Consider the following 112,261-nt stretch of genomic DNA (forward strand, 5'->3'; position numbering starts at 1 on the left):
GCGCTCGCGCAGCGTCGCGTCGGGGGGCGGGGGTCGCTCGGGCGCGAGCGCTTCGCCCGGCGCGGCGAGCTCGGCCGGGGTGGCGCGCCAGAACTCGTCGGGGCGCCAGCCGAGCGCGAGCGCGGCCAGACCGGCGAGCCGCGTCGCCGCCGCGGCGAAGGTGGGGTCGGGCCCGCGCCCAGCGCCGCTCATAGCCCCGCGAGCACCTGGCGCAGCAAAGCGTGGAGCGCGGGCGTGGCGGCGGCGAGCCCGCCCGCCACCAGCGCCTCGCCGAGCGCGTCCCGGGTGAGCGCCGTGGGCCAGTCGCGCCGACAGTGCCAGAACAGCGCCACCAGCTCGGCGAGCGCGAGCTGCCCCGCCGCGGCGCGCTCGACCAGCGCGAACAGCGGCCCCAGCTCCTGCTCGGCCGCGACCAGCGCGGCGAAGCTCGGGCGCAGCACCCATGTCTCGCCCGCGACGCGGATCGCCGCCTCGCCCCTCGCGGGGTTAGCGGGCGCGGGGTTCGGGCAGGCGCTCACGCCGCCGCCACCGCGCCCGAGCTCTCCAGCGCCAGCGTGTAGCTGCGCTCGCCGTTGTAGTCGCCGGCATAGTCGAGCTTGGTGACGAGGAAGCGCCCGGCCAGCGCCTCGCCGCTCTCGAAGGTGAGCCGGTAATCGTCGAGCGTGCCCGCCAGCGCGCTCGCGCGCACCCGCTGTTCGGCGGCGGAGCCGGTGAAGATCCCCGCCGCGGCGACGCTGACCGAGCGCACGCCCGCGCCGGAGAGCAGTTCGCGCCAGCCGCCCGAGTCCTTGTTGGTGATCGCCACCGCCTCGCCGTTGACGCTGAGCTGCGTGGTGCGCAGCCCCGCGACGGTGCGATAGCCGCCGCCGCCGTCCGTCACCTTGAGCAGGAACGCGCTGCCTCTCTCCGCTGCCATGTCGGTTCTCCTGGTTTGTTGGTGGGTGGGTTTGAGTCGGTGAGATCAGGGCATGAGACGGTGCAATCCTCCCCGCTCGCGGGGAGGGGGACCGCGACGCGAAGTGGCGTGGTGGAGGGGGCTCTCCACGCAGCGCTGCGTCGGCGGACGTGCTTCATTCCACGCAGCGCAGCGCTCGCGGAGCCCCCCCTCCAGCACCGCGCTGACGCGCGGCGGTCCCCCACCCCGTGCCGGGGAGAATCTCAGTCACCCGCCCGCAGCATCCGCACGCGGACGTCGACCAGCGCGGCCCAGCGCGCGGGCGCCTCCGCCACCAGCGCGAGCCGCACCGGGGCGACGCTCACCACCTGCCACGCGCCCGCGAGCGGCGGCAGCGCCAGCAGCGCCGCCTCCGCCGCCGCGGCGAGCCGCTCGGCGCGCGCGCCGCTCTCGCCCTCGTCGCGGATCGTCACGCCCAGCCGCAGCTCACGCCCGTCATGCGTCTTGCTGCCCCAGTCGGTCGCGGCGAGCTCGCGCAGCAGCGCGTAAGGCACCGCCGCGCGCGGCGCGGTGCCGTCGAACACGCGCGTCACGGCGATCTCGCGCAGCGCCGCCAGCGCCGCCGCGCGCAGCGTCGCGGAGGCGCCTTCCGCGGCGCCGCTCACGCGCGCCACCAGCCGAGCCGCGGGTCGGCGAGCCAGCGCCGCACCAGGCCGCGCCCGCTCACCGCGACGCCGTCGTCGACGAGCTCGATCCGCGTCCCGGGCAGCAGCGCGCGCAGCCGCGCCGCGACGCGCGCCCTCGCCGCGGCGACCTGCCGCGCGGCGATCCGCTCCACCGCGCCGCTCACGCGCGTGCCTCCGCGACCAGCCGCAGCGTCCGGTGCGGGCGCCACAGCGCCGTGACCGCCGCGGGCAGCGGCGTCGCGCCGCCGCGGTCGGCGAAGAGATAGGCCGCGAGCAGCACCGCGCCGTGGCGCAGCGCGGGCGGCAGCCCGGCCCAGTCGCCCGCGACGCCCGCGGTGAAGCGGATCTCGACGGGCGCGGCGGTGCGGACCCAGCCGGTGCCCTGCTCGTCGAGGTCGACCATCGCGGCGGCGGGCGCCTCGACGTGGCGCACCGGGCGCGCGGGCAACGGCTGCCACGCGGCGCGCGCGGGCAGCGCGGCGACCAGTTGGCGCGCGATCAGCACCTGGCCGAGGAACAGCTCGGCGGCGCCGAGCGCGGTCTCGACCAGCGCGAGCGCGAGCGCATCGTCGTCGGTGGCGGCGGCGCGCAGCTCGGCGCGCAGCGCGGCGAGCGCGGCGGCGCGATCGGCCTCGCCCAGCGCCACCGCACCGGGCGCGCCGCTGAGGATCGGCATGACGGATCTCCTGATATGATGGGAGGCGAGGCGGACGCGGTTCTCAGATCCTCCCCGCTCGCGGAGAGGATCTGAGCCTGCCGAACTCGACCGTGCGGCCCCTCAAGGCGCCCCCTCCCCGCCGAGCGGGGAGGATTTAGCCTCTCACTTCTCCACGAACTTCAGCAGCTTGATCGCATCGCTGTCGCTCACGCAGCCGGCCACGCGACGGGTCGCGTAGAAGGTGACGAAGGGCTTGTTGCTGTACGGGTCGCGCAGCACCGCGGTGTCGCCGCGGTCGGCGATCAGATAGCCCAGCCGGAAATTGCCGAACGCGATCGAGGCGCTGCCCGCCGCCACGTCGGGCATGTCCTCCGCCTCCACCACCGGATAGCCCAGCAGGGTCGCGGGCTGCGCCGCCGCCAGCCCGGGCTGCCACAGGAACTGGCCGTCGCGCGTCTTGACCTTGCGCACCTGCGCGGCGGTGGCGGCGTTCATCACGAAGCACGCGCCCTGGCGGTAGGGCGCGCGCAGCGCCTGGACGAGGTCGATCAGCCGCTCGCCGGGATCCCCCGCGAACGCCCCGGCCGCGCCGCTGGCGAGATATTGCAGCGTGCCGAACGCGCGCGCGCCGTCCGCCTCGGCGCTCGCCGGCGAGGTCAGGAAGCCGCGCGGCCGCCCCACCCCGCTGCCGGTGACGAAGGCGGCGCCCTCCGCCTTGGCGAACTCGGTCGCGATCTCGGCGGCGAGCCACGCCTCGCTGTCGAACAGCGCGTCGTCGAGCATCGCCTGGCTCGCGCTGGGGTTGGCGTAGAGCTCGCCGCCGGGCGGGACCAGCTCGTGGAAGGTCGGCGTCGCGGTGACCGGGCGCGGGTCGGTCTCGCCGGCCCAGCCCGCGGGCGTGCCGCCGCTGGTGACCAGCTTGCGATAGCCCGCGCTGCCGACCTGGACCACGTTGGCGATGGCGCGGATCGGGCTGAGGCTGACGAGCTGCGCGTCGATCGTGCCGTCGAGCTGGGTCGGGATCGCCACCCCGCCCCCCTCGCCGGTGGTGCCGGTGAAGGCCTTGGTCTCCAGCGTCGCGCCGGTGCGGATATAGCGCGCGAAGGCGGCGTCGCCCTCCGGTCTCGCGCCCTCCAGCAGCGGGCGCGCGTCGACGGTGTCGGTCATGGTCGGTCTCCTTCTGGGTGAAGCTGTGGTGCGAGGCAGCGCCGGCCGCGCTCGCGTGGCGTACGGAGAAGAGACTCACGCGAAGGCGCGAAGCAGAAGGATTGTTCGCGCAGAGACGCGGAGACGCAGAGCGGGTTCGAGCGCGGCAGCGCTCCTGCCTCTCGCCGGCGTGATGCGACAGGACGACCGCCCGACGCGCGTCCGCTCCGCGTCTCTGCGCCTCTGCGCCTCTGCGCCTCTGCGCGAACATCGTGCTGGCGCTACGCGCCGGGGGCGCGATCCACGCGGGCGCTGGAGGCTCATCCATGTCGCTCGACCTGCCCCGTGCTCCTGCGAAAGCAGGAGCCTAGCGCCGCGGGGCCGAGGCTCGCGACCCTGGGATCCGGCGTGCGCCGGAGCACGACTCGGCCCGATCCGGCGCCGAGCGCCCTCTCTCTGCCGCGCGTCCTCGCGTCCTCGCGTCTTCGCGTGAACCTCATCCCGGCGGATCCGGGCGCGCGTCGGGAGCGGGCGGCTCCTCCCACCACTCGACCAGCGCGCCGGGCTGCATCGGCACCGCGACCAGGCTGAGCTCGACCAGGTCGGCCGCGACGATCGCGCGGTGCGCGCCCTGGCGCACGACTCGCGCGCGATACGCCACCGAGAAGCCCGGCAGCGCGCCGCTCTTCACCGCACGCGCCACCGCCGGATCGTCGACCCGCGCCGTGACGAGCAGCCCGCGCGCGTCGTCGTCGAGCCGCAGCAGCACCCCCGCCGGCGCGCCGCGATGCTGGCACAGCAGCGGCACGAGGCGCGGTCGCGCGCCGAACACGCCCTCGCGCAGCACGTCGCCGACGCGGTCGACGCGGTCCCACAGTGCGGCATAGCCGCCGCAGCGCAGGCCGCTCACTTGCCGTCCCCGCCGAGGTCGACGCCGAGCCGCATCGCCAGCCCGAGCAGCAGCAGCGCGCCGAGCGTGCGCGTCACCCAGCCGAGCAGCGCGCGCCACGCCGAGCGCTTCGCCGCGCGCCACGTCTGCAGCAGCTCGCGCAACGCGGCGACGTCGCCCGCCGCGCCCGCGTCGGCGAGCCCGAGCCGGGTGAGCGCGCGAGTCGCGCCCAGCTCGCCGGCCTGTTCCGCGACCGCGCGCAGCCCGGCCGGGTCGGCGCCCTCCGCCGCGAGCTGCGCGAGCAGCTGCGCCAGCACCGCGGCGGCGCCCGCGTCCCGCGGCGCGCTCATCGCCAGTCCACCATCGCGCGCTTCTCCTCGGGCGAGAGGAAGTCCGCCGCCGCCGCCATCCGCCACAGCCGCTCGCGGTCCTCGGCCAGCGCGGGCACGCGGTCGAGGTCGACCCGCAGCGCCGCCTCGCCGCACCAGCGCGCCAGCCCCGCGGCGAGCCCGGTGAGGATCGCGTCGGCGAGCGGCAGCACGGTCAGCCGCCACAGCGCTCGGTTGGCCTCGGCGTAATTGGCGTGGGTCGAGTCGCCGGGCAGGCCGAGCAGCATCGGCGGCACGCCGAACGCCAAAGCGATCTCGCGCGCCGCCGCCGCCTTGGTGCCCGCGAAGTCCATATCGGCGGGGGTGAGGCTGAGCGGCTGCCACGTCAGCCCGCCCTCCAGCAGCAGCGGCCGACCGGCGTTGCTCGCGCCGGCGAAGCCCGCGTCCATCTCGTCGCGCAGCCGGCGGAACTGGTCGGGCGACAGCGTCGCGCCGTCGCGCGCGTCATAGACCAGAGCGCCCGAGGGCCGCGCCGCATTGTCGAGCAGCGCCTTGCTCCACGCCGCCGCGGCATTGTGGATCGCCACCGCGGGCGCGGCGGCGCCGAGGCAGCCGAGGCCGTAATGGTCGTCGAGCGGGTGGAAGCGGCGCAGGTGGATCACCGCCTCGGGCGCGAGCCGGGTGGCGCGCGCGCCGACGCGGTAGAGGAAGGCGGCGGGCCAGCCGTCGGCGCCGAGCTCGACGCTGACGCGCTCGGGGCGCAGCGGGTAGAGCGCGGCGGGCGCGCCCTCGGCGTCGCGCAGCGGCTGGACGAAGGCGTTGCCGTGGAGCAGCAGCTGCGCCGCGACGGTCTCGAGCAGCGCGGGGGCGGCGACCAGCGCGCGCAGCGCGTCATCGTCGCCGGCGAGCGGCGCGCTGGCGACGCTCTCGGCGACGAGCCGCACCGCGCGCTGCGCGATGGCGTTGCCGAGATAGCCCGCGCGCACCTGCGCCTCATAGCCCTGCGGCCAGACGGCGGGCGGCGGCGGCGCGGCGATGCCCGACGCGCGCGCGAGCGGCGGCCGCGCCGCCGCGGAGGCGGGCGCGGTCTTGCGGAACCAGGCCATGGAGGTCTCCTCGGATGGTGGTGTGTCGGTCGGCGACGGGCCGGCGGCGGTGACCGCAGCGGGCGGGTGGCACGGGGCGGCAGGCGTGAGGTGTTCGGCGCTCGGCACTCGGTGCTCGGTGCTCGGTGCTCGGCGACGATGTCGGCGGGTAGGATCGCCTTGAAGCCGCGTTCCCTCCCCCGACCCGCATGGTGCGGCCATTTGACCCCGCCCCTACTCAACCGTCATCCCCGCGAAGGCGGCGATCCAGACGCGTGGACCGTCGAGGGAGTCGCCACGTCAGCGTGTATGGATCCCTGCCTTCGCCGGGATGACGACGGAAGGCGCGGTGCTAGCGGTCTCAGACAAGCCACTGGCCGCGCGGCGCAGGTCCCGGCCTCGCCAAGATGACCTCAGGCGAGACCGGCATTCTTCGCGTGGGCCGGCCCGCAGGTCAGCGGGTCGTGTCCCTGTCTCCCGGCCGCGCCGACGCCCCGCCTAGCGCCGCTCCAGCAGCGTCTCCACGCTGTCGTCGACGGTGCCGACCTTGCCCGGCTCGTGCCCCGCCTCTTTCTCCAGCGCGGCGCGGATCGCCTCGATCTGGCGGTCGGTCATATGCTCGATGCCGATGAACTCGCCGCGTGCGCTGTCGAGCGCGCGGATGATCTCGTCGAGCTTGGCCTGCACCGCCGCGGCGTCGCGGTTCTGCGAGTTCTGGATCACGAACACCATCAGGAAGGTCACCAGCGAGGTGCCGGTGTTGATGATCAGCTGCCACGTGTCGGACCAGGCGAAGATCGGCCCCGTGACCGCCCAGGCGAGGATCGAGGCCAGCGCCAGCGCGAAGGTCACCGGCTGACCCGAGGCGGAGGCGATCCGGGTCGCGAGCGCGGCGAAGAAGCGTTCCATCGTCCGCGCATCCTGCCACCGCGCCGGGTGCGCGGCTTTAGCGTGGATCAATCGGGCCGTCGCGCCCCCGCGCCGCTCACAGCACGCGCACCCGCACCGCGCCGCCCTCGCCGAGCAGCAGCGCGGTGAGCGCCCAGACGCAGGCGTCGGCGCGATCGGGCGAGCGCCCCGGCCCCTCGTAGCCGCCGCCCGCGACCAGCCCGGCCAGCTCGTCCTCCAGCGCGGGGAAGGCGCGCGCGTGCCATACCCGTCCGGTCTCGTAGAGCGCCGCCACCGGCTCGGCGCGCGCCGCCTTGCCGCGCGTCGCATGCACCAGCCGCAGCGGCAGCGCGGCGTCGGCGGCGCGCAGCACCTGCGCCACCATCTCGCCGCCCTGGTTGGCCTCGGCGATGACTCGCTCGGCGGCGTGGCGCGCGGCGCAGGCGGCGACCGCGCGCGCCCAGCGCTCGGGGCTCGCGCCCGTCACGCTCGCGTCCTCGAGCACATAGCCACGGCCGTCGCGCCCGAGCCCGGCGGCGACGATGCCGCAGGCGTCGCCGCCGCTGCCCGCGGGCGGGTCGACCCCGACCACCACGCGCACCAGCGCGGGCAGTGTCGCGGCGCGCTGGCGCTCGAGCAGCGCGCGCGGCCAGAGCGCCCCGGCGACGTCCTCGATCAGCTCGCCGTCGAGCTCCTGCCGCCCGAGCCGCGTCGCGCCATAATGCGCCTCGGCCGCGGCGAGGAAGGCGCGCGGCAGATGCGGGTTGTCGCGCGTGCGCCCGCGCGTCACCGCGGTGTCGGGCGCGGCGGCGAGCCGGCGCAGCAACGCGGTGGCGCGCGGCGTCGTCGTCACCAGCGCGCGCGGCGCCTCGCCGAGCCGCAGCCCCAGCATCAGATTGTCCCAGGCCGCGGCGTCGCGCCACTTGCCGAGCTTGTCGGCCCAGGCGAGATGGTGCTCGGGGCCGCGCAGCCCCTCGGGCGCGGCGGCGGAATAGACCTGCGCCACCGCGCCGCCGTCGAAGCGCAGCTCGCCCAGGCTCGGCCGCCACACCGCACCGCCCGCGTGCCGCGCCACCGCGAGCAGCCCGCTCGGCCCCTCCACCATCACGCGGCGCGCGTCCTCCGCGGTGGCACCGACCAGCGCGATCCGCGCCTCGGGCCGCGCGCGCGCCATCGCCGCGACCCACTCGGCGCCGGCGCGGGTCTTGCCGAAGCCGCGCCCGGCCTGGATCAGCCACACGCGCCAGTCGCCGCCGGGTGCGAGCTGCCCCGGATGCGCCCAGCTCGCCCAGTCGGCGACGAGTACGCGGCGGGTCGCCTCGTCGAGCTGCTCGACCACGGGTGCGGCCGCGGCGGGGGCGAGCCGGCGCAGCGCGCGCAGCGAGCGCGTGAGCGGCGCGGTCATGCCCACACCCGCGGGCGCGCGGCGGGCGTCGCACGCGGCGGCGACGCGCCGCCCGGGTAGAAGGGGCGACTCGCATCGACGCGGGTGCCGACCAGCCCCGGCCGACCGTCCGACCGCGCGGGACACGCCGCGTCGACCGGTCGCGCGTCCCCGGCGCTCAGCAGCGCGGCGAGGACGGCAGCGGCGTCGGGCGGGTCGACGGCGAACCGCCCCCGCGCCGCCTCGGGCGCGCTCGGCCGCGCGAGCCACGCCGCTTCGCCCCGTGAGTGGATCGCGAAGGCGGACGTGACCGCCGACGCGGGCGGGCCGGCGTCAGGCGGACCGTCGTGGATCCCTCCGCGCCAACCGTCGGACGAAGGGTGTTCCCGCGCCCGCGGGAACCCAGAGCCACGTGGCGCCGCGACGTGCGGCGCTCGATCGTCCTGCTCTCCCGCGTTCGCGGGAGCACAGGGAGGAGGTCGCGAGAGTCCCGCCTCGATCCGGGTGGCAGCACCGAGGTCGATGGACGCCGCGGCGCCGACATCCGGGCCGGCGCCGGTGCCGGCCGCGTCCGGGTCGACGGGTGCGTCGGCGTCGACACCCGCGGCGGCGCTGGCGTCCGCCGCCGCGTCGCGCTCGAGCGCGTCGACCGCGGCGGCCACGGCGGCCGACACCGGGGTGCGGCGCGCGCCCGGCGTCGCGCCGGCGTAGAGCTGCAGCCGGCGCGCCAGCTCGGCGCCGAAGGGACCGAGCGCTGCCCGCCGGCCGCGCTGCGCGGGCGGCGCGACCGGCGCGCCGGCCGCGGCCGCGCGGTGGCGATCGAGCAGCGCCACCGCGGCGGCGAGGTCGAGCGGCGCCTCGTGCTCGAGCAACTGGCGCAGCGCCGCTGCCTCGAGCCGCTCGTAGCCGATCGCGAGTGCGTCGCGCCACGCCGCCGCGAAGCGCGCGCTGCGCCGTCGCAGCGCGTAGGCCGAGACCGGCGCGATCCCGACCGCGGCGGCGGCGCGCGCGGGACAGCCGAGCAGCGCGAGCTGGTCGAGGAAGCAGGCGCGGGTGGCAGCGTCGAGCGGCACCGCCGGCGCGGCGAGGTCCGGGGTCGCCGCGGCCGGGCGCGGGCCGGCGTGACCCTCGCCCGCCGCGGCCGACGCGCTCGCGGCGGCAGTGATGGCGGCGGGACCGCGGCCAGCCGCGCCGGGCGCCCTCGCCGCGCGCGCGCGCGCTCCCGCCCCGTCCGAGCGCTCGCCCCGCATCGCCGATCTCCCGCTGAAACGCGAGCGGGCCGGCGCGGCGGGAGCCTCGCTCCCGAACCGCCCGGCCCGACTCACATCATCTCGATGTTCGTGTTCTGTACACAAACAGCGTCGCGCTGTCAAGCCCGCTCAGCGCGGCGCGCGCCCGGTGCCGGTGCTGAGCGCGAGCCGCCGGCCGCTGAGCGTGTCGACCAGCAGCGTGTCGCCGTCGCGCTCCACCGCGACGAAGCGGTCGGGCCCGGAGGCGGCAGGCAGCTCGCCGCGCCACACGACTCGGCCGTCGCGATCGAGGCAGACGAGGTTGCGCGCGCGCGCCTCGTCGCCCGCCGCCGCGGCGTAGAGCACCACGCGCCGGCCGCCCCCGATCGCGATGCTCCGCTCGACACGCGCGAGATCCGGCATCGGCCGCTCTCCTCTCTGGGGAGGAAGATACGCGGCCGCGCCCCCGGCGGATGCGTGGAAACAGCGGCCCGCGACTGTCGCATGGCGGGACGGGCGCGGTACCGCCGCCGCCGGAACGATCGTCATCTTGATCTGGTTAAACCGCGATGACGCTGTCCACCGAGCCTTATGCGCTGATCGTCGACGACGATGCCTTCATCCTGATGCAGGCACGCGACATCCTGGAGCATGCCGGCTTCCGCTGCCACGACGCCCTGGACGGCGAGGAGGCCATCGGTCTGCTGGAGCAGCGGCAGGCGGAGGTCACGCTGCTCTTCTCCGACGTCGACTTGGGCCGCGGCATGAACGGCTTCGATCTGGCGCGGCATGTCGACCAGCACTGGCCCCACATCGAGATCGTGATCGCCAGCGGCCACGTCCTGCCCGAGCAGGACGATATGCCCGCGAAGGCGTCGTTCATCGCCAAGCCGTTCAGCGAGCGGATCGTCTTCGAGCATCTCGCCGAGCGACTGCCCGACGGGAAGAAGCCGGACCCGTTGAAGCGGGCCGTGTAGCGGGTCGGGGAGATCGTCTCGCGCTCACGGACCTGTCGCGCGACGTCTCCGCTGCCCTTGTCCGGGTCAGGCTTCGCGAGCGGCCCGTCCCGCCTGACGGTCAGATGAGCGCTCCATCAGAAGGCTCGGCGCCAAGCCTCTCGCCGCGGCAGCGCGGTGGAGCGGGTAACGGGAATCGAACCCGTGTATTCAGCTTGGAAGGCTGCTGCACTACCATTGTGCTATACCCGCAAACCCGCAAAAAAGCGTGCTTTTCGCAAGGCAGCGCAGGAATGTTTTGCAATCCTGTTTTGCAGCTGCAGGCGATAGCGCAGCCTCCGAAGGCGGTCAATCGGGAGCGTTCGGGATCGGGCACGCGGGGTTGAGCGGTGAACGGGAATCACCGGCTAACCCGCGTAGCGGCTCCCCTCACGAAGAGAGATGAATGTCCGCAAGCGCCCAAAAACGGTCACTCACGGCCTCTCGCGCGCCACCAACTCCGGAAATCCATTCATACTGACGTTCGAGGCCGTCAGGCGAGTCGCTAGACTACATCATTAGACTTGAGCCCAGACTGCGATCTGCTGGAGCTAAGCCGCTACTAGTCCCTTCGTTTGATCTCGCGTATGATGTCGTGAACTCTGGATGGGCCGACCTTCCGGAGAAAACTCCGCCGTTCCGCCGCTGTAAGCGACCCCGCCGCATCGCATGTCGGAGCTCTCGTAATGGCTAGCCGGAATAGCGAAATGTTAAGCTTAACTCGATCACGCAGCTCTTTTTATCGACAGAAGCTGAGCGTATGCTCGGCTTCGGACATGGCGCGCTACGGGAAAGAGGCAGACGGTGCTCATCACCATATTCGCGCCCCGGCGTGTGCATCTGCTCGAGATAGCGGGCGTTCGGGATGCCTTCTTCGAGGCCAACCGCAAGATCTCGTCGGGTCAGCAATATCGCGTTCGCCTGATAACCGACGACGGCTTGACGGCGGAGAGTGCGTCGGGCGTCAGGTTTCTTCCCGACGCGGGGATCCATGACGCCGCCGATCCCTCAGACACTCTGATCGTTGTCGGTCCCTATGGCGTGCCAGAGCACCCCGGGGAGGCGGTTCGCGACTGGCTGCAGGAGCAGGCCATGCAATCGAGGCGATACGGCTCGACCTGCACGGGCGCCTTCGTGCTGGCCGATGCCGGACTGCTATCCGGGCGCAGCGTCACCACTCACTGGGAATACGCCGATCAGCTCGCCGCCAAATTTCCCGACATACAGGTCCAACCAGATCGCATCTTCGTCCGTGATGGGTCCGTGTTCAGCTCGGCAGGCGTTACGGCGGCCATTGACCTCACCTTCTCGCTGATCGAGGAGGACCATGGACGTGCGCTCGCCTTGTGGGTGGCGCGGCGCTTGGTCGTCTTCCTGAAGCGACCCGGCGGGCAGTCTCAGTTCAGCGCCACGCTCACGGCCCAGACCAGCGCCAACGACCCATTCGACAAAGTTCAGATACATATACTGGAGGATCCCAAAGCGGACCTGAGTCTGGCGACGCTCGCCAGGATCGTCGGCGTCAGCCCACGCAACCTGGCTCGCCTGTTCCGAAACGAGTTGGGGATGAGCCCTGCTGCCTACGTGGAGCTGGCCCGGATTGATATCGCACGCGGCTTGCTGGAAGATAGTCGAGCTCCGATCAAAGTGATCGCGCACGCGGCCGGGTTCGGATCAGGCGATACACTCCGGCGCGTATTCCTGCGTCGACTAGGCGTCACGCCCAACGAATATCGAAGCCGATTCCGTACTGCAGGCTCAGGGGCAGCAGAGCACGACGAAAGTGACGTGCATCTGTCCTGAAGCGTCGGCTCACCTTCGTTGAGGCGACACCTCCGATGCCGCAATCTGGCGCCCGGAGGCCATCATGCCACTTGCTGCCGTCACCGACCCTCGAATTGACCCGATCACACGTCATCCCCTGCGATCTTGGGAAAGGATCGTGTGCTCGCGGCACGTCACGCGCCCGACCAACCGCTTCGCGGGGGACGAGCCGACATGCTCATAGAGCGGCTAGTCGCGTGGATCCACGCTGGACGACAGGTTGTCGCGACGGCGCCCTGCGATCGACGCCTCGAGCCACGCAGGAAGGTGCTGCTGCGGGCCGAGGTGGTGCCGATCGCGGAGTACGTCGAACTGAAGATCGTCGACGTGTCACGAACCGGCTTCGCTGGCGAGACTTCGGCAGCCTTGCGCGCCGCGCAGCCCGTCCTCTTCTCCGTCACTCCGGATCGGTTCCACGAGGGCATTGTTCGATGGGTGAGAGGGCATAGATTCGGTGCGGACCTCGCCGACGCCACTGATCTCCTCGACGCGGCGCAGGACATCGATCCGGGCTTACTACCTTCCCACGTCGCGCGCGCGCGTCGCCAGCCCGTCGATTGGATCGGCATCATCGCGGTCGGACACGTCTGCCATCGCACGATCGTGCGGGACGTGTCGCGATCGGGCCTACGGCTGGAGCTTGAAGCCAGGCTCGACGTGGGCCAGAACGTTCTTGTCCGCCTGCCCGATCGTCCTCTCGTCCTTGCCACCGTTCGCTGGTGCGCGGATCGAATGGTCGGCCTCCAGACGGCGGAGCGGATGCAGACCCTGCGTCTCGCCTACACGAGCGAATGATGACACCGCGTCAGCCGCGACATGGTGCGAGCCACCCTTGTGCCGCCTCCCAGGACATAGCCGGTGAAACGGCTGCGCCTCCCTCTCACCAGATCGATGCCCCGCCGGTCGAGCGCGTCGAAGAGCTTCGGCGGGAGCAGACGCTGCTGCAGACGGTCGTCGACAGCGTGGACGACCTGATCTTCGCGAAAGACCTGCAGGGCCGCTTCATCCTGCTCAATCGGGCGCTGCGCGAGGGTTGCGGACTGGAGGTCGGCAGTCGAACGCAGGATCTGTTCGAACCCGATCTCGTGCGGGGCTACGAAGGCACCGACCACCAACTCGTCTCGACGGGTAAACCCGTCACGGCTGACGAGATCATCCCGATACGAGGTGAACCGAGGCTCTTTCAGACGGTGAAGGTGCCGTGGGTCGTGGATGGGGACCTCTGCGGCGTGATCGGCGTATCGCGGGACATCACAGCCCGACAGGCAGCGGAGGACGCCGTTCGCGAGAGCGAGGCGCTGCACCGTAGCATCCTGGAGGCGAGCGCCGACTGTATCGCGGTGATTGCCCTTGATGGCCGGCTGGAACTGATCAACGAGCCCGGGCGCCGCGCGATGGGAGTGGGCGCGCGCGCGTTCACGCTAGGGCGGCAATGGATCGATCTTTGGACGAACCGGACCAAGTCGAAGGTCGCCGACGCGCTCGACGCCGCGCGTGCCGGGGATGCCGCGCGCTTCAGCGCCAAGCGCACCGACAGCGACGGCATCATGCGGTGGTGGGACGTCCTGGTGACTCCGATCAAGGACCCGGAGGGACAGGTGAGCCGGCTGCTGTCCATCTGCCGTGACGTCAGCGACAGCAAGGCGGCGTCGTTGCGATTGAAATGGTCGAGTGAGCACGACGCGCTCACCGGGCTCGCCAACCGCAGCGCATTTCAGGCCCGGCTCGAAGCGGCGGTGAAGCGAGCGACCCGCACCGGTGCTTCGTTCGGCCTGCTGTTGCTGGATCTCGATCATTTCAAGCATGTCAATGACACGCTCGGGCATGCGGCGGGCGATCAACTGCTTCGCACCGTCGCCGAGCGGCTCCAGCTCGGCACCCGCCCCACCGATGTCACCGCCAGACTGGGGGGTGACGAGTTCGCCATCATCGTCGAGCAGACTGCCGAGGAGCACGCGCTGCAACGCGCCGGCGGCGCCATGGCCGCACGTCTCGGTCAGCCCGTCTCGATCGGCGGGCGCTCCATGAGCGCGGGCGTCAGCATCGGCGGCGCGCTGTTCCCCCGAGATGCGGCAACGGCGCTCGAGCTGTTCAATAACGCCGATACCGCGCTCTACGCGCTCAAGGCGTCTGGTAGGGGTGGGCTGAGCATGTTCCGTCACCAGATGCGCGAACGGGTCGAGCGCGCGGCGTCGCAGTTGAGCGTGGCGCGAGCTGCGCTTCACGACCACAGCCTCCTGCCGCACTACCAACCCAAGGTCGACCTCGGCAGCGGACAGATCACGGGCTATGAGGCACTGGTCCGGTGGGTGCATCCGACGCGCGGGCTACAAGGTCCGGACACAGTGGAGGAAGCGTTCAAGGACTATGAGCTTGCGTCAAGGATCGGCGAGCTCGTGCGCGGCAGCGTCGTCGCCGACATCCGCGGGTGGCTAGATCAGGATGTCACCTTCGGACGTATCGCGATCAACGCCGCGCCGGTCGAGTTCCTGCGCGACGACTATGCCGAGAGCCTCCTGCGCCAGGCGGCGGACGCTGGCGTGCCGGCGTCGTTCCTGGAGGTGGAGGTCACCGAGCATGTCTTCTGCGAGCGAGGTACCGATTACGTAGCGCGAGCGCTGCGTCTCCTGAAGCGTGAAGGGGTCCGCATAGCGCTCGATGATTTCGGCACCGGCTATTCGTCCCTCGCGCACCTTCGCGACTTCCCGGTGGATCTCGTCAAGATCGACCGCTCCTTCATTCAGCGCATGGCGGACGACGCCGAGATATCGGCGATCATCTCCGCCGTCATAGGGCTGGCCAATAGCCTAGCGCTGGATGTCGTCGCGGAAGGCATCGAGACCGATCTCCAGCTGCGGATCCTGCGTGAGAAAGGATGTAGCCATGGGCAAGGCTTTCTCTTCGGCAGAGCAGAGGCGCGGGAGATGGTCGGGCGACCAGGGTTCCGAATGACGGGCTTATCTAGTTAGGCGTAAATAACACTCATCAAATCGCATCATAGGCGGTGATCCATGGAATTCTCTCGAAGAATCCTCCTTGTTGAGGACGAGACCTTTATCCGCATGTTCTTAACTTGCGCGTTCAGGGATGCAGGTTTCACCGTAATTGGGAGCGAAACGGGAGCGAACGCCCTCACTGAGCTCGAGACGAAGAATTTCGCCGCGCTGGTGACGGACATCCGGCTTGGCGTTGGACCGAGTGGTTGGGACGTGGCTCACTTTGCTCGTCAACGTCGGCCGCATATGGCCGTGATCTATATGACCGGCGACAGTGCCGCTGATTGGATATCTGAAGGTGTACCGACGAGCATCTTGATGCAGAAACCATTCGCGATGGCGCGGCTCGTGACCGCGGTTGCCAACCTCCTGAAAGGGGACGATCAGCTGTCGACCTGAGCGATCACTCGGCGGGAGAGCCGCGAGCGCGAGCCATTCCGTCGGCGGGCGTTCATAGTCGACGTCGCCCCCGTCGCGCTCGCTCGAAGCCGCAAGCTGAACGACGCTCGAGCGCCCGCTGGTCGCTCGCGGCCTCGATGATTACACCCGCTGGCGCCCGAAACCGCCCGTAGGCGGACACGCGCGACGATCTTGGCCCGCCCAATTGCGGACGTTCGTTCACCCGAATGGCTGCCGATCATCGGCTTGGCACGATCCGATTGCCACTAGCGATGTCACGTGCGACGAACGGATTATGAGACGTCACCTCTTCCTTGCTGCGTTCCTGTGGCTGGCAGGCTGTACATCGACCGGAGACCGTCAGAAGGTTGAGGTTATGAATAGGATCGAGCACATGATCCAACTTCCGGCCGGCGCAAATTCACTGCAAAGCTACGCTCGCGCTTATCAATTCAGTTCGAGAAACAAGGTTCGCGCCAGATATTTTCGCGCGGCGAACCCCTCCGATTACGCATACTGTGAAAGATTCACAAAGATGGCCCCTCGATTCAGCGGCGATGCGGCTGCGGTATGCCCGCCGCCAATCGGCATGAGGGCGAGTGAACGGCGTTGGTTTGATGACCACGCCTTCCTGCCCAGCGATTGCGACGGTGGCTGCATTCAAGTGAGTATCGAGTACGATGTGAGCACTGGCCGAATCACCCTCGCACGTTGTAACGGCTTTGGTTAAGCTCCAGCACCTCGCTCTTACGGCTTTATCGCCTAACTTCGGGCGTTCGGCGGTCTGGACAGCCGACCCCAAAGCCAACATCCTTGTCTCATGATCGGCAAGCATTTCACCGCAAGGCGGGCGTTGTTCTGGCTCGTTCTCGTGCTTTGGTTTGCGACTGCTCTCCTGATAGGGACCCTAAGCCTCTTCATGTGGGAAATTCCGCTGTGGCCGTCGTTTAGCGCCGAGAGCACGTCTGAAGGCGTCGCCGTATGGGCAGTGGTTGCCGCATGGTTCTATGTTACACCAATCGGGTTGATCTTGGTTGGCCGCACTAAGGGGCGACCGTCCGCTTAGTAGCCTTCCCAGCCAAAAGCGGTCTGTCCGCTCTCCTGCCATAAGCGGACCGTCCGCTTACGCTGGATCGTCGGCAGGGCGGCCGGGCTCACCCGAGATTGTACCCTCGGCTGACACCCCAGAGTACCCCTGCCATCGATCTCGATTGATGACGTTCGCGCCGCTTGTTAAGCGGGATGGATGGACACGTGGACGACAGGTTTCAGCGCGCCGAGCAACACGTTCCCGGACGCAACTATATCTCTTGAATGTACGCGCTGTTACGAGAATGACGTTCCCGTCGAGACGACGTGGACGGTAAATGTCATGCGTCCAGATGGAAGCTGGGTACCCCATCCTGGCGCTGATCATATTCAAGACGATCTCGAAGCTCTGATACGAATGCTTGCGCCCTTTTACGACGGAGAGACGCGCTGGACGGCTGATATCGATGGCCGCACAATGTCTTTTTTCGAATTGGTCCTTTCGACTTTCCCGAACCACCTAAAAAATTTACGATAGCGTTCAAGTTTAAATGCGCCGTTAATCGGTTCGTAGCTTACCGCGAACAGCCAGAATGCTGGTGCGCCTGGTACCGGATGTCCGCTCGCCCGGCTCGGCCCGCAAAAGTGCGACTGTGTCGGTGTAAACGAGCCGCTCTACCAGCTGAGCTAAGCGCCCGGCGCGAGGAAAGCCCCGCAAAACCGCCGTTCCTGCCCCCTCTACACACCCGGTTTCAGGGAGCAAGAGGGAGCGAAACGGGAACGAGCGGAACCGAGAGTCCCGAACTATCCCCGAACTGGCATCAGAGCAGCTGCGGCGCGCGATCGACGGTGATCGCGTCCTGACCAGGGCCGGTGACGATCAGCTCCTTGACCGCCTTGCCTTCCCCGATCGCCAGGGTGGCGATCGTGTACGTCACGTCGACCTCCTCGACTCGGAACCGGGCGAAGGCCTGCCGCGCGCCTTCGGTCGCGTTGATCGACAGGACGAACTTGCCGCCGATTCCGGAGAGCTGCTCGACTAGGCGCTCGAAGTCTGCCCGCTGGAACACGCCCGGGCCATAGTCGCTCTCGCAACCCCAGTATGGCGGATCGAGGTAGAACACGTGTCGGGCGAGTCGTAGCGCTCGATGACCTCCCAATAGGGCAGGCGCTCGATCGTCACCGGCTCGAGACGCCGATGCAGTGCGAGCAGATCATCGCGCAGGTTGCTCAGGTTGAAACGCGCGGGGCCGGTGGTCGACGTGCCGAACGAGCGCGCGGTGACCTTGCCGCCGAATGCGAGCCGCTGGAGGTAGATGAAGCGCGCCGCCCGCTCGATGTCGGTCAGCGTCTCAGGATCGACGCGGCGCTGCCGATCGAACTCGTCGCGGCTCGCGAGCAGCCAACCCAGCTCCTCCTCGAGCGCGGCATGATGCTTTCGCACAACGCGGAAGAGGTTGGCGACGTCGGCCGAGATATCGTTCATCACCTCGACCGGCGGCCGCTCGGCTCGGCGCAGGAACACCCCGCCCATGCCGATGAACGGCTCGACATATGTCCTGTGCGGGATGGCCGCGATGATGGCGCATAGGCGCTGCGCCAGGTTGCGCTTGCCGCCCAGGTACGGGCAGTTGCCGATCGCCTGACCGGCAGCGGGAGAGGCCACGAGCAGCGAGAGTGCCGCGGCGAACAGGATGCGGATCATGGCTGCACCTCGTTGTTGCGCCAAATCTGGCGCTCGTCCTCGCGGAGCACGCGGACGGAGTGGACGATCATGTCGGAGGGCGGGGAGCCGAGCGCGGGCGCGAGGTACGGCTGCCCCTGCTCAGGCCATGCGATGCCCGAGCTGTTGTTGAGGATGACCTGCCAGTCCTGGTCCCACTTCAGCCCGGCGGGCCAGGCGCGCCACAACACCGCGCGGCCGTCGACCGCGAGGCGGATGCCCCAAGGCCGCAGCTCGAGCGTGAAGGTGTGGCGTCCGGCGACCGGGAAGGTGGTGCCGAGCGGCTTGCCCTTGCCGGTGAGATCGTGGTCGTACTGCTTGTGCAGCACCTGGTCGCCGTCGACGTGGAAGGGCCACCCGCGGCGTAGGTGGCCGCGCTGCTCCACGCCGGCGCGTCCGCCTCGGCGACGCTGCTCTGCGCCAGCATCGCCTCGGCCTCTTCCTGCGTCAGCTTGCCCGCCGCGACCTTCGCCGGCGTCGCCGCGCGGCGTTCGTTGAGCAGCTCGAGCGCGGCGTAGGCGCAGTAAGGCAAGTCATTCGTGAAGTGCAGGTCAGCCATCACGGTCCCCTGCTGGCTTCGGTGTGGACGTTGCCTCTGCAACCTGACCACCTGACTGACGATGCAGCACGACAGGCTCGCTGCCTTTCGTGAAAGCGGCCGCCGCCTTCGCCACCGCATTAAAAGCAGCGTTGTAGCGGTCGGCCTTGTGGCCGGTGCAGCGAGGTGGCGGCCCGCCGATCTCCTGTTCGGCGATCTGGCGAGCGAGCTGCTCGACGTCGTTCTGCGCGACGGTCATGCGGCCACCTGGTCGACCAGCTCGGCGCGGACGTTGGCGCGCGCGAGCGCCTCGGCCATGTCGGGGCAGACGCTATTGCCGATCATTCGGATCGAGCTGCTGATCGACAGCGGCTTACCCTTCGGCCCGATCGGGTCGAGCACGTAGCCGGGCGGAAAGCCCTGAGCGTTCGCCAGCTCGCGGCGCGTCGGCTCAGCGGCGTGGCTGCCGACTGACCCCGTGCGGAACTTGGTTACGTGCGGCGCCAGCGTGACGGTCGCCTGCGCGAACTCGCCGCCCTTGGCGGTGGTGATAGTCGGCAGCGGCGCGCCGCTCGAGGTCGCCTGATTGCCGCCCTTGCTGTGCGTGATCGGCACGATCGCGGCGTCTACCGCAGCCAGCTCGCCGCGATGCGCCGCAGTGACACGAGCATCGCCGTTGCGCGTGCGCTGGTCGCGTAGTGGCGCTGGGCGATCGACCCTCGCCTCTCACCGCTGCCGGACACCTGGGGAGCGGAAGAGGGCGCGATCCAGGCGCAGCTTGAGCGCTTGGCGCCCTGGGCGCGCGGCGCCTCCGATGCGGCGCCGTTCGACCGGCAGCTGCGCGAGCGCGCGCTCCTCGTCGAGGCGCTGCTCTGGCACCAGGACCTCGCCGGCGGTTTTATGCCACGCATCGTCCACTACGGTCTGATCGCCCGCCGGAAACCGCGGCAGAGGTATGTCATCGACGCGGCCGAAGACGCCGGCATTTACCGGGCGCTCGGCTTGCGCCTCGACGCCCAGGAGGCGCGCGCGGCATGAAGCACGAGACCTTTCCCGATAGGCAGCGCCGTCGCTATCCGAGCGAGCAGCAGATCGCCCGCATGCTCGAAATCGCCCGACGTGCCGGCCTTGACGTTGCCGGCTTCGAGGTATCGGCTGAGGGTTCAATCCGAATCCTCGAGGCCCGTGCCATGAACGCCAAGCCTGCCGCCCCTACCTCTGACTTCGATCGGTACGCAGACCAGCTGTGAGCGTCCAATTCATCGCCTCGAGGCGACCGGGCAAGCCGGTTACCTGGTACGTCTACGCCTTCCGCGGCGGCCCCCTGATCCTAAAGCACGTCGGGCCCAGGAAGCCGCGCCTCGGGCCCTCCGAGCACGCTGCGGTCTCCGCCGCGCTCGCTGATCAGACGCGCATCGACCCGCGTTCGACGCGCGCCGTGCTGCGCGCCTGGTGCCCGATCGACCCGGCGCGCGACGCCGAGGAGGCAGCGCCGGAGTGGCGCGCGCTGAGCGACAACACAAAGCGCGTCTGGCGCCCGCACGTCGACAAGATCGAGGAGAAGTGGGGCAAGTTCCCGCTGTCGGTCTTCGACGACCCGCGCATGGTCGAGAAGGTGATGAAGTGGCGGAACGAGCGCGAGGCGACGCCGCGGACCGCGGACATGGGCGTGACGGTCCTACAGCACTTTCTCGAGTACGCCCGGCTTAACGGACGCATCCGCGTCAACATCGCCAAGGGCGTGCCGTCGCTCTACCGCGGCGCCGATCGGGCCGACATCGTCTGGACGAAAGAGGACATGGACCTCTTCGCCCTCAAGGCCGAGGCCGAGCGGAAGAGCCACGTCACCGATGGCCTCCGCCTTGCCGCCGTCACGGGCCTACGTCGCGAGGATCTCGTGACGCTCACGTGGGCGCAGGTCGGCGAGTTCGCGATCGTGAAGAAGGCGCTCAAGATCAGCCGACGTAGGCGCCGGCGCGTCGTCATCCCCCAGACACCACAGCTCGAGGCGCTTCTCGCGGAGCTGCGCACGCGACCGCGGAAGGCGGGTGTCGAGACGGTGCTCGTCAACAGCAAGGGCACGAGCTGGACAGCCAACAGCTTCGGCGGCTCGTTCTCCCGGATGAAGCAGCTCGCCGACATTCACCACGTCGACGAGGAGGGCGCGCGGCGCGAGAAGCACCTACACGACGTGCGTGGGACCTTCTGCACCATGCTGCTCACGACGTGGGGTCTGACAGACCAGGAGGCAGCCGAGATCATGGGCTGGAGCCCCGAGCGCGTCGCCAGCATCCGCCGAGTATATGTCGATCACGCGCGTGTCGTGGTGGAGCTCGGCCGACGCATTGCCGAACGACAGTTAAAAAGTAGTTAGGTCTGAGGTGTTGTCGGGAGAACCCGGCCCGCGAAAAGCTTTCGCACCTTATCAATAACCTCTGTTTGTAGCGCCCTTGACGGGAGAGGCGCCGCGAGAAGAACGCAGTGGTGTTGATCACCCTGCTTAGGATCATCATAGATCACGATAACGCGCTGACCAGGAAGATGGAGATGCTCGATTTGGCGCAGCCGCTCGGCGTTCGCCAACATCGCTCCGCGGCCAACCCGACCTTCCTGCCTTTCTGCCAATTGCGTCGCGCGCGCGCAAAGCTCCTCATCTAAAAGGCCATCTCGGCGAACGAGGGACGTTCCGTGTGACTCGCCGCATAGGTTTGAAATAGGCCCTTTTGGCGGGAACATCTCGTCCCGTTTGAAGGCGTTATACTTCGGCTCTTCGATAGTCGAGTGGATCAGTCTAGCGACAGTCTCATCGTTGCCGACAGGGCCAAGAAGCCCCGCGCATCGCTGTTGGCTATCATCGTGCTCCATCCAACCGTCGTCGGCGCTCATGCGATATCGCGTAGGCTCTCAAACATCGCCATGAGATCCAAATCATCCTGATACGGCTGATCAATCTCGATCGTGTCGTGCCCGGCAACGCGGCTGTACGCGACGAGGTGGCCGTCCGCTAAAAAGGAAATGGAGGCGAAGGCCGTAGCCCTCGACCAGGTGTACGCGATCTCACCATCTCCGGAAACGGACGCGTCTGGAGGGACGATGTGAGCTGCTTTCAGCTTGCCAATCACGGTCTTGGCAGCCGCAAGGCTGGGCGCAGGCGGAGCGATTCCATGATCGCCGTCCCAATCCGCCGGCGATTTCTCCCATCTCAGCAGGTCCGTTCTCAACTCCTCCCAAGGCGGATTGATCGCGGGCACGGCAGCGGGCGCCCGCGAGGCTAGAACGAAGTTCGCCGCTGGCTTCATGGCCACCGCGGAGCCTGTGATGGTGAACGCCGTGCCCGCCGTGCAGGCGATGAACATGTTCACCGTTCTGGCGTCAGCCGAGTTGGCAGCAGTCGCGCCTGTCACGTGTTGCGGCTCCTCCGAGCGTTATCGATTATGGTGTTTATATCGCGTTGGACCATATCCAGATCAACACTCGAGTTCTGCGCGGCGGTGCCAACCAGTGCCGTTATGGCGTTGAGCACGCCGGTCGTGTTCATACGAATGCGTACCGACTCCACGACCCGCGCGTCGGCCTGCAACTGCGTCTCCGTCGGAGTGTCGCTTATTTGCATGATCGGGCGCGGTGCCGAAGCGAGGAACGACAGGTCGTAGTCGGTGCCGAGAAAGATGGCTGCGACCTGATCGGCAACCACATGACGGTAGTCGCTCAGACGCTCGATGATGATGCCTGTGCTTGGTTGCGGCTCCGTAGCCATCTGCTGACGTCCCCCGATCGAAGTAGCTCGATACATAAACGGCAGGGTTGAGAAAACCTCAAACGCGCAAATGGGGTCCCGATATCGCAGGTGCCGTCTCCCGCTCTGCGCCCCAGCCGACGGCCGCGAAGCACGTCACAGTTTTGCTGCCGATTGCTAAGACGCTGAGAGGAAAGAAGAGTTAGTGGGGTTGTTTTGCAGCGAAACCCGCGGAAAACCTAGCATCGCGGAAGCTTGGAAGGCTGCTGCACTACCATTGTGCTATTCCCGCATACCCGCGGGAAGGCGCCACGCGCTGGCTCCCCCACCGGCCGCTCCGCCCGCCGCGTGTTGGCGGCCCGGGACGGAGACGAGCGGCGTCATACCGGGCGCGGCGCAGCGGCACAAGCCGTCCGCCGCCGCCCTCGCGCCCATCAAGGAACAAGCGAGGTCGCCACGCAGCCGCCGCGCCGCTCCCTGCCCGTCGCGCCGGGCGATCGCGCGAGCAGGGAGCGGCCGGCGAGCGGCTCAGTTGGCCGCCGCGCCGACCATCACCGCCGAGGCGAGCCGCGTCGGTCCGTCGGTTCCGCGGGCGAGGCGGATCTCACGGCGCAGCGTCGCCAGCTTGTTGCGATAGTCGAGATAGTCCGAGGCGAAGATCATGTTCGCCTGGACCGTCGTCGGCGCCCCCGTCCCCCAGGAGAGCGCGGGGAGTTCGCCCAGCCGCCTGACCGCGAGCAGCGCGACTCGATCGAGCCGGCGGTTGCTCGACGAGCGCGCGAGCGTGGGAGCGGAGGGTCGGTGGCGCTCGTCCAGCGTGAAGCGTACCGACACGATACCGCCCGCCGCCGCGTCGAACCCGATCGGATCCTGTTGGCGCAGCAGCGCCGCCTCGAGCCGCCGGGTCACCGCGGCGACCCAGCGCTCGCGCGAGCGCTGATCTCCTCGGACGGTCACTTCCCCCTGCCGCGGCTGCGCCGGGGCGAGTGACGGGTACAACGCGCATATAGCCGCGATCACGATCGAATAATGCTTCATGACGATCTCCCATGCTGGATGATCGGCCAGGACGCGCGACCAGTTTCTGCGTAACATTCCAACGCCTTGGTCGAGGGTAAGCGGCGGTCGCTCGGATCCCGCCCCCGCGCCTTCATACCATGATCCGAGCGACAGCGAAAGAGGGTCCGGATCGGTCCTTTTTGGCAGGATCGGTGCCGTTTTTCCTGATGCAGGTAGAGGAGCGCCCACACGGACTGTCTGCGCGTGCTCAACAAGCTATTGATACTCGTTCGCACAAGCGATAGAGCGCCGATCAGAAGGGGTTCTCACATGCATCATCGTCTCGTCCGCGCGCTGCTCGTCGCCAGCGCGCTCTGCCCGCTCCCGGCGCTCGCCGCCGCGCCCGACTCGCCGCTCGTCGCCGCCGCGATCGACTCCGCGACCGACGCCGCCGCGGTCGACGCCGGCGCCACCGCCGATGCTCCCGACCAGCAGCAGGTCGGCGACGACGTCGTCGTCACGGGGGTGCAGACCCGCGACGTCGCCTCCTCCGCCACCAAGAGCAGCGCCCCGCTTGCGCAGACGCCGCAGTCGGTCAGCGTCGTCACCGCCGCGGACATCGCCGGGCTCGGGCTGCAGAACCTCAACCAGGCGCTGCGCTTCGTCGCCGGCGTCACGCCCGAGACGCGCGGCTCCAGCGCCGAGGTGTACGACCAGTTCAAGCTGCGCGGCTTCGACGCCGCGGTGTTCCTCGACGGGCTGCGCCAGTTCGACAGCCCGACCGGCTACGCCAATCCCCAGGTCGACGTCTCGCGGCTCGACCGGTTCGAGGTGCTCAAGGGCCCCGCCTCCGTGCTCTACGGCCAGTCCTCGCCGGGCGGCCTGGTGGCGCAGTCGAGCAAGCTGCCGGTCGACGCCCCGCTCTACGGCGCGGTCGCGGCGACCTACGGCACCTTCGACCTCTACCGGGTCGACGCCGACGTCGGCGGCCGCGCCGGGGAGAGCGTGCTGTGGCGCGTCTACGGCAGCGCCAACGGCGCGGACACGCAGCAGCGCTTCAGCCGGCGCGAGCGCCAGACCGTCTCGGGCGCGGTGACGCTCGGCGCCGGGGGTGCCACTACGCTGACGCTGCTCGGCAATTACTCGCACGATCCGGAGAATGGCGCGTACGGCGTCTTCCCCGCGCTGGGCACGCTGATCGACAATCCCAACGGCCGGATCTCGTCGCGCTTCGACGGCGGCGAGGCGGGCAACCGCTATCGCCGCGAGCAGGCGTCGGGCACCTATATCTTCCGCCACGATTTCGGCGGCGGGTGGAGCTTCCGCGCCTCGGGCCGCTACCAGAACGTCACCGCGCGGCTGGGCCTCATCTACGTCAGCGGTTCGCCCGCGGACGCGGGGCTGCGGCGCTACAACCGCGCCTCCTACGCGACCGACGAGCAGCTCGACAATTGGACCTATGACAACCAGCTGAGCGGCGCCTTCCGCACCGGCCCGGTCGAGCACCAGCTGCTGATCGGCGTCGACCGCCAGGTGGCGCACTCGACCGAGGCGTTCGCGTTCGGCAGCGCGCCCGCGCTCGACGCCTATCAGCCGGTCTATGGCACGGTCGCCACGCCGCAGACCCCCGCCGAGGTGCCCACTCCGTTCAGTGGCAGCTATGACACGCGCCAGCGCCAGCAGGGCGTGTACGCGCAGGACCAGCTCTCGCTCGGCGACCTGCGCGTGACGCTCGGCGGCCGGCAGGACTGGGCCTATGCGCGCGAGCGCACCCGGGCGGGGTCGACCCAGCGCGACGCGAAGTTCACCTGGCGCGCCGCCGCGCTCTACACGCTGCCCTTCGGGCTCGCGCCCTACGTGAGCTATTCCACCTCGTTCCAGCCGCAGGGCGGCCAGGTGCTGCGCGACGACGGCACGCTCGGCCTGCCCGATCCCTCGCTCGGCAAGCAGATCGAGGCCGGCGCCAAGTTCAGCGTGCCCGGCACGCCGATCCTGCTCAGCGCCGCCTGGTTCCGCATCGACCAGACCAACGTGCTGACCTCGACGCCCGATTTCAGCGTGTCGCGGCAGACCGGCGAGGTGCGCTCCACCGGCGTCGAGCTGGAGGGGTTCGCGCCGCTCGGCCACGGCTTCACCGTGCGCGGCGCGTTCAGCCGGCAGCGCGTGCGCGTGACGAGCGACCCGCAGGACCCGTCGCGCGTCGGCCGCGGGCTGGAGACGGTCGGGCGCGGCGGCACCTCCGTCAACCTCGACTGGACCGCGCCGGGCGGCCCCTTCACCGGGCTGACGCTGGGCGGCGCGGTGCGCCACGCCGACGAGGCCTATGCCGGGGTCTACACGCCGACGTTCGGCGAGGCCGCCGCGGGCCCGCGCAACAGCCCGGGCTACACCGTCTACGACGCGCTGGTGCGCTACGACCTCGGCGCCGCGGCGCCGGGGCTGCGCGGGCTGAGCCTCGCGGTCAACGCCGCCAACGTCTTCGACAAGAGCTATCTCACCTCCTGCTTCGCCAATTACCAATGGTGCTGGTACGGCAACCGCCGCACGGTGCAGGCGACGCTGGGATGGAAGTTCTGAGGGGCGGCGAGCACTCGATGCGCTGAGATCCTCCCCGCTCGCGGGGAGGGGGCGTGCGGGCGAGATGGTGTCCCCCGGACACCATCTTGGCTTGGCGGGGGCAAGCCAAAGCCCACGCGCCGGCCGCAGGCCGGTGGTGGAGGGGGCTCGCCGCGCGGCGCAGCGCGCGGGAGTCACTCCTTTACTAAGCGTTCCGCCAGCGGAAAGCCCCCTCCACCCCGCCGCTACGCGACGCGTGCCCTGTATCCCGCACCCGCCCCGCTCCCCCGCGCGTTGCGCTCTCCGACACGATCGGAGACCTCCATGCGCTCGCTCCTCACCACTCTCGCGATCGGCCTCGGCGCGGGGCTCGTCGCCTCGCTCGCGATGGATCAGTTCCAGGCGGCCGCCGCGCCCGCGCTGGGGCAGAGCGGCGGCCACGATGACCCCGCCACGGTCAAGGCCGCCGACAGCGTCAGCCAGCGCGTCGAGGGCCGCCCGGTGACGCAGAAGCACCGCCGGCTCGCGGGCAATGCGATGCACTATGGCGTCGGCGCCGCGCTCGGGATCGGCTATGTCGCCGCGGCCGAGCGCTGGCCCGAGACCGCCACCGGCTTCGGCCTGCCCTTCGGCGCGATGACGATGCTGCTGCTCGACGACCTGCTCGTCCCCGCCGCTGGCTGGGGGCCGTGGCCCGAGGTTGAGGCCAGGGGCAACCTCTACGCGCTCGCCTCACACCTCGTCTTCGCCGCGACGGTGGAGGGCGTCCGCCGCGGCGCCGACGCGCTGCTCGACCGCGACTGAGCGGGGGGCGGCGTGGGGAGGGGGCACGCGGGGCGGCGCGCCCGTCCCCCCATCCTGCCGTCACCCTGAGCTCGTCTCAGGATCCACCGCGCCGCGCATCCAGTCGCCGCGGCGGTCGCGGGACCGTGGATCCTTAATGAGTTCAGGATGACGCGAGAGCGGAGGAAAGCGTGGTGGCAGTACGGAAGTAGGCGCCCACGCCGCGACCATCCTCCGCCCCTCGACCGCCACATCGGGTCGCCGCGCCCCAGCGCCCCCTCGGCCTGTCGCCGAACCGTCACGGCAGCGTCACCCCGGCGTCAAGCCGCGGTGACACGCGTGTCACATGCGCGGCGTAGGACGTGTCAGCGAGGGAGGGCTGCCATGCCGACGACGGTTCACTCGATCAGCGCGCTCACCGCGGGCTTCCCGCTGGGCGACATCGCCGATCTGTTCGACGCCGACGCGCGTCCGCCCCGGCCCGAGCAGATGATCCCCGAGCACGTCACCGGCACGCGCCGCCGCTACCGCACCGTGTGGATCAGCGACGTCCATCTCGGCACGCGCGGCTGCAACGCGGACATGCTGATCGACTTCCTCGACCATGTCGACAGCGACACCATGTACCTGGTCGGCGACATCATCGACGGCTGGCAGCTCAAGAAGCGCTTCTACTGGCCCGCGGCGCACAATGACGTGATCTGGCGGCTGATGAAGCGCGCGCGCCGCGGCACGCGGATGGTCTATATCCCGGGCAACCACGACGAGATGTTCCGCCAGTTCGCCGGGCTCGACTTCGGCGGCATCCAGATCCGCCGCAAGGCGATCCACGAGACCGCGGACGGCCGCCGCCTGCTGGTGCTCCACGGCGACGAGTTCGACGCGATCACCTTGTCGCACCGCTGGCTCGCGCATGTCGGCGACGCCGCCTATACGATGCTGATGGCGCTCAACCGCTGGGTCAGCGCGGTGCGGCGGCGCTGGGGCATGCCCTATTGGTCGCTGAGCAAGCACGCCAAGGCAAAGGTGAAGAATGCGGTGGCCTTCATCTCGCGCTTCGAGGAGATCGTCGCCGAGGCGGCGGGTAGCCGCGGCGTCCAGGGCGTGGTGTGCGGCCATATCCACACCGCCGAGATGCGCGAGATCGCGGGCGTGACCTATTACAACGACGGCGACTGGGTCGAGGGCTGCACCGCGCTGGTCGAGCATCACGACGGGCGGATGGAGATCCTCGACTGGGGCGAGGAGATGCGCCGTCGCGACGCGCCGGCTCCGGCGATCGCGCTCGCCGCCCCGGTGCCCGCGCGCGCGGCGCTCGCCGCCTGAGCCGCGCGCGATGCGCATCGCGATCGTCACCGATGCCTGGGCGCCGCAGGTCAACGGCGTGGTGCGCACGCTGGAGGCGGTGATCGCCGAGCTGCGCGCGGGCGGGCATGAGGCGCTGGTGGTCTCGCCCAGCGACGCGCCGTCGCTGCCCTGCCCGACCTATCCCGAGATCCGGCTCGCGCTGATGACGCCCGCCGCGGTGGGGCGGCGGATCGCGGCGTTCGGTGCCGAGGCGGTGCATATCGCCACCGAGGGGCCGCTCGGCCTGTCGGCGCGGCGCTGGTGCCGCGCCCGCGGCCTGCCCTTCACCACCGCCTATCACACGCAGTTCCCGGACTATGTCGCGGCGCGCACCGGCGCCGATCCGGAGTGGGTGTGGCGCTACGTGCGCTGGTTCCACGCGCCCGCGGCCGCGGTGCTAGCCTCCACCGCCACGATCGAGCGCACGCTGCGCGCGCACGGCCTGCCGCGGCTCAGGCGCTGGGGTCGCGGCGTCGCGCCGGCCTTCCGGCCCGAGGGCGAGGTGGAGCCGCGGATGGCGGCGGCGCGCGCGGCCGTCGAGGGGGGCGGCGGCGCGCCGGTGCTGCTCCACGTCGGCCGCGTCGCGGTGGAGAAGAACATCGAGGCCTTCCTCGCCGCCGACGTGCCCGGCACCAAGGTGGTCGTCGGCGACGGCCCCGCGCGCGCCGCGCTCGAGCGCCGCTTCCCCGCCGCTCTGTTCCTCGGCGCGCTGTTCGGCGACGATCTCGCCGCCGCCTATCGCGCCGCCGACGTGCTGGTCTTCCCGAGCCGCACCGACACGTTCGGGCTGGTGATGATCGAGGCGCTGGCGTGCGGCACGCCGGTGGCGGCCTATCCGGTGCCCGGCCCGGTCGACGTGCTGACCCCCGCCACCGGCGCGATGGCGGAGCGGCTCGAGGACGCAATCGCGCGCGCGCTGACACTCGACCGCGCCACCTGCGCCGCGGCGGGGGCGGGCTTCACCTGGGCGGCGAGCGCGCGCCAGTTCCTCGACGCGCTCGCGCCGTTCGGGGCGGCGCTGCGGATGGTGGCGTAGGGGGACTCAGATCCTCCCCGGCACGCGGAGGATCTTCCGCCCTCGCGCGCCCACCCCCTCCACGCCCGCTTGCCCTCGCGCGCGCCAGGCACTAAGTCGTTCGGCAACAGGCGGCCGCTCCGGGAAGGGGCGGCCCTTTGCATTTATGGAGTATCCCGCATGGCCCAGCCGCTCATGCCCCACGCCACCGCTTCCTGGCTGGTCGACAATACCTCGCTCTCGTTCGAGCAGATCGCCGACTTCTGCGGGCTGCACATCCTCGAGGTTCAGGCGATCGCGGACGACACCGCCGCCACCAAGCTGACCGGGCGCGACCCCGTTCGCGCGCACGAGGTGACGCAGGAGGAGATCGACAAGGCGCAGGCCAGCCCCGCCTATCGCATGAAGATGACCAAGGGTCCCGACCAGGTGCGCCGCACCAAGGGGCCGCGCTACACGCCCGTCAGCAAGCGCCAGGACAAGCCCGACGGCATCGCCTGGATCATCCGCAACCACCCCGAGATCACCGACGGCGCGATCAGCAACCTGATCGGCACCACGCGCACCACGATCGCCGCGATCCGCGACCGCAGCCACTGGAACATCGGCAACATCACGCCGAAGGACCCGGTGACGCTCGGCCTCACCACGCAGCGCGAGCTCGACTCGGCGGTGGCCAAGGCGGCCAAGGCGGCAGGGATCGAGCAGCAGGCCAATGACCCGCGGCTCGACGGCGACCGCGAGGCGCTGATCGCCTCGCTCCGCGCCGAGCGCGAGCAGGCCGCGCGCGACGCCGAGGCGGCCGAGGCGGGCGAGCTGCGCGGCCCGGTCTCGCCGTTCGAGGATCCGTTCCGGCGCTGAGCCGAGCGCGGTGGCGGGGGCGGTGATCCGCGATGGTGCGCCCCTGGACCCGGCCTCCCACCAGTGGTCGCTCGGCGCTCCCCTCTCCTCCCGCCTGCCGTCATCCTGAACTCGTCTCAGGATCCACGTGTCGGGCCGCACCTCTCGGCCATGAGAGGACGCGGCGCCGCGGCGCGAACACCGTCGGCTCGCGGCACCTGGCCCCGTCAGCGGCGGAGCGATCGTCACGCGGCGCGGTGGATCCTGAGACAAGCTCAGGATGACGCCGGTGGATGAGGCAGTGCGCACCGGCGACCGCTGGCGCCAGCTGAGCAGCCAGACGGCACGATGCGCACGCGCACGCCCGGTGGAGAACGGCAGCACGCACCGGCGAGCGCCCGCTTGGCGCGACAGGGCAGCGCACACCGGCCGCACTCGCGCCCGTCGGGGAAGGGCGGTGCGCACGGGCATGTCGCACCGTCTCCGCTCCCAGCCCCCGTCGCCCGCTTGCCCGGCCCTCACCCCGCGCTGGCATTCCCTCCGCCGCGGCCCCACATAGCGCGGCACATGAGCTACGCCCGTCGCCCGCAGCCGCAGATCGTCCGCGTCATCGACCTCGAGACCACCGGCTCGGCCCCGCCCGCGCACGCGGTGTGCGAGGTCGGCTGGCAGGACGTCGCGCTCGGCGTCGACGGACGGTGGGAGCTGTACGGCGAGGGCGGCAACATTCTCGTCAACCCGGGCCGGCCGATGCCCGCGATCACCCAGGCGATCCACCATATCCGCGACGAGGACGTCGCCGACGCGCCGTGGTGGCACGACGTCGCGCGCCAGGTGCTCGATCCCTATCCGCGCCGGGTCGCGCTCGCCGCGCATCGCTCGGCCTTCGAGGAGCAGTTCTGCACTCCCGCGCTGACCCACGGCGCCGACTGGATCTGCACCTGGAAGTGCGCGCTGCGGCTGTGGCCCGACAGCCCCAGCTTCTCCAACCAGGTGCTGCGCTACTGGCGCAAGCCCGCCGGGCTGGAGCATGAGCGCGGCCTGCCCGCGCATCGCGCCTTCCCCGACGCCTATGTCACCGCGCATCATCTGCGCGACCAGCTCAACGAGGCCTCGGTGGCGCAGCTGATCCAGTGGACCAGCGAGCCCGGGCTGCTGCCGCGCGTCCGCTACGGCCCCGACCGCGGCAAGGAGTGGCGCGAGATCGAGGAGGAGAGCCTGGTCAAGTTCCTCACCGACCGCGACCCCGACGTGCGCTACACCGCCGAGACCGAGATGGCGCGGCGCCGCGGCGGCGGCCATGTCGGGCGGATGACGCCGCAGGAACTGCTGCTCTAGGGTGACATCCTCGCCTCTGCCGGTGCTCCCGCGCAGGCGGGCGCACGGCGGCCAGAATGGTCGCCTCTGCCGCACCCTTGCCTTTCGCGCACGGCTGCGGGAACACCGGCGCGACACGACGGAGCCACGGATGCGCGGACAGATACTCGGGGTCGACGTACGCAGCGGCGACGGGCTGGTCGCGGGCGAGGACGGCGAACGCTACACCTTCTCGCCCGAGGACTGGGCGCAGCACGGCGAGCCGATGCGCGGGCAGCTGGTCGATTTCGAGGCGGCGGCGGGGCGCGCGCGCAACGTCTTCCCGGTGCCGGTCGCGCCTGCCGCCACGGCGCTGCCCGCCCCCGCCGCGTCGGTGCCGACCACCGACCGCAGCAAGTATATCGCCGCGGTACTGGCTTTCCTGTTCGGCATCTTCGGCATCCACCGTTTCTATCTCGGCCGGGTCACCTCGGGGATCGTGATGGCGGTGCTGACCTTCACCGTGATCGGCGCGCTGGTGACGGTGCCGCTATCGATCGTCGACATGGTGCGCTACCTCGTGATGTCCGACCGCGACTTCGCGGCGCGCTACGGGCGATAGGGTGGAGGAGCGCAGATCCCCCTCCCCTTCAGGGGAGAGTCGGGGTGGGGCGCTTCCTCAAGTGGAGCGTGCGCGGCGAGGCCCCATCCCAGCCCTCCCTGAAGGGCAGGGAGTCCCCCCCCTTCTCCCCCGCAACCCGCTGGCGCCGCGGCGGCAACGCGGCTAGGGCCGGCACCGTCCGAGCTTGAGGAGAGTTTCATGCGCCCCAGCGGCCGCACCCCCGACCAGATGCGCGCGATCACGATCGAGCCGCGCTTCACGCGCCACGCCGAGGGATCGGTGCTGATCGGCTTCGGCGACACCAAGGTGCTGGTCACCGCCTCGATCGAGGAGCGCGTGCCGCCCTTCCTGCGCGGCAAGGGCCAGGGCTGGGTCACCGCCGAGTACGGCATGCTCCCGCGCGCCACGCACACGCGCAGCAGCCGCGAGGCTGCCAAGGGCAAGCAGTCGGGCCGCACCCAGGAGATCCAGCGGCTGATCGGCCGCAGCTTGCGCGCCGTGGTCGACATGACGCTGCTCGGCGAGCGCCAGATCACGCTCGACTGCGACGTGATCCAGGCCGACGGCGGGACGCGCACCGCCTCGATCTCGGGCGCCTGGGTGGCGCTGCGGCTCGCGGTCGACGCGCTGCTCAAGGACGGCAAGCTCGCCGCCGACCCGATCCGCCAGAAGGTGGCGGCGGTGTCGTGCGGCATCTACCAGGGCAACCCCGTGCTCGACCTCGACTATGACGAGGATTCGAACGCCGACGCCGACGCCAATTTCGTGCTGCTCGAGAACGGCCATATCGCCGAGGCGCAGGCCACCGCCGAGCACGCCACCTACGACGAGGAGGCGCTGCTCCGCCTGCTGCGGCTGGCGCGGATCGGCTGCACCGACATCTTCGCCGCGCAGGCGAAGGCGGTCGCGTGAGCGGCGAGGGGAAGGATCCGCAGGCGATCCGCAAGCTCGCCCCGGGCAAGCTGGTGATCGCCAGCCACAACCAGGGCAAGGTGCGCGAGATCGCAGCCCTGCTCGACGGGCGCGGGCTCGACGTCGTGTCCGCGGGCGAGCTCGACCTCCCCGAGCCCGAGGAGACCGGCACCACCTTCGTGATGAACGCCGAGCTCAAGGCGCGCGCCGCGGCGGACCTGTCGGGCCTGCCCGCTTTGGCCGATGACAGCGGGCTGTGCGTCGACGCGTTGAATGGCGACCCCGGCATCTTCTCGGCGCGCTGGGGCGGCGAGACCAAGGACTTCGGCCACGCGATGCGGCTGGTCGAGGACAAGCTCGCCGCGCTGCCCGAGGCGCCGCGCACCGCGCATTTCGTCTGCGCGCTGGCGCTGGCCTGGCCCGACGGCCATGTCGAATGGTTCGAGGGTCGCGTCGACGGGACGCTGGTGTGGCCGCCGCGCGGCGACAAGGGCCATGGCTACGACCCGGTGTTCCGGCCCGACGGCCACGACGTCACCTTCGGCGAGATGGACGAGCCCGCCAAGAACGAGATCAGCCATCGCGGCGACGCCTTCCGGCAGCTGGTCGCGGCGGTGTTCTGAGGGGCGTGGAGGCCCGCGAGGCCGCGTGACGAGAGGGAACGCCCGGCGGCTCCGCGCTTTCGATCTCCCACACCTCTCATCGCGTCACTGGAAAGATGATGACGAGTCGCGGGCTCGACTGAGCCGCTGACCCGCGTTGGCAATCGCGCGCGACCCGTCGATTGCTTTGTTAGACAATGTTGCTCAGATGTTCTCGTCGCCTTCATGACGGAGCGACACGATGAACATGCCGCGGGCCTATCTACCGGCAGATCTGGATCCGGCAGAACGCCGACGTCTATTCGCGACTTGGCTGCGCACCGGGACGTTGCCGACATGGCGCGACGATGGCGTCGAGTTGAAGTTCAACCCTTGGCACGACCCCCGCGACGGACGGTTCACCTCGGGATCCCAGGTCGGCGGCCCGCAGCTCGCTAGCTCGCCGCGCAAGCGGGTCTTCACCGGACACGGCGGCAGCTTCGCCTGCGTTCGACGGTAGCTCCGTCCGACCCTCGGCAATAGATGTATTCTGGAAGGTGGATGGTTCCGAGAACAGCGTGAAATTCAGGGATCGATCAAGGAAACAACGATGGGCGACGAGAACGTACCTATTCTAAACGGGATAGGAAATCTCCTCGCAGAGGACGGAGACTATCCGCTCGATAACACTCTTCTATATGCCGAGGTGGACGAAGGGTACGTCGCTCCGTCAATCCACAAGGACCTCGGCAATCACATTCTCTACCGTCCGCCAGAACTCGATCGGCTCGGCGACGCATTGCTTGACCTGTGGGAGGCGCAGCCATCCGATGATCGCTGGGCTGCGATCGAGTACCTCGTTCGCGACGGGCGCTTCGAGGCGACGTACATCTACCCGGACGCGATCGACCCTGAAGAATTGTTGCTAGACCGCGTGCAGCGCGTGGTCCGGAAATTTTTCGGTGACAAGCCCATCCTCTATCCTCCGTGGCCGCCCGACGATGATGCGGCTCACTTCACGCTCTGACCCCTGCGCGCGGCGCGCGGTGAGGTGACGATGCCGACGGCTGGGAGGCGAGAAGGGGCAGAGGGATGCCCCGCTCCTCCCGTCCCCTCACGTCCGCGGCAGCGCGTACGCCAGCGTATAGTCCCCGTACCGCGTTCCCAGCGCGCCGTGCCCGCCCGCGGTGATCACGACATATTGCCGCCCGTCGCGCCCGCGATAGGTCATCGGCGTCGCCTGCGCCCCCGCGGGCAGCCGCGCCTTCCACACCACCTTGCCGGTGCTGAGATCGAAGGCGCGCAGATACTGGTCGGTGGTGGCGCCGATGAAGGCCAGCCCGCCCGCGGTGATGATCGAGCCGCCGAGGTTGGGCACGCCGGTCTTGAGCGGCACGCCGAGGTGCGAGCCGAACAGCCCGGTGTCGCGCGCGGTGCCCAGCACCTCGCGCCACAGCACCTTGCGCGTGCCGAGGTCGACCGCGGTGAGATGCCCCCACGGCGGCGCGACGCAGGGCGCGCCGAAGACGCCGACCCACGCCTTCACCACCGCGACATAGGGCGTGTTATATTGCGTCTGCAGCTGTGCCTGCATCGCGTTCTCGCCGCCCTGCTTCTGCTTCATCAGCGCCGCCGCGCGCGGGTCGTCGCGCCGCATCAGCCACAGCTTGAACGGCATCTCCATCGTGTTGACCGTCATCACCCCGCGCACCGGGTCGACCGCCGCGCCGCCCCAGTCGGTGACGCCGTCGAACGCCGGGTGGCCGATGATCGGCCTGAGCCCCATCGGCTGGTAGATGCCGGTGCCCTGCGCGCGGCGGATGTCGATGCGGCAGAAGAGCTGGTCGATCGGCGTCGCGCCCCAGGTCGCCACCTCGGTCGGCGCAGGCGGGGTGAAGCTCGGCATGCCGGTCGAGAAGGGCTGGGTCGGCGAGACGCGCACGCCCGGCGTCGCGCCGTCGGTGCGCACCTTGTGCTCGATGATCGCGGCGATCGGTGCGCCGGTCAGCCGGTTGAGGAAGAACACCTGGCCCATCTTGGTGGTCTGGATCAGCGCCGGGATCACCTGCCCGTTCGACGCGCGATAGTCGAACAGCGACGGGCCGATCGGCAGGTCCATGTCCCACATGTCGCGGTGGACCAGCTGGCGCACCCAGCGCAGCTTGCCGGTCTGCGCCTCCAGCGCGACGATCGCGCTGCCGAAGCGGTCGTCGAACGGGCGGCGGTAGCCGATCCAGTAATCGGGCGAGGCGTTGCCGGTGCCGAGATAGACCAAGCCGTTGTCGGGGTCGGCGGTGATCGCCCCCCAGACGTTGGGCGTGCCGCGGGTATAGACCTGCCCCGCGGGCAGCGGAGGTATCGCGTCGGCCGAGCGGCCGACGTCCCATGCCCAGACCGGCGCGCCCGACACCGGGTCATAGGCGCGCACCACGCCCGAGGGAATGTCGCGGTTGACGTTGTCGGTGATGCGCTCGCCGATGATCAGCCGGCCGTTGACCACGACGGGCGGCGTGGTGCCGATCTGGTCGGACGGCTTCGACACGCCCATGTTGGCGCGCAGGTCGATCGCGCCGCCCTGGCCGAAGCTCGGGCACGGGCGGCCGGTGTCGGCGTCGAGCGCGACCAGCCGCGCGTCGAACGTCGGCGCGAAGATCCGCCTCGGGCAGGCCGTGCCCGCGGGCGCCTCGAAATAGGTGACGCCGCGGCAGACGAGATAATTGTTGCCCTCGACCTTGGCGGCCTCGTGCCAGCTCCACTTGGTCTGACCCGTGGTGGCGTCGATCGCCTGGACGAAGGAGTGCGGCGTGCAGGTGTAGAGCGTGTCGCCGATGTGGATCGGGGTCGATTCGGAATGATATTCGCGTTTGTGCTCGGTCGCCTCGGCGGGCATCGGCAGGTCGCCGGTGCGCTGCGTCCAGGCGAGCTGGAGCTGGGCGACATTCTGCGGCGTGATGTCCGCCAGCGCCGAGTAGCGCCGCCCCGCGGGGGTACCGCCATAGTCGCGCCAATCGGCGTCGGCCACGCCGGTCGGCGCCGCGGCCAGCGCCGGGCGCGGCGCGGCGCCTGGGGCTGCCCCCTGCGCGGCGACATCCTGGTGGCCCAGCATCAGCCCGAGCCCCGCCAGCGCGGCGACGCCGGCCGCCACCGCCGGCACCGCCCGCGACCGCGCGCGCGGCCCGCGCCGCCAGCCGGTCAGCAGCACTAGCGCGAGCAGCACGGTCGGCGCGACCAGGCGCGGGATCAGCTGCAGCCCGTCGAGCCCGACCTCCCACAGCGCCCACAGCAGCGTGCCGGCCCATACCGCGACGTACAGCCAGCGCCCGGCGGGGTGCCCGCGCCCGAGCAGCGCCCCGCTCGCCACCATCGCGACCCCGGCGACGACGTAGTAGGGCGAGCCGCCGAGCGACGCGAGCACACCGCCGGCGACCGCGAAGAAACCGCCGAGGGTCGCGATGACCCACGCCAATGCCACCGTGAGCAGCCGTCCCATATTCCGCTTCCCCATTGATCTAGGGCAGCAACGCGGCGGCGGCCGGAAAGTAACGCGATGTTGCCGGCGGCCGCGCGCCCTCAGTAAGCGGTCTCGCCGATCGCCTCGCCCGCGGGGGCGTAGCGGCAGACGAGCACGTCGTCGCGTCGCCCCGCCGCCAGCGCGCAGCCGAGCCGCGCGGTAGCGCGCCACACGATCTGCGCGTAATGCACCGCGTCCTGCCAGCGCCCGGTGCGGCTGAAGCGCGGCGAGGGCGCGTTGACATAGGCGCCGCGCTCGTCGAGCCACCAGCGCACCATCTCGGCATAGGCATAGGCGTCGCGCGTGCCGGCGAAGAGGTTCTCGCCCTGGCGCTGGCGGCCCTGCGGCTGGGCGGCATGGGCGAAGCGGCCGGTGCGCGCCAGCTCGCGCGCATAGCCCTCGGCGGCGCGCGCGAGCGTCTCGTCCCAGGCGAGCGGCGGCAGCGCCAGCTCGGCGCGCGCGCGATTGTGCTCGTCCAGCATCGCCTGGCGCAGCAGCGCCGACCCGCGCGGCGCCGGATCGATCCGCTGCCGCCACTCGGTCGCCCCGCCGCGCGGCGGCGGCCCGAGCCGCGACGGCTCGGCCTGGGCGGGAAGGTCGGCGGAGGAGCGCGCGAGCAGGGCGGCGGCGAGCAGGACGAATGTTCGTTGCGGGGACACAACGGGCGCTCCTAGCGCCCGCGACTCGCGGCGCAATGCGGAGTCGAGTCGGGACGGGACGCGGGGCTGTGCTAGAGTGGGACGGGGGCGATCGGCGGTAGAGGCCCTCGCCTCCTGCGCGCGGGAGTTCGGCGGTCGCGCGACCGCCGCGCCTTCTCTCCGCGCCTATCCACCCGCGACCGCCCGCCCCTCCTGCCCGCGCCTTCAGGGGCTCGCCGACGTCGGAGGTTCACCGGCGCTCTCGCGCGAAGATCATCACCCGATCAGTCGCGGCACGGAGACTCGGGGCGGGAGCCCGGCGCGTGCGCGGCGCAGCGTCGCGGGCGCCTCCACCGGCGGGGCCGCGCCGGCGAGCGCCTCCAGCAGCGTGACGTCGCGCGGGATCGCGCGGACGGCATCGGCGTCGCTGGTGTAATCGGGCGCGATCACGTCGATGGCCGCGATCAGCTCGACTCGGGACCCCGGCGGCAGCGCGTGCAGCGTCGCCGCGAGCCGCCGCATCCCCTCGTCGTCGGCGCCGGGCTCGATCTCCTCGGCGAAGGCGTTCTCAAGGATGAGGGTGGAGACCGACACGACATGGGCCGCCACCGCGATGGGAGAGATACCAGTGGGCTCGCAGGTCGCGCGCTGGCGGACGACATTCGCCCCAATCCGTGGCGGTAGCTCCGATCGGTCCGGTAGCCCATGACTCTCCGATACGTCGCGGACGATCGAGGCCTTCTCGCCGTCTAGCGTGTCGGCGACGACATCGAACGCTGCGATCAAGGCAGGCAGATGTTCCAATCCCACATGGTCAAGCGCATCTCCGATATATTCGCCTATCCCGACGTTTGCATCGAGATCACGCAGTTCTTCGTGGGTCTGCCCGATGAAGATGTAGGCCGCCGCGTATATTCGGGCGAGATCCACTGTCGTCGTGGTTTCACGGTCCTCACGCTGATCCTCCTCGTTCCATTTCTCTTTATCATTCTCCTCGCGATCGCTGCACGCTTAGCACCCTTCACCTCCCACACGGCGATCCGGCGGTGCTCCTCCAGCGCCTGCGCCTGCCATGCCATCTGCCCGCGTGAACCGGCCCGATCCTGCAGTTTCAGCTTACGCTCGATCATATAGGCGCCATCGATGCCATCGAACGTGACCGGCCGAACCTCGCCGTTCGGCATGGTTCGAGTCAGCGCGGGTGCCTGGCCGGGCCGAGCGCCGGCGGCACCCAGTGGGACATGCTCATGTGCGTCGTCGGGGCGTCAGCCGCTTGGCCACACCATCGGGCGTGCATGATCGACCTCTCGCCCGCCTCTAGGCGGTATCTCTCCGATCTGACGTCGATCACACGGCGGGCTGGTTGCGACCGGCAGAAGGTGCTTGCATAGTCGTGTCGCGGGGAGCCCGGGGGAGCAGCGAATGAAGATCGGTTGGACAGCGGCCTTGAGCGTGGCTGCGATCCTCGGCGGCTCTGCATCTGCTGGTCTGGCGCAGGATATCTCGACGTTTGATAGCGCGGGAGTGTTGCTGGGCAACGACGTGCAGCAAGCGACCATCGCACTTGAGAGCCGCGGGTTCGACGTGTCGCAGATGATGGCCAAATACGACTTGGCGGCCGACATGCCCTATGTGCAAGCGCTCAACGCCGAAAAGAATGATGAAACGACACGAGAGACTGTGGTCGTGCGGTTCTCTGAGCCTCCGGCACAAGCCCGGACTATAGTCGTGTGGCGTTCCATCACCTTCAAAGCGGGTAAGGCTCCAACGTTGGAGAGCTACCGAGCCGCTGTGCGCGAGAGGGCGGGTAACGAGACCTACTGGCGTGACGTTGGCGGTACAGCGATCGAGCAATATGTGCAGTGGTCGAAGAGCGGCAAGAAGCGTGGCGGATTATTCAAGATGCTGGACTCCCTGCCAAGCAGCTACCCGAATCCGTGTGTCGTCGGCATTGGCATAGGATCCTCGAACGAGGCCGTCACAGCAAAGGTGCGTGCGCCACAATACGGAAAGAACGGCGGGAGCGGTCCGCCACCAATCTCCAATGTGGTAACACCTCAGGAGTTTTGCGGGTTTGGTCTGATTGTCACGTACCATGTGCCGGATCGCGCGACTGGTCTGGTTACCTCTGTTGACATGCTGTTGATCGATCAGCCGCAGGCGGCCGATATGGCTGAGAAGCGAGACTCTTTCTTGGAAGAGCGGAGGTTGGCGCAGATCGAGGCAGCGCGGAAAGCTGGCGGAAAGCCCGTCCTCTAGCTGCCGCGTGGATGGCTGTCAGTTCAAAGCATGAGGTCAAACAGCCATCGTTAAAGGGCTTCCGGAAGGCCGCCGTCATGCCGTCAAAAACCTATCGATGTTCTGAGATGCTTCTCTTGCTGTTCGCTCATCCTCCGGAAAACGGCCGATTGATCGACGCCGACGTTCAACATCGTGTCCGTCGTGATCTTCGCCTGGAAATCAACTTTGACGATACATGGTTCTCGCGATCCACGGCGCAGTCTATGATGTGCCGGGTAGCAGCTCTCGGGATCGATCCTGATCGGCTCGGGCGGCGCTCTGGTGCGCGGCCTAACCTCGGTAAATAGCAATCTTTTGTCACCAAGGTTGGTGGGACGCGTTTAAGCCCTCGAATCAAGTCCGAGGTGGATCATCGATGCCGTTGCCTGCTGATCGTCACGCCGTCCTCACCGCCAGTCGAACTTTGAAGATGGCCCGTTCCGCGCACGCGTACGTTCGTGGCAGCACCGCGCAGTTCTACGAGTGGCTGGCAGCGTCTCCGTCCGCCAAACGCGTACCGGAGGGGCCGGCGATCTGGATCTGCGGCGATTGTCACCTCGGCAACCTGGGCCCTATTGCCAACGGGGTCGGGCGAGTTGAGGTGCAGATCCGCGATCTCGATCAGGCCGTCATTGGCAATCCTGCACATGACCTCATTAGGTTGGGTCTGTCGCTCGCGACGGCAGCGCGCGGTTCCGATCTGCCCGGCGTCACCACTGCTCGCATGATGGAGGAGATGGTCGAGGGCTATGCGGCCGCGATCCACGATCCGACCAGCGGCGATGCCGGCGTGGAACCTCATGTCGTGCGCAGCATCAAGCGGCAGGCGGTAAGCCGTCGGTGGCGCCACCTCGCTAAGGAGCGCCTTGACGCGGTTGAGCCGGAGATCCCGCTCGGTACAAAGTTCTGGGCGCTTGCCGATGAGGAGCGTTCCGCGCTTCATGGGCTGTTCGAAGACCCGCGTGTCGCGCACATGATCCTGTCGCTCAAAGGTAAGCCGGCGGACCGCGAGGTTCGCCTGGTTGATGCGGCCTATTGGATGAAGGGGTGCAGTTCGCTCGGCCTGCTGCGCTACGCAGCGATCGTAGCGCTCAGAACCAGCAAGGGGCGCTGGTCTTTCGCGCTCGTCGATTTGAAACAGGCGGTCGATCCGGTTGCTCCATCGGCGGTGAGCGAGAAGATGCCGGACGACCATGGCGAACGTGTCGTCGCGGCAGCCCGCGCCCTTTCTCCGCATCTGGGCAGCCGAATGATGGCAGTGCGTCTGCTCGGCCGATCATTTTTCATCAGGGAGCTGGCCCCTCAGGACCTGAAGCTCGAGATCGATCAGTTCAGCCATGGGGAGGCGGTGCGATCGGCGCGCTATCTGGCCTTCGTGGTCGGCAAGGCGCACGCTCGGCAGATGGATGCCGCCACCCGCGAGGAATGGCGTAGCGTGCTTGAAGCCGACCGGCGTGGCGCGATCGACACCCCATCCTGGCTATGGGAGAGTGTGGTTTCGCTCGCGGGCAGCCATGAGGCGGGCTACCTGGACCATTGTCGCCGCTACGCTCTTGCCGCTTGAGCTACCTACCGTTCGCCGCGCTGGATCATCGGGCGCGTCAGAGGCTGACCTCGGGATGGCTTCGTGCTTGTTGAGGGTCGATGGCTGTCCTGCCGCTCGGTCGGTAACGGCAAAGGTCAGAATACGGCGGCCTGGTGCGCCTCGTCGCGGGGAGGGGATGTCTCCTCCCCCATGGTCGCGAGTGGGACGGTGCTGAAGTGGCAGCGACACTGGCGCGGGCATAGCTGTCACCGGCCTGACACCGTCGAAAGGGGTTCAGTTCCCGGCATCAGCGCAGCGCGCTGGTAGCCTCGCCCTCACACCGTCCGGCCAGGGATCGGTTCACCGAGCCGCGTCAAGCTGCAACGAACCGCGATCCGCGCACTCTACGGTCGCTCAAACCTACGGGAGGGCAGGCGCGATAAGCGTGTCTATTATAGGCTGCCATCGCTCACGGACAATGCCATCGCCTCGGTTGCGGTGACTTTCCGCGATCGTCCAAAGCGGCTATTCTGGCACCTTGAGGAAATCAACCGGCCGCTGCCTTGATCGTAAGTCGTGCGAGACAAAGAACTCAAACCTGTCCTTTCAGAGACAAGCTCTCCCAAACCTACTATCAATCGGGCATTACGTACGCCAGGGCCTCACGAGCCACCCTCTCGACGCGCCTGATGGCATATCGACTGCCGTCGAGCTCAACGAAGCCACCTGCGCCCGGGAGTGAAATCTCGTCGCGCTCACAAATGAATTTCTTTGGCCTGTCTTGGCAGTACGTCACCTTCATACCGCTGCGCCACCTATGTTGAGTAGAAGACGATCCTCACCGCTTACCTGATCGTCGCCGGCCTGGAGACGATCGACAGCATGGACGCACTCGCGATCTGCTGGTTGGCAAATTCAACAGCGAGCGTGCTCGTCGAATCCTTCTGCCGGTAGATACCGAACTGATACCGAGGGCCACGCACATCGTTATAGCCGATCGGGACGTTGCGCAGATTCACTATCGACTTTCCGTCACGCCAAACCTGCAGGATGCCGCGGCCGGCGTAGTCGAATCTGATGCGGTAAACAAAGTTCACCCACGTGTTAAGTGGGAAGCCCCGGTCCTCGTACACGGTACGAGGGCTACCCGTACTCGCAGCCGTCTGTCGCCGCTGATCGTCCGAGCGAGTTGAAATCTTGAAGACGCCGTCCGTGAAGCTTTGGGCCAGAACAGGAGACATCGAAGCGTCATCGTCGTCGGGCACAGCATGCCATTGCCCAAGCACCACCCACTTGCCGTCCTTCTCGACCTGACCGCTCACGCGCATGGCAAAGGACTGCCAGATGTCGGTCCTCCACGGCACCGTGTTGCAGCTGGTCGAGCGCGAGTATTGCGCCACCATCTCGGTGCGATCACTCCCCGCGCCCGAGCTGCTGCCGTCATGCGCTCGCGACTCGAAACGCCAAATCGAGGGCGAAACTCGGCTTATCGCGTACGGACGGGCCGGCGCCGATGGCGAGAACACGAACGAGCCGATCGAGGTCGGCAGGATGCCCGCCCAAGCCTGTCCCCGGCATCCGGCGAAGGCATCCTTGGCCTGCGCTCCTGCGACCGACGGCATCGCTGCAACGAGGAGAGCGACAAGGCCGCCGATCGGTCGGTGATAGAAGGCAAGGGACATGCAGACTCCGCAGCACGGTCGGTTCGAGAGCGAGCTCGCCTCTAGCCTGATAGCATTAACAATCGATGGCTGGGACGGCGTTTACGTACGCGACAGCGCCGGCGCCCAGGTCTGGTAGGTCTTACCCCGCAGCGAATCGATGATACCGAGATACGTCGCCGCGATCGACAGCAGCAGCTCGCTGGCTGCGCTCGCCATGGGAACGCCGCGCTGCCCGAGCAGGAACACACCAATACCCGCCACAACCAGCCCAGCCCCAACTAGCGGAAGACCGGCCAAGGCGAACATGAGAATGGCGCTTACTGACGCCACCGTCAGCGTGACCATGCCGAACCATCGAAGTAGCTTATGCGACACGTACTTGTACAGATCGCCGGCGGAGTAGTGACGCCTAATCGTGGGCCAAAGGTAGCGATGCGTGTTGAACGCCCGGCACGCGATACGACGCTTACGCCGGAACTCGTCCGCCGAGACGGTGGCACTGCGCTCATACGCCACAACGTCGGTGGCGTGGATTAGACGATGCTTCTGGAAGGTCACCGAGATCGACGCGATGAAGTCGTCGAGCAGGTGTCCAGGCACTTCGGGGTACAACTCGCGCCGCACTGCGAAGATCGAGCCGTCCGCTCCCATGATCGAACCGCAGCGAGATTCGAGTTGCTTGATTGCCTCTTCTAGCCGCCAGTAAGCACTGCTGACCTGCGCAGTCGTGCTCTCGTCAGGGTTGACGTAGACCAGCGTGCCGGCGACTCCGCCGACGTGCGGATCTGAGAAATACGACAGCAGCGGATCGATCGATTTCGGGTCCAAGATCACGTTGGCGTCGGTGAACACCAGGATGTCGTTCCGCGCCATGGTTACCAGTCGCCGCATGCCGAGCGCCTTGCCCGTCCGGTTGGTACCCGACACCGGCTTGATCAGGTCCGCCTCCTGCTGCAGCAGATTGAAGGTGCCATCGCTGCTGCAGTCGGAGTAGGCCAGACACTCCACGTCGGAACGGCCGGCGCTGATCGCCCGTAGGTTCTCTACCTTCGAAGGAAGCGAACGCTCCTCGTTGTAGGCGCAGAACAGGAGACTGGCACTCGGCTGACGCCGCGACGGGTCGAGTGCAAGCTTCCTGGCCGGAAACAGGTACAATGACGCCGGGTAGATCACGTACGGGTGGACGAACAGAACGAGCGCCACGATGAACACGATGCTGAAGAAAACGAGCATATTCCCCCTCCGCTGTCGGAGTGCGGCCACGACTTGATTACGACCCGTGCTGTCTGTCGTTGTCGGTACGCTGGTTACGGCGCGCGCCCCAGCGCGCAGCGGTGGCGACTACCCGGGCGGCCCTGGCCGAGCCCAAAAGCCGCGATCCGTCATCGCTTCCGCGTAGAGCCGGCCAAGCCGCGGCCAGCCCGCGACTTCCTCGATGCGCGCGCGAGCGACGTCCGCGTCTGCCCGGCGCTGATCCCGCGGGAACTTAAGAAAAGCGGTAATCGCGTCAGCGATCGCCGTCACGTCGGCAGCATCGGCCACGGTCGTCCACCCCTCGCCGCTCGCCGGCAGGCTGGCAGCGCGCGCCGCGGAGGTGCCGATCACCGGAACGCCGTTCGATACGGCCGTCATGGAGACGCCGCTCTGAGAATCGAAGTCGGCGTACGGACAGAGGAAGGCGTCTACGCCGGAGTAGATCGCGGACAGCTCAGCCTCGTCGATGAAGCGTGCCTGCACGTCGAAGCCGATGCCATCACTCGGCAGTGCGGCAAGGCAGTCGCGCCAATAGTCCGCGTCTTCGCGCCGGGGTGCGCCGGCGATACGCAGCTCCACGTTCACGCCTTCATCGCGCAGCCGTCGGACCGCCCAGATTGACTCGAGCACGCGCTTGTTAGGACGAAGCGAGCCGAAAACGAGCAGCCGGGTCGGCGAAGCGGCGTCGGGCGCGGCGATCCCCGGTACGGTAAAGACGCCGTGGTACAGCGAAGCGATGCGATCCGTCCGCACGCCGTTCGTGGCAAGACGCCGCGCCTGCTCATCGGTGGTGGTCAGGACCAGGTCGAAGCGACGATAGGCCCAGCGGTAGAGCGCGCGCTCGACGCCTCGCAGTCGGACGGGGAAGCGCAGGGTGTGAGGATAGAAGTCGTGAAGGTTCAGAGCGATTGACGCGCCGCGCAGGCGTGCCGCCGCGATCGGCAGCAGGCTGGCCGGCAGCGAGGGCGCGAGATGGACCATCAAGACCGGCCTGTCTCGGCCGCCGCGGCGCAAAATCGCACCGGCAAGCTGCGCCGAGAGGCGCGCGAGGTTGGCGAGCTTGGCGATGCGATGCCTTGAAGTCGGAGGTGCCAGCACCGCGTGGGCGACCCCCTGGAACTCGTGCTGCTGCGGCGGCGCTACCACTTGTACCGCCACGCCAGCCCGCTGAATGGCGTTGGCGAGCTCGACGGTGAAGCGCCCCATCCCTGACCCAGACGACTCGGTGACCAGCATGAGTTCGGGCGTGCTCATGCCTGCGCTCCCTGCAGTTCGGTGGGCATGCTCGCCTGCCGCCGTGGATGCCGAGCGACCAGCGCGAGGACGGCGAGCGCCACGGCTAGCTCGATCGCAGCGCCTGCGGCGACCGCGGCGACGAAGCCGAGCTTCCACCATGACAGGACGCGTGCGAGGTTGGCGACGAGGTAGCCCGCGGTGGTCAGGACGGTGTATAGCCGCGCGTGGCCCAGCGTGAACGACAGCCGGCTGAGCATGAGGCTCGTGCCCTGAGCCACCAGCCAGAGCGCGTAGGCCGGGATCAGCGCCGCGAGCAACTCGGCATTGGACCGGCTGAAGCGGCCACCATGCTCGGCAAGCTCGGGCAACCAACGGCGTGCCACCACCAGGAGGATCGCCACGGCCGCAAGCGCCGCCAGAGTGGTGAGCACGATGCGAGTGGCATATCCGCGCTGGTCCGTCCCCTTCCGCCGCGACGTATGCACCATCGCCATGTTCGACAGCGGATTCACGAAGAGGCCGTTAGCCGTTAGGCACAGACGCTGCGCCAAGGACGCGGCCGACGTCGTCCCGACGCCGGAGGAGGAGGCGAGCACCAGCACGACGCTCTGCGTCAGTAGGAACGCGCCAGTCTCGACGCTGGCGTAGAGGAGGTTGGGCAGCAGATCGCGCCGGATCGACCGGCGGGTCGCCTCCGCGTTCGCGCTCGGATCGGCCGGTTCTGCCGCTTCCTGAGGGAGCAACGCGCGCTGCGCGAAGCCGGCTGCGACCAGCGACGCCACGCAGAACGCACCGCACAGGACCAGCAGTACGTCGCCGCCGGGGCCGAGCAGGGCGCCGAGTCCGAGCAGCAGGACGAAGGTCAGGTTGTTCGCGAAGAGAAGGCCCTGCGCGCGTCCAAACCGGCCGCGAGCATTCGACACCGCCGTACCCAGTCCGACTCGGCCGAGCATGACGCAAGCGATCGCCATCATCGCGGCCGCGATCATGTCGCGTGCGTGCCCATGAACCCCGGTGATCACGGCGACACCGACTAAGAAGACGGACGCGACGAGGACGCTGGCGACCGCCGTCCAGCGCCGCATGATCGGAAGCTGACGCGTTTCCGGCAGGGCTCGGGCGCCGGTCGCCCATACGATGTAGGCGGTGGCGAACGGACCCGTGACGTAGGTGATCAGGTACGTCGGGATGGCAGACAGCTGGTAAAACGCGTCTGTAGCGGCGGATAGACCGAAGCCGGCTGAGATGATCAGCTCTCGCCCCAGCCCCACGATGCGGGAGGCGAGGACGAACGCGAGCGGCAGCAGCATCGCTGCGAGCCCACCCATGCGGGCGCGGGTCATGCCGCTCTCCTCGCTGACAAGCGATGACGCACCCGGCGCCGACGCCGCGGCGACTCGGCCGCCGCCGTCACTGCCAACGCGGCGATGACGATCGCGTCGAGGGCAGCGTCGGAGTATGACATCAAACCTGTTATCTCCACGAAGCCTCTCAGGAACACGAACAGGAAGAGGACGAGCGCCTGGAAACGCTGATCACGATCGTTGAATGGCAGGTTGGCGATCAGCCGCGCGAGCAGCAGACAGTAGGAAGAATAAAGACCGGCCAGACCGATCAGGCCACGTTCCGCCAGCGTGTTCATCCACACGTTGTGGAACCCTCCGGTACGCAGCGACGCGGTAGACTGCATCTCGTACATGGTGCGGTACTCGGCCACGCCGAGGTTCTGCTGCACCACGTCCACCCAGGAGTGCACGCCGTGGCCGAACACAGGAGAGTCAAGCCAGCCGCGAAGCGCGATCTGCCAGAGGCCCGCGCGCCCGGCGAGGCCGTCGGCAATGAACGAGTGTGCTATCAGTTGGATCGAGAGCATGAAGCACATGATGATCGCACCGATCACCAGTAACGACAGGCGAAGTGCCGATGCCCATCGCCCTTTACCGGTTGGCCACGATCGTCTGGAAAGGGGGACGGCGATCAGGGCTGCGAGGAAGAACAATGCGATGGGCGCCCGCGCGCCGAGAACGATCGAGAGCAGCGTGAAGAACACGATGAGGCCACGCCGCACGAGCCGCTCGGGCCCGCTCTGCGGACTTGCGATCGCCGCGATCATGCCGGCGAAGCAGACCGTGTTCGCGCCGAAACCTGTCGTAAGCACCAGCTCGTTCTTACTCGCCCGAACTGCTTCCCATGACCAGCCGTGCTGAAGAAGCGGGATTGTCATGATCGCACTCAGCACAGCAGCCAGCATCGCCGCGCACAACAACGCGACCTGCACCTGCATCCGTTTCTCTCGGGACTGTGCCGCCGCGTAAACAGCCGCCCCGACCGCGACCATAAAGATCTGGCGCGCATAGTCTGCGACATGATCAACGTTCAGGAAGAACGTCATATCGATCATCGAAGCTGCCAGCCAAGGTAGGAAGATCAGCGCGAAGGCGAGACCGGCATCAACGTTGAATTTACCTCGGCAGGCCAGCAGGATCAGCGAGAGAGCACCTAGCCGCCAGGCTAGGCCGCCAACACCTGCCAGCGCGGAGGTCAGATCACCACCGAACCCGAGCGCGAGTAGAAGTCCGGTAGCGATGGGCAGAGCGCCCCAACGTCTCGCGATCCTGGCGAGCGTCTCCATACGCGTCCGAACCCTTACGCCCGGCGCGTGTCGCGCGAGAGGCAGCGACCCGCGGCCGAGCGTGGGCTCGACGACGTTCACATGCGCCTCTCGGCCAAGTTTGACGGGCGGTTACGACGAATCATCGGTACTTCAGCTCTCCCCAGGTCAGTTATGAGCTACCGGTTCGTCCTTCTCATACAACGGCTTGCCGCACTGTTGAATCTCAGTCGTCCTGATTTGAGACAATGAGGTCAAGCTGTCCTCAAGCGTGACAACGGTGCACCATACTGCCGGGAAAGCTGGTGGCGCGGCGAACGATCGCGCCTATGACAGCCGCGAAGGTGGGACTGAATGATCCGTCGATACTTGATGCGTTTCGCCAAATGGGCCCGGTACGCCACCGGACGAAGCTACCAACACGTCCCGCAGGGAGTTGGGCAGGCTTTCCGGCCGTGGGCTCTAGAAGGCTATTTCAACGACCTCACCGGCAAGGCCGCCTGGACCGGTGCGACCGGCATCCACGGAGTTCCCGTGGTGCAGACGGACACCGATCCGGCGTTCAGCTTTCCTATCGTGGTCTTTCAATGGGCTCTCGGCAACTGGGATGCAGCGTTGCTCGGCCGTGACCCGGAAGGGAGAGAGCGTCTGATGCAAGCGGCTCGTTGGGCCGCCGAGACGATCGACGAGCGGGGTGGCTGGTCGTGCTGGCACGCCCTTCGACGGCCGACGATATCCTACTACTCGGCCATGGCACAAGGCGAGGGCCTATCGGTACTAGCGCGAGCGGCCGTCACAGATCCGACAGGGCCGTGGCGTGAAGTTGCGGACCGTGCCTACCATTTTCTGATGAATTCGGGCGCAGAAGGGCTGACCCGTCGGTTCGACGGCATCCTCGCTCTGGAAGAATATCCCGGAGACGCCATGCCAGCGGTACTGAACGGCTGGATGTTCGCACTCGTCGGCATCGTCGATTACGCCGTGCTCACTGGCGACCCCGCGGTGGCTGCGCAGAGCCGCGCTCTCGCCGCCGATCTCGCGCGCGCGCTGCCCCGCTTCGACACCGGCTATTGGTCGACGTACGACCTTGCCGGCAACGTCGCCAGCCCGTTCTACCATGAGCTTCATATCGCTCAACTCGAAGCGCTGGCGCGCGTCTTCCCTGATCAGGATGCCGCCTTTCGGAAGACGCGCGAAGCGTTTCAGCGGTACCTTGGCAGTCGCACGAAGCGAGCGCGCGCGATCGTCGTCAAGGTGGGACAGAAGCTGCGCCAAGCCGACGTGGGTGAGATGCGGGAAGCATCATGACCTCGCACCTTCGAGACAGCGGTATGAAGATCGCGTACCTCAGCAAGGAAATGCCGTTCGGCGCGACCGAGGCCTTCATCCTGCCGGAGGTGGCGGACCACCTCGCCGCGGGCTGGGACGTGTGGCTCGTGCCGCTGTCCCGCGCGTCGATGGTCCATGGTCAGCACCTGCTCGACCGTACACTGGCGGCGCCGGTGATCTCAGCAGGCGTCCTCGGCGGAGCGCTCGCCGAGGCGGCGCGTCGCCCTTGGCGAACGATGAGAACGCTGCTGACGGTCATGCGCGCGCCCAGCCCCACGCTCGCGCTCCGCAACGTGGCCGTTTTCCCGAAAGGTCTGTGGCTGGCTCGCCAACTTCGGCGACACGGCTTCGATCACGTCCACATCCACTGGATCGCCGCGCCGGCGACGATGGGTGTGGTCGCAGCCCGCATGGCCGGACTGCCGTATAGTATCACCGCCCATCGATACGATATCGCGCAGCGGAACTTGATCGGCTGGAAGGCCGAAGGTGCGCGATTCGTACGGGCGATCGACGAACCGGGGGCTAGCGAGCTCGCGGCGCAGTTCCGCCCTGGCACACCGGCACCCCGGGTGCTCCACATGGGCGTGACCGTGCCACCCATCCCTGCCGAACCGCGTCCGGGCGCGCTGCCCGAGCTTCGCATCGCCACCGCGGCGCGCCTGGTGGACAAGAAGGGGCACCTCTATCTTGTCGAGGCGCTCCGGCTGGCGCGTGACCGAGGCCAGCGCGTACGGCTCGACGTTTTCGGCGACGGTCCCCTCGGTCCCGCTCTGCGCGAGCAGGCGGCAAGGCTGGATGTCGCCGACCAGATCGAGTGGCACGGTGTCACGGCACATGACGCGCTGTTGAAGGCACTTCTCTCGGGGCGCTTCGACGCCTCAGTACTCGCCAGCGTGACCGCGGCTGACGGCGACAAGGAAGGCATTCCCGTCTTTCTGATCGAGTCGATGGGAGCGGGGCTCCCGGTTTTGACCACTGCGAACGGGGGCATCGCCGAGCTGGCGGGCGACGGATGCGGCCTGATGGTACCGGAGCGGGATGCAGGCGCCATCGCCGACGCGCTCGTGACTCTCGGGCGGGACGGGGAGCTCCGCAGCACCCTGGCCTCGCGCGGTCGGGAACGGGTGCTATCGGAGTTTGAGATCGGCGCCTGCATGGCACAATTCCGCTCTCTAGTGCACTCTGACCCGTCGCCGGCGCCGCACTCCTACCGGTCTTAGACGCCGTCAGTTCCGTCACCGGGAAAGATATCGCGCGCCAGTTCGAGCCGGTCCGGTGGCAGCGTCGGATAACGGTCTGTGCCAGCGAGATCGATGGCGTCCTGCTCGCGGCTCTCTGCCGGTACGAAGTCTGCTGTCACGGCGCGCACCGACGATGCCGCGATCGGCACCGCCGGAGCAGCGCTCGCAGCCGAGACGACGATCACGCCCCCCTGTGCCGGAGCTTCCACCTGCCCGCATGCCGTGGCGAGAAGCGTCAGCGACAAGCCGAGATATCTTCCGAACCGCACCCGTCTTGTTCCCATCTTGCGACGGGTCGGCTCTTACGGTCAGGTCGATTAACGCCCGGTAGAAAGCATCATGCGGTCATCGCTCCGACGGCACGGCTCATCGCCGTCGCGCGTTCAGGTGGTCCGCTCGAGCGGCGGGGCTACGCCAGCCCCCGATGCGGTGCGGCGTCTGCCGTGCAGCCGACGCAGCAATGGCCGCTCGACCCACCGATGAGTCGCCAGGCCCGCCAGGATCGAGCCGCCGAACGCGGTTACCAGCAGCAGGATAAACTGCGTCAGCCCGCCGACCGGCAGTTTCTCGACCACCTTCGCGACAACGGTGATGACCATAGGGTGCACGAGATAGATCGAGTAGCTTGCGTCCCCGATCGCCTTCAGGCCGGCCACCCTGGGCAGCGATCCACCAGCCTCAAGGGCGAGCGCCCCCATCACGATGAGCGCCGAAGGGCCGCCCCAGGTCAGTGCACGCCAGATGCCGGGCACCGGCGTGAGCAGCAGCAGGGCAGCGCCGAGTGGCATGAGCAGGACGAGCCAGCGGCTCGCTTGCGCCGGGTAAAAACGCGCGATCAGCAAGCCGAACGCGAAGTCGAGGAGAATGGGATCCGTGTAGGTCAACCACAACGGATCGGGCAAGCGAACGAGGAGACCCGCTGCTACCGACACGCCGATCACACCTATCACCACAGGCACCAGCTTTCGGCTGAGCAGCGCAAGCGCGAAGACGGCGTAGAAAAACATCTCGTAGTTGAGGGTCCAGCCAGGCACGAGCACGGGCCAAATCTCTGTTGGGTGAAGCAGGTTGTAGTGCGGAACGAACAGCAGCGAGGCGCCCAACTTCGTCAGCAGCGTCGCGTCCAACCCCAGCAGCTGGCGGCGATAGAAAAAAGCGAGCGAGACTCCAGTTGCGATCCAGTAGAGCGGAGCAACGCGGATCACGCGTCGATGAACGAACTGCATCGCCGACTCTTCGCGCGCCGCGGCGTACATGATGAAGCCACTGATAACGAAGAAGATGTCGACCCCTGCCTGACCGTGAGAGAAACCCTTCAGTGGGTTGAAAAGCCACGGTTCGGGGTTGCGGGCATGGTGAAGTACCACCAGCAGTGCAGCCAACGCGCGCAGATATTGGATCGACACCCACGTGGGGCGGCCGGACGGATGCGCGATCATCTTTACCCTTCCTCGGCATCCGCCCGAATCGCCAGATGCCGACCGTACCACCCGGCGGGTGGCTATGCTCGATCGACATCGCCGAGCCCTGCTCGACTCTGGGTCAATCTGGACCACATGCGAGGTCGCCGGTCCCACCGGTGACGCGGGAAGATTTCTCCAAAGTGGTTAACGTCGTAGCAAGGTTTATCGGGCAAGAGGCACCGTGGACGTAGGATCATGGTAAGGGGAATGCCGCGATGTCACCTCATGGGTGGTTCGTTGCCGCGCTGGTGTTTGCCGCTTCGCTCGTCGGCGTTGGTGGCACCATATTCTGGTTCTTCCTCGATGACGCACGCCGTCGTGCGAGGACCTTCCCCGCCCGCTTGCCTGAACCTTCGGGAAGGTCGCATGCGCCGGTCGGAGCAGATATCGCGCTTTCGGAGGCATCGCTGACGGGTCAGGCGGAACAAGCGCCTACGCCATCCCCCTGGTCACAGCTTACCTCGCGCAGAACTGATCGAGGCTGATGTCACAGCAGCAAACTGCCGCTGAGTACGACAGGCCTCGACTGAACCGTGTCGTGACGGATGGTTTGCGCGTGGAGCGCGACGATCCACCTCACACGACCTGACGATCTCCCTCGTCTCGGAGCGGACGGCGCGTTTGTACCTACCCGCGCGGTTGGACAGATCCCGGGGCATTCTCGCGAATCTCGTCCGCCCTCGAGGCGCTCTACGCAGCGCCCCGCGCCGAGCAGCGCTGGGAGATCGGCCAGGTCATAGACGTCGGCGTCGTCCGTGGGCTTGTCGTCAAGGCGCGCGTCCTCGCGCCCGGTGACGGTCGCCCAGAAATGCCGTTCACGAGCGCCCATGATGACCGTGGCGGCTCGCCGACGCTCGCCGCGAGCCGAGGCAGAATGAGGGGACCCACGTGGCGTTGAGAGATCCGTGAATGTCCGAAGACTAGCTATTCTCAACGGCTAAGCCGGAGAAGAATGGTGCCCAGAAGAGGACTCGAACCTCCACGACCTTGCGATCGCCAGCACCTGAAGCTGGTGCGTCTACCAATTCCGCCATCTGGGCACGGGGTAGGCCGGCGCCTCTAGGGGGTGGTCGCCGGCCTTGTCAACACGCATTTTCGCGAACCGTGCCGCACCGCCGCATCCGGCCTTGTCATCGGCCGGCGCGGCGGGCAGAGCGGCGAGCGTAGCGGAAAGGCGTTCGAGATGAAGGACGGCATGAACGACAGACTGGTCACGCTGATCGGCGGCGGGGGGTTCCTCGGCCGCTATGTCGCGCAGGCCCTGCTCAAGACCGGCGCGCGCGTCCGCGTGGCGCAGCGCGACCCCCGTCAGGCCTTCTTCATCAAGCCGCTCGGCGGGCTGGGGCAGACCCAGTTCGTCGCCGCCGACATCGCGCGGCCCGAGACGATCCAGCGCGCGGTCGCGGGCGCGGACGCGGTGGTCAATCTGGTCGGCACCTTCGCGGGCAATCTCCAGCGCGTCCATGTCGAGGGCGCGCGCATCGTCGCCGAGGCGGCGCGCGACGCGGGCGCCGCGCTGGTCCATGTCTCCGCGATCGGCGCCGACGCGGACGGCGACTCGGTCTACGCGCGCACCAAGGGCGCGGGCGAGCAGGCGCTGCGCCAGGCCGACCCGACCGCGACGATCCTGCGCCCCTCCACCGTGTTCGGGCGCGAGGACCAGTTCCTCAACCGCTTCGCCGGGATGATCGCGCGGCTGCCGGTGGTGCCGGTGCTGCGCCCCGCGGCGCGCTTCCAGCCGGTCTATGTCGTCGACGTCGCGCAGGCGGTGTTCGCCGCGCTCGCCGACCGCGACGCGCACGCCGGCCGCACCTATGAGCTGGGCGGGCCCGAGGTGCTGACGATGCTCGAGCTCAACCGCCGCGTCGCCGAGCATATCGGCCGCCGCCCGCATTTCGTGACGGTGCCCGACGGCGCGGGCGCGCTGCTCGCCGCGCTGCCGCTCGCGCCGATCTCGGGCGACCAGTGGAAGCTGCTCGGCCACGACAGCGTCGTCGGCCAGGGCGCCGCGGGGCTGGCCGCGCTCGGCGTCGAGCCGACCCCGATCGACGCGGTCGCGCCCAACTGGCTGGTGCGCTACCGCAAGGCGGGGCGCTTCAGCATGATCAACCAGACCGCGGGCTGATCGGCGCGCGGGAGACGCGCCGCTGAGCTCGGGGGGAGAACGACATTGAACGACCTGCTGATCACCATCCTCCTCGGCATCGTCGAGGGGGTCACCGAGTTCCTGCCCGTCTCCTCCACCGGGCACCTCGTGCTCGCCGGCGCGCTGCTGGGGCTCAAGGAAGCCGACGCCACCTTCGACATCGTCATCCAGCTGGGCGCGATCCTGGCGGTGATCGTGTTGTTCTGGCGGCGCTTCCTCCACGTCGGCCAGGGGCTGCTGCGGCGTGATCCCGGCGCGATCCGCTTCACGCGCAACGTGCTGCTCGGCTTCCTGCCCTCCGCGGTAGTGGGCGCGATCGCCTATTCGGCGATCCGCAAGGTGCTCGAGGCGCCCGGCGTGGGCCCGACCGTGGTGGCGGTGGCGCTGATCGTCGGCGGCATCGCGATCCTGTTCATCGAGCGCACCGTCCCCCCCGCCCCCAAGAGCGAGGTGGAGACGATGTCGTGGCGCGTCGCGCTCGGCATCGGCGTCGTCCAGTGCATCTCGATGATCCCCGGCGTCAGCCGCTCGGGCGCGACGATCATGGGCGCGCGCGCGATGCGCGTCGATCAGGAGACCGCCGCCGAGTACAGCTTCTTCCTCGCCATACCGACGATGCTCGGCGCCACCACGCTGGCCTTGTGGAAGAGCCGCGACCTGCCCGGCCACGTCGACTACGGCGCGATCGCGATCGGCTTCGTCGTCGCCTTCGTCGTCGCGCTGCTGGTGATCCGTTGGTTCCTGGGCGTCGTGACGAAGCACGGCTTCGCCCCCTTCGCCTGGTATCGCATCGTCGCGGGCACGCTCGCGCTCCTCCTGCTCGCCCTACATTGATCCGGAACGGACCTTCTTCTCACGCCTTAGAGGTAGGACGGTGCGCGGCCGCGCAACAATCGAAGTTTTTGCGGCAGCTTTGCTGACGTATCGGCCAGAAAGCGCGTGACTCACCTATATCGGTGTGACACGTCGGCGATCGGAGGACACCGATGGCCGACATGCTCAAGTTCGTCGAACGCGCGCAATCCTATCCCGCGAAGCGCGGGGCGGCCGACCGCGCCGACGATTTCCGCGAGATCGCCGAACGCTACGCCACCCCCGCGGCGGAGGACCAGGCCGGACGCTGCTCGCAGTGCGGCGTGCCCTATTGCTCGGTCCACTGCCCGCTCCACAACCATATCCCCGACTGGCTGCGGCTCACCGCCGAGGGCCGGCTGCGCGAGGCCTATGAGCTGAGCAACGCCACCTCGACCATGCCCGAGATCTGCGGCCGCATCTGCCCGCAGGACCGGCTGTGCGAGGGCAATTGCGTGATCGAATTCTCCGGCCACGGCGCGGTGACGATCGGCTCGGTCGAGAAGTTCATCACCGATACCGCGTGGGAGGAGGGCTGGGTCGAGCCGCTCGTCCCCGGCCCCGCGCGCGGCCAGTCGGTCGGCGTGATCGGCGCCGGCCCGGCCGGGCTCACCGCGGCGGAATATCTGCGCGGCCACGGCTATGAGGTCCATGTCTACGACCGCCACGACCGCGCCGGCGGGCTGCTGACCTATGGCATCCCCGGCTTCAAGCTGGAGAAGCCTGTGGTGATGCGCCGGGTCGAGCGGCTCAAGGCGGGCGGGATCGTCTTCCACGAGGGCTTCGAGGTCGGCCGCGACGCCACGCTCGACGAACTGCGCGCGCGCCACGACTCGCTGCTGATCGCGACCGGCGTCTACCAGGCGCGCGCGATCGACCTCGCCGGCAACGACCTCGCCGGGGTCGTCCCAGCGCTCGACTTCCTCACCGCGTCGAACCGCAAGGGCTTCGGCGACCATGTTCCCGCCTTCGAGGACGGCTCGCTCAACGCCGCGGGGCGCGACGTGGTGGTGATCGGCGGCGGCGACACCGCGATGGACTGCGTCCGCACCGCGATCCGCCAGGGCGCCACCAGCGTGAAGTGCCTCTACCGCCGCGACCGCGCCAACATGCCGGGCTCGCAGCGCGAGGTCGCCAACGCCGAGGAGGAGGGCGTCGAGTTCGTCTGGCTCGCCGCCCCCGCCAAGTTCACCGGCGCGGAGGGCAAGGTGAGCGCGGTCGAGGTCAACCGCATGCGGCTCGGCGCGCCCGACGCGAGCGGGCGGCGCGCGCCCGAGGTCGCCCCCGGCGGCGCCGAGACGATGGCGGCGGACCTGGTGATCAAGGCGCTCGGCTTCGACGCCGAGGAGCTGCCGCTGCTGTGGGACGCGCCCGAGCTGGGCGTCACGCGCTGGGGCACCGTGCTGGTCGATTCCAAGACGCTGATGACCAGCCTCGACGGCGTGTTCGCGGCAGGCGACATCGTCCGCGGCGCCAGCCTGGTGGTATGGGCGATCCGCGACGGCCGCGACGTCGCGGCGACGATGCACCAGTATCTGCGGGCGGAAGCGAAGAGCGAGAAGGTCGCCGCGTGAGGCTGCCGCCCGACTATGTCGCGGCGATCAAGGAGGCCGCGCGCGAGGCGTTCGGCGAGGGCGCGGTGGTGCGCCTGTTCGGCAGCCGCGTGCGCGACGACCTGCGCGGCGGCGACATCGACCTGCACGTCGAGACCGACCCGCTCGACGACGAGTGGCGCGCGCGCGGCACCTTCGAGGACGTGCTGTTCCGCCGCATCGAGCCGCAGAAGGTGGACGTGATCGTGACCCAGCGCGGCGGCACGCCGCGCGGCTTCGAGCAGATCGCCTATCGCGACGGGATCGTGCTGTGACCCAGGGCGAGACCGACGTGCTGCACGCCATCCTCGCCCGGCTCGACGCGCTCCTCGTCGCGCTTGACGAGGACGCCGAGGCGCTCGGCACCCTCCCGCGTGACACCACGGAGTTCGCTGCGATGGATCGCGGCCGGCGTGTCGCCTCGCGCGCGCTGCTCAAGTCGGTCGAGCAGACCGAGGATCAGCTCGCCCGGCTGTTCCGGCTGTTGCCCAGGCTGATGCTGGTCGAGACGCGCGGCTGGTTCGCCCAGGACCACGCGAACTTCGCCGAGAAGCTCGGCATCCTGGACGACGGCTTCGCCTGGACCGCGATCATCCGGCTGCGCAACCGGCTGGTCCATGATTACCCGCTCGCGCCCGAGGCGCAGCTCGACCTGCTGACCCAGGCGCATGCCGCCATCCCGCTGCTGACACAGACCGCACGATCGGCCCAGTCGTTCGTTGCCAACGGAGGTCTCTCCCAATGACCGATCCCCGCACCCACCTCGCCACGCACGGCATGTACCGCCCCGAATTCGAGGGCGACGCGTGCGGCGTCGGCCTCGTCGCCGCGACCGACGGGCGCGCCTCGCGCCGCGTCGTCCAGTCCGCGATCGACGCGCTCAAGGCGGTGTGGCACCGCGGCGCGGTCGACGCCGACGGCAAGACCGGCGACGGCGCCGGCCTCCACGTCGACCTGCCGGTGCGCTTCTTCGACGATTGCGTCGCCGCCAGCGGGCACAAGCTGATGCCCAACCGCCTCGCGGTCGGCATGGTGTTCCTGCCGCGCACCGATCTCGGCGCGCAGGAGACCTGCCGCACCATCGTCGAGAGCGCGATCATCGAGGCGGGCTACACCATCTACGGCTGGCGCCAGGTGCCGGTCGACGTGTCGGTGATCGGGCTCAAGGCGCAGTCCACGCGCCCCGAGATCGAGCAGATCATGATCGCCGGGCCGCTGCCCGATCAGGTCTCGGCCGAGGAGTTCGAGAAGAACCTGTACCTCGTCCGCCGCCGCATCGAGAAGCGCGTGATCGCGGCGCAGATCCAGGGCTTCTACGTCTGCTCGCTGAGCTGCCGCTCGATCATCTACAAGGGGCTGTTCCTCGCCGAGAGCCTGTCGGTCTTCTATCCCGACCTGCAGGACCAGCGCTTCGAGAGCCGCGTCGCGATCTTTCACCAGCGTTATTCCACCAACACCTTCCCGCAATGGTGGCTGGCGCAGCCGTTCCGCTGCCTCGCCCACAACGGCGAGATCAACACCGTGCGCGGCAACAAGAACTGGATGCTCAGCCACGAGATCCGCATGGCCTCGATCGCGTTCGGCGAGCATTCGGAGGACATCAAGCCGGTGATCCCCGCCGGCGCCTCCGACACCGCCGCGCTCGACGCCACGTTCGAGGCGATCTGCCGCTCGGGCCGCGACGCGCCCACCGCCAAGCTGATGCTGGTGCCCGAGGCCTATTCGGACGACATGCCGCCGGCGCACCACGCGATGTACCAGTATCTCGCCTCGGTGATGGAGCCGTGGGACGGCCCCGCCGCGCTGGCGATGACCGACGGGCGCTGGGCGGTCGGCGGGGTCGACCGCAACGCGCTGCGCCCGCTGCGCTTCACCGAGACCGCCGACGGGCTGCTGATCGTCGGCTCGGAGGCGGGCATGGTGGTGGTGCCCGAGAGCACCGTGATCGCCAAGGGCCGGCTCGGGCCGGGGCAGATGATCGCGGTCGACCTGCACGAGGGCCGCGTGCTGCGCGACCGGGAGGTGAAGGACCGTATCGCCGCCGAGCAGGACTATGCCGCGATGATCGGCGAGTTCTCCACCATGGCGGACCTGCCCCCCGCGCCCGTCGACACGCTCACCCGCTACGCCCGCGCCGACCTCACGCGGCGCCAGGTCGCCGCGGGCCAGACGATCGAGGACATGGAGCTGATCCTGTCGCCGATGGTGGAGAGCGGCAAGGAAGCGATCGGCTCGATGGGCGACGACACGCCGCTCGCGGTGATCTCGGACAAGCCGCGCCTGATCAGCCAGTTCTTCCGCCAGAACTTCAGCCAGGTGACCAACCCGCCGATCGATCCCTTGCGCGAGCGCTACGTCATGTCGCTGCGCACGCGCTTCGGCAACCTCGCCAACATCCTCGACACCGAGGACCGGCGCGAGCGCGTGCTGGTGCTCGACAGCCCGGTGCTGACCTCGACCGACTGGGCGCGGCTCAAGGGCTATTTCGGCCAGGCCGCGTCCGACATCGACTGCACCTTCGAGGCGGGCGGCGGCCCCGAGAAGCTGCGCGCCGCGATCCAGCGCATCCGCAACCAGGCCGAGCAGGCGGTGCGCGAGGGCAAGAGCGAGCTGTTCCTCACCGACGAGCATATCAGCGAGGACCGCGTCGCCATCCCGGGCGTGCTCGCCGCCGCGGCGGTGCACACGCACCTCGTCCGCCGCGGCCTGCGTTCCTACGCCTCGGTCAACGTGCGCGCGGCCGAGTGCCTCGACACGCATTATTACGCGGTGCTGATCGGCGTCGGCGCCACCACGGTGAACGCCTATCTCGCCGAGGCCGCGATCGCCGACCGCCACGCGCGCGGGCTGTTCGGCAAGCTCTCGCTCGAGGACTGCCTCGCGCGGCACAAGAAGGCGATCGAGGAGGGGCTGCTCAAGATCCTCAGCAAGATGGGGATCTCGGTGATCTCCAGCTATCGCGGCGGCTATAATTTCGAGGCGGTCGGGCTCAGCCGCAGCCTCGTCAACGACCTGTTCCCGGGCATGCCCGCCAAGATCTCGGGCGAGGGCTATGCCTCGCTCCACGTCAACGCCACCGAGCGGCACGAGGCGGCGTACGATCAGGCGGTGGCGACGCTGCCGATCGGCGGCTTCTACCGCCAGCGCCACAATGGCGAGGCGCATGCCTATTCGGCGCAGCTGATGCACCTGCTGCAGACCGCGGTGGCGACCGACAGCTATTCGAGCTACCTGCAATTCTCGCGCGGCGTCGCCGACCTGCCGCCGATCTACCTGCGCGACCTGCTCCAGTTCAACTTTCCCACCGAGGGCGTGCCGGTCGACCAGGTCGAGGCGATCACCGAGATCCGCAAGCGCTTCGTCACGCCGGGCATGTCGCTCGGCGCGCTCTCGCCCGAGGCGCACGAGACGCTGGCGATCGCGATGAACCGGATCGGCGCGAAGGCGGTCTCCGGCGAGGGCGGCGAGGACAAGGCGCGCTACACGCCTTATGCCAACGGCGACAACGCCAACTCGGTGATCAAGCAGATCGCCAGCGGGCGCTTCGGCGTGACGGCCGAGTATCTCAACGCCTGCGACGAGATCGAGATCAAGGTCGCGCAGGGCGCCAAGCCGGGCGAGGGCGGGCAGCTCCCCGGCTTCAAGGTGACCGAGTTCATCGCCAAGCTGCGCCACGCCACCCCGGGCGTGACGCTGATCAGCCCGCCGCCACACCACGACATCTACTCGATCGAGGACCTGGCGCAGCTGATCTACGACCTCAAGCAGATCAACCCGCGCGCGCGCGTCTGCGTCAAGCTGGTCAGCTCGGCGGGGATCGGCACGGTCGCGGCCGGGGTCGCCAAGGCGCACGCCGACGTGATCCTCGTCTCGGGCCATGTCGGCGGTACCGGCGCCAGCCCGCAGACCAGCATCAAATATGCCGGCACGCCGTGGGAGATGGGGCTCTCCGAGGTGAACCAGGTGCTCACGCTCAACGGCCTGCGCGGGCGGATCAAGCTGCGCGCCGACGGCGGGCTCAAGACCGGGCGCGACATCGTCGTCGCCGCGATCCTGGGCGCGGAGGAGTTCGGCATCGGCACGCTCAGCCTGGTGGCGATGGGCTGCATCATGGTGCGCCAGTGCCACTCGAACACCTGCCCGGTCGGCGTCTGCACGCAGGACGAGGCGCTGCGGCAGAAGTTCGTCGGCACGCCCGAGAAGGTGATCAACCTGATGACCTTCATCGCCGAGGAGGTGCGCGACATCCTCGCCCGGCTCGGCGTGCGCAGCCTCGACGAGGTGATCGGCCGCACCGAGCTGCTCCGCCAGGTCAGCCGCGGCGCCGAGCATCTCGACGACCTCGACCTCAACCCGATCCTCGCCAAGGTCGACGCCACCGACGCCGAGCGCCGCTTCTCGCTCAGCACCTTCCGCAACGAGGTGCCCGACAGCCTCGACGCGCAGATCATCAAGGACGGCGCACCGGTGTTCTCGCGCGGCGAGAAGATGCAGCTCACCTATTCGGTGCGCAACACGCACCGCGCGGTGGGCACGCGCCTCTCCAGCGAGATCACGCGCAAGTTCGGCATGTCGACGCTAGCGGAGGGGCACGTGACGATCCGGCTGCGCGGCTCGGCGGGCCAGTCGCTCGGCGCCTTCCTGTGCCGCGGCATCACGCTCGAGGTGTTCGGCGACGCCAACGACTATGTCGGCAAAGGACTGTCGGGCGGCACCATCATCGTCCGCCCGGCGGTGTCCTCGCCGCTGCGCAGCCAGGAGAACACGATCCTCGGCAACACCGTGCTGTACGGCGCCACCTCGGGCAAGTTGTTCGCGGCGGGCCAGGCCGGCGAGCGCTTCGCGGTGCGCAACTCGGGCGCGACCGTGGTGGTGGAGGGCTGCGGCGCCAACGGCTGCGAGTATATGACCGGCGGGGTCGCGGTGGTGCTCGGCGCGGTCGGCGCCAACTTCGGCGCGGGCATGACCGGGGGCATGGCCTTCGTCTACGACGCCGACGGCAGCTTCGCGCGCTCCGCCAACCCGGAGAACATCACCTGGCAGCGCGTCGCCGCGGCGCACTGGGAGGAGCAGCTGCGCTCGCTCATCGCCGAACATGCGGTGGCGACCGACAGCCGCTGGTCGCGCGGCCTGCTCGACGACTGGGAGCGCACGATCGCCTCGGTGTGGCAGGTGGTGCCGCGCGAGATGCTCACCCGGCTGGCGCACCCGCTCGACGACGCGGAGACGCTGGTGGCGGCTGAGTGAGGGGCACGGGGCGGCGGCCACACGTATAGGCTTGGCGGAGCGAGGCCGCCGACAAGTGTAGGTTCGGTCCCCTCCCCATGATCGTGCCCCCTCCCACCCTCGTCGTCCCCGCGCAGGCGGGGATCCAGACGCGCGGACCTCAGCGAGAGAGTCGCCACGTCAGCGTCTCTGGATCCCCGCCTTCGCGGGGATGACGGAGGTGGGGAGCGCGAGGCGCCACCTCAGCGTCCTCGACGATTGAGGGGGGCGGTGTCAGCTCATCGCTCCTGCTCCTCCTCCTCGCATCCACGGCGGAGCAGGGCTGAGCCCCTTGCCCGCACCGCCGCGAACGCCACCCCGCCCGCCAGCGCGAGCACGGGCCAACCGCCGGGATCGTGCCACAGGTAATGCAGCGCCGCGGCGAGCGCGGCCAGCCCCACGAACGCGCGCGCGGCCGGCGCGTGGAGCCGCCGCGCCCACCACGCCGCGAGCAGCAGCGCCGCCGCGGCGTTGAGCGCGAGCCAGGCGTACGACTCGAGCGGCGGCAGCGCGCCGTGGAGCGGCAGCTTCACCGTGGCATAACCGGTCATGCGCCGCGGGAAGCAATCGGCGGCGAGGTGCACGCCGATGCCGCCCGCGATCCCGCAGGCGGCGGCGCGCCCGCGCCACGCGAGCGGCAGCAGCGCGGGGAGCAGGCTGTGCGTCAGCGCGCTGCGATGGCCCAGCCCGAGCCGCAGGTCGACGTCGGGCAGCGTCAGCCCGATCGCCAGCGCGGCCAGCGTGACGAGCGCGGCGACCGCGGCGACCGCCGGCGGCGGGGTGGGCGCTGGCTTGGGCTCGTCGAGCGACATTCGTACCCCGCTGCCACGCCGCTTGGCGACGGTCACCCCGCAGCGTGACCCGGCGGGGCGGACGCGCCTCTCCTCCCTCGCCAGCGTCATCCTGAACTCGTTTCGGGATCCACCGTCCCGCAGGCGCCGCGGCACCTGGGTACGCGGCACGGTGGATCCCGAAACGAGTTCGGGATGACGGAAGAAGGAAGTAGACGGCCGCTCGCCACCCGCGCCCCCACCCGCTCTCCCCCGCCCCCGCGTCGCCCCTCTCCGCCCCAGCGCGCCACCCCGACACAGTGGCGCGGCGCGCGCCCACGAAGCCGCTTCCCCCGCGCCGCGCTTTCGGCCTAAGCGGGCCGGCATGTGGCAGCTCTACCAGTTCCCTCTGTGCCCGTTCACGCGCAAGGTCCGCACGCTCCTCAACGAGAAGGACGTCGGCTACCAGCTGATGCGCGAGAACCCGTGGGAGCGGCGCGACGCCTTCATCGACATGAACCCCGCCGGCCAGACCCCGGTGATGACCGACAATGAGCGCGGCACCGTGCTGGTCGACTCGATGGCGATCTGCGAATATTTCGAGGAGACCGTCGAGCGCGTCGCGATGATCAACGGCACCGCCGCCAACCGCGCCGAGATCCGCCGGCTGGTCGCCTGGTTCGACACGCATTTCTACCGCGACGTGACCCAGCCCCTGCTCGACGAGCGGATGATCAAGCGGGTCGTCCACCGCACCACGCCGGACGCGTCGCGGCTGCGCGAGGCGATGAAGTCCTCGGTCGGTCACCTCGACTATATCGATTTCCTGCTCGACCATCGCAAGTGGATCGCGGGCGCGACGATCAGCCTCGCCGACCTCGCCGCGGCGGCGCAGATCTCGGTCGCGGACTATCTCGGCGGGATCGACTGGACGGGCCACGCGCACAGCAAGGCGTGGTATTCCGCGTTCAAGAGCCGGCGCAGCTTCCGCCCGCTGCTGGCCGAGCGCATCACCGGGATCGAGCCGCCGAGCTACTACGAGAACCCGGACTTCTGATGCACGTCACGCACGCCCCCGCCGCCGCCGCCGCGCCCGAGATCGCGTTCGACGACTTCCTCCGGGTGGACGTGCGCGTCGGCACGATCGTCTCGGCCGAGCCTTATCCCGAGGCGCGCAAGCCCGCCTACAAGCTGCTGATCGACTTCGGGCCCGCGATCGGGCGCAGGCGCTCCTCGGCGCAGATCACCGAGCATTACGCGGTGGAGGAACTGGTCGGGCGTCAGGTCGCCGCGGTGGTCAACTTTCCCCCGCGCCAGATCGGCAAGTTCCTCTCCGAGGTGCTGACGCTGGGCTTCCCCGACGCCGACGGCAAGGTGGTGCTGGTGGCGCCGAGCGAGCGCGTGCCCGACGGCGGCCGGCTGTTCTGATGCGCCAGGCGGTCGGCGAGATCGAGGTGGCGACACGCGGCGCCGGGCTGGTCGAGATCACGCGCGAGGTGGCGGCGTGGCTCGACGGCGCGGCGGTCGAGACCGGGCTGCTCACCGTCTTCTGCCGCCACACCTCGGCCTCGCTGCTGATCAACGAGAATGCCGCGCCCGCGGTGCGCCGCGACCTCGAGCGCTGGCTCGCCAAGGTCGCGCCCGAATCGCGCGACTATGAGCATGACGACGAGGGACCGGACGACATGCCAGCGCATCTTCGCAGCGTGCTCACCGGCGTGTCGCTGTCGATCCCGGTGGCGCGCGGGCGGATGGTGTTGGGGACGTGGCAGGGCGTCTACCTCGCCGAGCACCGCGCCGTGCCGCATCGCCGCCGGGTGGCGCTGCATGTGATCGGGGAGTGAGGCTCTCACTCCTCCCGCGAGCGGAGAGGATCTACACCCGCTCCCCAACTTACAGCTAACCCTCTGTTAGTCTTGTCCTGATAGCGATATCACCGAGAACAATAACAAGGGAGAGCGCCCGATGGCGGAGGTGGGGGCGGCGCTGGTCGGGCATGTCGGGCGCAAGCGGATGCGCTTCGCGCTCACCGACGCGGCCGGGCAGGTGCGCCGCGACAGCGTGCGCAGCTTCACCGCCGATACCACCGTCAGCATCTCCGGCGCGATCATGGACTTCCTCCGCGACGCCCGCCCCGACGCGCCGCCGCGCCGCTCCGCCTTCGCGGTGGCGGGGCTGCCGCGCGGCGAGACCGTGTCGATCACGCGCGGGCGCTGGTACGTGTCGCGCTCGGGGCTGCGCGGCATGCTCGGGCACGCGCCGCTGATCCTCAACGACTTCGAGGCCGAGGCCTGGGCCTTCCACGGTGCCGACGTGCGCGCCGAGGAGCGGTTCGCGGGCGACGAGCTCTCGCTGCGCCGCGCCGGCAGCTATTGCGTGCTCGGCATGACCTCGGGCCTGGGCGTCTCGGTGCTGAGCCGCGACGACGCGGGCGCGGTGCGCGTGCTCGCCACCGAGGCGGGGCATGGCGGGTTCATCGCGGTGAGCGAGGAGCTGGCGCGGCTCGCCGCCGAGATCTTCCCGGGCCGCTACCCGGTGGTGGCCGAGGACCTGCTCTCCGCGCCGGGGCTGGTGCGCCTGTACGAGACGCTGGCGCGCCGCCGCCACACCGCGCCGCGCTGGACCAGCGCCGAGGACATCACGCGCGCCATGGCCTCGGACCCGCTCGCGCGCGAGGCCTGCACCTGGCTGTGCCGTGCCTTCTGGAGCTACGCCGGCCAGCTCGCGATCATCTACGGCGCGTGGGACGGGGTGATCGTCACCGGCGGGCTGGCGGCGGCGCTGCGCCCGCTGCTGCGACTGGCGGAGATGGCGCCGCTGTTCGCGGGGAGCGGCAAATATGCGCGGCTGCTGGCGACCGTGCCGCGGGTCTATGCCGCGCTCGACGACGGCGAGCTGGCCGGCGCGGCCGAGGCGCTGCGGCACATGGGGTGAGGCGGCCGGGAGCGTTCGACGTGCGCTCGCCTTGCCCTGCTACGCCGGCTCGGCCAGCGTCAGGATCGACACGCCGATCGGCATCGGCACCCGCCCCACCAGGTGGCGCTCGACGCGAAAGACGCGCTCGAACAATGCGTTGAGCGGCGCCGCCGGGGGCGAATCGTCGCTGTCGTCGCGCCCGGTCAGCCGCCCCGCGACGCGCGCCGCGGCCGCCAGCGGGAACAGCAAGGAGTTGAAATAGGTCAGCCCGCGCTCCTTCAGCCCGGCGGCGCGGATCGCGCGCACCAGGCTGGGCTTGGAATAGCGGCGGTGGTGGTGGTTCACCACGTCGTGCGCGCTCCACATCCACTGGTGCGCGGGCACCGCGATCAGGATCTTGCCGCCGGGTCTCAGGCACGCGCGCATCGCCGCCAGCGCGGCGACGTCGTCCTCGATATGTTCGACCACGTCGAGCACCGCGACCAGGTCATAGGCGCCGCGCTCGACGCCGGGCAGCTCGGGCAGCGGCGCGGCGCCGACCGCGCGGCCGAGCCGATCGCTCGCGATCGCGCGCGCGGCGGGGTCGATCTCGATCGCGTCGACCGTGCCGAACTGCGCCAGCATCGGCAGGTTGTGCCCGGTGCCGCAGCCGATCTCGAGGATGCGCGCGTCGGCGGGGAGCCGCGCCTCGCGCGTGAGGAAATCGGCGAGCACGTCGCGGCGCGCGCGATACCACCAGTGGGTCGAGTCGTGCTCCGCCATGCGGTCGTAGACGCGGCGGTCCATCAGCGATCAGCCTTCATATCTACGCGAACACCCAGTTGCGCTGGAGCCAGAAGGTCAGCAGCGGCACCACCGACACCGCGGGCACCAGCGGCCACCATGTCGGCCCGTGGAAGAAGGGGCCGGTCACCAGCACCCAGGTGAAGCCCTGCTGGAGGAAGAAACCGAACAGCTGCACCAGGAAGAAGCGCCGCGCGGTGCGCGCGCCCCGGGTGCCATGGCCGCGGAAGCTCACCGCGCCGTGCGCGAAGCGACCGATGAAGGTCACGCTGAGAAAGGCGACCACCACCGCCAGGTTCGGGTTCATCACATAGGTGGCGAGCGGCCAGTAGACCAGGGCGTAGAGCGCGGTCATCACCCCGCCGGTCACGCCGAAGCGCACCAGCTGCCAGACCATCTCGCGCTGTGAGGAAGACGCCGGCGGCGGGGACGACGGGGATGAGTGAGACGCTGCCAAAACCTTGCCCTTTGCGCCGCCGGGGCTAGACGCGGCTGCGGCTCTATCGCGCGCGGCGGCCGGAAGGAAGCGTTTTGGATATGCAGGGGCGGGACGCCGGGCCGGGTGAGCGCGACACGATGCGCGACCGGCTGGAGCGAGCGGCGCGCGTGATCGATCGCGACTGGCTGCGGCTGTCGCTGCTCGCCTGGCTCGCGATCGCGGCCTGGTTCGTGTGGCAGCGCTGGGCCGCGATCCACTGGCTGTCGCTGGGCGATACCGACGACAATATGCGGCTGATGCAGGTGCGCGCGCTGCTGAACGGCCAGGGCTGGTACGACCTGCGCGACTATCGGCTCAACCCGCCGGCCGGGTTCGACATCCACTGGTCGCGGCTGGTCGACCTGCCGATCGCGGGGCTGATCCTGCTGCTGCGCCCGCTGCTCGGCTACGCCGAGGCGGAGCGGCTGGCGTGCGGCATCGCCCCGCTGCTGCCCGCGGCGGTGACACTGGTGGCGCTGGGCGCGACGCTGCGGCGGCTGATCCACCCGCTCGCCTGGGGGCTGGCGCCCGCTTTGTTCCTCGCCACCAACGTGACGCTCGGCATGTTCCTGCCCGACCGGATCGACCATCACGGCTGGCAGCTGGCGATGCTGGCGGTGACGGTGGCGGGGCTGTGCGACCCGCGCGGCGCGCGCGGCGGCGCGCTGGTGGGGATCGCCACCGCGCTGTCGCTGACGATCGGGCTGGAGATGCTGCCCTATGCCGCCATGTCGGGCGCGATCATCGCGCTCGCCTGGGTGGTCGACCGCGGCGAGCGCGACCGGCTCGCGGTCTACGCGCTGACGCTCGCGGGCGGGAGCGCGGCGGGCTACGCGGGGTTCGCCTCCTACGCCAACCGCGTGCTGCGCTGCGACGCGCTCACCCCGGTGTGGCTGTCGGTGGTGGTGCTCGCGGGCGGCCTGCTGCTGCTGCTCGCGCTGGCCGACCCAAGGAAGCCGGCGGTGCGGCTGGTGCTGGCGCTGGCGGCGGGGGCGGCGGTGGCGGCCTTCTTCGCGCTCGCTTTCCCGCAATGCCTCGGCCGCCCCGAGCAGGTGTCGGACGAGCTCTACACCACCTGGCTCGCCAACGTGCGCGAGGCCAAGCCGATCTACCGCCACCCGCTGCGGATCGCGCTGCCGATCGTGACGCTGCCGCTGATCGGGCTCATCGGCGCGCTGCTGGCGACGTGGCGCGCGCGGCGCACGCCGGAACTGCGCGGCTGGGCCTGTGTCGCGCTGTTCGGCGCCTTCGCCGCACTGATGCTGCTGTGGCAGGCGCGCGCCGGGCCGGCGGCGCAGCTGCTCGCGATCCCGGGCGCGGCGGCGCTGGCCTGGGCGACGCTGCCCTGGCTGCTCGCGCCGCGCTACTGGCCCGCCAAGGCGTTCGCGGCGGTGGCGGTGTTCGTGCTGGTGTCGGGGAGCTTCACCCAGCTGGCGATCGACTGGTTCCAGATCGACCGCCCCAGCGCCTATGTCCGCCGCGTCAACAAGGCCACCGGGCGGTGCATGACGATCCCCGCGATGGCGCCGCTCAACCGGCTGCCGCGCCAGACGATCTTCACCTTCGTCGACATCGGCCCGCGGCTGATCACGCTGACCCACCACGACGCCATCGCGGGGCCGTACCATCGCAACGGCGACGCGATCCTCGACGTCCACCACGCCTTCAAGGGCACGCCCGAGCTGGCGCACGCGATCATGAAGCGCCACGGCGCGACCTTGCTGCTGGTGTGCCCCGACATGGCCGAGTCGACCAACTATCGCGCCAAGGCGCCGGGCGGCTTCTACGCGCGGCTGGCGCGCGGCGAGCGGTTCGACTGGCTGGTGCCGGTGCCGCTGCGGAAGGGCTCGCCGTTCCGGGCGTTCCGGATCGACTAGCGGGCGTCGACGGCGGCGGGGAGAACGCCCTCTCCTTTCCCCCTTCCGTCATCCCGGACCCGGTCCGGGATCCACCGTGGCGCGCACCCGGTGGCCGCGGGGCAGGCGGGCGGGTGTATCCCCGACCAAGTCCGGGATGACGGAGTAGGCGGGAGCGTCCCGCTTCACGCCTCCACCGACGTCGACACTTGGCCCGAGCACGGGAACAGCCGGCCCGCAGCACCTTCCCCGCGCCACCCGCGCCCGCTACGACGCCCGGGATGGCCTCCCGACCCCACGCCCCGATCCCGCGCTCGCTGTTCGCCCTGTCGATCTTCTACGGCGGGATGGTCTGCATCGCCGGGGTGCTCGGCAACAAGCAGGTGTCGCTCGGGCCGATCTCGGCGCTGGGGCCGCTGGTGGGGCTGCCGCCGCTCGCGGTGGAGGCGGGGATCTTCGCCTTCCTGCTGCTGGTGGTTACCTCCAGCGCGATCGCCGAGCTGCACGGGCAGAAGGTCGCGGGCAGGCTGGTGCTGATGGGCTTCGTGCCGCTGCTCGTCTCGATGGGGTTGACCCTGGTGGTGCTCGAGCTGCCCGCCGCGCCCGAGATGGACCGCGCGCATCTCGCCGCCTTCGAGCAGATGATGGGCGCGACGCCGTGGATCTGGGCGGGCGGCATCGTCGCCTACGGCGTGTCGCAGACGCTCAACGTCACGATCTTCTCCTGGCTCAAGGGGCGCGAGGGCGGGCGGCTGCTGTGGTTCCGCGCCGCGACCGCCAGCGCGCTGAGCCAGATCGTCGACTCGGTGCTGTTCATCTCGATCGCCTTCGGCCTCTCCGCGGTGGGCTGGCTGATGGCGGGGCAGATGCTGGCGAAGGTGGTGCTGTCGATCGTGCTGGTGCCGCCGCTGATCTACCTGATGGTCGCGCTGGGCCGCCGGCTTGACGGCTGACCTTTCGCCCCCGCCCCCGCGCCGCTATGGCGCCGCGGATGACCGATCCGACCCCCGCCGCCGCGCTCCCCCCGTCGCTTAAGGCCGAGACGCTGGTGGAGGCGCTGCCCTATCTCCAGCGCTATGCCGGCAAGACCTTCGTGGTGAAATACGGCGGCCACGCGATGGGCGAGCCCGAGGCGCAGGCGGATTTCGCCGAGGACGTGGTGCTGCTCAAGGCGGTCGGCATCAACCCGGTGGTGGTGCACGGCGGCGGACCGCAGATCGGCAGCATGCTCAAGCGGCTGGGCGTCGAGTCGCGGTTCGTCGACGGCCTGCGCGTGACCGACGCGGAGACCGCGCAGATCGCCGAGATGGTCCTGGCCGGATCGATCAACAAGGAGATCGTCGGCTGGATCGGCCGCGCCGGCGGGCGCGCGGTCGGCATCTCGGGCAAGGACGCCGGTCTGGTGCGGGCCGAGAAGGTCGGCGGGCGCGACCCCGATCCGCTGCAGGGGATCGAGCGCAAGGTCGACCTCGGCTTCGTCGGCGAGCCGGTCGCGGTCGACCGCCGCATCATCGATTCGCTCAGCCGCGACGGCATCATCCCGGTGATCGCGCCGATCGGCATCGGCGCCGACGGCCACACCTACAACATCAACGCCGACACGATGGCGGGCGCGATCGCCGCGGCGCTGGGCGCGGCACGCTTCTTCCTGCTGACCGACGTCGCGGGCGTGCTCGACCGCGACGGCCAGCTGCTCACCGACCTCGACCCCGCGGCGATCCGGCGGCTGCGCGAGGAGGGCACGATCAGGGGCGGGATGATCCCCAAGCTGGAGACCTGCGTCGCCGCGGTCGAGGCCGGGGTCGACGCCGCGGTGGTGCTCGACGGCCGCGTGCCGCACGCGATGCTGCTCGAGATCTTCACGCGGCGCGGCGCGGGCACGCTGATCCGGCGGTGAGGGGGGTGTAGATCCTCCCCGCTCGGCGGTGAGGGGGACCGCTCGCGAAGCGAGTGGTGGAGCGGGCTCGCCGCGAACGCACCGGCTCGTATACGGAAGCCCCCCTCCACCATGCTTCGCATGGTTCCCCTCCCCGCGAGCGGGGAGGAGCTAGATCGGCACCGACGTCGACCCCCGCCCCACACCCCGCTGGCACAGGCCGCGCCAGTGCCCTATATGACCGATACACCATCACGGAGACGCCGCGCGTGCTGACGCTCACCATCATCCAGATCCTGCAGGTGCTGATCTCGTTCGTGCGCTGGATCATCATCATCCAGTTCATCCTGTCGCTGCTGATCGTGTTCAACATCATCAACACCTCCAGCCCGTTCATCCGCGGGCTGCACGACGGGCTCGACCGGCTGACCGAGCCGCTCTACCGCCCGATCCGCCGCCTGCTGCCCGCCACCGGCGGGATCGACTTCGCGCCGATGGTGGTGCTGCTCGGGCTGGTGATCCTCAACATCATCCTCAACAACATCGCCGCGAGCGTGCTGGTGGGCGCCGCCGTCTGAGCGCCTGGCGCGCGACCGCGGACGGGATCGCGCTCGCTGTGCGCGTGACGCCGCGCGGCGGGCACGACTCGCTGGCCTCGGGCACCGAGGAGCATCTCGCCGCGCGCCTCTCCGCCGCCCCGGTCGACGGCGCCGCCAACGAGGCGCTGGTCGCGCTGGTGGCGCGCCACTTCGGCGTGGCGAAGCGCGACGTGGCGCTGGTGGCGGGCCAGACCGCGCGGCTCAAGCGGCTGACGATCAAAGGCGACCCCGCGGCGCTGGCACAGCGCGCCGCTTCGCTCTATGCGGCCGAGTCATGACCGCCCGCCTCATCGACGGAAAAGCCTTCGCCGCCGCGCTGCGCGACCGTGTCGCCACCGCCGCCGCCGCCTTCACCGAGGCCGCCGGGCGCCAGCCGGGACTCGCGGTGGTGCTGGTCGGCGAGGACGCAGCCTCGTCGGTCTATGTCCGCTCCAAGGGCAAGGCGACGCTGGCCGCGGGCATGGCGAGCTTCGAGCACCGCCTCCCCGCCGAGACGACGCAGGACACGCTGATCGCCCTCGTCGACCGGCTCAACGCCGACCCGGCGGTGGACGGCATCCTCGTCCAGCTGCCGCTGCCGCGCCACATCGACGAGCGCGCGGTGATCGCGCGGGTCGACCCCGACAAGGACGTCGACGGCTTCCACCCGCTCAACGCCGGGCGGCTCGCCACCGGGCTGGACGCGCTGGTGCCGTGCACGCCGCTCGGCTGCCTGATGCTGCTGCGCGACGTCCACCCGCATCTCGCCGGGCTGGAGGCGGTGGTGATCGGCCGCTCGAACATCGTCGGCAAACCGATGGCGGCGCTGCTGCTCCAGGAGAGCTGCACCGTGACGACGGTGCACAGCCGCACGCGCGACGTGATGGCGCATGTGCGCATGGCCGATATCGTCGTCGCCGCGGTCGGCATCCCCGGCTTCGTCCAGCCCGAGTGGATCAAGCCGGGTGCGACCGTGATCGACGTCGGCATCAACCGCGTCGAGGGCGGGCTGGTCGGCGACGTCGACCCGCGCGTCGCCGAGGTGGCGAGGGCGATCACCCCGGTGCCGGGCGGGGTCGGGCCGATGACGATCGCGGTGCTGCTGCGCAACACCGTCGTCGCGGCGGCGCGCCGCGCCGGGCTGGCGGCGGACCCGTCGCTCTGAGATGGTCGAGCTGTTCGTCTCGTCCTTCGTCACGCTGTTCCTGATCATCGACCCGCCCGGCTGCGCGCCGATCTTCGCCGGGCTGACCGCGGGCGCCACCCCGGCGCATCGCCGCGCCATGGCGATCCGCGCGGTGGTGGCGGCGGCGGGGATCCTGCTGCTGTTCGCGCTGGCGGGCGAGCCGTTGCTCCACGCGCTCGGGATCGAGCTCGCCTCGTTCCGCATCGCGGGCGGGCTGATGCTGTTCCTGATCGCGCTCGAGATGGTGTTCGAGAAGCGCACGCAGCGCCGCGAGGACCGCGCCGCCAAGGTGACCGCGGAGGAGGCGGACGACGTCTCGATCTTCCCGATGGCGATGCCGATGATCGCGGGCCCGGGCTCGATCGCGACGGTGATGCTGCTGATGGCGCGCAGCAACGGCCTCGAGCGCTCGGCGGTGGTGATGGCGGCGCTGGGCGCGAACCTGCTGCTGATGCTGGGCTCGCTGCTGGCGGCAGGGCCGATCATGCGGATCCTCGGCGCCAAGATCGAGGCGGTGATCACGCGGCTGCTCGGCGTGCTGCTCGCGGCGCTGGCGGTGCAGTTCGTGATCGACGGGGTGGTCGAGCAGCTCAAGTGAGCGGCGCGCGTGGCTCAGCGCGGTACAACGTCGATCAGCTATCGGGACCCTTTCCCCCCGCTGCGGCGTTCGCGCCCCACCCCCGGCTATTGTGCCGGCGTAACGACAGGGGAGTTATGTCCATGAAGCGCACGCTGATCGCCGCCCTCGCCGCCACCACCGCGCTGGGCCTCGCGGCCTGCAGCGAGAAGGCGCAGGACCAGTCCGCCGCCGCGGCGAACACGATGGCCGCCGACACCGCCGCCACCACCTCGAACGCGGTGGACGACGTCGACGCCGCCACCGACCGCGCGCTCAACTCGGCCGAGAACGGCCTCGACCGCACCGGCGCCTCGCTCCGCAACGCGGGCGACCGCACCGGCGACGCGCTGAGCAACGCGGGTGACCGCGCCGCCGACGCCACCGGCAACACGCTGGTGCGCGCGGGCGAGAAGCTGAAAGACTGAGCCTGACCGACCCCGCCGCCGCCGCGCCAGCGCGCGCGGCGGCGCTCGACGCCCCGGGATGACCCACATGACCGATCTCCGCCGCCTCGGCGCCTCCGACCTCAAGATCGCGCCGCTGGTGCTGGGCGGCAACGTGTTCGGCTGGACCGCCGACCGCGCCGCCAGCGTCGCGGTGCTCGACGCCTTCGTCGCGGGCGGCGGCACGATGATCGATACCGCCGACGTCTACTCGGCCTGGGTCGACGGTCACCAGGGCGGCGAGTCCGAGGCGATGATCGGCGAGTGGCTGCGCGCCAGCGGCAAGCGCGACCAGGTGCTGATCGCCACCAAGGTCGGCATGCTGCCCGGCGAGGGCGGCGAGGGGCTGGCGCCCGCGCGGGTCGCGGCGGCGTGCGAGGCCTCTTTGCGGCGGCTCGGCACCGATCGGATCGACCTCTATTTCGCGCATCGCGACGACGAGGCACAGCCGCAGGAGGCGGTCGCCGAGGCGTTCGCGCGGCTGGTCGAGGCGGGCAAGGTGCGCGTGCTCGGCGCCTCCAACTTCCACGCGGCGCGGCTGAAATCCTCGGTGGAGGCGGCGCGCGCCGTCGGGCTGCCGCATTATCAGGTTCTCCAGCCCGAATATAATCTGGTCACGCGGCATCGCTTCGAGGGCGAGTTGCAGGACTATTGCGTCACCGAGAACATCGGCGTGGTGCCCTATTACGGGCTCGCCTCGGGCTTCCTCACCGGCAAGTACCGCAGCCGCGACGATCTCGCGCAGAGCGTGCGCGGCGCGAAGGTGGCCGAGCTGCTCGAGGGCAAGGGCGCCGCGGTGCTGGCGGCGCTCGACTCGGTCGCGGGCGAGTCGGGCGCGACGCTGGCGCAGGTCGCGCTGGCGTGGCTGATCGCGCAGCCCGGCGTGACCGCCCCGATCGCGAGCGCCACCTCGGCGCGACAGGTGGAGGAGCTGGTCGGCGCGATGACGCTGTCGCTCACGCCCGACCAGCTCGAGCGACTGACCGACGCGGGGGCGTGAGGTCGAGAGCGCATCGGGATTAATGTGGAGACTACTCGATCTTCCCGGGCAGGGGGACGACTGTCCCGATGACGACACGGCCTGGGTCAGCCCGTCGCCACCTCAGCTGGCGGGTCCGCCGCCGGCTCGCTCGCACGCGGATCGGGGCCGAAGCGGTTCTCGCCGGCATCGCCGGGCGTGAGGCCAAAGAACAGGTCGATCACGCCGCCGACGAGCGGCACGCAGGTGGCCAGCATCCACCATGCTGAGAGTCCGATGTCGTGCAAGCGGCGCGACTTGAGCGCCACGCCTGGAGACAGCAAGGCCAGCCCGACAAGGACGAACGATGTTACCGTCCCGCTCTTGCTGCCGGGACCGTCCAACGCGCCGCCGAGGCAGACCGCGGCGAACAGAACCGCCAGCGCCACGATCGCGAAGCTCCAATATTCGCGCCGCGTCGATCGCCCGCGGAACACCGCATAGAGCCGGAACGGTCGCGTGACGTAATCAGGCAGCATCGGATCCTCCGTCGGTCGCTCTCAGGCGGGAAAGCGCGCCTGCTCGGCGAGCTCGTCAATGTCGGCGTCGATGGCAGCGCGCCGCGTCGGCGCCGGCAGCTCGACCTCGCTCGCGCCCTCGCGGCCGAGCCCCAGCAGCACGAGCAGCGCGACACCGCCGAACGGCAGTCCCAGCAGCAGCAGCCAGCGCCGCGAGAGCCGAAGGTCGCGCAGCCGGCGCGCGCTCACCGCGAGGCTCGGCACCAGCAGGATCGGGAGCGCGAGCAGCGGCGCGAGCATGATCGCGAACAGCAGCAGCGCGGCGGCGTTGCTCTCGCCCAGCCCCAGCGCGGCGATCAGCCAGGCGAGCGAGTCCTCCACGAGCCGGGTGACGATCGCGACCGCCACCAGCACCGCCGCCGCGCCGAGATGGAAGAGCCAATAGTCGCGTCGCGTCGCGCGCCCGTCGACGTCCGCGTACAGCCGCCACGGCCGGATCCAGTCGTCCACTCGCACCTCCCGCCCGCCACGCGGCAGGCCTCGGGCACATCATAGGCCGATCGCGCGACGGAACGTTTCGCGGGCGCGACGAAATGTGGTGCCTGAGGTCAGGCGGCGATCGCGCAGGCGTCCGGGCCGGCCGCGCCCAATGCGGCGATGCTGGCCGAGCTGACCGGGCGGCTGAACAGATAGCCCTGGAGATGCGTGCAGCCCGCCAGCACCAGCGCGTCGCGCTGCGCGCACGTCTCGACCCCCTCGGCGACGATCGCCATGCCGAGCGCCTCGCCCAGCCCGACGATCGCCTTGATGATCGCGCCCGCCGCGCGCGAGGTGTCGAGCCCGCGCACGAACGACTGGTCGATCTTCACCTTGTCGAACGGGAAGCGCTCGAAATAGCTGAGCGACGAATAGCCCGTGCCGAAGTCGTCCATCAGGATCTTGATCCCGGCGGCGCGCAGCCGCTCGAGCTCGACGAAGGTGCGCTCGACGTCGTGCATCACGACGTTCTCGGTCACCTCCAGCTTGAGCCGGCGCGGCGGCAGCCCGCTGTCGGCCAGCGCGGCGATCACCGTGTCGTAGACGTCGCCCGCGTGGAACTGCACCGGCGAGAGGTTGACCGCGACCGCCAGATGGTCGGGCCAGGTGGCGGCGTCGATGCAGGCCTGGCGCAGCAGCATGCGGCCGAGCGGCACGATCAGCCCGCTCTCCTCGGCGATCGCGATGAACAGGTCCGGCCGGATCGGGCCGCGCGTGGGGTGGGTCCAGCGCGCCAGCGCCTCGGCGCTCGCCATCGCGCCGGTGTCGACCTTGAGTACCGGTTGGTACAGCAAGGTGATCTCGCCGCGCTCCATCGCCGCGCGCAGGTCGAGCTCGAGCGCGCGGCGGTCACGCGCGGCCTCGTCCAGCGACGGGTGGTAGAAGCAGATCGCGCCGCGCCCGCTGGCCTTGGCCCGGTAGAGCGCGACGTCGCCGCAGTGGCGCAATTCCGAGGTGATGGCGGCATGCACCGGTGCCAGCACGATGCCGACGCTGGCGCCGACATGCGCGGTGCCCATCGACGTGGGGAAGGGCTGCGCGATCGCCGCGATCACCGCCTCGGCGACACCGCGCGCGCGCGACGCCGGCGAGTCGCCGACCACCAGCATGATGAACTCGTCGCCGCCGACGCGCGCGACCACGTCGGTCGGCTCGACCAGCGCCTGCAGCCGCTCGCCCACCGCGGCGAGCACGACGTCGCCCGCGACATGGCCGAACTGGTCGTTGACCGCCTTGAAGCGATCGAGGTCGATCGACAGCAGCGCGAGCTCGGTGCCGGAGGCCATCAGCTCGTCGAGCTGGTCGACATAGCTGTGGCGGTTGACCAGCCCGGTGAGCGAGTCGAAATGCGCGAGGCGCAGGATCTCGGCCTCGGCGCGGCGCACCTCGGTGACGTCCTCGGACAGGCCGAGCAGATACTGACCCGGGCGGTCGGGGCCGTCGAGCACGATCCGCGTCGTGCGCAGGCTCGCGCGGCTGCCGTCGGGGCGGAGGATCTCATTCTCGAAACGCTGCTCGGCGGCCGGGCTCGCCAGCGCGATCCGATCCTGCTCCTCGTAACGGTCGCCGCAGGCCGGGTAGAGCTCGCGCGCGGTGCGCCCGATCATCTCGGAACGCGGGCGCCCCATCAACTGCTCGCCGGCGCGGTTGGTCAGCAGGTAGCGGCCGGTGGCGCTGTCCTTGACGAACAGCATCGCGGGCAGGTGGTCGATGATCGTGTCGAGGAAGGCGTGCGCCTCGGCGTTGTCGCGCTCGAGCGCGCGGCGGACGGTCTCGTCGCGCATGATCACGCCATAACCGCCCATCTCCGCGCCGAGCCTGCAGCTCGACAGCGTCAGCGCCACCGGGATCATCCGCCCCGAGGCGTGGCGCGCCTCGCCGGCATAATCGGTGCTGGCGTCGGTCTCGCTGCCGAACGCCGCGACCGCGGCGTCCCACTGCGGCAGCAGCGCGCTCGCGGGACGGCCGATCAGCTCGAACGGGTGGGTCCCCAGCATGCCCGCGCCGAGCGCGTTGGCGTAGACGATCTGGCCGGCAGCGTCGGTGTAGAGCACCGCGACCGGCGCGCTCTCCACCATCTGCTGCGCGATCTCGCCGGCGGAGCGGGCAAGCCGCGTCTCGATCTGCTCCACCGCGATCCGCGCCAGCGCGAGCAGGATCTTGCGCTCGGCCGCGGACAGATTGGCGCGGCGCCGCGTGTCGAGCACGCTCAGCGCGCCGAGATGGTGGCCGCCGGCGGTGACCAGCGGCGCGCCCGCGTAGAAGCGCAGCCCCGGATGGCCCGCGACCATCGGATGGTCGACGAAGCGCTCGTCGGCGGCGAGGTCGGTCACCTCCATCAGCTCGGGCGAGAGCAGCGTGTGCGCGCAGAAGGAGTACGCGCGCGGGATCTCGCCCGAACGGAAGCCTCGCCGCGATTTGAACCAGGCGCGGCGATCGTCGACCAGCGTCACCGCGCTGTAGGGCACGCCGATCGCCAGCGCCGCGACATGCGTGATCTGGTCGAACATCGGCTCGGCCGGGGTGTCGAGGATCTGGAGGCGCGCGAGCGCGCCCAGCCGCTCACGCTCCCGCTTCGCTTCGAGGCTCACCGTCGAGATCATGGGCGTTTCGTGGCATCAACAGATTACGAAACCAATAGCACGCCGCGGGCTCGACTATAAATCTGCAAAAATGAGTAAATTACGTAAGTGCACCAACTTTCCAGGCGGTAACCATTGTCATGCCGGGACCGTCATCTGGCACCGCCACCGCGGTATCTCGCGGGTACAGCGGCGTTGCGCCACGGGCTCGCACGAGTGACCACAAGTGTCGATCTAAATCAGACACGACCTTGCGACCGCCTGCCGCTCACACCTGCGCCGCGCCGAAGTCCGACCGACGTCGCCGCGCCCCGCGCTCGCCGCGGCGGTTGAGCGCCTGGCTGACGCGATCGAGCAGCTCGGCGCGACGATAGGGCTTGCTCAGCACGTCGGTGGCGCGCGCGCGCGTACCGTTGATCACGAGTTCCTCGTTGTAGCCGGTGGTCATCAGCACCGAGACCGAGGCGTCGCGCTCGACCACCGCGTCGGCCAGCATCAGGCCGTTCATCCCGCCCGGCATCACCAGGTCGGTGAAGAGCAGGTCGATCCGGTCCTGCGGGTGGATCTGCTCGAACAGGCGCAGGCCCTGCTCGCCGTTGGCCGCGGTGGAGACGTGATAGCCCGCGCTCTCGAGGATCTCGCGCGCGATCGCGAGCACCTCGTCGCTGTCCTCCACCACCAGGATGTGGCGCACGCCGTCGCTGTCGAACACGGCGCTGGCGGCGACGTGCGGCGCGGGCGCGGCCTCCTCGCGCTGCTCGGCGCGACCGCCGGGGAACAGCATGCGCACCACGGTGCCCTCGCCCGGCTTGCTCTCGATCTCGAGCCGACCGCCCGACTGGCGAACGAAGCCGCTCGCCATCGCCAGCCCCAACCCGGTGCCGCTGCCGACGCCCTTGGTGGTGAAGAAGGGCTCGGTGGCGCGCTCGATCACCTCGGGCGACATGCCATGGCCCTCGTCCTGCACCTCGAGCACGACATAGTTGCCCGCGGCGAGCTCGACCCCGTCGCGCAGCGCGGTGTTGCCCGTGCCGTCGCCATTGTCGATCGGATCGAGCTTGAGCGGCCGGGTCGTGATCGTCACCAGCCCGCCCTCGGGCATGGCGTCGCGCGCGTTGTTGACGATGTTGAGCAGCGCCATCTCGAGCTGGTCGGGATCGACCACCACCGGCGCGAGCCCGCGGCGCAGGCTGAGATGGATCTCGACCTGCTTGTTGACCGAGCTCTCGATCAGGTCGCTGAACTCGGTGACGAGCTGGGTGAGGTCGAGCGCGCGCGGCTCGAGCCGGGTCTTGCGCGCGAAGGCGAGCAGCTGGCGTGTCAGCTTGGCGCCGCGCTCGGCCGCGGACTGCGCCGCGGCGACGTAGCGCTGCGCGCGCTCGGGATCCTTGGCGGTGGCGACCAGCTCGAGGTTGCCGTTGACCACCTGGAGCAGGTTGTTGAAGTCGTGCGCCAGCCCGGCGGTGAGCTGGCCGATCGACTCCATCTTCTGCGCCTGGCGGTACGATTGCTCGGTGTTGCGCCGGCGCGTCACGTCGAGCTGGCTGGCGAAGAAATAGCGCAGCGTCCCGCCCGTGTCATAGACGGGGCCGACGAACACCGCGTTCCAGAACGGGGTGCCGTCGCGACGATAGTTGAGCAGCTCGAGCGCCACCGCGGACTTGTTCTCGACCGCGTGGCGCAGCTCTGCCACCGCGTTGCGATCCGTCTGCGCGCCCTGGAGGAAGCGGCAGTTGCGCCCGAGGATCTCCTCCTCCTCATAGCCGGTGAGGTCGAGGAACGCCTTGTTGGCGAAGACGATGGGATTGTCGTCGAGGTTGGGATCGGTGAGGATCATCGGCATCCGCGTCATCTCGATCGCGGCGAAGAAGACGCCGCCGCGGTCGTTCAGGTCGGGATCGGTGATCGTGCTCTCGCGCCAGTGATGCAGACCGCTGCGCTCGATCGGTTCGTTGGCGCCGGTGTCCATCGTGCCCTCGGCCCGTTTGCCGGCGGCGAGCCCCGTGGGGTCCACGTCATCGCGGATGGACGGATCGGACGGGACGGAATCGGCGGCCATTTCCCGCCGTTAGCCGTTTTGCTGGCGGGGCGGAAGATGGCGGTAACATAGGTTTGTCGGGGGCGAAGGCGAGGCCAGCCGCCGTCAGCACCGCGCCTCCAACGTTCCCTCGCCGAGCAAGGTCGGCGAACGCCTTTCGTGCTCCTCCACACGCAGGAGCCCAGAGCCACGCACACCGGCAGGGGTCGCTCCGCTTGGCCCTGGGTTCCGGCTCTCGCCGGAACACGGGTGCGCAACACTCAGACTGACGGGTGTCGCAACCATCCCCTGCACGTGAGCAAGAAGAAAAGGGATGCCCGCTTCCCGTGCGACGAGCGACGGAGGGGGCGCTACGCCCCCTCCCCTTACGCCGCCACCTTGGCGCGGCCGGCGCGCTTGCGCTCGTGCGGGTCGAGGTAGCGCTTGCGCAGGCGGATCGACTTGGGCGTCACCTCCACCATCTCGTCGTCGTCGATATAGGCGATCGCCTGCTCCAGCGTCATCTTCTTCGGCGGGGTCAGGCGGATCGCGTCGTCCTTGCCGCCCGAGGCGCGGAAGTTGGTGAGCTGCTTCGCCTTCATCGGATTGACCTCGAGGTCGTCCGTCTTGGCGTTCTCACCGATGATCATGCCCTCGTACAGCGCCTCGCCGTGGCCGACGAAGAGCACGCCGCGGTCCTCGAGCGGGCCGAGCGCATAGCCCTGCGCCTCGCCCGCGCCGTTGGAGATCAGCACGCCGTTCTTGCGGCCCTCGATCGCGCCCTTGTGCGGGCCGTACTTCTCGAACAGCCGGTTCATGATGCCGGTGCCGCGCGTGTCCGACAGGAACTCGCCGTGATAGCCGATCATGCCGCGGCTCGGCGCGGAGAAGGTGATGCGGGTCTTGCCGCCGCCCGACGGACGCATGTCGGTCAGCTCAGCCTTGCGCAGGTTCATCTTCTCGACGACGGTACCCGAATATTCCTCGTCCACGTCGATGATGACGGTCTCGTACGGTTCGGTCTTCTTGCCGTTCTCGTCCTCGCCGAACAGCACGCGCGGGCGGCTGATGCCGAGCTCGAAGCCCTCGCGGCGCATCGTCTCGATCAGCACGCCGAGCTGAAGCTCGCCGCGGCCCGCGACCTCGAAACTGTCGCGGTCGGCGGCCTCGGTCACCTTGATCGCGACGTTCGACTCGGCCTCGCGCATCAGGCGATCGCGGATCATGCGGCTCGTCACCTTGCTGCCCTCGCGCCCCGCCATCGGCGAGTCGTTCACCGCGAAGCGCATCGACAGCGTCGGCGGGTCGATCGGCTGGGCGTGGAGCGGCTCGCTCACCGAGGTGTCGGCGATCGTGTTGGCGACGGTGGCGACGGCGAGGCCGGCGAGGCTGATGATCTCGCCCGCGCGCGCTTCCTCGACCGGCACGCGCTCCAGGCCGTGGAACGACATCAGCTTGGAGGCGCGGCCCGCCTCGACGATATTGCCGTCGTTGTCGAGCGCATGGATCGGCTGGTTGAGCTTGACCACGCCCGAGTTGACCCGGCCGGTCAGGATGCGGCCGAGGAAATTGTCGCGGTCGAGCAATGTCACCAGGAAGGTGAACGGCGCCTCGAGGTCGACCTTGGGCGCGGGGACGTGCTCGACGATCTTCTCGAACATCGGCGTCAGCGTGCCCTCGCGCGCCTTGGGGTCGGTCGAGGCATAGCCGTTGCGGCCCGAGGCGAAGAGCACGGGGAAGTCGAGCTGCTCGTCGGTCGCGTCGAGCGAGACGAACAGGTCGAACACCTCGTCGAGCACTTCCTGGGTGCGCTCGTCGGGGCGGTCGATCTTGTTGACCACCACGATCGGCCGCAGGCCGAGCGCCAGCGCCTTGCCGGTGACGAACTTGGTCTGCGGCATCGCGCCCTCGGACGAGTCGACCAGCAGGATCACGCCGTCGACCATCGAGAGGATGCGCTCGACCTCGCCGCCGAAATCGGCGTGGCCGGGCGTGTCGACGATGTTGATGCGCGTGTCGTTCCACACGATCGAGGTCGGCTTGGCGAGGATGGTGATCCCGCGCTCCTTCTCGAGGTCGTTCGAGTCCATCGCGCGCTCTTCGATGCGCTGGTTGTCGCGGAACGTGCCCGACTGGCGGAAGAGCTGGTCGACGAGGGTCGTCTTGCCATGATCGACGTGCGCGATGATGGCGATGTTGCGCAGGTTCATACGGATTCCTGAGGTGGCCCGCGGCGGCCGCAGGCGATGTCGCCGGCGCGCATAGCGGAAAGCGAGCGCGGGCGCCAGTCTTCGCGGCCGCAGCATGGGGCGAGGGGTCGGGAGCTGTCAGGCGGGCTGGTGCAACGGCCGCATGTCAATCACGTCGAAGGCGACGTTCGCGATCTCGGCCTTCTGCAGCTGGATCAGCGACGTGGATCGGCCCTCGACATGATGCCGGGTAAGCCAAGCGGTGACCTGCTCCTCGATCCTCCCCTGCAAGGGGAGGTGGCAGGCCGCAGGCCTGACGGAGGGGTGTCGCCGGTAATTAGGACCGCGGGACACACGCCCCCGCGACACCCCTCCGACGCGCTGCGCGCGCCACCTCCCCTTGCAGGGGAGGATCTAAGATGCCGCTTGGCTGTTTTTCGACCTACACTCCCTCGATGCACCAGCATCCCGCGCCGGATCGCCTCGTCCGAATTCACCCGCATGTCGCCGTCCCACGCACCCTCGAAAGTAAGCTAGACACGCGGCGCGAGGAAGGGGGCGACGCCGCTCTGGGCTACCCGTCACGGCGGTGAGATCCGCGCGCTCCCACCTCGACAACGCCGCCCCACCGTATTACATCCACAACACAGTTGAACAGCGCGCGCCACCGCGAGACAAGAGCGCGACGCACGAAGGAGACGAGCATGGCGACCTCCCCCGGTACCGAGACCGCGCCGGCGCTGACGCTGACCCCGCCCGACCCCGTCCCCGCGGTCCCGAGCGAGCGCGCCGCGGGGCTCGTGCCGGTCGACCCCGGCACGCGCAGCGAGCTGGAGAAGCGGGTCGACGCCTTCGTCGAGCAACTGCTCGCGGAGGACGTCAACTCGCCCGAGTTCGGCAAGCGCGTCGACGCGATCACCGCGATGGGACAGAAGGAGATCCGCGACGCCGCGGGCCAGTCCAACCGCTTCCTCGATCGCCCGGTGCGCGCGATGGACAAGGAGGCAGGGGTCGGCAAGGACCTCGCCGAGCTGCGCCGCACCGTCGAGCAGCTCGATCCCGGCCGCCGCGGCAATCTCTCCAAGCCGCAGAAACTGTTCGGCGTGATCCCGTTCGGCTCGAAGATGCGCGACTATTTCGACGGCTATAAGAGCAGCCAGACGCACATCGCCGCGATCCTGCGCAGCCTGTCCTCGGGCAAGGACGAGCTGCTGATGGACAATGCCGCGATCGACACCGAGCGCGCCAATCTCTGGGCCTCGATGGGGCGGCTGGAGCAGATGATCCACCTCGCCCGCGCGATGGACGCGCGGCTGGAGGACAAGGCCAACGAGCTCGACGCCAGCGATCCCGCCAAGGCCAAGGCGATCCGCGAGACCGCTCTGTTCTACGCGCGCCAGCGCACGCAGGACCTGCTCACCCAGATGGCGGTGACGGTGCAGGGCTATCTCGCGCTCGACCTGGTCAAGAAGAACAATTTCGAGCTGATCAAGGGCGTCGACCGCGCCAGCACCACCACCGTGGCGGCGCTGCGCACCGCGGTGACGGTGGCGCAGGCGCTGACCAACCAGAAGCTGGTGCTGGAACAGGTCACCCAGCTCAACGCCACCACCGCGGGGCTGATCGACTCGACCGGCAAGCTGCTGCGCCAGAACACCGCCGCGATCCACGAGCAGGCCGCCGCCTCGACCATCCCGCTGGAGACGCTGCAGCGCGCCTTCCAGAACATCTACGACACGATGGACGCGATCGACACGTTCAAGCTCAAGTCGCTCGACACGATGAAGGTCACGGTGGAGACGCTCGGGCGCGAGGTCGACAAGTCGCGCGGCTATATCGCGCGCGCCGAGGGGGCGTCGCGCAACAGCCTCGCCAGCCCGGCCGAGCAGTTCAAGCTGGAGGCGCTGTGACGCTGCCGCCGAGCCACGACACCGACGCCGCGATCGCGGGCGCGCGCGCCGCCGCGGGCCGGGTGAGCGGGCGCGGCGTGCTGACGGTGCAGCGTCGCCCGCGGCGCGGGCGCGGCGGGGCTAAGGCGCGGCTGGCGGCGATCGCGGCGGTGAACGGCGCGATCCTGCTGGTGGCGGCGCTGCTCGGGGTCGGCCTGTTCGGCGGCGTGGCGGCGATCACCCTGATGCTGGCGGCGACGCTGGCGATCGCCTTCGCCCCCGCGACCCCGGTGCCGACCCCCGAGCGGCTGGCGCGCTCCGAGCTCAAGGCGCTGCCGGCGCAGACCGCGCGCTGGCTCGACGCGCAGCGCCCGTCGCTGCCCGCGCCCGCGCTGGCGGTGGTCGACCGGATCGAGCAGCGGCTCGACACGCTCGGTGTCCAGCTCGCCGCGCTCGACGAGACCAGCGCCGCCGCGGCCGACATGCGCCGGCTGATCGGCGAGCAGCTGCCCGACTTCGTGCGCGATTACGCGCGCGTCCCGCCGGACCTGCGCCGCACCGCGCGCGGCGGCCGCACGCCCGACCAGCAGCTGGTGGAGGGGCTCGGCGTGATCGAGCGCGAGCTCGCCGCCACCAGCGGGGAACTCGCCCAGGGCGACCTCGACGCGCTCGCGACCCGGCGGCGCTTCCTGGAGATCAAGTATGAGGCGGAGTGAGCGGGCCTCGGCGCGAAGGTCGCCCGCGCGGCGGATCCCCCGCCGTTTCCACCGTCCGCCGCCCGCGGGCTGACTGCGCCGGCGCGACGCTTCACCGTCCCGACATCCTTCCCTTTCGAACATCTCCCCCGCTCGTCATATCTACCCGCTCGTCATCCCCATCTCGTCCTTCCCCCTTCCGTCATCACCCCCTTCCCGTCATCCCCGCGCAGGCGGGATGACGGTGGTGAGGCGAGCGCCCCCCCTCCCGAAGCGTGTGAACACCGATCCCGACGTCCACGACGTCACCGGCGGCATCGGCTTCGAGGTCGGCCCCGAGGAGATCGGTCTCGGCGACCTGACCGGCGATCCGGGGATCCACGTGCGCGGCGAGGTCTCGCTCTTCGGCTGGACCAACAGTTCCCGCCCGACGCTCGGCAGCGTGGCGCACTTCTGATCGCGGCTTCGGCCGCGGAGGGAGCCGAGGGCCTGTGATGGAGTGCAGGCCGCGGCGCGACCGACCGCACCAGTAGCGTCCCGTGCGGGGAGAGAGGGGCGGGGCCGGCGACGGTCCCGCTTTTCGCTATGTGCCGCAGCGGCGCGCCTTATCCTCGGCTATGGCACGTGCGCGCCACCGCGTGTAGCGACGCGCGGCTCGTCGAGGGGAGAAGAAGTTGGTGGTGCCATCACGTCGGGGGGCGATCCTGCTCCCCGCCCCGCTCGCTGCCCTGCTCCTCTCCGCCGCGCCCGCCGCCGCGCAGGTAGAGGACGGGCAGCTCTGGGAACAGGTCAACCTGGTCGTGCCGCTGACCCCGCAGGTGCGCGTCACGCTCGAGCAGATCGCTCGCTGGGGCGACCGCAATGACGGGCTGACCCAGACCGAGGTCGGCGGCCTGCTCGGCTACAAGCTCGGCGACACGCTCGAGCTGGGTATCGGCTACCGACACGTCGGGCTGTACAGCGCCTCGGGGCCGACGGTGCACGAGGACCGGCTGCGCCAGCAGCTGGTGCTGACCCGCGGGCGGCTGGTCGGGCGACTGCGCGTGGACGAGCGCTTCAATCCCGGCGGCAGCGAGGTCGGCTTCCGCGTCCGCCCGCTGGCGCGCTACAACCAACCGCTCGGCCGGCGCGGCTACGCGCTGTACGTGAGCCACGAAAGTTTCATCGTCCCCAACAGCACCGCCTGGGGGCAGCGCTCGGGCTACGAGCGGATGCGCAACATGGCGGGCGTCACCCTGCCCTTCGTCCGCCGCAAGGTGATGCTCGATATCGGCTATCTCAACCAATATCGCCTCGGGCTGGGCGGCGCGCGGCCGCAGATGGAACATGCGCTGAGCCTGCAGCTGACCGTCAACGCGCTCGGCCCGATCCTGCACGACTGAGGAGAGGGGAGTGGCGCCTGAGGCAGCGCCCGCCCTCACCCCTCCACCTTCTCCGCCAGCTCGAGCCAGCGCAGCTCGGCGGCCTCCTTCTCGTCGCGCAGCGCGGCGATGCCCTTGCTCAGCCGATCGAACGCCGCGGCGTCGCGGGCGTAGAGCCCGGGATCGGCCATCGCCGCCTCGTCGCGCGCGATCGCCGCGTCGATCTCCTCGATCCGCTTCGGCAGCAGCTCGTAATCGCGCTGGTCCTTGTAGGTCAGCTTGGTCCGCGCCGGCGGGGGCGGGGGCGGCGGGGCGGCGGCGGCCTTGACCGCGGGCCGGCGCGCCGCCTCGACGCGCGGGCGCCGCTGCCGTTCCCAATCCTCGTAGCCGCCCGCCACCACGTCGACGTGGCCCGTGCCGTCGAGACCCAGCGTCACCGTCACGGTGCGATCGAGGAAGTCGCGGTCGTGGCTGACGATCAGCACCGTGCCCTCGTAATCAGCGATCACCTCCTGGAGCAGGTCGAGCGTCTCGAGGTCGAGGTCGTTGGTCGGCTCGTCGAGCACCAGCAGGTTGGAGCGCCGCGCGAACTCGCGCGCCAGCAGCAGGCGCGAGCGCTCGCCGCCCGACAGCGACCCCACCTTGGCCTCGGCGAGCGAGGGATCGAACAGGAACTCCTTGAGATAGCCGTGGAGGTGTTTGCGCGTGCCGAGCACGTCGATCCACTCGCCGCCGTCGGCGACGACGTCGCGCACGGTCTTCTCGGGCGCCATCAGGCTGCGCTGCTGGTCGATGACGATGCCGTCGAGCGTCCGGGCGCGCCGGATCGTGCCCTCGTCGGGCTCGATCTCGCCGGTGAGCAGACGGAGCAGCGTCGTCTTGCCCGCGCCGTTGCGCCCGACGATGCCGATCCGGTCGCCGCGCGCGACGCGCAGGGAGAGGTCGCGGATGATCGCGCGCTCGCCGTAGCTCTTCGACACATGCTCGACGTCGATCACCACCTTGGTCTTGACGTCGTCGCTCGCGATCGACAGCGCGGCGGCGCCCTGCGGGCCGGTCATGGCGGCGCGCTCGGCGCGCATCTCCTTGAGCTTGGCGAGCCGGCCCTGGTTGCGCCGGCGCCGCCCGGTGACGCCGCGCTGGAGCCAGTGCTCCTCGATCTTGAGCTTGGCGTCGAGCCGCGCGGCGTTGCGCTCCTCCTCGGCATAGACCTGCTCGGTCCAGGCCTCGAAGCCGCCGAAGCCGACCTCGGCGCGGCGCAGCTCGCCGCGGTCGAGCCACAGCGTCTGGCGCGTCAGCCGGGTGAGGAAGGTGCGGTCGTGGCTGATCACCACGAAGGCGCCCTTGAAGCGCTTGAGCCAGTCCTCCAGCCACTCGATCGCGCCGACGTCGAGGTGGTTGGTCGGCTCGTCCAGCAGCAGCACGTCGGGCGCGAGCGCGAGCGCGCGCACGATCGCGGCGCGGCGGCGCTCGCCGCCCGAGGCGGAGGTGGCCTCGCGCGTGAGATCGATGCCGAGCTGCCCCGCGATCGCCTCGGCCTCATAGGGCTGCGGCGGCTGCTCGCCGGAGAGGACATAGTCGGCCAGGGTGGCGAAGCCGGCGAGATCGGGGTCCTGCTCGAGCATCACCACCTTGGTGCCCGGCACGATCGTGCGGCGGCCCTCGTCGCTGTCGATCGCGCCCGCGATCAGCTTGAGCAGGGTGGACTTGCCGGCGCCGTTGCGGCCGATCAGCGCGAGCCGGTCGCGCTCGCCGATGAACAGGTCGAGGTGGCGGAACAGCCAGCCGGCGCCCTGCACCAGCCCGAGATTTTCGTAGGAGAGGATGGGTGCGGCCATCGCGCGGACCTAGGTGGCGGGGGCGCGGCTGGCAATGGCGCGGGCTTGGGCGGGTGCGGCGCGAGGCGGCGGCGCGCGCGGCGCACGGCTTGCCGGGCGTAGCGGGGGCACCTACACCGCCGTGCGAGGAGACGAGAGTGACCGCACGCTGGACCTTTGCCGCGGCCCTGACGGTCGCCGCGTCGCTCGCCGCCTGTTCGGCGGAGCCGAGCGCGCCTGTCGCGGGGGACGCCTATGTGCGGCTCGCGGCGGTGCCGGGGCGGCCGGCGGCGGGCTATTTCCTGCTCCACGGCGGTGCCGGGGACGCCACGTTGGTGCAAGTCGAGGCGCCGGGCGCGGCGCGGGTCGAGCTCCACACCAGCCGCATGACCGGCAACGGCATGGCGACGATGGACTCGCTGCCGAGCGTGCGTGTGCCCGCGCGCGGCAGCGTCGCCTTCGTGCCGGGCGCGCAGCACGTCATGCTGTTCGGCCTGCCCGCCAGCGTCGTGCCGGGCGGCACGCTGCCGCTGACCTTGCGCTTCGCCGACGGCAGCGCGGTGCGGGCGGACGCGCGCGTGATCGCGGCGGGGGATGCCGCGCCGGAGTGAGCCGCGGTCCGGGGACGTCCCAGTCGGTCAGGGAGAGGTAGGACACCAGTTCCCGTGGTGCCCCGGCAAAAAGGGGGGCGTCGCGCGTCTCTTCGTCCGCGTCGCACGTTCGACACGCCGATGACCCGCCCGCTAACCCCCGGCGAGATTGCTCTCGCGCGCTCGGTCTACGGCGACGCGATCGACTATGCGCCGGTGCGGCTGGCGCGGCGCGCCTGGGCCTTCTTCCAGCCGCGCGACGTGGTGATGGCGCCGCGCGGCACGATCCACTTCCACCCCAAGGGCGAGCTGTGGCGCGACGATTTCGCCGCCGCGCCGCTCGGGCTGCAGGGGCTGTTCGTCCACGAAATGTGCCACGTCTGGCAGCACCAGCGCGGCGTGTGCCTGCCGCTCGCGCGCCATCCGTGGTGCCGCTACCATTACACCATCCACCCGGGCTGGCCGCTCGCGCGCTACGGGCTGGAGCAGCAGGCCGAGATCGTCCGCCACGCCTTCCTGCTGCGGCACGGCGCCACCGTCGCGGGCGCGCCCGAGCTGGCGCGCTACGAGACGATCCTGCCGTTCGGGACGGGTTAAGGGGACGGAGGCGGCGCCGTCTCGGCGAGGCACCGAGATCCTCCCCGCTGGGCGGGGAGGGGACCATGCGCAGCATGGTGGAGCGGGGCTTCCGCGGGGGGATACGCCCGATCTAGCGTAAACTAGCGGCCCTCCCGCTGAGAGCCCCCTCCGCCACCGGCCTGGGGCCGGCGGTCCCCCTCCCCGCGGAGCGGGGAGGATCTCAGCGCACCCCCGCGCTCCCCCTCCCCGCGGAGCGGGGAGGATCTCAGCGCACCCCCGCGCTCCCCCTCCCCGCAAGCGGGGAGGATCTCAGCGGCTCCCGCCCCCTCCCCATCGCGGGTCACCCGTCGCTTGTGACCGCGCCCCTCCCCCGCGTACATGCGAACCGGTCGCAACAATCACCCCAGAGGATCATCCGCATGACATCTCACGCGCGCGCGCTCGGCGCCGCGCTGCTCGCCGGCGCCTGCCTCGCCGCCGCGCCGGCGCGCGCGGGCGAGGGCATGTTCTCGCGGCTCTACACCACCGATCTCACGCCCAAGGGCCATGTCGAGGTCGAGCAGGTGGTGCGCGAGCGCGCCGGGCGCCGCTTCGGCCATTATGACGCCACCGACTTCCGCAGCGAGCTGGAAGTGGGGGTGACCGACGATCTCCAGGCCTCGCTCTACGTCAACTCGAACCGGATCCACGCCATTGGCGCGCCCGACGACGACGACCCGAACGCCGACACCGGCTTCACGCGCCATCGCTTCTCGCCGCAGAGCGTCTCGGCCGAGTTCGTCTATCGCGCGCTCAGCCCGTACAAGAACAAGGGCGGCTGGGGGCTCGCGCTCTACATCGAGCCCGAGTATGATTTCCGCGACCTCCACGACGGGCTGCGCTACGCGCCGGGCACGTTCGAGCTGGAGACGCGCGCGATCGTCCAGAAGAACTTCGCCGAGGATCGCGTGATCGTCGCGTACAACCTCGTGCTCGAGGCCGAGTCGATCCGCTTCGCCGGGCGCGACGACACCAACAGCGAGCTCGACTGGAACAACGAGCTGGGCGTCACCGCGCGTGTCGCGCCCCGGCTCTATCTCGGCGTCGAGGGGCGCAACCACAACGAGTACGGCAATTTCGTCCATCACGAGCATTCGGTCTACTGGGTCGGGCCGTCGCTCCACCTCGCCGGGCAGCACGGCTGGGCGACGCTCGGCTGGCTCCACCAGGTCGCGGGCAACCCGGGCTATGACGAGGACGGGCGCGACATCGGCCGCCACCTCTTCCTGCGCAGCCACGAGCGCGACGAGGTGACGCTCAAATACGGCATCCCCTTCTGAGGCGCGCGAGGATGCGCTGCCGCTTCGTCCTGCTCGCCGTCGCGCCGGTGCTGGCGAGCCCGGCCTGGGCGACCACCTATATGACCGTCGACCAGGCCAAGGCCGCGCTCTTTCCCGGTGTTTCGCTGGTGCGCGACGACCGCGCGCTCACCGACGCGCAGGCGGCGGCGATCCGCGCGCACTCGGGGGTGAGCGTCCACGCGCGCGCGGTGCACAGCTGGCGCGCGCCCGACGGCGCGCGGCTGATCGTCGACCAGGTGCTGGGCAAGCACGAGAACATCACGCTCGCGCTCGCGCTCGACCCCGCCGGCGCGGTGCGCGCGCTCGAGATCCTCGACTATCGCGAGAGCTATGGCGGGCAGGTGCGCGACCCGGCGTGGCGCGCGCAGTTCACCGGCAAGCGCGACGGCGCGCCGCTCGCGCTGGGGCAGGACATCCGCAACAACTCGGGCGGCACGCTCTCGGCGCGCCACGTCGCCGACGGCGTGCGCCGGCTGCTCGCCACCGACCGGATCGTCTTTGCGCCGCATTGAGCGCGCGCGCCCGCTGCTCGGCACGCTCGTCGCGGTGCGCGCGGAGGGCCCGGGCGCGCTGGAGCGAGCGGTCGACGCCGCCTTCGCCGCGATCGCCGCGGTCGAGGCGCGGATGAGCGCCTATCGCGACGACGGCGACCTCGCCGCGGTGGCGCGGCTCGGCGCGGGCGAGCGCGTGGCCGTCGATCCGCTCACCGCGCGCTGCCTGTGGCTCGCGCTGGCGCTGGCGCGCGCGAGCGACGGCGCGTTCGACCCGGTCATGCCCGGGGCCGCCGACGCGCCGCGCGCGGCAACGTGGCGCGACCTGCGCGTGGCGCACGGCGCGGTGACGGTGGCGCGGCCGCTGCGGCTCGACCTCGGCGGGATCGCCAAGGGCTATGCGGTCGACCGCGCGATCGCCGCGCTGCGCCGCGCCGGCGTGTCGGCGGCGACGGTCAACGCCGGCGGCGACCTGCGCAGCTACGGCGCGGACGAGTGGGTCGCGCTGACGCCGCGCCACGCCGCGCCGCCGATGGCGGTGCTGATCGCCGGCGGCGCGCTCGCCAGCAGCGACGTCGCCGCCGCCGCCGAGGACCGCGGCGCGCCACAGCACCGCGACCCGGCCACCGGCGCGGCGCTGCCGCCCGGCTTCGCCAGCGTCGCCGCACCGCGCTGCGCGGTGGCGGACGCGTTGACGAAGGTGGTGCTGGCGCGCGGCGCGGCGGCGGCGGCGCTGGTGGCGCGACTCGGCGCGCGCGCCGTCCTCCACCGCCCCGACAGCGCCTGGCAGGAGATCGTGGCGTGAGGCGCGGGCTCCGGCGTCTCGCGCAGGCGGTGCTGGCGCTGGTGTGGGCGAGCGGCGCGGCGTGGCTGGTGCTGCACCATTGGGCGCAGCGCGAGGGCGCGTTCGGCCCCGAGCCGAGCCAGGCCGAGCCCTGGGCGCTGCGCGTGCACGGCGTGGCGGCGACCGCGACGGTGGCGCTGCTCGGGCTGCTCTACGGCGTGCACGTCGCGCCGGGCTGGCGCGCGCGGCGACGGCGCTGGTCGGGCGGCGCCTTGTTCGCCAGCGGGGTCGCGCTCGCGCTCAGCGGCGACCTGCTCTATTACCTCGCCGACGAGGACTCGCGCGCGGCGGTGGCGCTGGCGCACTGGGTGGTCGGGCTGGCCGCGCTGCCGCTGTTCGTGGCGCATCGCTGGCGGCGAGGGCACACGAGCCCCGTTTCATACTCTCGGCGGCGCCATGCTGAGCTTGTCTCAGGATCCACTGCGCCGCACGAGCCGCCGCCGCTGGGCCAGCCGCACCGTGGATCCTGAAACGAGCTCAGGATGACGGACGAGAGGAGGAAAGTGCAGCCCCCGTCACCGCAGCAGCACCAGCTCCTCCGCCATGGTCGGGTGGAGCGCCACGGTGGCGTCGAACTGCGCCTTGGTCAGCCCCGCCTTCACCGCCACCGCGGCGGCCTGGATGATCTCGGGCACGTCAGGCCCGATCATGTGGATGCCGACGACGCGGTCGGTCTCGCCGTCGCACACCATCTTGTACAGCGCGCGCTCGTCGCGCGCCGCCAGCACGTTCTTCATCGGCCGGAAATCCGACGAATAGACCTTCACCGAGCCGAGCTTCTGCCGCGCCTCGCTCTCGGTCATCCCCACGCCCGCGATCGGCGGGTGGCTGAACACCGCCGAGGGCACGCAATCATAGTCGACGCGCGTGTCCTTGCCGCCGTACATCCGGTCGGCGAAGGCCTGGCCCTCGCGGATCGCGATCGGGGTGAGCTGGATCCGGTTGGTCACGTCGCCCACCGCGAAGATCGAGGCGCAGGTGGAGCGATTGTCGCCGTCGACCTTGACCGCGCCCTGCTCGTCCAGCTCCACCCCGGCCGTCTCCAGCCCCAGACCGGTCGTGTTGGGGCGCCGCCCGGTGGCGAACATGACGAGGTCGACGATCGCGGGCTCGTGCCCGCTCATGCTGACCTTGAGGCAGCCGTCGTCCATCTTCTCGATGCCCTCGAACGTGGCGTCGAAGCGGAACTCCAGCCCCTTCATCATGCTGATCTGAAGCAGCCGGTCGCGGATCTGCAGGTCGTAGCCGCGCAATATCTCCTTCGTCCGGTTCATCAGGATGACGTGCGCGCCGAGCTGGTGGAACACGCCCGCGAACTCGTTGGCGATATAGCCCGCACCCGCGATCAGCACGCGTTTGGGCAGAGCGTCGAGGTGGAACGCCTCGTTCGAGGTGATGCCGTGCTCGTGGCCCGGGCAGGACGGCACCGCGGGGTGCGCGCCGACCGCGACCAGGATCGTCCTGGCGCTGCGCGTGGTGCCGTCGCCGAGCGTCACCTCATGGGGGCCGGAGACGGTGGCGCGCTGGTGAATGATCTCGGCGCCCGCGTTCTCCAGCGTGTGGGTATAGGCGCCGTTGATGCGATCGACCTCGCGCAGCACGTTGTCGCGCAGCCGCTGCCAGTCGAACGCGCAGTCGCTCGGCACGTCCCAGCCGAAGTGGCGCGCGTCGCGCAGGTCCTCGGCGAAATGCGCGCCGTAGACGAGCAGCTTCTTGGGCACGCAGCCGCGGATCACGCAGGTGCCGCCGACGCGATATTCCTCCGCCACCGCGACCTTGGCGCCATGCGCCGCGGCGACCCGCGCCGCGCGTGTGCCGCCCGAGCCCGCGCCGATGACGAAGAGGTCATAGTCATACTCGGGCATAAGCGGGCGGCTCCGTGGACGCGGGACGATGGGCACGCGCGCCGAGGCGTCGACACGGCGCGCTACGATCCCGGCGCTGCTAGACGCCGGTCCCGCCGAGCTCAACCATGCTCCTGCGCACCGGCATCCGCCGGAGCACACTGAGAATGAAGACCCGGCGGGTGGGGACGCCCGCCCAGATGGGGCCGCGCGCGCGCTCAGGGAAGGGGTGGCGCGCTCAGCACATCCCCGAGGTGAGCAGGTCGCTCAGCTCGCGCTGCAGCCGCGCCATGGTGAAGGGCTTGCCGATGAAGCGATCGGCGGTGCGGGTCTCGAGATGGTCGTCGCCGACGAAGCCCGACATCACGATCGTGCGCGCGCCCGGCAGCAGCGCGAGCACGCGGCGCACCAGCCCGAAGCCGTCGATCGTGCCGGGCATGCGCACGTCGGTGAGCAGCACGTCGAAATGGACGCCCTGGCTGATCATGCCATAGGCCTCATCGCCCGAGGCGGCGGTGCGGACGCTGTAGCCGGTGCTCTGAAGCTGCTCGCACACGGTGCGACGCACCAGCGGCTCGTCGTCCACCACCAGGATCACTGGCGCGCGCTGGTCGTCAGACATCCCGTGCAAGGCCCCGTGCGACACCGTTCATCGTATAAAGTCATCCACTCGACGACGTCTCGCCGCTGACCTGACGCGTGTCAAGGCGGGACAGGCGGGGTGCCGCTTCAAAGTTGACGTAACGGTAATTTACAAGCGCGGGTGTGGCGCGGAGTCCGCAGTGCGGGGCACTCGCGGCAGACGAAGGGAGCTGACGCGGGTCGGGAGGCGGACGAGGGGGGAGCCGCCGTCGGGTGATTCGGGGCGTGAGGCTGAGCGACGCGGGAGCCGCCGCCGGGTGATCCGGGCGGGCCGGTGGAGGGGTCGATGGCGCGGGTAATAAGGTCGGTGCGTCGCCCGTTTCCCGTCATCGCTCCCCCACCGTCACGTCGCTCTGCCCCGGCGCGTCACCCCGTCGCCCGGCGCCCCGTCACCCGTCGCCCGTCACCCGTCACCCGTCGCCCCGTCACCCAGACACCCCGCTCTCCCCGTCATCCCTGCGCAGGCAGGGATCCAGACGCGCGGACCTGTCGATGGAGACGCGACGTCAGCGCGTCCGGATCCCCGCCTGCGCGGGGATGACGAGGCAGGCGGCGGGGTCGGATGCGGCGGTCGGCGGCGCCGAGACGCCCGCGCGTCTGGGTCCCCGCCGCCGCGGGGATGGCGAGGCGGCGGGGGGGGGGGGGGGACGCCACGCGGCACCACGATCGTGTGCCACGCGGTCGCCGTGCCGCGCGACCGTGATCAGGGACGGGCACCGGCGGCAGCCGCCGCCGCCCCCCGGCTTACCCCGGCATCACGCCGCGGCGGGCTGCTTCGACTCGATCACCGCGAGCAGGTCGTCGAACGACTTGGAGAAGCTCGCCACGCCCTCGTCGACCAGCTCCTTGGTCACCGCGTCGAGGTCGAGCCCGAGTCGCGCCTGCTCGGCGATGACGTGACGCGCGCCCTCGACGTCCTGCTGGAGCGTCTGCGCCACCGTGCCATGGTCGCGGAAGGCATCCATCGTCTTGGGCGGCATGGTGTTGACCGTGTCGGGCCCGATCAGCTGGTCGACGTACAGCGTGTCGGGATAATCGGGGTTCTTGGTGCCGGTCGAGGCCCAGAGCAGCCGCTGCGGGCGCGCGCCCTTGGCGGCGAGCGTCTGCCAGCGCTCGGAGGCGATGAACTCCTCGTACCAGGCATAGGCCAGCTTGGCGTTGGCGATCGCGACCTTGCCCTTGAGCGGCTTGGCCTCCTCGCCGCCGACGCCGGCGTCGATCTTGTCGTCGATCTTGCTGTCGATGCGGCTGACGAAGAAGCTGGCGACACTGGCGATGTTGTTGATCGACAGACCCTTCTCGACGCGCTCCTCGAGCCCCTCGACATAGGCGTGCGCGACCTGCTTGTACGCCTCGACCCCGAACAGCAGCGTCACGTTGACGTTGATGCCCTTGGCGATCGTGTCGCGGATCGCGCGGACGCCGTCGTCGGTGCCGGGGATCTTGATCATCAGGTTGGGGCGGTCGACCGCCTGCCACAGCCGCTCGGCCTCCTCGGCGGTCTCGGGACCCTTGAGCGCGAGATAGGGCGAGACCTCGAGGCTGACGTAGCCGTCCGCCGCGTCGAGTCTCTGATAGACCGGCAGCAGCGTGTCGCACGCCGCCTGGATGTCCTTGATCGCCTGCGCCTCGTAGCGCGCCATCGGCTCGGCGCCGGGGTTCTCGCGGTCGAACGCGGCGAACCCCTCGTCATAGGCGTCGCCCGCGCCCATCGCCTTCTCGAAGATCGTCGGGTTGGAGGTGACGCCGCTCAGCCCGTCCGCGTCCACCAGCTGCTGCAGCCCGCCCTTCTCGAGGAACCTGCGGTCGACGAAGTCGAGCCACACCGCGGTGCCCGCCTTGCTGAGGTCCTGTAGCTTGCTCACTCGCCTTCCTCCATCTCGTCGCGCGTGCCGCCGATATAGGGGCGGCGGGGGCGCCAAATAAGCCTGTGCGGGCGGTCGGCGCTTCCGTCGCCGCGGTTAGCGCCCGCGCCGCCTTCACCCCTTCTCGTCATCTCTCCCCTCATCCCCTCTCTGCTCATCCCTGCGCAGGCAGGGATCCAGGCGCGCGAGCGGTGCGGCCCGATCGCCGACGTCTGCGCGTCTGGATTCCCGCCTTCGCGGGAATGACGGAGGAGCGACGTGATTACCGCCCCATCGCCTCCTTGGCGACCTTGACGACATTCTCCACGGTGAAGCCGTACTTGTCCTGGAGCTTCGCCAGCGGGGCCGAGGCGCCGAAGGTCGACATGGTGATCTGCCGTCCCTCGAAGCCGACATAGCGGTCCCAGCCGAGCGAGCCCGCCATCTCGATCGCGACCCGCGCGGTCACCGCCTTGGGGAGCACGCTCTCCCTGTACGACGCGTCCTGGCGCTCGTAGCGGAACCAGCTCGGCATCGACACGACGCGCGCCTTCACGCCCTCGCCGACGAGCCGCTCATAGGCCGCGACCGCGAGCCCCACTTCCGAGCCGGTGGCGATGAGGATCACCTCGGGCACGCCGCCCTCGGCCGCGTCGGCGAGCACATAGGCGCCCTGCTCCACCCCGTCCGCGCTGGCGTATCTGGAGCGGTCCAGCGTCGGCAGCGCCTGGCGCGACAGCACCAGGGCGGTGGGGTGGTCGGCGGATTTCATCACCGCGCGCCACGCCGCGGCGACCTCGTTGGCGTCGCCCGGGCGGATCGTGTCGAGCCCCGGGATCGCGCGCATCGTCGCGAGATGCTCGATCGGCTGGTGGGTCGGCCCGTCCTCGCCGACGCCGATCGAATCGTGCGTGAAGACGTACACCGCACCGATCTCCATGATCGCCGCGAGCCGCACCGGCGCGCGCATGTAATCGAGGAACACCAGGAAGGTGGAGCCGTAGGCGCGCAGGTGCGACAGCGCCATGCCGTTGACGACCGCGCCCATCGCATGCTCGCGCACGCCGAAGTGGAAGTTGGTGCCGCCATAATTGTCCGCCTCGAACGAGGGCGCGCCCTTGACGTCGGTCTTGGTCGAGGGCGCGAGGTCGGCCGAGCCGCCGACCAGCCACGGCACCTTCTTGACGATCGCGTTGAGCACCTTGCCGCCCGCGTCGCGGCTCGCCACGCCCTTGGCGTCGGCGTCGAAGGTCGGGATCTCGCTGTCCCAGCCCTCGGGCAGCTGGTCCTTGAGCAGCAGGTCGAGCTCCGCCGCCTGCTCCGGGAACGCGCCGCGATAGCGGTCGAACAGCGCGACCCACTCATCGCGCGCCTTGCCGCCGCGCGCGCTCACCGCCTCGCCGAACGCCTCCTTCACGCCCGCGGGGACGTAGAAGTCCTTGTCGACCGGCCAGCCATAGGCCTCCTTGGTCTTGGCGACGTTCTCGGCGCCGAGCGGCTCGCCGTGCGCCTTCTCGGTGCCCGCGCGCGGGCTGCCCCAGCCGATCACCGAGTGGACGACGATGAAGGTCGGCCGGTCGCTCGTCTTCCTGAACGTCTCGATCGCCGCGGTGAGCGCGCCGACGTCATTGGCGTCGTCGACGTGGATCACGTTCCAGCCATAGGCCTGGAAGCGCTGGCCGACGTCCTCGTCGAACGCCAGGTCGGTGCCGCCCTCGATCGAGATATGGTTGCTGTCGTAGATCCAGCACAGATTGCTGAGCCTGAGGTGCCCCGCGAGGCTCGCCGCCTCGGCCGCGACGCCCTCCATCATGTCGCCGTCGCCGCAGAGCGCGTAGACGTCGTGGGAGAACAGGTCGTAGCCCGGCCGGTTGTAGCGCGCCGCGAGCCAGCGCTCCGCGATCGCCATGCCGACCGAGTTGCCGCAGCCGGCGCCGAGCGGGCCGGTGGTGGTCTCCACGCCGGTGGTGTGGCGATACTCGGGGTGACCCGGCGTCTTGGAATTGAGCTGGCGGAACTGCTCGATGTCCTCGAGGCCGATCGCGGGCTTGCCGCTCTTCTGCCCGTCCGCGTCGATCTCCTCGACCCCGGCGAGATACAGCAGCGAGTAGAGCAGCATCGAGGCGTGGCCGACCGACAGCACGAAGCGGTCGCGGTTGGGCCAGTCGGCGTGGCGCGGGTCGTAGCGGAGGAACTTGGTCCACAGCGTCCAGCCCACCGGCGCCAGCGCCATCGGCGTGCCGGGGTGGCCCGAGTTGGCCTTCTGCACCGCGTCCATCGACAGGGTGCGGATGGTGTCGATCTGGAGCCGCTCGGGGCTGCCGTCCTCGTGGACGTCCGCGTTGATGGTAGCGGTATCAGTCATGTCAGCCCCTCGCCTCATATTGTCGCAACAGGTCGCACCGTGAGATACAGGCGCGCGCCGGGCCCGTCATCGCCCCGGCCTTCGCGCCCTCGAACGCACCGGGGCGCGGCCGGTTGCCGCCTCCCCGCCCGTCCGAGTCCGTGCCTCCTTACCCGTTCGAGGCGGCGCGTTCCAGACGCGTAACGACGCCGCCGTGTGCGACGTACGCGGCGTCGACCTCGTCGAGGAACAGCCCGTGGCCCATCACGCCGGGGGTGGCGTCGAGCGCGCGGGCGAGATCGCGCGGCTCGGGGAAGGTGGCGAAGCGCGCGTCGAGGATGAGGTTGCCGTTGTCGGTGAGCGAGTCGCGCTGGGTGGTGGCGGCGCCCAGCGCGGCGAGCCGCGCGGCGACGAAGGCGCGCGCGAAGGGGATCACCTCGACCGGCAGCTTGGCGGCGCCGATCGCGGCGACCTGCTTGGAGCCGTCCGCGATCACCACCATCCGCGCCGAGGCGGCGGCGACGATCTTCTCGCGCAGCAGCGCGCCGCCCGCGCCCTTGATGGCGTAGAAGCGCGGGTCGAGCTCGTCGGCGCCGTCGACGGTGAGATCGACGTGGGCGACGTCGGCGAAGTCGTCGACGGGGATGCCCGCCGCGCGCGCGCGCGCCTCGCTGGCGCGGCTGGTGGCGACGGCGCGGATCGCGAGCCCGTCACGGACGCGCGCGGCGAGCGCGTCGATGAAGTACGCGACGGTGGAGCCGGTGCCGAGGCCGACGAGCAGGCCGGGGGTGACCTCGGCGACGGCGGCTTCGGCGGCGAGGCGTTTGTCGTTGGGCATGAGAAGCAAGGTAACGCCAGCGGAACGCACAGCCAAGATTGATAGGCTCCGCTATGTCCTAAAGCGCCCGCCTCCATACTTCTTCACCTGCGCGTCAACGCCCTTTTTAATCAGAGAGGTCGCCTTCTCACTCGGATTGCCGCTCAAAAGAAAAAGCGAAAACATTCTAAGCTTGCGCTTGGCGAGCAGCGGGATGGGCTCAGACACAAAACTGAATATAGAACGCAATCGCTCCGCAACGAACTCCTCGACCTTCTCCGCGTCAGCCAGACGGTTCGGCGAGGGATCGGGAGCGAAACTGAAAAGATCGCTATGCTGTGATTTGAATCGATAAAAGTAATCTTCCCAGTCAACTGTGCCAAAAACTTCGTTCAAAGCCTCGCGCTTACCCCGATCCAACGCAGAGTGATCGTGACTTAGCTGCCTAAGCGCCGCATGAAGAGGAAAGAGATACCAAACATCCACACGCTTCGTATCGGCCAACAAACGCAGAGTCGACCACTCCACAGACATGCCGTAAGGGTCCAGAAAAACAACTGCTCGCTGCAAGCCTGCCTTTCTTCGATCGATCCACGGCCCCTCATTGAAAAGACGCCGAAGCTCAACGTTGGCGTCGCCACGGAGGCATCTGACGTCTCGCTGAGGGAATTCAGCCCTGATCCTGGACAGAGCAGAGAAGCGTCGAGCATTTTTCTCAATCAAAACGAGGTGCTTGAATGGTGGATCGACTGCTAGCGCTCGCCGCGCGGAGCCCTCAAGCCGACCACGCTCGACCAAACCATAGCCATCTTCAAAAAGGCCGCCAGTTTCAATCTGGACGGTCCGATCGCCCGTTCCAGCGAAAGCGTCTACGTACCAAGTCTCAAAAGAATCTTCAGGCTTAGGAACGTTACGCAAGGCCTTGGTAAAAAACTGTAGGTAATCAGCTACTGCGTTTAGTTTTACCTCAGTCCAGCTACCACCAAAGCTATGCTCAACCCGGTCATCAAACGGCATCAGCAAAGCTCCACGAGCTCGTGTTTGCAGCTACGTCGGTTGCAAGCTTCATAACAGAAGGCAGCTGTAAGCCAATCCGCTCTTGCATCGCGATTCGGTAGGTGGCATCGTTCTACCGATGTTCCGCTGAGGATGGAAGTAGCGTGGCACACGATAGTGCAATTGAATGGACCGATTCGACGTGGAATCCCGTGACCGGATGCACAAAGATCACGGCCGGTTGTGAAAATTGCTATGCGGCCCGCTTCGCCGAGAGATTTCGTGGTGTTTCCGGCCATCCCTTTGAAAATGGCTTCGACTTACAGTTGCGACCGGAGCGCTTAGAGCAACCGTTCGCGTGGCGTCGCCCACGCATGATATTCGTGAACTCGATGAGCGATCTTTTTCACAAAGCCATTCCAAAGGACTTCATCGATGGTGTCTTCACTACCATGGAAAGGGCTAATTGGCATACTTTTCAAGTTCTGACAAAAAGATCATCATTGCTGAGGGACTATGTCAAGCAGCGCTATCAAGCAGCTGCGGTTCCGTCACATATCTGGATCGGAGTTTCTGTGGAGAGCGCTGAGGCCAAGTCGCGTATTGAGCACCTTCGCCAATCTCCAAAGGCAGTCAGGTTTCTATCGATTGAACCCTTGATCGGTGCTGTTGGGGCGATGAACCTTGAAGGCATCCATTGGGTCATCGCCGGTGGGGAAAGTGGCGCGCGAGCGCGCCCTATGCACATCGATTGGGCGCGCGAGGTCCGAGACGAGTGCTCAAGGCAATCAGTACCGTTCTTTTTCAAGCAATGGGGTGGCTTCCGACCAAAGTCAGGCGGCCGAGAACTTGACGGACGGGAGTGGAACGAGATGCCCTTAGCTTCTGCTGCTTAGTTCGAGCCACTCACCCCCGCCCCTTCAACCCACCGAAGAACGCCGTCGCCACCCGCGTCACCGCGTCGCCGATTTCCTGCTCGCGCGTGCGCTGGCCACCGCCGGCGCCCGCCGCCGCGGCGCCCGCGCCCTGCGCCTCCCCCGCGCCGCCCGCCGGCGCCGCATTCCTCGCGGCCTTCTCCGCCGCCTTGGCCGCGACCGCGCTCGCGGCCATGCCCGCCACCGCGGTCAGCGCGCCCGCGATCGCCTGCTGGCCCGCGGGCGACTGGGCGCGCTCGATCCACGCCTCGCCCTGGCGGCGCAGCTCCTTGGGCAGCTTCACGCCGAACAGCTCCTTGGGCAGCCGCGCCGAGCGGCCCGCGCTCTTGCCCGAGCCCGCGCCCGCGCCCGCGCCCGCGCCGTCCGCCGTACCGCCACCGTGCTTGCCCGCGGCCTTGTCCTTCTTCTTGCCCATCCGAGTCCTCGCGCCTCCGCTGCCGGGCGGAGCGTCCCGCCCGCCTGTGTGCCAGCAAGGTAAGACACGCGCGCGGACCTTCAAGCGCGACCGTCACGCGCCTCCGGGCCCGTCCGACGCCCCCGCCGCGTCGCGCGGCTTGCCCGGCGCTCGGTTGCGACCCACATGCGCGTCGGCGCGTTACGCGTCGCGAGCGCCCGGCGCCGACCGGACCCGTCCGGACCCGAGGCTGGACCTGCCCGAACAAATCTGGAACAGACGAACGCATGGCCCTCACCACCCTCTCCGTCCGCGGCGCGCGCGAGCACAATCTCAAGGACGTGTCGGTCGACATCCCGCGCGACACGCTCACCGTGATCACGGGCCTGTCGGGCTCGGGCAAGTCGAGCCTCGCGTTCGACACGATCTACGCCGAGGGCCAGCGCCGCTACGTCGAGTCGCTCTCGGCCTATGCGCGCCAGTTCCTCGAGCTGATGCAGAAGCCCGACGTCGACCACATCGAGGGCCTCTCCCCCGCGATCTCGATCGAGCAGAAGACGACCAGCCGCAACCCGCGCTCGACCGTCGCCACCGTCACCGAGATCTACGACTATATGCGGCTGCTGTGGGCGCGCGTCGGCGTGCCCTACTCGCCCGCCACCGGGCTGCCGATCGCGGCGCAGACGGTCAGCCAGATGGTCGACCGCGTGATGGCGCTGCCCGAGGGCACGCGGCTGTTCCTGCTCGCGCCGGTCGTGCGCGGGCGCAAGGGCGAGTATCGCAAGGAGCTGGCCGAGTGGCAGAAGGCCGGCTTCACGCGCGTCCGCATCGACGGCGAGGTGCACGAGATCGACGAGGCCCCCGCGCTCGACAAGAAGTACAAGCACGACATCGAGGTGGTGGTCGACCGCCTGGTCGTGCGCGAGGACGTCGCGACGCGCCTCGCCGACAGTTTCGAGACCGCGCTCAAGCTCGCCGACGGGCTCGCCTATGTCGACCCGGCCGATCCCGCCAAGGACCAATACGAGCCGCGCACGCCCGAGAGCGTCGTGCTGGGCGACCACGCGCCGCCGGGGCGGATCGTCTTCTCGGAGAAGTTCGCCTGCCCGGTCAGCGGCTTCACCATCGCCGAGATCGAGCCGCGGCTGTTCTCGTTCAACGCGCCGCAGGGCGCCTGCCCGGCGTGCGACGGGCTCGGCGAGAAACTGGTGTTCGACGAGGACCTGATCGTCCCCAACCACCTGCTCAGCATCAGGAAGGGCGCGGTGGTGCCCTGGGCGAAGAGCAACCCGCCCTCGCCTTATTACATGCAGGTGATGGCGAGCCTGGCGCGCGAGCTCGGCTTCTCGCTCGACACGCCCTGGGGCGAGCTCCACCCCGAGGTGGCGGACAAGATCCTCTACGGCACCGAAGGGCAGCCGGTGACGCTGACCTTCATCGACGGCAAGAAGAGCTACGACGTCAGGAAGCCGTTCGAGGGCGTGATCGGCAACCTCAACCGCCGCATGCTCTCCACCGAGAGCGCGTGGATCAAGGAGGAGCTGGGCAAATACCAGTCGTCGCAGCCGTGCGAGACCTGCCACGGCGCGCGGCTCAAGCCCGAGGCGCTCGCGGTCAAGATCGCGCACCAGGACATCAGCCACGCGACGCGGCTGAGCGTGGTCGACGCGCTCGCCTTCTTCACCGACCTGCCCGACCATCTCGGCGACCAGCAGCGCGCGATCGCCGAGCGGATCCTCAAGGAGATCATCGAGCGGCTCGGCTTCCTCAACAACGTCGGGCTCGACTATCTCAACCTCGACCGCACCTCGGGCACGCTCTCGGGCGGCGAGAGCCAGCGCATCCGGCTGGCGTCGCAGATCGGCAGCGGGCTGTCGGGCGTGCTGTACGTGCTCGACGAGCCCTCGATCGGGCTGCACCAGCGCGACAACGACATGCTGCTCGCCACGCTGCGCCGGCTGCGCGACCTCGGCAACACCGTGCTGGTGGTCGAGCACGACGAGGACGCGATCCGCACCGCCGATTACGTCATCGACATGGGACCGGGCGCGGGCGTGCGCGGCGGCCAGGTGGTGGCGCAGGGCACCCTGCCCGAGCTGCTCGCCAGCACCGGCTCGGTCACCGCCGACTATCTCAACGGCGTGCGCGCGGTGCCGGTGCCGGCCAAGCGCCGGAAGGGATCGGGCAAGAAGCTGACGGTGCACAACGCGCGCGCCAACAACCTCACCGGGGTCACCGCCTCGATCCCGCTCGGCACCTTCACCTGCGTGACCGGCGTGTCGGGCTCGGGCAAGTCGAGCTTCACCATCGACACGCTGTTCGCGGGGGCGGCACGCCAGCTCAACGGCGCGCGCGTGCTGGCGGGCAAGCACGACAAGATCACCGGGCTGCAGCACCTCGACAAGGTGATCGACATCGACCAGTCGCCGATCGGCCGCACCCCGCGCTCGAACCCGGCGACGTACACGGGCGCCTTCACCCAGATCCGCGACTGGTTCGCCGGGCTGCCCGAGTCCCTGGCGCGCGGCTACAAGCCGGGGCGGTTCAGCTTCAACGTCAAGGGCGGGCGCTGCGAGGCGTGCCAGGGCGACGGCGTGCTCAAGATCGAGATGCACTTCCTCCCCGACGTCTACGTCACCTGCGACGTCTGCCACGGCGCGCGCTACAATCGCGAGACGCTGGAGGTGAAGTTCAAGGGCCACTCGATCGCCGACGTGCTCGACATGACGGTGGAGGACGCCGCGGGCTTCTTCGCCGCGGTGCCGCCGATCCGCGACAAGATGGCGATGCTGGTCGAGGTCGGGCTCGGCTACGTCAAGGTCGGCCAGCAGGCGACGACTCTGTCGGGCGGCGAGGCGCAGCGCGTCAAGCTGGCCAAGGAACTGTCGCGCCGCGCGACGGGGAACACGCTGTATATATTGGACGAGCCGACGACGGGGCTGCACTTCGAGGACGTGCGCAAATTGCTCGAGGTGCTCCACGCGCTGGTGGAGCAGGGCAACACCGTGGTGGTGATCGAGCACAACCTCGACGTGATCAAGACCGCCGACTGGATCATCGACCTGGGGCCGGAGGGCGGCGTCAAGGGCGGCGAGATCGTCGCGGAAGGCACGCCCGAGCAGGTGGTGAAGGAGAAGCGGAGCTTCACCGGGCGGTATCTGGCGCCGCTGCTGGTGAAGCGGGGGCCGGGCGTGAAGGCGGAGGCTGAGGCGGCGGAGTGATGCCACACCGCTCCGAGCTGCTGCGTGTGCTGGCATTGCTCGCGGTCGAAGAGCGTATCCGCCGCGAAGCTGTAAACGATCATGGCGTCGGCGGCCTCGAAGACTGACATCGCCGCCGACTGGCAGGGTCGCGTGATCGAGCACGGCGATCTCGTGTCTCGCCTTGCTGCTCGACGGGAAGAGACCGGGAAGCCGGAGATGCCGCGAAACGCCGGCAACCGACGCTCGGCGAGCAAACGAGCGCTCCTTGAGGCGCTGGATCAGCACGGGGCGGACTGGTAGGTCGGGTCATCACGCTGGTCGAGCCGCAGGGTCGCCTGCTGCTTGGCGCGCAGCGCGCGGGATAGTCGGGGCGAGTGTGCGTTCCGCTCGCCGAGCGAGTCGCTGGGGCCTCGCCAATCTGAGGCAACGCGGGGGAGGCAAGACGAAGAGCGAGCTTCCGCCCCAAGCCGCCGTCATTTATGATGCAGGAATGGCGGAGCTACCAACCGACACGCCCACCGCGTCGTCGCGCGACGAGGCCGGCGCCTATGATGCGTGGTTGCGCGCCAAGGTCGAGAAGGCGATCGCCTCTACCGAACCGGGCATCCCGCACGAGCAGGTGATGGCAGAAGTTCGACAAATCATCGAGCGCGCACGCTCCCGTTGACGAGGACGCTCATCTGGCGGCCGGCCGCTCGACGCGACGTGACCGTCATCATCAGATACATCGCCGATCGTCATGCCGCGGCAGCCGCGGACTTGGCCCAACGGTTTGAAGACACCGCTAGGCGCCTGCTGGCTTTTCCCTTCCTCCACCGCCCCGGACGCGCGCCGGGTACGCGCGAGGCAGTGGTTCACCGCAATTACCTCCTGATCTACAGCGTCTCTCGCACGACTATCGACGTACTCGCCGTCGTCCACGCGCGACGACGCTATCCCTGAAGCCCCACTGCCTTGCGCAGCGCCGCGTTGATCCGCCGCTGCCATCCCGGCCCGTCGGCGCGGAAGCGCTCGACCACGTCGGGGTCGAGCCGCAGCGTCACCTGCGGCTTGGCGCGCGCGCGCAAGCTGATCTCCGCTCCACATTATGTAACTACATAACCACTGCCCAGTCCCCTGTGCGCCTTTCGACGACCCATCACGGCGCCCCTGTCCTACACCCTCCAACACCGCCCACCCTCGCCGCCTCCTCCAGCCGCAGCGAGCCGCGCCCATGACCGTCATGTCGCCGATGGAAGGCATCACCGCCCCCGCACGCCGGGCCGAAGCGCCCTCCGCCCCCACCACCGACCCGCTCGCCGCCCCGTTCACCGCCTCGCGCCGCCATCACGGCTGGTCCGCGACCAACCAGCGCGCCTTCCTCGAGGCGATCGCGGAGGGCGATGGCGTCGAGCGCGCCGCCGCGCGCGTCGGGCTCTCCGCCACCTCGGCCTTCGCCTTCCGCCGCTCGGCCAAGGGCAGCGCCTTCGCGCTCGGCTGGCGCGCCGCCACGCTGGTCGCGCGGGAAACCGTCGCCGAGACGCTGATGGTGCGCGCGCTGGAGGGGCAGACCGACACCTATGTCCGCGCCGACGGCAGCACCCTCACGCGCCACCGCCACGACAACCGGCTCGCGCTCGGGCTGCTCCAGCGGCTCGACCGCCAGGTCGAGTCCGCGCCCGCGGCGGACGCGCAGGCGGCGCGGCTGGTCGCGCAGGAGTTCGACGCCTTTCTCGACTGCGTCACGGCGGAGGGCAGCGCCGCGCGCGCCGGGCTGTTCCTGGCGCGGCGCAGCGGCGCGCTGCGCGAGCTGCTCGGCGGCGGCGCCCCCGCCGACTCGGCCGCGCCCGACGGCGACGCGACCACGGCCGATGCCGCCGCCGACGCGCTCGCGCGCGAGCTCGCGCCGATCCTCGCGCTCGCCGCGGCGGACCGGTACCAGCGCGTCGGCGCCGCGCGCGCCGAGGAGGTCGACGTCGCCGACCTCGACGCCGCGGCGCGCCACCGCTGGAGCGCGGCGCAGTGGGCGCGCGCCGAGGCGGCGGGGCTGGTGGTGCTCGCCCCGCCCGCCCCCGATGCGATAGCGGCGGAGACCGCGCCCGAGGCTCAATATTCGCAACATTCGCGCGCGCCGGTGTGGTGGGACGCGGCGGCGCGCGACTGGCGCACGCGCTTCCCGCCGCCCTACGCCTTCGTCGGTGAGGAACAGGGCCTGCCGGGCGATCGCGCCTATGCGCGCGCCCTGACCCCCGCCGAGGCGCGCGCGATGGGGCCCAACCCCGATCGCTACGACGACGACGAATATGACGCCTTGTTCGACGCGCGCGACGCCTGGTTCACCGCCGCCGCCGCGCGCGCGGGGGTGCCGCCGCCGCCGACCTCGCGGAGCCCGCGCGCCGATCAGGCCGCGGGCGCCTGGGACCCGCGCCGCGGCGGCGAACCGCTCAGCGCGACCCAGGCCGAGCTGATCCGCCGCCTGCGCGCGGCGGCGCGCACGCCCCCGACGCGCGAGGAGATCGATCCCGATCATTGGGGCAGCGACGAGGAGGGATGCGCCGAGGCGGAGGGGCTGCTGGCGGAGTGCGCGGGTGAACCTTCGTGGCGACGCGACGTTGCCGGGGACGACCTCGACCTGGTGGGAGTGAGTGACATGAGCATCTTCGGCGCGATCAAGAAAGCGATCTTCGGCGACAAGGGCCCGCTCGGCGGCCAGTTCGGCGGCCACAAGGACGCGCCCGCCGGCGCCGCGCCGCAGCCCGCCCCGGGCGCGCCGCCAGCCACCCCCGCGACTCCCGCTACCCCGGCGACACCGGGCGCGCCCGCGGCGCCAGCCGCTCCCGCCGCCCCCGCCGCCCCCGCCGCCCCCGCCGCCCCGGTCGACGTCGAGCAGGTGCTCGTCGCCACGTCGCAGGCCAAGGGCAACCCCGACCTCAACTGGCGCACCTCGATCGTCGACCTGATGAAGCTGCTCGACATCGACTCGAGCCTGTCCAACCGCAAGGAGCTCGCCACCGAGCTCGGCTATACCGGCGCGCTCGACGGCTCGGCCGAGATGAACATCTGGCTCCACCGCGCCGTGATGCGCGCGCTGGAGCAGAGCGGCGGCATCGTCCCCGACTCGCTGCGGGGGTAAGGCAGAGACAATCCTCCCCGCCAAGCGGGGAGGATCGGTTCAATCCCCGTCGAGCTCGGGATAGTGGCGAAAGATGCCCTCCTCGCTGAACGGCAGCCGCCGCTCGCTGGCAAGATAGGCGCTCACGCCGGGGAGCGCGGCGACGCGGTCGTGCAGCGCCGCCAGACCGGAGTAGCGCGGTGCCAGCGTCGCCATCCGCCGCGGGAAGGCGTAGCGCAGCCCCGCGATCACCTGGAACAGGGAGGTGTCGACATAGCTCCAGCGCTCGCCCGCCACCCACTCGCCCGCCACTGCTCGCGTCGCCGCCTCGAAGTGATCGAGGAATTTGGGCAAGCGCTCGTCGCGGAACTGCGCCGCGGCGCGCGCCGCCTCGGGCTTCTGTTCCTCGTAATAGGCCATCGCCGCCACCGGGTGGTGAACGTTGTGCGCCTCGGCCACCAGGTCGGCAACGGTGAGCTGGAGCTGGTTGAGCCCATAGCGCATCGCCGCGTCGCCCGGTGCCAGCCCGTGCCGGTCGCCGAGATAGAGCAGAATGTCCGCGACCTGCGCCACGGCGCGGCCGTCCGCCACCAGGTAGGGCGGCGCGAACGGCGCGAATGGCGCGTGCGCGGCCATGTCGGCGAGCATCGCCTCTATCCCGTGCGTGCGCGCGCTGTCCTCATAGGCGATGCCGCCCGCCTCGAGCGCGAGCCGGACGAACTCGCCGCGGCCCTGGATCGTCGGCCAGTACCAGAGCCGATAGCCGCTCACGCCGGCTCGCCCGGCGCAATGGCGCGGATCGCGAGGGCGTGGACATGGTCGGCGAGCAGCTCGGCGAGCGCGCGATTGACCAGCCGCTGGCGCTCGACCCGCGACCGGCCGGCGAAGGCGGCGCTCTCCACGACGACGCGGAAGTGGCTCTCGCCGCTGCCGTCGTCGCCCGCGTGGCCATGGTGCAGCGCGCTCTCGTTGATCACCTCGAGCCGCGACGGGGCGAGCGCCGCGGTGAGACGGGCGGTGATCTCGGCCGCGATCGGCCCGGTGGAAGCGTCGGTCATCGCCCCCATATACCCTCCTTTGTCCGGGAAGCGACGGCAGTTCAGTGAAGCCTCACAAGGATCGACCACAGACGAGATTCCACGGCCGCGTCGAGGGCGCGGCGCAGGAATGCGCGCACCCCGGCTGCGCCGAGGCCGGCGAGTTCCGCGCACCGCCGCTGGAGGGACCGGCCAACGCCGAGGGGCCGCCGCGCTTCCGCTGGTTCTGCCTCGACCATATCCGCGCCTTCAACGCGGGCTACAATTACTTCGACGGCATGACCGCGGAGGAGATCCACCACGCGCAGCGCCCGCTGGCCGGCTGGGAGAACGCGACGCGCGCCTTCACGCGCGCGGGCGGCGGCGACCAGGGACCGCGCTGGGCCGACTTCACCGACCCGCTCGACGCGATCGGCGCGCGCTTCCGCCGCACCGCCGCGCCCGAGAGAGGCGACGGCAAGCCGCTGTCAGGCGAGGACCGGCGCAGCCTGGAGACGCTCGGGCTGGCGGCGGACGCGGACCGCGCCGCGCTGCGCCGACGCTATTCCGAGCTGGTGCGCCGCTACCATCCCGACCGCAACGGCGGCGACCGCAGCCACGAGGCGATGCTGGCCAAGGTGATCAGCGCCTATCACCAGCTCCGCCAGGCGCCGGCGTTCGCGTGAGGCTCGCCGTGGTGGGTTAGCGCGGGGGCTGACGGCGCGCCGCTTCCGTCATATGACGTCGAGCACCAGGCCCAGGTCGCGCGCCTCGTGCGCCTCGATATACCAATTGTCGGGCGCGCGCTTCTTGAGCTCGTCGAGCGTCACCTGGCTGCCGCGGACGAGATCGGCGAAGCCTTCCTCCTGGATGCGGATCGAGTCGGCGATCTCGTTGAGCTTGGCCTTGAGGATCGGCGGGATCGTGTTGAGCGGGCCGGAGAGCTGGAGAGTGCTCGTCATGCTGCGCTCGTGGATCATCAGGCGCGTGTTGCGCGTGAGAAAGCGGTTCTCGACCGGGAAGGCCGACATGAAGGTGGCGCCGGCGGAATAGACCGCGACCTTGCCGAGGAACAGCGCCTCGCGGCCGGTGTACTCGCGCAGCAGGCGGATCGAGTCCCCCATCGCGCGCGCCATCTCGGGGTCGCCGCCGAGCGTGGTGAGCGAGACGACGATCGGCCCATCGGCGGGCACGGCGGCGAGCTGCTCTTTGAACCCCGCATACATCATATCGTCCACAGTGCCGTGGAGCTGGATGTGCGGGACGGCGAGGAGCGGGTAGCGGGCGGCGTTGCTGTCGGTCATGGCGGCGGTAAGCGACGGGGCGGGTCAGGGTTCCCCGATGGCGGCAAGAAAAGACGGGCGCGGGAGGGGCGGCTCGCCGCGGGTGTCTACGATAGAGCGTGTTCGAGTTCGACGAAGCGAAGAGCGCCGCGACCCGGCTCAAGCACGGCATCGACTTTCCTACGGCTCAGACGCTGTGGCATGATCCGCGGGCGTTGCGTCTTCCGGTGAGACGATCGACGATCGTCGAGCCGCGCTGGCTGGTCGTCGGTCGTACGGACGGAAGGCTATGGACAGCCGTGGTGACCGAACGCGGCGACCGGATCCGGATCATATCGGTGCGCCGCGCGCGACCGGAGGAAGCGAGGGCCTATGAGCGAGCCGATGAGCGGTGAGGAGTTCGACCGGCGCTTCGACGCCGGAGATGACATCAGCCACCTGGTCGACTGGGGCGCGGCCGTTCGGATCAACGACATCGAGCGTGTCGCGCTCGACCTGCCCGCGTGGCGCGTCCGCCGGCTCGACCAGCTTGCCACCGAGAGCGCCATCACCCGCGAGGCGCTGATCGCGCGCTGGCTCGCCGAACGGCTCGACGGCGCCGCCTGACCAGGCCCTCGCCGCCGGCGAGCGCCTGGTCGAGGTGCGCTGATCAGTAGACGCGCTTCTTGGGCTTGATGTAGTCGACGTCGTCGGTGAGCGTGTAATCGTGCACCGGGCGATAGTCGATCGCGGTGGCGCCGCTCTTGCCGCCCCAGCCGTCGAACGTCGTGATCGTGTGCTTCATCCAGTTGGCGTCGTCGCGCTCGGGGAAGTCCTCGTGCATGTGCGCGCCGCGGCTCTCCTTGCGGTTGGCCGCGCTCTTCATCGTCACCACCGCCTGGCCGATCAGATTGTCGAGCTCGAGCGTCTCGACCAGGTCGGTGTTCCAGATCAGCGAGCGGTCGACCACGCCGACGTCCTGCACGCCCTGGTAGATCGCCTCGATCTTCTCGACGCCCTCCGCCAGCAGCGCCGAGTCGCGGAACACCGCGCAGTGGCGCTGCATCGTCCGCTGCATCTCGCCGCGCAGCTTGGCGGTCGGCGTGCTGCCCGACGCGTGGCGGAAATGGTCGAGCCGGCTCAGCGCCATCTCCTCCGAGCCCTTGGGCAGCGGGTTGTGCGGCGTGTCGGGCTTGAGCGTCTCCTTCAGCCGCAGCCCGGTGGCGCGGCCGAACACGACGAGGTCGATCAGCGAGTTGGAGCCGAGCCGGTTGGCACCATGGACCGAGACGCACGCCGCCTCGCCCACCGCGAACAGCCCGGGGACGACCGAGTCGGGGTCGCCGTCGCGCAGCCGCACGACCTCGCCGTGATAGTTACACGGCACGCCGCCCATATTGTAATGGACCGTAGGCGTCACCGGCAGCGGCTGCCGCGTCAGGTCGACGCCGGCGAAGATCTTGCCCGTCTCGGTGATGCCGGGCAGCCGCTCGTGCAGCACCTTGGGATCGATATGGTCGAGGTGGAGGAAGATATGGTCCTTCTCCTTGCCGACGCCGCGACCCTCGCGCATCTCCATCGCCATCGAGCGCGCCACCACGTCGCGGCTGGCGAGGTCCTTGGCGCTGGGGGCGTAGCGCTCCATGAAGCGCTCGCCCTCGGAGTTGGTCAGATACCCGCCCTCACCGCGCGCGCCCTCGGTGATCAGCACGCCCGCGCCGTAGATGCCGGTCGGGTGGAACTGGACGAACTCCATGTCCTGCAGCGGCAGGCCGGCGCGCAGTGCCATGCCGTTGCCGTCGCCGGTGCAGGTGTGCGCCGAGGTGGCCGACTGGTAGACGCGCCCGCCGCCGCCGGTGGCGAGCACCACCGCGTGCGAGCGGAAGCGGTGGATCGAGCCGTCCTCCATGCACAGCGCGATCACGCCGCGGCAGGCGCCGTTCTCCATGATGAGGTCGAGCGCGAAATATT

At 69.8% G+C, this 112,261-nt stretch carries 113 protein-coding genes, 2 tRNA genes and 1 pseudogene (2 of these 116 cut by a window edge); 61 read left to right on the forward strand and 55 right to left on the reverse strand.

Annotated features, from left to right (window positions below; genetic code table 11):
• The 14 genes from K7957_RS07490 to K7957_RS07555 all read right to left on the reverse strand — a co-directional run.
• Window positions 1-192, reverse strand: the 5' portion of a protein-coding gene (locus K7957_RS07490; RefSeq protein WP_223011357.1) for a phage tail assembly chaperone. It extends 27 nt beyond the left edge of the window; only the first 192 of its 219 coding nucleotides appear in the window; the start codon lies at window positions 190-192; its stop codon lies off the left edge, out of view.
• On the reverse strand, window positions 189-518 hold the full coding sequence (locus K7957_RS07495; RefSeq protein ID WP_223011358.1) for a gene transfer agent family protein: 330 nt from the start codon (window positions 516-518) through the stop codon (window positions 189-191). The genes K7957_RS07490 and K7957_RS07495 overlap by 4 nt, the downstream gene beginning before the upstream one ends.
• A complete protein-coding gene (locus K7957_RS07500; RefSeq protein ID WP_223011359.1) occupies window positions 515-916 on the reverse strand; it encodes a phage tail tube protein in 402 nt (133 codons plus the stop codon). The genes K7957_RS07495 and K7957_RS07500 overlap by 4 nt, the downstream gene beginning before the upstream one ends.
• 242 nt (window positions 917-1,158) lie before the next feature.
• The gene (gene gp17 / locus K7957_RS07505) at window positions 1,159-1,569 is read right to left on the reverse strand and encodes a tail completion protein gp17 (protein ID WP_343228339.1); all 411 of its coding nucleotides are present in this window, start codon (window positions 1,567-1,569) and stop codon (window positions 1,159-1,161) included.
• Window positions 1,557-1,745, reverse strand: coding sequence for a hypothetical protein (locus K7957_RS07510; RefSeq protein ID WP_223011360.1), 189 nt, complete (start codon window positions 1,743-1,745; stop codon window positions 1,557-1,559). Before K7957_RS07510 ends, gp17 begins: the two co-directional genes overlap by 13 nt.
• Entirely contained in the window at window positions 1,742-2,257 is a 516-nt protein-coding gene (locus K7957_RS07515; protein ID WP_223011361.1) for a head-tail connector protein, read from the reverse strand. Before K7957_RS07515 ends, K7957_RS07510 begins: the two co-directional genes overlap by 4 nt.
• Before the next feature lie 144 nt (window positions 2,258-2,401).
• On the reverse strand, window positions 2,402-3,406 hold the full coding sequence (locus K7957_RS07520) for a phage major capsid protein (RefSeq protein ID WP_223011362.1): 1,005 nt from the start codon (window positions 3,404-3,406) through the stop codon (window positions 2,402-2,404).
• A gap of 475 nt (window positions 3,407-3,881) precedes the next feature.
• Window positions 3,882-4,295 carry an HK97 family phage prohead protease gene (locus K7957_RS07525; protein ID WP_343228340.1) on the reverse strand — a complete coding sequence of 138 codons (414 nt, stop codon included), beginning with the start codon at window positions 4,293-4,295 and terminating at the stop codon, window positions 3,882-3,884.
• Window positions 4,292-4,624 carry a DUF6127 family protein gene (locus tag K7957_RS07530; protein ID WP_223011363.1) on the reverse strand — a complete coding sequence of 111 codons (333 nt, stop codon included), beginning with the start codon at window positions 4,622-4,624 and terminating at the stop codon, window positions 4,292-4,294. The genes K7957_RS07525 and K7957_RS07530 overlap by 4 nt, the downstream gene beginning before the upstream one ends.
• Window positions 4,621-5,709 carry a phage portal protein gene (locus tag K7957_RS07535; RefSeq protein ID WP_223011364.1) on the reverse strand — a complete coding sequence of 363 codons (1,089 nt, stop codon included), beginning with the start codon at window positions 5,707-5,709 and terminating at the stop codon, window positions 4,621-4,623. The genes K7957_RS07530 and K7957_RS07535 overlap by 4 nt, the downstream gene beginning before the upstream one ends.
• 477 nt (window positions 5,710-6,186) lie before the next feature.
• Window positions 6,187-6,597 (reverse strand): low affinity iron permease family protein, encoded by a 411-nt coding sequence (locus tag K7957_RS07540; protein ID WP_223011365.1) that lies wholly within the window; start codon window positions 6,595-6,597, stop codon window positions 6,187-6,189.
• 76 nt (window positions 6,598-6,673) lie between these two features.
• Window positions 6,674-7,981 carry a DNA-packaging protein gene (locus K7957_RS07545; protein ID WP_223011366.1) on the reverse strand — a complete coding sequence of 436 codons (1,308 nt, stop codon included), beginning with the start codon at window positions 7,979-7,981 and terminating at the stop codon, window positions 6,674-6,676.
• Window positions 7,978-9,210, reverse strand: coding sequence for a hypothetical protein (locus K7957_RS07550; RefSeq protein ID WP_223011367.1), 1,233 nt, complete (start codon window positions 9,208-9,210; stop codon window positions 7,978-7,980). The genes K7957_RS07545 and K7957_RS07550 overlap by 4 nt, the downstream gene beginning before the upstream one ends.
• Window positions 9,211-9,339: 129 nt before the next feature.
• Complete coding sequence (locus tag K7957_RS07555) at window positions 9,340-9,612, reverse strand: DUF7957 family protein (protein ID WP_223011368.1); 273 nt, start codon at window positions 9,610-9,612, stop codon at window positions 9,340-9,342.
• A gap of 146 nt (window positions 9,613-9,758) precedes the next feature.
• Here K7957_RS07555 and K7957_RS07560 point away from each other — a divergent pair, with 146 nt between their 5' ends.
• Window positions 9,759-10,166: a response regulator gene (locus tag K7957_RS07560; RefSeq protein ID WP_223011369.1), complete on the forward strand. Its 408-nt coding sequence runs from the start codon at window positions 9,759-9,761 to the stop codon at window positions 10,164-10,166.
• A 157-nt stretch (window positions 10,167-10,323) separates the two neighbouring features.
• On the opposite strand, the gene K7957_RS07565 is transcribed toward K7957_RS07560, so the two are convergent.
• Window positions 10,324-10,397 (reverse strand) — tRNA-Gly (locus tag K7957_RS07565).
• A gap of 591 nt (window positions 10,398-10,988) precedes the next feature.
• Between K7957_RS07565 and K7957_RS07570 the strand changes: the two genes are divergently transcribed.
• The 4 genes from K7957_RS07570 (at window position 10,989) to K7957_RS07585 (ending at window position 15,403) form a co-directional block, all read left to right on the forward strand.
• Complete coding sequence (locus K7957_RS07570) at window positions 10,989-11,987, forward strand: GlxA family transcriptional regulator (protein ID WP_223011370.1); 999 nt, start codon at window positions 10,989-10,991, stop codon at window positions 11,985-11,987.
• 288 nt (window positions 11,988-12,275) lie between these two features.
• Complete coding sequence (locus tag K7957_RS07575; protein WP_223011371.1) at window positions 12,276-12,803, forward strand: PilZ domain-containing protein; 528 nt, start codon at window positions 12,276-12,278, stop codon at window positions 12,801-12,803.
• Window positions 12,803-14,977, forward strand: a complete 2,175-nt coding sequence (locus K7957_RS07580; RefSeq protein WP_223011372.1) for a putative bifunctional diguanylate cyclase/phosphodiesterase — start codon at window positions 12,803-12,805, stop codon at window positions 14,975-14,977. Before K7957_RS07575 ends, K7957_RS07580 begins: the two co-directional genes overlap by 1 nt.
• A gap of 42 nt (window positions 14,978-15,019) precedes the next feature.
• Window positions 15,020-15,403 (forward strand): response regulator, encoded by a 384-nt coding sequence (locus K7957_RS07585; protein WP_223011373.1) that lies wholly within the window; start codon window positions 15,020-15,022, stop codon window positions 15,401-15,403.
• Between the two features lie 1,850 nt (window positions 15,404-17,253).
• Here K7957_RS07585 and K7957_RS20655 read toward each other — a convergent pair.
• The 5 genes from K7957_RS20655 to K7957_RS07605 all read right to left on the reverse strand — a co-directional run bounded on the left by K7957_RS20655 (window position 17,254) and on the right by K7957_RS07605 (window position 19,308).
• On the reverse strand, window positions 17,254-17,502 hold the full coding sequence (locus K7957_RS20655) for a hypothetical protein (RefSeq protein ID WP_343228341.1): 249 nt from the start codon (window positions 17,500-17,502) through the stop codon (window positions 17,254-17,256).
• Window positions 17,472-18,137, reverse strand: coding sequence for a DNA adenine methylase (locus tag K7957_RS07590; protein WP_343228342.1), 666 nt, complete (start codon window positions 18,135-18,137; stop codon window positions 17,472-17,474). Before K7957_RS07590 ends, K7957_RS20655 begins: the two co-directional genes overlap by 31 nt.
• Complete coding sequence (locus K7957_RS07595) at window positions 18,134-18,541, reverse strand: hypothetical protein (protein WP_223011374.1); 408 nt, start codon at window positions 18,539-18,541, stop codon at window positions 18,134-18,136. Before K7957_RS07595 ends, K7957_RS07590 begins: the two co-directional genes overlap by 4 nt.
• Window positions 18,542-18,706: 165 nt before the next feature.
• Complete coding sequence (locus tag K7957_RS07600; RefSeq protein ID WP_223011375.1) at window positions 18,707-18,952, reverse strand: hypothetical protein; 246 nt, start codon at window positions 18,950-18,952, stop codon at window positions 18,707-18,709.
• Window positions 18,949-19,308, reverse strand: a complete 360-nt coding sequence (locus tag K7957_RS07605; RefSeq protein WP_223011376.1) for a DNA cytosine methyltransferase — start codon at window positions 19,306-19,308, stop codon at window positions 18,949-18,951. The genes K7957_RS07600 and K7957_RS07605 overlap by 4 nt, the downstream gene beginning before the upstream one ends.
• Window positions 19,309-19,479: 171 nt before the next feature.
• Here K7957_RS07605 and K7957_RS07610 point away from each other — a divergent pair, with 171 nt between their 5' ends.
• The 4 genes from K7957_RS07610 to K7957_RS07625 all read left to right on the forward strand — a co-directional run bounded on the left by K7957_RS07610 (window position 19,480) and on the right by K7957_RS07625 (window position 21,351).
• Window positions 19,480-19,731 carry a hypothetical protein gene (locus tag K7957_RS07610; protein WP_223011377.1) on the forward strand — a complete coding sequence of 84 codons (252 nt, stop codon included), beginning with the start codon at window positions 19,480-19,482 and terminating at the stop codon, window positions 19,729-19,731.
• The gene (locus K7957_RS07615; protein WP_223011378.1) at window positions 19,728-19,943 is read left to right on the forward strand and encodes a hypothetical protein; all 216 of its coding nucleotides are present in this window, start codon (window positions 19,728-19,730) and stop codon (window positions 19,941-19,943) included. The genes K7957_RS07610 and K7957_RS07615 overlap by 4 nt, the downstream gene beginning before the upstream one ends.
• Before the next feature lie 188 nt (window positions 19,944-20,131).
• Window positions 20,132-21,067, forward strand: coding sequence for a tyrosine-type recombinase/integrase (locus K7957_RS07620; protein WP_223011379.1), 936 nt, complete (start codon window positions 20,132-20,134; stop codon window positions 21,065-21,067).
• A 110-nt stretch (window positions 21,068-21,177) separates the two neighbouring features.
• The gene (locus tag K7957_RS07625; protein ID WP_223011380.1) at window positions 21,178-21,351 is read left to right on the forward strand and encodes a hypothetical protein; all 174 of its coding nucleotides are present in this window, start codon (window positions 21,178-21,180) and stop codon (window positions 21,349-21,351) included.
• Between the two features lie 224 nt (window positions 21,352-21,575).
• Here K7957_RS07625 and K7957_RS07630 read toward each other — a convergent pair whose 3' ends face one another.
• The 3 genes from K7957_RS07630 to K7957_RS07640 form a co-directional block, all read right to left on the reverse strand.
• Window positions 21,576-22,055 carry a hypothetical protein gene (locus tag K7957_RS07630; protein ID WP_223011381.1) on the reverse strand — a complete coding sequence of 160 codons (480 nt, stop codon included), beginning with the start codon at window positions 22,053-22,055 and terminating at the stop codon, window positions 21,576-21,578.
• Window positions 22,056-22,093: 38 nt separating this feature from the next.
• Window positions 22,094-22,450: a hypothetical protein gene (locus tag K7957_RS07635; RefSeq protein ID WP_223011382.1), complete on the reverse strand. Its 357-nt coding sequence runs from the start codon at window positions 22,448-22,450 to the stop codon at window positions 22,094-22,096.
• Window positions 22,451-22,957: 507 nt separating this feature from the next.
• On the reverse strand, window positions 22,958-23,467 hold the full coding sequence (locus tag K7957_RS07640; RefSeq protein ID WP_223011383.1) for an energy transducer TonB family protein: 510 nt from the start codon (window positions 23,465-23,467) through the stop codon (window positions 22,958-22,960).
• Between the two features lie 291 nt (window positions 23,468-23,758).
• On the opposite strand from K7957_RS07640, the gene K7957_RS07645 reads away from it, so the two are divergent.
• From K7957_RS07645 to K7957_RS07690, 10 genes are all read left to right on the forward strand, one after another.
• Complete coding sequence (locus K7957_RS07645) at window positions 23,759-26,005, forward strand: TonB-dependent siderophore receptor (protein WP_223011384.1); 2,247 nt, start codon at window positions 23,759-23,761, stop codon at window positions 26,003-26,005.
• A gap of 303 nt (window positions 26,006-26,308) precedes the next feature.
• Window positions 26,309-26,788 (forward strand): DUF1440 domain-containing protein, encoded by a 480-nt coding sequence (locus K7957_RS07650; protein ID WP_223011385.1) that lies wholly within the window; start codon window positions 26,309-26,311, stop codon window positions 26,786-26,788.
• Window positions 26,789-27,256: 468 nt separating this feature from the next.
• Window positions 27,257-28,093, forward strand: coding sequence for a UDP-2,3-diacylglucosamine diphosphatase (locus K7957_RS07655; protein WP_246616896.1), 837 nt, complete (start codon window positions 27,257-27,259; stop codon window positions 28,091-28,093).
• Window positions 28,094-28,103: 10 nt separating this feature from the next.
• Complete coding sequence (locus K7957_RS07660; protein WP_223011387.1) at window positions 28,104-29,150, forward strand: glycosyltransferase family 4 protein; 1,047 nt, start codon at window positions 28,104-28,106, stop codon at window positions 29,148-29,150.
• A gap of 159 nt (window positions 29,151-29,309) precedes the next feature.
• Window positions 29,310-29,990 (forward strand): DUF1013 domain-containing protein, encoded by a 681-nt coding sequence (locus K7957_RS07665; RefSeq protein ID WP_223011388.1) that lies wholly within the window; start codon window positions 29,310-29,312, stop codon window positions 29,988-29,990.
• Window positions 29,991-30,536: 546 nt separating this feature from the next.
• Complete coding sequence (locus K7957_RS07670) at window positions 30,537-31,307, forward strand: 3'-5' exonuclease (RefSeq protein WP_223011389.1); 771 nt, start codon at window positions 30,537-30,539, stop codon at window positions 31,305-31,307.
• Window positions 31,308-31,437: 130 nt separating this feature from the next.
• On the forward strand, window positions 31,438-31,887 hold the full coding sequence (locus K7957_RS07675) for a TM2 domain-containing protein (RefSeq protein ID WP_223011390.1): 450 nt from the start codon (window positions 31,438-31,440) through the stop codon (window positions 31,885-31,887).
• A 198-nt stretch (window positions 31,888-32,085) separates the two neighbouring features.
• Window positions 32,086-32,799 carry a ribonuclease PH gene (rph, locus tag K7957_RS07680; RefSeq protein WP_223011391.1) on the forward strand — a complete coding sequence of 238 codons (714 nt, stop codon included), beginning with the start codon at window positions 32,086-32,088 and terminating at the stop codon, window positions 32,797-32,799.
• Window positions 32,796-33,422, forward strand: coding sequence for an RdgB/HAM1 family non-canonical purine NTP pyrophosphatase (gene rdgB / locus K7957_RS07685; RefSeq protein ID WP_223011392.1), 627 nt, complete (start codon window positions 32,796-32,798; stop codon window positions 33,420-33,422). Before rph ends, rdgB begins: the two co-directional genes overlap by 4 nt.
• Before the next feature lie 568 nt (window positions 33,423-33,990).
• Window positions 33,991-34,407, forward strand: a complete 417-nt coding sequence (locus K7957_RS07690; protein WP_223011393.1) for a hypothetical protein — start codon at window positions 33,991-33,993, stop codon at window positions 34,405-34,407.
• 87 nt (window positions 34,408-34,494) lie between these two features.
• Here the strand turns inward: K7957_RS07690 and K7957_RS07695 are convergent, their stop codons facing one another.
• The 3 genes from K7957_RS07695 to K7957_RS07705 all read right to left on the reverse strand — a co-directional run bounded on the left by K7957_RS07695 (window position 34,495) and on the right by K7957_RS07705 (window position 38,315).
• The gene (locus K7957_RS07695; RefSeq protein WP_223011394.1) at window positions 34,495-36,870 is read right to left on the reverse strand and encodes a membrane-bound PQQ-dependent dehydrogenase, glucose/quinate/shikimate family; all 2,376 of its coding nucleotides are present in this window, start codon (window positions 36,868-36,870) and stop codon (window positions 34,495-34,497) included.
• An 80-nt stretch (window positions 36,871-36,950) separates the two neighbouring features.
• Window positions 36,951-37,550: a CAP domain-containing protein gene (locus K7957_RS07700; RefSeq protein ID WP_343228343.1), complete on the reverse strand. Its 600-nt coding sequence runs from the start codon at window positions 37,548-37,550 to the stop codon at window positions 36,951-36,953.
• A 255-nt stretch (window positions 37,551-37,805) separates the two neighbouring features.
• Window positions 37,806-38,315 (reverse strand): hypothetical protein, encoded by a 510-nt coding sequence (locus K7957_RS07705; protein WP_223011396.1) that lies wholly within the window; start codon window positions 38,313-38,315, stop codon window positions 37,806-37,808.
• Window positions 38,316-38,339: 24 nt separating this feature from the next.
• Here K7957_RS07705 and K7957_RS07710 point away from each other — a divergent pair, with 24 nt between their 5' ends.
• The 3 genes from K7957_RS07710 (at window position 38,340) to K7957_RS07720 (ending at window position 41,373) form a co-directional block, all read left to right on the forward strand.
• Window positions 38,340-38,663, forward strand: a complete 324-nt coding sequence (locus K7957_RS07710) for a hypothetical protein (RefSeq protein ID WP_223011397.1) — start codon at window positions 38,340-38,342, stop codon at window positions 38,661-38,663.
• A gap of 288 nt (window positions 38,664-38,951) precedes the next feature.
• Window positions 38,952-39,788: a hypothetical protein gene (locus tag K7957_RS07715; protein ID WP_223011398.1), complete on the forward strand. Its 837-nt coding sequence runs from the start codon at window positions 38,952-38,954 to the stop codon at window positions 39,786-39,788.
• 397 nt (window positions 39,789-40,185) lie between these two features.
• Window positions 40,186-41,373, forward strand: coding sequence for a DUF2252 family protein (locus K7957_RS07720; RefSeq protein ID WP_223011399.1), 1,188 nt, complete (start codon window positions 40,186-40,188; stop codon window positions 41,371-41,373).
• 806 nt (window positions 41,374-42,179) lie between these two features.
• Here K7957_RS07720 and K7957_RS07725 read toward each other — a convergent pair.
• From K7957_RS07725 to K7957_RS07745, 5 genes are all read right to left on the reverse strand, one after another.
• Window positions 42,180-43,016, reverse strand: coding sequence for a heparin lyase I family protein (locus K7957_RS07725; protein ID WP_223011400.1), 837 nt, complete (start codon window positions 43,014-43,016; stop codon window positions 42,180-42,182).
• 81 nt (window positions 43,017-43,097) lie between these two features.
• Window positions 43,098-44,231: a glycosyltransferase gene (locus K7957_RS07730; RefSeq protein ID WP_223011401.1), complete on the reverse strand. Its 1,134-nt coding sequence runs from the start codon at window positions 44,229-44,231 to the stop codon at window positions 43,098-43,100.
• Between the two features lie 108 nt (window positions 44,232-44,339).
• Window positions 44,340-45,506 carry a glycosyltransferase family 4 protein gene (locus tag K7957_RS07735; protein WP_223011402.1) on the reverse strand — a complete coding sequence of 389 codons (1,167 nt, stop codon included), beginning with the start codon at window positions 45,504-45,506 and terminating at the stop codon, window positions 44,340-44,342.
• Complete coding sequence (locus K7957_RS07740; protein ID WP_223011403.1) at window positions 45,503-46,831, reverse strand: lipid II flippase MurJ; 1,329 nt, start codon at window positions 46,829-46,831, stop codon at window positions 45,503-45,505. Before K7957_RS07740 ends, K7957_RS07735 begins: the two co-directional genes overlap by 4 nt.
• Window positions 46,828-48,120, reverse strand: coding sequence for an O-antigen ligase family protein (locus K7957_RS07745; protein ID WP_223011404.1), 1,293 nt, complete (start codon window positions 48,118-48,120; stop codon window positions 46,828-46,830). Before K7957_RS07745 ends, K7957_RS07740 begins: the two co-directional genes overlap by 4 nt.
• 333 nt (window positions 48,121-48,453) lie before the next feature.
• On the opposite strand from K7957_RS07745, the gene K7957_RS07750 reads away from it, so the two are divergent.
• Both K7957_RS07750 and K7957_RS07755 read left to right on the forward strand, forming a co-directional pair.
• Window positions 48,454-49,407 (forward strand): D-glucuronyl C5-epimerase family protein, encoded by a 954-nt coding sequence (locus K7957_RS07750; RefSeq protein ID WP_223011405.1) that lies wholly within the window; start codon window positions 48,454-48,456, stop codon window positions 49,405-49,407.
• Between the two features lie 23 nt (window positions 49,408-49,430).
• Window positions 49,431-50,651 (forward strand): glycosyltransferase, encoded by a 1,221-nt coding sequence (locus K7957_RS07755; protein ID WP_223011406.1) that lies wholly within the window; start codon window positions 49,431-49,433, stop codon window positions 50,649-50,651.
• Here K7957_RS07755 and K7957_RS07760 read toward each other — a convergent pair.
• The 3 genes from K7957_RS07760 to K7957_RS07770 all read right to left on the reverse strand — a co-directional run bounded on the left by K7957_RS07760 (window position 50,648) and on the right by K7957_RS07770 (window position 53,175).
• The gene (locus K7957_RS07760) at window positions 50,648-50,917 is read right to left on the reverse strand and encodes a hypothetical protein (RefSeq protein WP_223011407.1); all 270 of its coding nucleotides are present in this window, start codon (window positions 50,915-50,917) and stop codon (window positions 50,648-50,650) included. The two genes, K7957_RS07755 and K7957_RS07760, sit on opposite strands and share 4 nt — an antisense overlap.
• Before the next feature lie 138 nt (window positions 50,918-51,055).
• Window positions 51,056-52,111: an acyltransferase family protein gene (locus K7957_RS07765; protein ID WP_223011408.1), complete on the reverse strand. Its 1,056-nt coding sequence runs from the start codon at window positions 52,109-52,111 to the stop codon at window positions 51,056-51,058.
• Between the two features lie 977 nt (window positions 52,112-53,088).
• Window positions 53,089-53,175: transfer RNA gene (locus tag K7957_RS07770), tRNA-Leu, on the reverse strand.
• Window positions 53,176-53,330: 155 nt separating this feature from the next.
• Between K7957_RS07770 and K7957_RS07775 the strand changes: the two genes are divergently transcribed.
• The 6 genes from K7957_RS07775 to gltB all read left to right on the forward strand — a co-directional run bounded on the left by K7957_RS07775 (window position 53,331) and on the right by gltB (window position 61,972).
• Window positions 53,331-54,260 (forward strand): complex I NDUFA9 subunit family protein, encoded by a 930-nt coding sequence (locus K7957_RS07775; RefSeq protein WP_223011409.1) that lies wholly within the window; start codon window positions 53,331-53,333, stop codon window positions 54,258-54,260.
• Window positions 54,261-54,305: 45 nt separating this feature from the next.
• Window positions 54,306-55,115 carry an undecaprenyl-diphosphate phosphatase gene (locus tag K7957_RS07780; protein WP_223011410.1) on the forward strand — a complete coding sequence of 270 codons (810 nt, stop codon included), beginning with the start codon at window positions 54,306-54,308 and terminating at the stop codon, window positions 55,113-55,115.
• A gap of 152 nt (window positions 55,116-55,267) precedes the next feature.
• Window positions 55,268-56,707: an NAD(P)-dependent oxidoreductase gene (locus K7957_RS07785; protein ID WP_223011411.1), complete on the forward strand. Its 1,440-nt coding sequence runs from the start codon at window positions 55,268-55,270 to the stop codon at window positions 56,705-56,707.
• A complete protein-coding gene (locus K7957_RS07790; protein WP_223011412.1) occupies window positions 56,704-57,000 on the forward strand; it encodes a nucleotidyltransferase domain-containing protein in 297 nt (98 codons plus the stop codon). Before K7957_RS07785 ends, K7957_RS07790 begins: the two co-directional genes overlap by 4 nt.
• The gene (locus K7957_RS07795) at window positions 56,997-57,470 is read left to right on the forward strand and encodes a hypothetical protein (protein ID WP_223011413.1); all 474 of its coding nucleotides are present in this window, start codon (window positions 56,997-56,999) and stop codon (window positions 57,468-57,470) included. Before K7957_RS07790 ends, K7957_RS07795 begins: the two co-directional genes overlap by 4 nt.
• On the forward strand, window positions 57,467-61,972 hold the full coding sequence (gene gltB / locus K7957_RS07800) for a glutamate synthase large subunit (RefSeq protein ID WP_223011414.1): 4,506 nt from the start codon (window positions 57,467-57,469) through the stop codon (window positions 61,970-61,972). Before K7957_RS07795 ends, gltB begins: the two co-directional genes overlap by 4 nt.
• 257 nt (window positions 61,973-62,229) lie before the next feature.
• Here gltB and K7957_RS07805 read toward each other — a convergent pair whose 3' ends face one another.
• The gene (locus K7957_RS07805; protein ID WP_223011415.1) at window positions 62,230-62,892 is read right to left on the reverse strand and encodes a hypothetical protein; all 663 of its coding nucleotides are present in this window, start codon (window positions 62,890-62,892) and stop codon (window positions 62,230-62,232) included.
• 253 nt (window positions 62,893-63,145) lie between these two features.
• On the opposite strand from K7957_RS07805, the gene K7957_RS07810 reads away from it, so the two are divergent.
• The 4 genes from K7957_RS07810 (at window position 63,146) to K7957_RS07825 (ending at window position 65,694) form a co-directional block, all read left to right on the forward strand.
• Window positions 63,146-63,817 carry a glutathione S-transferase family protein gene (locus K7957_RS07810; RefSeq protein ID WP_223011416.1) on the forward strand — a complete coding sequence of 224 codons (672 nt, stop codon included), beginning with the start codon at window positions 63,146-63,148 and terminating at the stop codon, window positions 63,815-63,817.
• Window positions 63,817-64,188, forward strand: coding sequence for a tRNA-binding protein (locus K7957_RS07815; RefSeq protein WP_223011417.1), 372 nt, complete (start codon window positions 63,817-63,819; stop codon window positions 64,186-64,188). The genes K7957_RS07810 and K7957_RS07815 overlap by 1 nt, the downstream gene beginning before the upstream one ends.
• On the forward strand, window positions 64,188-64,604 hold the full coding sequence (locus K7957_RS07820; protein ID WP_223011418.1) for a secondary thiamine-phosphate synthase enzyme YjbQ: 417 nt from the start codon (window positions 64,188-64,190) through the stop codon (window positions 64,602-64,604). The genes K7957_RS07815 and K7957_RS07820 overlap by 1 nt, the downstream gene beginning before the upstream one ends.
• A gap of 121 nt (window positions 64,605-64,725) precedes the next feature.
• Window positions 64,726-65,694 carry a glucokinase gene (locus K7957_RS07825; RefSeq protein WP_223011419.1) on the forward strand — a complete coding sequence of 323 codons (969 nt, stop codon included), beginning with the start codon at window positions 64,726-64,728 and terminating at the stop codon, window positions 65,692-65,694.
• A gap of 39 nt (window positions 65,695-65,733) precedes the next feature.
• On the opposite strand, the gene K7957_RS07830 is transcribed toward K7957_RS07825, so the two are convergent.
• Window positions 65,734-66,462 (reverse strand): class I SAM-dependent methyltransferase, encoded by a 729-nt coding sequence (locus tag K7957_RS07830; RefSeq protein ID WP_223011420.1) that lies wholly within the window; start codon window positions 66,460-66,462, stop codon window positions 65,734-65,736.
• A gap of 19 nt (window positions 66,463-66,481) precedes the next feature.
• Window positions 66,482-66,856 carry a GtrA family protein gene (locus K7957_RS07835; RefSeq protein ID WP_223011421.1) on the reverse strand — a complete coding sequence of 125 codons (375 nt, stop codon included), beginning with the start codon at window positions 66,854-66,856 and terminating at the stop codon, window positions 66,482-66,484.
• Between the two features lie 179 nt (window positions 66,857-67,035).
• On the opposite strand from K7957_RS07835, the gene K7957_RS07840 reads away from it, so the two are divergent.
• The 9 genes from K7957_RS07840 (at window position 67,036) to K7957_RS07880 (ending at window position 74,495) form a co-directional block, all read left to right on the forward strand.
• Complete coding sequence (locus K7957_RS07840) at window positions 67,036-68,814, forward strand: AcrB/AcrD/AcrF family protein (protein ID WP_223011778.1); 1,779 nt, start codon at window positions 67,036-67,038, stop codon at window positions 68,812-68,814.
• 260 nt (window positions 68,815-69,074) lie between these two features.
• Window positions 69,075-69,746, forward strand: coding sequence for a queuosine precursor transporter (locus K7957_RS07845; RefSeq protein ID WP_223011422.1), 672 nt, complete (start codon window positions 69,075-69,077; stop codon window positions 69,744-69,746).
• 38 nt (window positions 69,747-69,784) lie between these two features.
• Window positions 69,785-70,690, forward strand: coding sequence for an acetylglutamate kinase (gene argB, locus K7957_RS07850; protein WP_223011423.1), 906 nt, complete (start codon window positions 69,785-69,787; stop codon window positions 70,688-70,690).
• Between the two features lie 248 nt (window positions 70,691-70,938).
• Window positions 70,939-71,247 carry a YggT family protein gene (locus K7957_RS07855; protein ID WP_223011424.1) on the forward strand — a complete coding sequence of 103 codons (309 nt, stop codon included), beginning with the start codon at window positions 70,939-70,941 and terminating at the stop codon, window positions 71,245-71,247.
• 38 nt (window positions 71,248-71,285) lie between these two features.
• Window positions 71,286-71,546: a DUF167 domain-containing protein gene (locus K7957_RS07860; RefSeq protein ID WP_485118609.1), complete on the forward strand. Its 261-nt coding sequence runs from the start codon at window positions 71,286-71,288 to the stop codon at window positions 71,544-71,546.
• Window positions 71,543-72,412 carry a bifunctional methylenetetrahydrofolate dehydrogenase/methenyltetrahydrofolate cyclohydrolase FolD gene (gene folD, locus K7957_RS07865; protein ID WP_223011425.1) on the forward strand — a complete coding sequence of 290 codons (870 nt, stop codon included), beginning with the start codon at window positions 71,543-71,545 and terminating at the stop codon, window positions 72,410-72,412. Before K7957_RS07860 ends, folD begins: the two co-directional genes overlap by 4 nt.
• 1 nt (window position 72,413) lies before the next feature.
• Window positions 72,414-73,031, forward strand: a complete 618-nt coding sequence (locus tag K7957_RS07870) for a MarC family protein (RefSeq protein ID WP_223011426.1) — start codon at window positions 72,414-72,416, stop codon at window positions 73,029-73,031.
• A 122-nt stretch (window positions 73,032-73,153) separates the two neighbouring features.
• The gene (locus K7957_RS07875) at window positions 73,154-73,477 is read left to right on the forward strand and encodes a hypothetical protein (RefSeq protein ID WP_223011427.1); all 324 of its coding nucleotides are present in this window, start codon (window positions 73,154-73,156) and stop codon (window positions 73,475-73,477) included.
• A 67-nt stretch (window positions 73,478-73,544) separates the two neighbouring features.
• The gene (locus tag K7957_RS07880) at window positions 73,545-74,495 is read left to right on the forward strand and encodes an aldo/keto reductase (protein ID WP_223011428.1); all 951 of its coding nucleotides are present in this window, start codon (window positions 73,545-73,547) and stop codon (window positions 74,493-74,495) included.
• Window positions 74,496-74,581: 86 nt separating this feature from the next.
• Here the strand turns inward: K7957_RS07880 and K7957_RS07885 are convergent, their stop codons facing one another.
• From K7957_RS07885 to typA, 5 genes are all read right to left on the reverse strand, one after another.
• Window positions 74,582-74,992, reverse strand: coding sequence for a DUF805 domain-containing protein (locus tag K7957_RS07885; protein ID WP_223011429.1), 411 nt, complete (start codon window positions 74,990-74,992; stop codon window positions 74,582-74,584).
• Between the two features lie 21 nt (window positions 74,993-75,013).
• Entirely contained in the window at window positions 75,014-75,481 is a 468-nt protein-coding gene (locus K7957_RS07890) for a DUF805 domain-containing protein (protein ID WP_223011430.1), read from the reverse strand.
• 98 nt (window positions 75,482-75,579) lie between these two features.
• Window positions 75,580-78,099, reverse strand: coding sequence for a sensor domain-containing phosphodiesterase (locus K7957_RS07895; protein WP_343228344.1), 2,520 nt, complete (start codon window positions 78,097-78,099; stop codon window positions 75,580-75,582).
• Between the two features lie 259 nt (window positions 78,100-78,358).
• A complete protein-coding gene (locus K7957_RS07900; RefSeq protein WP_223011432.1) occupies window positions 78,359-80,149 on the reverse strand; it encodes a histidine kinase famiy protein in 1,791 nt (596 codons plus the stop codon).
• A 344-nt stretch (window positions 80,150-80,493) separates the two neighbouring features.
• Window positions 80,494-82,317: a translational GTPase TypA gene (gene typA / locus K7957_RS07905; RefSeq protein WP_223011433.1), complete on the reverse strand. Its 1,824-nt coding sequence runs from the start codon at window positions 82,315-82,317 to the stop codon at window positions 80,494-80,496.
• A 683-nt stretch (window positions 82,318-83,000) separates the two neighbouring features.
• Between typA and K7957_RS07910 the strand changes: the two genes are divergently transcribed.
• From K7957_RS07910 to K7957_RS07925, 4 genes are all read left to right on the forward strand, one after another.
• Window positions 83,001-84,206: a toxic anion resistance protein gene (locus tag K7957_RS07910; RefSeq protein WP_223011434.1), complete on the forward strand. Its 1,206-nt coding sequence runs from the start codon at window positions 83,001-83,003 to the stop codon at window positions 84,204-84,206.
• Window positions 84,203-84,901, forward strand: coding sequence for a hypothetical protein (locus K7957_RS07915; protein ID WP_223011435.1), 699 nt, complete (start codon window positions 84,203-84,205; stop codon window positions 84,899-84,901). Before K7957_RS07910 ends, K7957_RS07915 begins: the two co-directional genes overlap by 4 nt.
• A gap of 226 nt (window positions 84,902-85,127) precedes the next feature.
• On the forward strand, window positions 85,128-85,337 hold the full coding sequence (locus K7957_RS07920; RefSeq protein WP_223011436.1) for a hypothetical protein: 210 nt from the start codon (window positions 85,128-85,130) through the stop codon (window positions 85,335-85,337).
• Window positions 85,338-85,560: 223 nt separating this feature from the next.
• A complete protein-coding gene (locus tag K7957_RS07925; protein ID WP_343228345.1) occupies window positions 85,561-86,262 on the forward strand; it encodes a DUF2490 domain-containing protein in 702 nt (233 codons plus the stop codon).
• Between the two features lie 35 nt (window positions 86,263-86,297).
• On the opposite strand, the gene K7957_RS07930 is transcribed toward K7957_RS07925, so the two are convergent.
• Window positions 86,298-88,079: an ABC-F family ATP-binding cassette domain-containing protein gene (locus tag K7957_RS07930; protein WP_223011438.1), complete on the reverse strand. Its 1,782-nt coding sequence runs from the start codon at window positions 88,077-88,079 to the stop codon at window positions 86,298-86,300.
• Between the two features lie 137 nt (window positions 88,080-88,216).
• Between K7957_RS07930 and K7957_RS07935 the strand changes: the two genes are divergently transcribed.
• From K7957_RS07935 to K7957_RS07960, 6 genes are all read left to right on the forward strand, one after another.
• On the forward strand, window positions 88,217-88,669 hold the full coding sequence (locus K7957_RS07935; RefSeq protein WP_343228346.1) for a copper chaperone PCu(A)C: 453 nt from the start codon (window positions 88,217-88,219) through the stop codon (window positions 88,667-88,669).
• 120 nt (window positions 88,670-88,789) lie between these two features.
• Complete coding sequence (locus K7957_RS07940) at window positions 88,790-89,245, forward strand: vgr related protein (RefSeq protein WP_223011439.1); 456 nt, start codon at window positions 88,790-88,792, stop codon at window positions 89,243-89,245.
• A 401-nt stretch (window positions 89,246-89,646) separates the two neighbouring features.
• Window positions 89,647-90,546, forward strand: coding sequence for a DUF6662 family protein (locus K7957_RS07945; protein ID WP_223011440.1), 900 nt, complete (start codon window positions 89,647-89,649; stop codon window positions 90,544-90,546).
• Between the two features lie 11 nt (window positions 90,547-90,557).
• Window positions 90,558-91,079, forward strand: a complete 522-nt coding sequence (locus tag K7957_RS07950) for an FMN-binding protein (RefSeq protein ID WP_223011441.1) — start codon at window positions 90,558-90,560, stop codon at window positions 91,077-91,079.
• Window positions 91,066-91,863: an FAD:protein FMN transferase gene (locus K7957_RS07955; protein WP_223011442.1), complete on the forward strand. Its 798-nt coding sequence runs from the start codon at window positions 91,066-91,068 to the stop codon at window positions 91,861-91,863. Before K7957_RS07950 ends, K7957_RS07955 begins: the two co-directional genes overlap by 14 nt.
• Window positions 91,860-92,372 carry a hypothetical protein gene (locus K7957_RS07960; protein WP_223011443.1) on the forward strand — a complete coding sequence of 171 codons (513 nt, stop codon included), beginning with the start codon at window positions 91,860-91,862 and terminating at the stop codon, window positions 92,370-92,372. Before K7957_RS07955 ends, K7957_RS07960 begins: the two co-directional genes overlap by 4 nt.
• Window positions 92,373-92,417: 45 nt before the next feature.
• On the opposite strand, the gene gorA is transcribed toward K7957_RS07960, so the two are convergent.
• The 6 genes from gorA to tcmP form a co-directional block, all read right to left on the reverse strand.
• Window positions 92,418-93,767, reverse strand: coding sequence for a glutathione-disulfide reductase (gorA, locus tag K7957_RS07965; protein ID WP_223011444.1), 1,350 nt, complete (start codon window positions 93,765-93,767; stop codon window positions 92,418-92,420).
• Between the two features lie 217 nt (window positions 93,768-93,984).
• Window positions 93,985-94,368, reverse strand: a complete 384-nt coding sequence (locus tag K7957_RS07970) for a response regulator (protein WP_223011445.1) — start codon at window positions 94,366-94,368, stop codon at window positions 93,985-93,987.
• A gap of 775 nt (window positions 94,369-95,143) precedes the next feature.
• The gene (tal, locus tag K7957_RS07975) at window positions 95,144-96,253 is read right to left on the reverse strand and encodes a transaldolase (RefSeq protein WP_223011446.1); all 1,110 of its coding nucleotides are present in this window, start codon (window positions 96,251-96,253) and stop codon (window positions 95,144-95,146) included.
• Window positions 96,254-96,515: 262 nt separating this feature from the next.
• Entirely contained in the window at window positions 96,516-98,597 is a 2,082-nt protein-coding gene (gene tkt, locus K7957_RS07980) for a transketolase (protein ID WP_223011447.1), read from the reverse strand.
• Between the two features lie 148 nt (window positions 98,598-98,745).
• Window positions 98,746-99,414, reverse strand: coding sequence for a ribose-5-phosphate isomerase RpiA (rpiA, locus tag K7957_RS07985; RefSeq protein ID WP_223011448.1), 669 nt, complete (start codon window positions 99,412-99,414; stop codon window positions 98,746-98,748).
• A 51-nt stretch (window positions 99,415-99,465) separates the two neighbouring features.
• Window positions 99,466-100,410 carry a three-Cys-motif partner protein TcmP gene (gene tcmP, locus K7957_RS07990; protein WP_223011449.1) on the reverse strand — a complete coding sequence of 315 codons (945 nt, stop codon included), beginning with the start codon at window positions 100,408-100,410 and terminating at the stop codon, window positions 99,466-99,468.
• 143 nt (window positions 100,411-100,553) lie between these two features.
• Here tcmP and K7957_RS07995 point away from each other — a divergent pair, with 143 nt between their 5' ends.
• A complete protein-coding gene (locus K7957_RS07995; RefSeq protein ID WP_223011450.1) occupies window positions 100,554-101,285 on the forward strand; it encodes a DUF5131 family protein in 732 nt (243 codons plus the stop codon).
• A gap of 10 nt (window positions 101,286-101,295) precedes the next feature.
• On the opposite strand, the gene K7957_RS08000 is transcribed toward K7957_RS07995, so the two are convergent.
• Window positions 101,296-101,739, reverse strand: coding sequence for a hypothetical protein (locus K7957_RS08000; protein ID WP_223011451.1), 444 nt, complete (start codon window positions 101,737-101,739; stop codon window positions 101,296-101,298).
• A gap of 266 nt (window positions 101,740-102,005) precedes the next feature.
• Here K7957_RS08000 and uvrA point away from each other — a divergent pair, with 266 nt between their 5' ends.
• From uvrA to K7957_RS08015, 3 genes are all read left to right on the forward strand, one after another.
• Window positions 102,006-104,939 (forward strand): excinuclease ABC subunit UvrA, encoded by a 2,934-nt coding sequence (uvrA, locus tag K7957_RS08005; protein ID WP_223011452.1) that lies wholly within the window; start codon window positions 102,006-102,008, stop codon window positions 104,937-104,939.
• A gap of 472 nt (window positions 104,940-105,411) precedes the next feature.
• Entirely contained in the window at window positions 105,412-105,588 is a 177-nt protein-coding gene (gene relB, locus K7957_RS08010) for a type II toxin-antitoxin system RelB family antitoxin (RefSeq protein WP_223011453.1), read from the forward strand.
• Window positions 105,589-105,626: 38 nt separating this feature from the next.
• On the forward strand, window positions 105,627-105,863 hold the full coding sequence (locus K7957_RS08015; protein ID WP_343228347.1) for a type II toxin-antitoxin system RelE/ParE family toxin: 237 nt from the start codon (window positions 105,627-105,629) through the stop codon (window positions 105,861-105,863).
• Here the strand turns inward: K7957_RS08015 and K7957_RS08020 are convergent.
• A pseudogene (locus K7957_RS08020) lies at window positions 105,854-105,976 on the reverse strand (BrnA antitoxin family protein); the annotation flags it as partial. The gene K7957_RS08015 and the pseudogene K7957_RS08020 overlap by 10 nt on opposite strands.
• 158 nt (window positions 105,977-106,134) lie before the next feature.
• On the opposite strand from K7957_RS08020, the gene K7957_RS20660 reads away from it, so the two are divergent.
• Window positions 106,135-108,033: a DUF3597 domain-containing protein gene (locus tag K7957_RS20660; RefSeq protein WP_343228348.1), complete on the forward strand. Its 1,899-nt coding sequence runs from the start codon at window positions 106,135-106,137 to the stop codon at window positions 108,031-108,033.
• A gap of 39 nt (window positions 108,034-108,072) precedes the next feature.
• On the opposite strand, the gene K7957_RS08030 is transcribed toward K7957_RS20660, so the two are convergent.
• Both K7957_RS08030 and K7957_RS08035 read right to left on the reverse strand, forming a co-directional pair.
• Window positions 108,073-108,783, reverse strand: coding sequence for a glutathione S-transferase (locus tag K7957_RS08030; RefSeq protein WP_223011455.1), 711 nt, complete (start codon window positions 108,781-108,783; stop codon window positions 108,073-108,075).
• Window positions 108,780-109,070, reverse strand: a complete 291-nt coding sequence (locus K7957_RS08035) for a BolA family protein (RefSeq protein ID WP_223011783.1) — start codon at window positions 109,068-109,070, stop codon at window positions 108,780-108,782. The genes K7957_RS08030 and K7957_RS08035 overlap by 4 nt, the downstream gene beginning before the upstream one ends.
• Before the next feature lie 44 nt (window positions 109,071-109,114).
• Between K7957_RS08035 and K7957_RS08040 the strand changes: the two genes are divergently transcribed.
• Window positions 109,115-109,714 carry a DnaJ domain-containing protein gene (locus tag K7957_RS08040; protein ID WP_223011456.1) on the forward strand — a complete coding sequence of 200 codons (600 nt, stop codon included), beginning with the start codon at window positions 109,115-109,117 and terminating at the stop codon, window positions 109,712-109,714.
• Between the two features lie 48 nt (window positions 109,715-109,762).
• Here K7957_RS08040 and K7957_RS08045 read toward each other — a convergent pair whose 3' ends face one another.
• The gene (locus tag K7957_RS08045) at window positions 109,763-110,332 is read right to left on the reverse strand and encodes an ATP-dependent Clp protease proteolytic subunit (RefSeq protein WP_223011457.1); all 570 of its coding nucleotides are present in this window, start codon (window positions 110,330-110,332) and stop codon (window positions 109,763-109,765) included.
• A 98-nt stretch (window positions 110,333-110,430) separates the two neighbouring features.
• On the opposite strand from K7957_RS08045, the gene K7957_RS08050 reads away from it, so the two are divergent.
• Window positions 110,431-110,706, forward strand: a complete 276-nt coding sequence (locus K7957_RS08050) for a BrnT family toxin (protein WP_223011458.1) — start codon at window positions 110,431-110,433, stop codon at window positions 110,704-110,706.
• Window positions 110,696-110,917, forward strand: a complete 222-nt coding sequence (gene brnA, locus K7957_RS08055; RefSeq protein ID WP_223011459.1) for a type II toxin-antitoxin system BrnA family antitoxin — start codon at window positions 110,696-110,698, stop codon at window positions 110,915-110,917. Before K7957_RS08050 ends, brnA begins: the two co-directional genes overlap by 11 nt.
• A gap of 43 nt (window positions 110,918-110,960) precedes the next feature.
• Here brnA and sdhA read toward each other — a convergent pair whose 3' ends face one another.
• Window positions 110,961-112,261 carry the 3' portion of a succinate dehydrogenase flavoprotein subunit gene (gene sdhA / locus K7957_RS08060; RefSeq protein WP_223011460.1) on the reverse strand. It continues 502 nt past the right edge of the window, so only the last 1,301 of its 1,803 coding nucleotides appear in the window; its start codon lies beyond the right edge, outside the window; its stop codon occupies window positions 110,961-110,963.

Origin of the sequence: Sphingomonas yunnanensis (assembly GCF_019898765.1) — a bacterium.
GTDB lineage: Bacteria > Pseudomonadota > Alphaproteobacteria > Sphingomonadales > Sphingomonadaceae > Sphingomonas > Sphingomonas yunnanensis.

Bases quoted from the DNA above. Each gene is read 5' to 3' on its own strand.
- K7957_RS07500 (WP_223011359.1), bottom strand. From the start codon at position 916: ATGGCAGCGGAGAGAGGCAGCGCGTTCCTGCTCAAGGTGACGGACGGC.
- K7957_RS07515 (WP_223011361.1), bottom strand. From the start codon at position 2,257: ATGCCGATCCTCAGCGGCGCGCCCGGTGCGGTGGCGCTGGGCGAGGCC.
- K7957_RS07520 (WP_223011362.1), bottom strand. From the start codon at position 3,406: ATGACCGACACCGTCGACGCGCGCCCGCTGCTGGAGGGCGCGAGACCG.
- K7957_RS07530 (WP_223011363.1), bottom strand. From the start codon at position 4,624: ATGAGCGCGCCGCGGGACGCGGGCGCCGCCGCGGTGCTGGCGCAGCTG.
- K7957_RS07535 (WP_223011364.1), bottom strand. From the start codon at position 5,709: ATGGCCTGGTTCCGCAAGACCGCGCCCGCCTCCGCGGCGGCGCGGCCG.
- K7957_RS07540 (WP_223011365.1), bottom strand. From the start codon at position 6,597: ATGGAACGCTTCTTCGCCGCGCTCGCGACCCGGATCGCCTCCGCCTCG.
- K7957_RS07545 (WP_223011366.1), bottom strand. From the start codon at position 7,981: ATGACCGCGCCGCTCACGCGCTCGCTGCGCGCGCTGCGCCGGCTCGCC.
- K7957_RS07550 (WP_223011367.1), bottom strand. From the start codon at position 9,210: ATGCGGGGCGAGCGCTCGGACGGGGCGGGAGCGCGCGCGCGCGCGGCG.
- K7957_RS07555 (WP_223011368.1), bottom strand. From the start codon at position 9,612: ATGCCGGATCTCGCGCGTGTCGAGCGGAGCATCGCGATCGGGGGCGGC.
- K7957_RS07560 (WP_223011369.1), top strand. From the start codon at position 9,759: ATGACGCTGTCCACCGAGCCTTATGCGCTGATCGTCGACGACGATGCC.
- K7957_RS07580 (WP_223011372.1), top strand. From the start codon at position 12,803: ATGACACCGCGTCAGCCGCGACATGGTGCGAGCCACCCTTGTGCCGCC.
- K7957_RS07585 (WP_223011373.1), top strand. From the start codon at position 15,020: ATGGAATTCTCTCGAAGAATCCTCCTTGTTGAGGACGAGACCTTTATC.
- K7957_RS07590 (WP_343228342.1), bottom strand. From the start codon at position 18,137: ATGATCCGCATCCTGTTCGCCGCGGCACTCTCGCTGCTCGTGGCCTCT.
- K7957_RS07600 (WP_223011375.1), bottom strand. From the start codon at position 18,952: ATGACCGTCGCGCAGAACGACGTCGAGCAGCTCGCTCGCCAGATCGCC.
- K7957_RS07615 (WP_223011378.1), top strand. From the start codon at position 19,728: ATGAAGCACGAGACCTTTCCCGATAGGCAGCGCCGTCGCTATCCGAGC.
- K7957_RS07635 (WP_223011382.1), bottom strand. From the start codon at position 22,450: ATGGCTACGGAGCCGCAACCAAGCACAGGCATCATCATCGAGCGTCTG.
- K7957_RS07640 (WP_223011383.1), bottom strand. From the start codon at position 23,467: ATGAAGCATTATTCGATCGTGATCGCGGCTATATGCGCGTTGTACCCG.
- K7957_RS07645 (WP_223011384.1), top strand. From the start codon at position 23,759: ATGCATCATCGTCTCGTCCGCGCGCTGCTCGTCGCCAGCGCGCTCTGC.
- K7957_RS07650 (WP_223011385.1), top strand. From the start codon at position 26,309: ATGCGCTCGCTCCTCACCACTCTCGCGATCGGCCTCGGCGCGGGGCTC.
- K7957_RS07655 (WP_246616896.1), top strand. From the start codon at position 27,257: ATGATCCCCGAGCACGTCACCGGCACGCGCCGCCGCTACCGCACCGTG.
- K7957_RS07660 (WP_223011387.1), top strand. From the start codon at position 28,104: ATGCGCATCGCGATCGTCACCGATGCCTGGGCGCCGCAGGTCAACGGC.
- K7957_RS07665 (WP_223011388.1), top strand. From the start codon at position 29,310: ATGGCCCAGCCGCTCATGCCCCACGCCACCGCTTCCTGGCTGGTCGAC.
- K7957_RS07670 (WP_223011389.1), top strand. From the start codon at position 30,537: ATGAGCTACGCCCGTCGCCCGCAGCCGCAGATCGTCCGCGTCATCGAC.
- K7957_RS07675 (WP_223011390.1), top strand. From the start codon at position 31,438: ATGCGCGGACAGATACTCGGGGTCGACGTACGCAGCGGCGACGGGCTG.
- rph (WP_223011391.1), top strand. From the start codon at position 32,086: ATGCGCCCCAGCGGCCGCACCCCCGACCAGATGCGCGCGATCACGATC.
- K7957_RS07690 (WP_223011393.1), top strand. From the start codon at position 33,991: ATGGGCGACGAGAACGTACCTATTCTAAACGGGATAGGAAATCTCCTC.
- K7957_RS07695 (WP_223011394.1), bottom strand. From the start codon at position 36,870: ATGGGACGGCTGCTCACGGTGGCATTGGCGTGGGTCATCGCGACCCTC.
- K7957_RS07710 (WP_223011397.1), top strand. From the start codon at position 38,340: ATGGTCAAGCGCATCTCCGATATATTCGCCTATCCCGACGTTTGCATC.
- K7957_RS07715 (WP_223011398.1), top strand. From the start codon at position 38,952: ATGAAGATCGGTTGGACAGCGGCCTTGAGCGTGGCTGCGATCCTCGGC.
- K7957_RS07720 (WP_223011399.1), top strand. From the start codon at position 40,186: ATGCCGTTGCCTGCTGATCGTCACGCCGTCCTCACCGCCAGTCGAACT.
- K7957_RS07725 (WP_223011400.1), bottom strand. From the start codon at position 43,016: ATGTCCCTTGCCTTCTATCACCGACCGATCGGCGGCCTTGTCGCTCTC.
- K7957_RS07730 (WP_223011401.1), bottom strand. From the start codon at position 44,231: ATGCTCGTTTTCTTCAGCATCGTGTTCATCGTGGCGCTCGTTCTGTTC.
- K7957_RS07735 (WP_223011402.1), bottom strand. From the start codon at position 45,506: ATGAGCACGCCCGAACTCATGCTGGTCACCGAGTCGTCTGGGTCAGGG.
- K7957_RS07740 (WP_223011403.1), bottom strand. From the start codon at position 46,831: ATGACCCGCGCCCGCATGGGTGGGCTCGCAGCGATGCTGCTGCCGCTC.
- K7957_RS07745 (WP_223011404.1), bottom strand. From the start codon at position 48,120: ATGGAGACGCTCGCCAGGATCGCGAGACGTTGGGGCGCTCTGCCCATC.
- K7957_RS07750 (WP_223011405.1), top strand. From the start codon at position 48,454: ATGATCCGTCGATACTTGATGCGTTTCGCCAAATGGGCCCGGTACGCC.
- K7957_RS07755 (WP_223011406.1), top strand. From the start codon at position 49,431: ATGAAGATCGCGTACCTCAGCAAGGAAATGCCGTTCGGCGCGACCGAG.
- K7957_RS07765 (WP_223011408.1), bottom strand. From the start codon at position 52,111: ATGATCGCGCATCCGTCCGGCCGCCCCACGTGGGTGTCGATCCAATAT.
- K7957_RS07775 (WP_223011409.1), top strand. From the start codon at position 53,331: ATGAACGACAGACTGGTCACGCTGATCGGCGGCGGGGGGTTCCTCGGC.
- K7957_RS07785 (WP_223011411.1), top strand. From the start codon at position 55,268: ATGGCCGACATGCTCAAGTTCGTCGAACGCGCGCAATCCTATCCCGCG.
- gltB (WP_223011414.1), top strand. From the start codon at position 57,467: ATGACCGATCCCCGCACCCACCTCGCCACGCACGGCATGTACCGCCCC.
- K7957_RS07805 (WP_223011415.1), bottom strand. From the start codon at position 62,892: ATGACGCTGGCGAGGGAGGAGAGGCGCGTCCGCCCCGCCGGGTCACGC.
- K7957_RS07810 (WP_223011416.1), top strand. From the start codon at position 63,146: ATGTGGCAGCTCTACCAGTTCCCTCTGTGCCCGTTCACGCGCAAGGTC.
- K7957_RS07815 (WP_223011417.1), top strand. From the start codon at position 63,817: ATGCACGTCACGCACGCCCCCGCCGCCGCCGCCGCGCCCGAGATCGCG.
- K7957_RS07820 (WP_223011418.1), top strand. From the start codon at position 64,188: ATGCGCCAGGCGGTCGGCGAGATCGAGGTGGCGACACGCGGCGCCGGG.
- K7957_RS07825 (WP_223011419.1), top strand. From the start codon at position 64,726: ATGGCGGAGGTGGGGGCGGCGCTGGTCGGGCATGTCGGGCGCAAGCGG.
- K7957_RS07830 (WP_223011420.1), bottom strand. From the start codon at position 66,462: ATGGACCGCCGCGTCTACGACCGCATGGCGGAGCACGACTCGACCCAC.
- K7957_RS07835 (WP_223011421.1), bottom strand. From the start codon at position 66,856: ATGGTCTGGCAGCTGGTGCGCTTCGGCGTGACCGGCGGGGTGATGACC.
- K7957_RS07840 (WP_223011778.1), top strand. From the start codon at position 67,036: ATGCGCGACCGGCTGGAGCGAGCGGCGCGCGTGATCGATCGCGACTGG.
- K7957_RS07845 (WP_223011422.1), top strand. From the start codon at position 69,075: ATGGCCTCCCGACCCCACGCCCCGATCCCGCGCTCGCTGTTCGCCCTG.
- argB (WP_223011423.1), top strand. From the start codon at position 69,785: ATGACCGATCCGACCCCCGCCGCCGCGCTCCCCCCGTCGCTTAAGGCC.
- folD (WP_223011425.1), top strand. From the start codon at position 71,543: ATGACCGCCCGCCTCATCGACGGAAAAGCCTTCGCCGCCGCGCTGCGC.
- K7957_RS07870 (WP_223011426.1), top strand. From the start codon at position 72,414: ATGGTCGAGCTGTTCGTCTCGTCCTTCGTCACGCTGTTCCTGATCATC.
- K7957_RS07875 (WP_223011427.1), top strand. From the start codon at position 73,154: ATGAAGCGCACGCTGATCGCCGCCCTCGCCGCCACCACCGCGCTGGGC.
- K7957_RS07880 (WP_223011428.1), top strand. From the start codon at position 73,545: ATGACCGATCTCCGCCGCCTCGGCGCCTCCGACCTCAAGATCGCGCCG.
- K7957_RS07885 (WP_223011429.1), bottom strand. From the start codon at position 74,992: ATGCTGCCTGATTACGTCACGCGACCGTTCCGGCTCTATGCGGTGTTC.
- K7957_RS07900 (WP_223011432.1), bottom strand. From the start codon at position 80,149: ATGGCCGCCGATTCCGTCCCGTCCGATCCGTCCATCCGCGATGACGTG.
- typA (WP_223011433.1), bottom strand. From the start codon at position 82,317: ATGAACCTGCGCAACATCGCCATCATCGCGCACGTCGATCATGGCAAG.
- K7957_RS07910 (WP_223011434.1), top strand. From the start codon at position 83,001: ATGGCGACCTCCCCCGGTACCGAGACCGCGCCGGCGCTGACGCTGACC.
- K7957_RS07930 (WP_223011438.1), bottom strand. From the start codon at position 88,079: ATGGCCGCACCCATCCTCTCCTACGAAAATCTCGGGCTGGTGCAGGGC.
- K7957_RS07940 (WP_223011439.1), top strand. From the start codon at position 88,790: ATGACCCGCCCGCTAACCCCCGGCGAGATTGCTCTCGCGCGCTCGGTC.
- K7957_RS07945 (WP_223011440.1), top strand. From the start codon at position 89,647: ATGACATCTCACGCGCGCGCGCTCGGCGCCGCGCTGCTCGCCGGCGCC.
- K7957_RS07950 (WP_223011441.1), top strand. From the start codon at position 90,558: ATGCGCTGCCGCTTCGTCCTGCTCGCCGTCGCGCCGGTGCTGGCGAGC.
- gorA (WP_223011444.1), bottom strand. From the start codon at position 93,767: ATGCCCGAGTATGACTATGACCTCTTCGTCATCGGCGCGGGCTCGGGC.
- K7957_RS07970 (WP_223011445.1), bottom strand. From the start codon at position 94,368: ATGTCTGACGACCAGCGCGCGCCAGTGATCCTGGTGGTGGACGACGAG.
- tkt (WP_223011447.1), bottom strand. From the start codon at position 98,597: ATGACTGATACCGCTACCATCAACGCGGACGTCCACGAGGACGGCAGC.
- rpiA (WP_223011448.1), bottom strand. From the start codon at position 99,414: ATGCCCAACGACAAACGCCTCGCCGCCGAAGCCGCCGTCGCCGAGGTC.
- tcmP (WP_223011449.1), bottom strand. From the start codon at position 100,410: ATGCCGTTTGATGACCGGGTTGAGCATAGCTTTGGTGGTAGCTGGACT.
- K7957_RS08000 (WP_223011451.1), bottom strand. From the start codon at position 101,739: ATGGGCAAGAAGAAGGACAAGGCCGCGGGCAAGCACGGTGGCGGTACG.
- uvrA (WP_223011452.1), top strand. From the start codon at position 102,006: ATGGCCCTCACCACCCTCTCCGTCCGCGGCGCGCGCGAGCACAATCTC.
- relB (WP_223011453.1), top strand. From the start codon at position 105,412: ATGGCGGAGCTACCAACCGACACGCCCACCGCGTCGTCGCGCGACGAG.
- K7957_RS20660 (WP_343228348.1), top strand. From the start codon at position 106,135: ATGACCGTCATGTCGCCGATGGAAGGCATCACCGCCCCCGCACGCCGG.
- K7957_RS08035 (WP_223011783.1), bottom strand. From the start codon at position 109,070: ATGACCGACGCTTCCACCGGGCCGATCGCGGCCGAGATCACCGCCCGT.
- K7957_RS08045 (WP_223011457.1), bottom strand. From the start codon at position 110,332: ATGACCGACAGCAACGCCGCCCGCTACCCGCTCCTCGCCGTCCCGCAC.
- brnA (WP_223011459.1), top strand. From the start codon at position 110,696: ATGAGCGGTGAGGAGTTCGACCGGCGCTTCGACGCCGGAGATGACATC.